Annotated in this window: 109 protein-coding genes, 1 tRNA gene, 4 pseudogenes, 1 riboswitch and 4 other annotated features (2 of these 119 cut by a window edge); of the genes and pseudogenes, 106 read left to right on the top strand and 8 right to left on the bottom strand. The window is 42.9% G+C overall.

Annotated elements, in window-relative coordinates:
• The 4 genes from accA to QSJ37_RS12930 form a co-directional block, all read left to right on the top strand.
• Positions 1 to 587 carry the 3' portion of an acetyl-CoA carboxylase carboxyl transferase subunit alpha gene (gene accA, locus QSJ37_RS12915; RefSeq protein WP_285755501.1) on the top strand. 391 nt of this gene lie to the left of the window's left edge, so the window shows 587 of its 978 coding nt (coding positions 392–978); its start codon lies beyond the left edge, outside the window; the stop codon is at positions 585 to 587.
• Between the two features lie 171 nt (positions 588 to 758).
• Positions 759 to 1,718 carry a 6-phosphofructokinase gene (gene pfkA, locus QSJ37_RS12920; protein ID WP_015864786.1) on the top strand — a complete coding sequence of 320 codons (960 nt, stop codon included), beginning with the start codon at positions 759 to 761 and terminating at the stop codon, positions 1,716 to 1,718.
• A gap of 30 nt (positions 1,719 to 1,748) precedes the next feature.
• On the top strand, positions 1,749 to 3,512 hold the full coding sequence (gene pyk / locus QSJ37_RS12925) for a pyruvate kinase (RefSeq protein ID WP_285756126.1): 1,764 nt from the start codon (positions 1,749 to 1,751) through the stop codon (positions 3,510 to 3,512).
• A 67-nt stretch (positions 3,513 to 3,579) separates the two neighbouring features.
• Positions 3,580 to 3,969: an FxsA family protein gene (locus QSJ37_RS12930; RefSeq protein WP_285755504.1), complete on the top strand. Its 390-nt coding sequence runs from the start codon at positions 3,580 to 3,582 to the stop codon at positions 3,967 to 3,969.
• Positions 3,970 to 4,018: 49 nt separating this feature from the next.
• Here the strand turns inward: QSJ37_RS12930 and ytvI are convergent, their stop codons facing one another.
• On the bottom strand, positions 4,019 to 5,137 hold the full coding sequence (gene ytvI, locus QSJ37_RS12935) for a sporulation integral membrane protein YtvI (RefSeq protein WP_285755505.1): 1,119 nt from the start codon (positions 5,135 to 5,137) through the stop codon (positions 4,019 to 4,021).
• 112 nt (positions 5,138 to 5,249) lie between these two features.
• Here ytvI and QSJ37_RS12940 point away from each other — a divergent pair, with 112 nt between their 5' ends.
• The 25 genes from QSJ37_RS12940 to QSJ37_RS13060 all read left to right on the top strand — a co-directional run bounded on the left by QSJ37_RS12940 (position 5,250) and on the right by QSJ37_RS13060 (position 29,922).
• Positions 5,250 to 5,705 (top strand): DUF441 domain-containing protein, encoded by a 456-nt coding sequence (locus QSJ37_RS12940; protein ID WP_285755506.1) that lies wholly within the window; start codon positions 5,250 to 5,252, stop codon positions 5,703 to 5,705.
• Positions 5,706 to 5,996: 291 nt separating this feature from the next.
• The gene (citZ, locus tag QSJ37_RS12945; RefSeq protein WP_285755507.1) at positions 5,997 to 7,115 is read left to right on the top strand and encodes a citrate synthase; all 1,119 of its coding nucleotides are present in this window, start codon (positions 5,997 to 5,999) and stop codon (positions 7,113 to 7,115) included.
• Between the two features lie 77 nt (positions 7,116 to 7,192).
• Complete coding sequence (icd, locus tag QSJ37_RS12950; protein WP_285755508.1) at positions 7,193 to 8,467, top strand: NADP-dependent isocitrate dehydrogenase; 1,275 nt, start codon at positions 7,193 to 7,195, stop codon at positions 8,465 to 8,467.
• A 22-nt stretch (positions 8,468 to 8,489) separates the two neighbouring features.
• Entirely contained in the window at positions 8,490 to 9,428 is a 939-nt protein-coding gene (gene mdh, locus QSJ37_RS12955; protein WP_015864778.1) for a malate dehydrogenase, read from the top strand.
• 83 nt (positions 9,429 to 9,511) lie between these two features.
• Complete coding sequence (locus QSJ37_RS12960; RefSeq protein ID WP_285755509.1) at positions 9,512 to 9,982, top strand: MaoC/PaaZ C-terminal domain-containing protein; 471 nt, start codon at positions 9,512 to 9,514, stop codon at positions 9,980 to 9,982.
• Positions 9,983 to 10,071: 89 nt separating this feature from the next.
• Positions 10,072 to 10,779, top strand: coding sequence for a response regulator transcription factor (locus QSJ37_RS12965; RefSeq protein ID WP_285755510.1), 708 nt, complete (start codon positions 10,072 to 10,074; stop codon positions 10,777 to 10,779).
• Positions 10,772 to 12,529 carry a two-component system histidine kinase PnpS gene (gene pnpS, locus QSJ37_RS12970; RefSeq protein ID WP_285755511.1) on the top strand — a complete coding sequence of 586 codons (1,758 nt, stop codon included), beginning with the start codon at positions 10,772 to 10,774 and terminating at the stop codon, positions 12,527 to 12,529. Before QSJ37_RS12965 ends, pnpS begins: the two co-directional genes overlap by 8 nt.
• A 94-nt stretch (positions 12,530 to 12,623) precedes the next feature.
• The gene (gene polA, locus QSJ37_RS12975; protein WP_285755513.1) at positions 12,624 to 15,260 is read left to right on the top strand and encodes a DNA polymerase I; all 2,637 of its coding nucleotides are present in this window, start codon (positions 12,624 to 12,626) and stop codon (positions 15,258 to 15,260) included.
• A gap of 15 nt (positions 15,261 to 15,275) precedes the next feature.
• Positions 15,276 to 16,100 carry a DNA-formamidopyrimidine glycosylase gene (gene mutM / locus QSJ37_RS12980; RefSeq protein ID WP_062679223.1) on the top strand — a complete coding sequence of 275 codons (825 nt, stop codon included), beginning with the start codon at positions 15,276 to 15,278 and terminating at the stop codon, positions 16,098 to 16,100.
• A 106-nt stretch (positions 16,101 to 16,206) separates the two neighbouring features.
• The gene (coaE, locus tag QSJ37_RS12985) at positions 16,207 to 16,806 is read left to right on the top strand and encodes a dephospho-CoA kinase (protein ID WP_285755514.1); all 600 of its coding nucleotides are present in this window, start codon (positions 16,207 to 16,209) and stop codon (positions 16,804 to 16,806) included.
• A 123-nt stretch (positions 16,807 to 16,929) separates the two neighbouring features.
• A complete protein-coding gene (locus QSJ37_RS12990) occupies positions 16,930 to 17,958 on the top strand; it encodes a glyceraldehyde-3-phosphate dehydrogenase (RefSeq protein ID WP_285755515.1) in 1,029 nt (342 codons plus the stop codon).
• 465 nt (positions 17,959 to 18,423) lie between these two features.
• The gene (speD, locus tag QSJ37_RS12995) at positions 18,424 to 18,798 is read left to right on the top strand and encodes an adenosylmethionine decarboxylase (RefSeq protein WP_003248680.1); all 375 of its coding nucleotides are present in this window, start codon (positions 18,424 to 18,426) and stop codon (positions 18,796 to 18,798) included.
• A 135-nt stretch (positions 18,799 to 18,933) separates the two neighbouring features.
• Positions 18,934 to 19,332 carry a cytosolic protein gene (locus QSJ37_RS13000; RefSeq protein WP_285756128.1) on the top strand — a complete coding sequence of 133 codons (399 nt, stop codon included), beginning with the start codon at positions 18,934 to 18,936 and terminating at the stop codon, positions 19,330 to 19,332.
• Positions 19,333 to 19,400: 68 nt separating this feature from the next.
• Positions 19,401 to 19,862 carry a transcriptional regulator NrdR gene (gene nrdR / locus QSJ37_RS13005; RefSeq protein ID WP_285755519.1) on the top strand — a complete coding sequence of 154 codons (462 nt, stop codon included), beginning with the start codon at positions 19,401 to 19,403 and terminating at the stop codon, positions 19,860 to 19,862.
• A gap of 73 nt (positions 19,863 to 19,935) precedes the next feature.
• Entirely contained in the window at positions 19,936 to 21,321 is a 1,386-nt protein-coding gene (locus tag QSJ37_RS13010; RefSeq protein WP_062679220.1) for a replication initiation and membrane attachment family protein, read from the top strand.
• 15 nt (positions 21,322 to 21,336) lie between these two features.
• On the top strand, positions 21,337 to 22,272 hold the full coding sequence (gene dnaI / locus QSJ37_RS13015) for a primosomal protein DnaI (protein WP_285756129.1): 936 nt from the start codon (positions 21,337 to 21,339) through the stop codon (positions 22,270 to 22,272).
• A gap of 99 nt (positions 22,273 to 22,371) precedes the next feature.
• On the top strand, positions 22,372 to 23,244 hold the full coding sequence (gene ytxC / locus QSJ37_RS13020; protein ID WP_285755521.1) for a putative sporulation protein YtxC: 873 nt from the start codon (positions 22,372 to 22,374) through the stop codon (positions 23,242 to 23,244).
• Positions 23,245 to 23,590: 346 nt separating this feature from the next.
• On the top strand, positions 23,591 to 25,525 hold the full coding sequence (gene thrS / locus QSJ37_RS13025) for a threonine--tRNA ligase (protein ID WP_285755522.1): 1,935 nt from the start codon (positions 23,591 to 23,593) through the stop codon (positions 25,523 to 25,525).
• A 167-nt stretch (positions 25,526 to 25,692) separates the two neighbouring features.
• Positions 25,693 to 25,826: a sequence feature (ribosomal protein L20 leader region), on the top strand.
• Between the two features lie 43 nt (positions 25,827 to 25,869).
• Positions 25,870 to 26,442, top strand: a complete 573-nt coding sequence (gene infC, locus QSJ37_RS13030) for a translation initiation factor IF-3 (protein ID WP_285755524.1) — start codon at positions 25,870 to 25,872, stop codon at positions 26,440 to 26,442.
• Positions 26,443 to 26,463: 21 nt separating this feature from the next.
• Positions 26,464 to 26,664, top strand: a complete 201-nt coding sequence (gene rpmI, locus QSJ37_RS13035) for a 50S ribosomal protein L35 (RefSeq protein WP_003248690.1) — start codon at positions 26,464 to 26,466, stop codon at positions 26,662 to 26,664.
• A 25-nt stretch (positions 26,665 to 26,689) separates the two neighbouring features.
• A complete protein-coding gene (gene rplT / locus QSJ37_RS13040) occupies positions 26,690 to 27,046 on the top strand; it encodes a 50S ribosomal protein L20 (protein ID WP_062679218.1) in 357 nt (118 codons plus the stop codon).
• Positions 27,047 to 27,110: 64 nt separating this feature from the next.
• Positions 27,111 to 27,362, top strand: coding sequence for a DUF1294 domain-containing protein (locus tag QSJ37_RS13045; protein WP_374719976.1), 252 nt, complete (start codon positions 27,111 to 27,113; stop codon positions 27,360 to 27,362).
• 12 nt (positions 27,363 to 27,374) lie between these two features.
• The gene (locus tag QSJ37_RS13050; protein WP_285755525.1) at positions 27,375 to 27,860 is read left to right on the top strand and encodes a dUTP diphosphatase; all 486 of its coding nucleotides are present in this window, start codon (positions 27,375 to 27,377) and stop codon (positions 27,858 to 27,860) included.
• Positions 27,861 to 27,926: 66 nt separating this feature from the next.
• Positions 27,927 to 29,012 (top strand): M42 family metallopeptidase, encoded by a 1,086-nt coding sequence (locus QSJ37_RS13055; RefSeq protein ID WP_285755526.1) that lies wholly within the window; start codon positions 27,927 to 27,929, stop codon positions 29,010 to 29,012.
• A gap of 136 nt (positions 29,013 to 29,148) precedes the next feature.
• A complete protein-coding gene (locus tag QSJ37_RS13060) occupies positions 29,149 to 29,922 on the top strand; it encodes a class I SAM-dependent methyltransferase (protein WP_285756131.1) in 774 nt (257 codons plus the stop codon).
• Positions 29,923 to 30,316: 394 nt separating this feature from the next.
• Here the strand turns inward: QSJ37_RS13060 and QSJ37_RS13065 are convergent, their stop codons facing one another.
• Positions 30,317 to 31,090, bottom strand: coding sequence for a DUF2935 domain-containing protein (locus tag QSJ37_RS13065; protein WP_285755527.1), 774 nt, complete (start codon positions 31,088 to 31,090; stop codon positions 30,317 to 30,319).
• A 98-nt stretch (positions 31,091 to 31,188) separates the two neighbouring features.
• Here QSJ37_RS13065 and QSJ37_RS13070 point away from each other — a divergent pair.
• The 3 genes and pseudogenes from QSJ37_RS13070 to QSJ37_RS13080 all read left to right on the top strand — a co-directional run.
• A pseudogene (locus tag QSJ37_RS13070) lies at positions 31,189 to 31,774 on the top strand (IS1634 family transposase); the annotation flags it as partial.
• 39 nt (positions 31,775 to 31,813) lie between these two features.
• Entirely contained in the window at positions 31,814 to 32,041 is a 228-nt protein-coding gene (locus tag QSJ37_RS13075) for a carbohydrate kinase family protein (RefSeq protein ID WP_483313612.1), read from the top strand.
• 3 nt (positions 32,042 to 32,044) lie between these two features.
• Positions 32,045 to 32,965 (top strand): pseudouridine-5'-phosphate glycosidase, encoded by a 921-nt coding sequence (locus tag QSJ37_RS13080; protein ID WP_285755528.1) that lies wholly within the window; start codon positions 32,045 to 32,047, stop codon positions 32,963 to 32,965.
• Positions 32,966 to 32,999: 34 nt separating this feature from the next.
• Here the strand turns inward: QSJ37_RS13080 and sspI are convergent, their stop codons facing one another.
• Positions 33,000 to 33,215, bottom strand: coding sequence for a small acid-soluble spore protein SspI (sspI, locus tag QSJ37_RS13085; RefSeq protein ID WP_166910656.1), 216 nt, complete (start codon positions 33,213 to 33,215; stop codon positions 33,000 to 33,002).
• A 97-nt stretch (positions 33,216 to 33,312) separates the two neighbouring features.
• Here sspI and QSJ37_RS13090 point away from each other — a divergent pair, with 97 nt between their 5' ends.
• The 12 genes from QSJ37_RS13090 (at position 33,313) to QSJ37_RS13145 (ending at position 43,904) form a co-directional block, all read left to right on the top strand.
• The gene (locus QSJ37_RS13090) at positions 33,313 to 34,077 is read left to right on the top strand and encodes a TrmH family RNA methyltransferase (RefSeq protein WP_285755531.1); all 765 of its coding nucleotides are present in this window, start codon (positions 33,313 to 33,315) and stop codon (positions 34,075 to 34,077) included.
• A 119-nt stretch (positions 34,078 to 34,196) separates the two neighbouring features.
• Positions 34,197 to 34,433 (top strand) — a binding site (T-box leader).
• 33 nt (positions 34,434 to 34,466) lie between these two features.
• On the top strand, positions 34,467 to 34,616 hold the full coding sequence (locus tag QSJ37_RS13095; RefSeq protein ID WP_285755532.1) for a hypothetical protein: 150 nt from the start codon (positions 34,467 to 34,469) through the stop codon (positions 34,614 to 34,616).
• Positions 34,576 to 35,610 (top strand): phenylalanine--tRNA ligase subunit alpha, encoded by a 1,035-nt coding sequence (pheS, locus tag QSJ37_RS13100; RefSeq protein ID WP_285755534.1) that lies wholly within the window; start codon positions 34,576 to 34,578, stop codon positions 35,608 to 35,610. Before QSJ37_RS13095 ends, pheS begins: the two co-directional genes overlap by 41 nt.
• A 16-nt stretch (positions 35,611 to 35,626) precedes the next feature.
• Positions 35,627 to 38,041, top strand: a complete 2,415-nt coding sequence (pheT, locus tag QSJ37_RS13105; protein ID WP_285755535.1) for a phenylalanine--tRNA ligase subunit beta — start codon at positions 35,627 to 35,629, stop codon at positions 38,039 to 38,041.
• Positions 38,042 to 38,286: 245 nt separating this feature from the next.
• A complete protein-coding gene (locus QSJ37_RS13110; protein ID WP_285755536.1) occupies positions 38,287 to 39,069 on the top strand; it encodes a hypothetical protein in 783 nt (260 codons plus the stop codon).
• Positions 39,070 to 39,074: 5 nt separating this feature from the next.
• Complete coding sequence (locus tag QSJ37_RS13115; protein ID WP_285755537.1) at positions 39,075 to 39,455, top strand: GntR family transcriptional regulator; 381 nt, start codon at positions 39,075 to 39,077, stop codon at positions 39,453 to 39,455.
• Positions 39,452 to 40,156 (top strand): ABC transporter ATP-binding protein, encoded by a 705-nt coding sequence (locus QSJ37_RS13120; protein WP_285755538.1) that lies wholly within the window; start codon positions 39,452 to 39,454, stop codon positions 40,154 to 40,156. The genes QSJ37_RS13115 and QSJ37_RS13120 overlap by 4 nt, the downstream gene beginning before the upstream one ends.
• Positions 40,153 to 41,067 carry an ABC transporter ATP-binding protein gene (locus QSJ37_RS13125; RefSeq protein ID WP_285755540.1) on the top strand — a complete coding sequence of 305 codons (915 nt, stop codon included), beginning with the start codon at positions 40,153 to 40,155 and terminating at the stop codon, positions 41,065 to 41,067. The genes QSJ37_RS13120 and QSJ37_RS13125 overlap by 4 nt, the downstream gene beginning before the upstream one ends.
• On the top strand, positions 41,060 to 42,007 hold the full coding sequence (locus tag QSJ37_RS13130) for an ABC transporter permease (protein ID WP_285755541.1): 948 nt from the start codon (positions 41,060 to 41,062) through the stop codon (positions 42,005 to 42,007). Before QSJ37_RS13125 ends, QSJ37_RS13130 begins: the two co-directional genes overlap by 8 nt.
• A 106-nt stretch (positions 42,008 to 42,113) precedes the next feature.
• Positions 42,114 to 42,632 (top strand): DUF5946 family protein, encoded by a 519-nt coding sequence (locus QSJ37_RS13135; protein ID WP_285755543.1) that lies wholly within the window; start codon positions 42,114 to 42,116, stop codon positions 42,630 to 42,632.
• 7 nt (positions 42,633 to 42,639) lie between these two features.
• A complete protein-coding gene (locus QSJ37_RS13140) occupies positions 42,640 to 42,792 on the top strand; it encodes a hypothetical protein (protein ID WP_285755544.1) in 153 nt (50 codons plus the stop codon).
• Between the two features lie 215 nt (positions 42,793 to 43,007).
• Positions 43,008 to 43,904 (top strand): DUF4097 family beta strand repeat-containing protein, encoded by an 897-nt coding sequence (locus tag QSJ37_RS13145; protein WP_285756133.1) that lies wholly within the window; start codon positions 43,008 to 43,010, stop codon positions 43,902 to 43,904.
• Positions 43,905 to 43,985: 81 nt separating this feature from the next.
• Here QSJ37_RS13145 and QSJ37_RS13150 read toward each other — a convergent pair.
• Positions 43,986 to 44,111: pseudogene (locus QSJ37_RS13150) on the bottom strand (IS982 family transposase); the annotation flags it as partial.
• Between QSJ37_RS13150 and QSJ37_RS13155 the strand changes: the two are divergent.
• The 4 genes and pseudogenes from QSJ37_RS13155 to QSJ37_RS13170 all read left to right on the top strand — a co-directional run.
• A pseudogene (locus QSJ37_RS13155) lies at positions 44,110 to 44,229 on the top strand (zinc ribbon domain-containing protein); the annotation flags it as partial. The pseudogenes QSJ37_RS13150 and QSJ37_RS13155 overlap by 2 nt on opposite strands.
• Positions 44,230 to 44,587: 358 nt before the next feature.
• Positions 44,588 to 45,040 carry a MarR family winged helix-turn-helix transcriptional regulator gene (locus QSJ37_RS13160; RefSeq protein WP_285755545.1) on the top strand — a complete coding sequence of 151 codons (453 nt, stop codon included), beginning with the start codon at positions 44,588 to 44,590 and terminating at the stop codon, positions 45,038 to 45,040.
• Positions 45,037 to 48,159, top strand: a complete 3,123-nt coding sequence (locus QSJ37_RS13165) for an MMPL family transporter (RefSeq protein ID WP_285755547.1) — start codon at positions 45,037 to 45,039, stop codon at positions 48,157 to 48,159. The genes QSJ37_RS13160 and QSJ37_RS13165 overlap by 4 nt, the downstream gene beginning before the upstream one ends.
• 107 nt (positions 48,160 to 48,266) lie before the next feature.
• On the top strand, positions 48,267 to 48,935 hold the full coding sequence (locus QSJ37_RS13170) for a type 1 glutamine amidotransferase domain-containing protein (protein WP_285755548.1): 669 nt from the start codon (positions 48,267 to 48,269) through the stop codon (positions 48,933 to 48,935).
• A gap of 110 nt (positions 48,936 to 49,045) precedes the next feature.
• Here QSJ37_RS13170 and rnhC read toward each other — a convergent pair whose 3' ends face one another.
• Complete coding sequence (gene rnhC, locus QSJ37_RS13175) at positions 49,046 to 49,951, bottom strand: ribonuclease HIII (protein WP_285755549.1); 906 nt, start codon at positions 49,949 to 49,951, stop codon at positions 49,046 to 49,048.
• A 121-nt stretch (positions 49,952 to 50,072) separates the two neighbouring features.
• Between rnhC and zapA the strand changes: the two genes are divergently transcribed.
• The 22 genes from zapA (at position 50,073) to QSJ37_RS13285 (ending at position 73,750) form a co-directional block, all read left to right on the top strand.
• On the top strand, positions 50,073 to 50,336 hold the full coding sequence (gene zapA / locus QSJ37_RS13180) for a cell division protein ZapA (protein ID WP_015864740.1): 264 nt from the start codon (positions 50,073 to 50,075) through the stop codon (positions 50,334 to 50,336).
• Between the two features lie 4 nt (positions 50,337 to 50,340).
• Positions 50,341 to 50,880 carry a CvpA family protein gene (locus QSJ37_RS13185; protein WP_285755550.1) on the top strand — a complete coding sequence of 180 codons (540 nt, stop codon included), beginning with the start codon at positions 50,341 to 50,343 and terminating at the stop codon, positions 50,878 to 50,880.
• Positions 50,881 to 50,976: 96 nt separating this feature from the next.
• On the top strand, positions 50,977 to 52,695 hold the full coding sequence (gene polX, locus QSJ37_RS13190; RefSeq protein ID WP_285755551.1) for a DNA polymerase/3'-5' exonuclease PolX: 1,719 nt from the start codon (positions 50,977 to 50,979) through the stop codon (positions 52,693 to 52,695).
• Positions 52,696 to 52,747: 52 nt separating this feature from the next.
• Entirely contained in the window at positions 52,748 to 55,102 is a 2,355-nt protein-coding gene (locus QSJ37_RS13195) for an endonuclease MutS2 (RefSeq protein ID WP_285755552.1), read from the top strand.
• A gap of 15 nt (positions 55,103 to 55,117) precedes the next feature.
• Positions 55,118 to 55,525: a DUF350 domain-containing protein gene (locus QSJ37_RS13200; RefSeq protein ID WP_285755553.1), complete on the top strand. Its 408-nt coding sequence runs from the start codon at positions 55,118 to 55,120 to the stop codon at positions 55,523 to 55,525.
• Between the two features lie 12 nt (positions 55,526 to 55,537).
• Positions 55,538 to 55,702, top strand: coding sequence for a hypothetical protein (locus tag QSJ37_RS13205; protein ID WP_285755554.1), 165 nt, complete (start codon positions 55,538 to 55,540; stop codon positions 55,700 to 55,702).
• Between the two features lie 101 nt (positions 55,703 to 55,803).
• Positions 55,804 to 57,477, top strand: coding sequence for a long-chain-fatty-acid--CoA ligase (locus QSJ37_RS13210; protein ID WP_285755555.1), 1,674 nt, complete (start codon positions 55,804 to 55,806; stop codon positions 57,475 to 57,477).
• A gap of 108 nt (positions 57,478 to 57,585) precedes the next feature.
• Positions 57,586 to 58,170, top strand: coding sequence for a fatty acid metabolism transcriptional regulator FadR (locus QSJ37_RS13215; RefSeq protein ID WP_285756134.1), 585 nt, complete (start codon positions 57,586 to 57,588; stop codon positions 58,168 to 58,170).
• A 35-nt stretch (positions 58,171 to 58,205) separates the two neighbouring features.
• A complete protein-coding gene (locus QSJ37_RS13220; protein ID WP_285755556.1) occupies positions 58,206 to 58,979 on the top strand; it encodes an enoyl-CoA hydratase in 774 nt (257 codons plus the stop codon).
• Between the two features lie 64 nt (positions 58,980 to 59,043).
• A complete protein-coding gene (locus QSJ37_RS13225) occupies positions 59,044 to 59,817 on the top strand; it encodes an electron transfer flavoprotein subunit beta/FixA family protein (RefSeq protein WP_015864731.1) in 774 nt (257 codons plus the stop codon).
• A 25-nt stretch (positions 59,818 to 59,842) separates the two neighbouring features.
• Complete coding sequence (locus tag QSJ37_RS13230; protein ID WP_015864730.1) at positions 59,843 to 60,820, top strand: electron transfer flavoprotein subunit alpha/FixB family protein; 978 nt, start codon at positions 59,843 to 59,845, stop codon at positions 60,818 to 60,820.
• A gap of 171 nt (positions 60,821 to 60,991) precedes the next feature.
• Positions 60,992 to 61,306 carry a thioredoxin gene (trxA, locus tag QSJ37_RS13235; protein ID WP_015864729.1) on the top strand — a complete coding sequence of 105 codons (315 nt, stop codon included), beginning with the start codon at positions 60,992 to 60,994 and terminating at the stop codon, positions 61,304 to 61,306.
• A gap of 347 nt (positions 61,307 to 61,653) precedes the next feature.
• Entirely contained in the window at positions 61,654 to 62,841 is a 1,188-nt protein-coding gene (locus QSJ37_RS13240) for a hypothetical protein (protein ID WP_285755557.1), read from the top strand.
• 107 nt (positions 62,842 to 62,948) lie between these two features.
• Positions 62,949 to 63,890 (top strand): NAD-dependent epimerase/dehydratase family protein, encoded by a 942-nt coding sequence (locus QSJ37_RS13245; protein WP_285755558.1) that lies wholly within the window; start codon positions 62,949 to 62,951, stop codon positions 63,888 to 63,890.
• Positions 63,880 to 64,824 (top strand): lysylphosphatidylglycerol synthase transmembrane domain-containing protein, encoded by a 945-nt coding sequence (locus QSJ37_RS13250; protein ID WP_285755560.1) that lies wholly within the window; start codon positions 63,880 to 63,882, stop codon positions 64,822 to 64,824. Before QSJ37_RS13245 ends, QSJ37_RS13250 begins: the two co-directional genes overlap by 11 nt.
• Positions 64,821 to 66,320 carry an alkaline phosphatase family protein gene (locus QSJ37_RS13255; RefSeq protein WP_285755561.1) on the top strand — a complete coding sequence of 500 codons (1,500 nt, stop codon included), beginning with the start codon at positions 64,821 to 64,823 and terminating at the stop codon, positions 66,318 to 66,320. Before QSJ37_RS13250 ends, QSJ37_RS13255 begins: the two co-directional genes overlap by 4 nt.
• Positions 66,280 to 67,041: a glycosyltransferase family 2 protein gene (locus QSJ37_RS13260; protein ID WP_285755563.1), complete on the top strand. Its 762-nt coding sequence runs from the start codon at positions 66,280 to 66,282 to the stop codon at positions 67,039 to 67,041. Before QSJ37_RS13255 ends, QSJ37_RS13260 begins: the two co-directional genes overlap by 41 nt.
• Before the next feature lie 100 nt (positions 67,042 to 67,141).
• Positions 67,142 to 67,900, top strand: coding sequence for a hypothetical protein (locus QSJ37_RS13265; RefSeq protein ID WP_285755564.1), 759 nt, complete (start codon positions 67,142 to 67,144; stop codon positions 67,898 to 67,900).
• A gap of 28 nt (positions 67,901 to 67,928) precedes the next feature.
• A complete protein-coding gene (locus QSJ37_RS13270; protein ID WP_285755565.1) occupies positions 67,929 to 68,855 on the top strand; it encodes an FTR1 family iron permease in 927 nt (308 codons plus the stop codon).
• A 77-nt stretch (positions 68,856 to 68,932) separates the two neighbouring features.
• Positions 68,933 to 70,372, top strand: coding sequence for a nucleoporin-interacting protein (locus QSJ37_RS13275; protein WP_285756135.1), 1,440 nt, complete (start codon positions 68,933 to 68,935; stop codon positions 70,370 to 70,372).
• 18 nt (positions 70,373 to 70,390) lie between these two features.
• Positions 70,391 to 72,163 carry an excinuclease ABC subunit UvrC gene (uvrC, locus tag QSJ37_RS13280; RefSeq protein WP_285756136.1) on the top strand — a complete coding sequence of 591 codons (1,773 nt, stop codon included), beginning with the start codon at positions 70,391 to 70,393 and terminating at the stop codon, positions 72,161 to 72,163.
• Between the two features lie 69 nt (positions 72,164 to 72,232).
• Positions 72,233 to 72,413: riboswitch (Lysine riboswitch) on the top strand.
• Between the two features lie 113 nt (positions 72,414 to 72,526).
• Complete coding sequence (locus tag QSJ37_RS13285) at positions 72,527 to 73,750, top strand: aspartate kinase (RefSeq protein WP_285755566.1); 1,224 nt, start codon at positions 72,527 to 72,529, stop codon at positions 73,748 to 73,750.
• A 29-nt stretch (positions 73,751 to 73,779) separates the two neighbouring features.
• Here QSJ37_RS13285 and QSJ37_RS13290 read toward each other — a convergent pair whose 3' ends face one another.
• Positions 73,780 to 74,235, bottom strand: coding sequence for a YslB family protein (locus tag QSJ37_RS13290; protein WP_062753113.1), 456 nt, complete (start codon positions 74,233 to 74,235; stop codon positions 73,780 to 73,782).
• A gap of 274 nt (positions 74,236 to 74,509) precedes the next feature.
• Here QSJ37_RS13290 and QSJ37_RS13295 point away from each other — a divergent pair, with 274 nt between their 5' ends.
• From QSJ37_RS13295 to yihA, 26 genes and pseudogenes are all read left to right on the top strand, one after another.
• Positions 74,510 to 75,118 carry a succinate dehydrogenase cytochrome b558 subunit gene (locus QSJ37_RS13295; protein ID WP_285755567.1) on the top strand — a complete coding sequence of 203 codons (609 nt, stop codon included), beginning with the start codon at positions 74,510 to 74,512 and terminating at the stop codon, positions 75,116 to 75,118.
• A gap of 35 nt (positions 75,119 to 75,153) precedes the next feature.
• On the top strand, positions 75,154 to 76,911 hold the full coding sequence (sdhA, locus tag QSJ37_RS13300; protein WP_285755568.1) for a succinate dehydrogenase flavoprotein subunit: 1,758 nt from the start codon (positions 75,154 to 75,156) through the stop codon (positions 76,909 to 76,911).
• Positions 76,912 to 76,914: 3 nt separating this feature from the next.
• The gene (gene sdhB, locus QSJ37_RS13305) at positions 76,915 to 77,676 is read left to right on the top strand and encodes a succinate dehydrogenase iron-sulfur subunit (RefSeq protein ID WP_015864710.1); all 762 of its coding nucleotides are present in this window, start codon (positions 76,915 to 76,917) and stop codon (positions 77,674 to 77,676) included.
• Between the two features lie 57 nt (positions 77,677 to 77,733).
• Positions 77,734 to 78,201, top strand: coding sequence for an acyl-CoA thioesterase (locus QSJ37_RS13310; protein WP_285755570.1), 468 nt, complete (start codon positions 77,734 to 77,736; stop codon positions 78,199 to 78,201).
• 128 nt (positions 78,202 to 78,329) lie between these two features.
• Entirely contained in the window at positions 78,330 to 78,554 is a 225-nt protein-coding gene (locus tag QSJ37_RS13315) for a helix-turn-helix domain-containing protein (RefSeq protein WP_003248783.1), read from the top strand.
• 223 nt (positions 78,555 to 78,777) lie between these two features.
• Positions 78,778 to 79,200: pseudogene (locus QSJ37_RS13320) on the top strand (MarR family winged helix-turn-helix transcriptional regulator).
• A gap of 10 nt (positions 79,201 to 79,210) precedes the next feature.
• Complete coding sequence (gene racE / locus QSJ37_RS13325; RefSeq protein ID WP_062677864.1) at positions 79,211 to 80,005, top strand: glutamate racemase; 795 nt, start codon at positions 79,211 to 79,213, stop codon at positions 80,003 to 80,005.
• A 103-nt stretch (positions 80,006 to 80,108) separates the two neighbouring features.
• Positions 80,109 to 81,185, top strand: coding sequence for a GerMN domain-containing protein (locus QSJ37_RS13330; protein WP_285755571.1), 1,077 nt, complete (start codon positions 80,109 to 80,111; stop codon positions 81,183 to 81,185).
• Positions 81,186 to 81,312: 127 nt separating this feature from the next.
• Complete coding sequence (gene rph / locus QSJ37_RS13335) at positions 81,313 to 82,080, top strand: ribonuclease PH (protein WP_015864706.1); 768 nt, start codon at positions 81,313 to 81,315, stop codon at positions 82,078 to 82,080.
• Positions 82,080 to 82,685, top strand: a complete 606-nt coding sequence (locus QSJ37_RS13340) for an XTP/dITP diphosphatase (protein ID WP_285756137.1) — start codon at positions 82,080 to 82,082, stop codon at positions 82,683 to 82,685. The genes rph and QSJ37_RS13340 overlap by 1 nt, the downstream gene beginning before the upstream one ends.
• A 6-nt stretch (positions 82,686 to 82,691) precedes the next feature.
• Positions 82,692 to 83,201 carry a metallophosphoesterase family protein gene (locus QSJ37_RS13345; protein ID WP_285755572.1) on the top strand — a complete coding sequence of 170 codons (510 nt, stop codon included), beginning with the start codon at positions 82,692 to 82,694 and terminating at the stop codon, positions 83,199 to 83,201.
• A 345-nt stretch (positions 83,202 to 83,546) separates the two neighbouring features.
• Positions 83,547 to 83,620, top strand: a tRNA-Arg gene (locus QSJ37_RS13350).
• 260 nt (positions 83,621 to 83,880) lie between these two features.
• A complete protein-coding gene (gene ilvE, locus QSJ37_RS13355; protein WP_285755573.1) occupies positions 83,881 to 84,780 on the top strand; it encodes a branched-chain-amino-acid transaminase in 900 nt (299 codons plus the stop codon).
• 23 nt (positions 84,781 to 84,803) lie between these two features.
• Positions 84,804 to 85,073: a binding site (T-box leader), on the top strand.
• A gap of 74 nt (positions 85,074 to 85,147) precedes the next feature.
• A complete protein-coding gene (ilvB, locus tag QSJ37_RS13360; RefSeq protein WP_483313613.1) occupies positions 85,148 to 86,881 on the top strand; it encodes an acetolactate synthase large subunit in 1,734 nt (577 codons plus the stop codon).
• Positions 86,860 to 87,378: an acetolactate synthase small subunit gene (gene ilvN / locus QSJ37_RS13365; protein ID WP_285755575.1), complete on the top strand. Its 519-nt coding sequence runs from the start codon at positions 86,860 to 86,862 to the stop codon at positions 87,376 to 87,378. Before ilvB ends, ilvN begins: the two co-directional genes overlap by 22 nt.
• A gap of 28 nt (positions 87,379 to 87,406) precedes the next feature.
• The gene (gene ilvC / locus QSJ37_RS13370; RefSeq protein WP_285755576.1) at positions 87,407 to 88,432 is read left to right on the top strand and encodes a ketol-acid reductoisomerase; all 1,026 of its coding nucleotides are present in this window, start codon (positions 87,407 to 87,409) and stop codon (positions 88,430 to 88,432) included.
• Positions 88,419 to 89,966: a 2-isopropylmalate synthase gene (locus QSJ37_RS13375; RefSeq protein WP_285755577.1), complete on the top strand. Its 1,548-nt coding sequence runs from the start codon at positions 88,419 to 88,421 to the stop codon at positions 89,964 to 89,966. The genes ilvC and QSJ37_RS13375 overlap by 14 nt, the downstream gene beginning before the upstream one ends.
• Positions 89,967 to 89,987: 21 nt before the next feature.
• Positions 89,988 to 91,103, top strand: a complete 1,116-nt coding sequence (gene leuB, locus QSJ37_RS13380; protein ID WP_285755578.1) for a 3-isopropylmalate dehydrogenase — start codon at positions 89,988 to 89,990, stop codon at positions 91,101 to 91,103.
• Between the two features lie 19 nt (positions 91,104 to 91,122).
• Positions 91,123 to 92,538, top strand: a complete 1,416-nt coding sequence (gene leuC, locus QSJ37_RS13385) for a 3-isopropylmalate dehydratase large subunit (RefSeq protein ID WP_285755580.1) — start codon at positions 91,123 to 91,125, stop codon at positions 92,536 to 92,538.
• Between the two features lie 12 nt (positions 92,539 to 92,550).
• Positions 92,551 to 93,144 (top strand): 3-isopropylmalate dehydratase small subunit, encoded by a 594-nt coding sequence (gene leuD / locus QSJ37_RS13390; RefSeq protein WP_015864696.1) that lies wholly within the window; start codon positions 92,551 to 92,553, stop codon positions 93,142 to 93,144.
• Between the two features lie 123 nt (positions 93,145 to 93,267).
• Positions 93,268 to 94,248, top strand: a complete 981-nt coding sequence (locus QSJ37_RS13395) for a tetratricopeptide repeat protein (protein ID WP_285755582.1) — start codon at positions 93,268 to 93,270, stop codon at positions 94,246 to 94,248.
• Between the two features lie 183 nt (positions 94,249 to 94,431).
• Positions 94,432 to 95,718: a trigger factor gene (tig, locus tag QSJ37_RS13400; RefSeq protein ID WP_285755583.1), complete on the top strand. Its 1,287-nt coding sequence runs from the start codon at positions 94,432 to 94,434 to the stop codon at positions 95,716 to 95,718.
• A gap of 224 nt (positions 95,719 to 95,942) precedes the next feature.
• Positions 95,943 to 97,208, top strand: coding sequence for an ATP-dependent protease ATP-binding subunit ClpX (gene clpX / locus QSJ37_RS13405; RefSeq protein WP_285755584.1), 1,266 nt, complete (start codon positions 95,943 to 95,945; stop codon positions 97,206 to 97,208).
• Between the two features lie 112 nt (positions 97,209 to 97,320).
• The gene (lonB, locus tag QSJ37_RS13410; protein WP_285755585.1) at positions 97,321 to 98,991 is read left to right on the top strand and encodes an ATP-dependent protease LonB; all 1,671 of its coding nucleotides are present in this window, start codon (positions 97,321 to 97,323) and stop codon (positions 98,989 to 98,991) included.
• A gap of 158 nt (positions 98,992 to 99,149) precedes the next feature.
• Positions 99,150 to 101,486, top strand: a complete 2,337-nt coding sequence (lon, locus tag QSJ37_RS13415; RefSeq protein WP_285755586.1) for an endopeptidase La — start codon at positions 99,150 to 99,152, stop codon at positions 101,484 to 101,486.
• Complete coding sequence (gene yihA, locus QSJ37_RS13420; protein WP_285755587.1) at positions 101,483 to 102,064, top strand: ribosome biogenesis GTP-binding protein YihA/YsxC; 582 nt, start codon at positions 101,483 to 101,485, stop codon at positions 102,062 to 102,064. The genes lon and yihA overlap by 4 nt, the downstream gene beginning before the upstream one ends.
• A gap of 46 nt (positions 102,065 to 102,110) precedes the next feature.
• On the opposite strand, the gene QSJ37_RS13425 is transcribed toward yihA, so the two are convergent.
• Positions 102,111 to 102,596, bottom strand: a complete 486-nt coding sequence (locus QSJ37_RS13425) for a LiaI-LiaF-like domain-containing protein (protein WP_285755588.1) — start codon at positions 102,594 to 102,596, stop codon at positions 102,111 to 102,113.
• 165 nt (positions 102,597 to 102,761) lie between these two features.
• Here QSJ37_RS13425 and hemA point away from each other — a divergent pair, with 165 nt between their 5' ends.
• The 8 genes from hemA to ysxE all read left to right on the top strand — a co-directional run bounded on the left by hemA (position 102,762) and on the right by ysxE (position 111,346).
• Positions 102,762 to 104,093 carry a glutamyl-tRNA reductase gene (gene hemA / locus QSJ37_RS13430; RefSeq protein WP_285755589.1) on the top strand — a complete coding sequence of 444 codons (1,332 nt, stop codon included), beginning with the start codon at positions 102,762 to 102,764 and terminating at the stop codon, positions 104,091 to 104,093.
• A gap of 16 nt (positions 104,094 to 104,109) precedes the next feature.
• Positions 104,110 to 104,943 (top strand): cytochrome c biogenesis protein, encoded by an 834-nt coding sequence (gene ccsA / locus QSJ37_RS13435; protein ID WP_285755590.1) that lies wholly within the window; start codon positions 104,110 to 104,112, stop codon positions 104,941 to 104,943.
• Positions 104,944 to 104,957: 14 nt separating this feature from the next.
• A complete protein-coding gene (gene hemC, locus QSJ37_RS13440) occupies positions 104,958 to 105,893 on the top strand; it encodes a hydroxymethylbilane synthase (RefSeq protein ID WP_285755591.1) in 936 nt (311 codons plus the stop codon).
• On the top strand, positions 105,890 to 106,690 hold the full coding sequence (locus QSJ37_RS13445; RefSeq protein WP_285755592.1) for a uroporphyrinogen-III synthase: 801 nt from the start codon (positions 105,890 to 105,892) through the stop codon (positions 106,688 to 106,690). Before hemC ends, QSJ37_RS13445 begins: the two co-directional genes overlap by 4 nt.
• The gene (gene hemB, locus QSJ37_RS13450; RefSeq protein ID WP_285755594.1) at positions 106,671 to 107,648 is read left to right on the top strand and encodes a porphobilinogen synthase; all 978 of its coding nucleotides are present in this window, start codon (positions 106,671 to 106,673) and stop codon (positions 107,646 to 107,648) included. The genes QSJ37_RS13445 and hemB overlap by 20 nt, the downstream gene beginning before the upstream one ends.
• Before the next feature lie 18 nt (positions 107,649 to 107,666).
• A complete protein-coding gene (hemL, locus tag QSJ37_RS13455; protein WP_285756138.1) occupies positions 107,667 to 108,962 on the top strand; it encodes a glutamate-1-semialdehyde 2,1-aminomutase in 1,296 nt (431 codons plus the stop codon).
• Between the two features lie 125 nt (positions 108,963 to 109,087).
• A complete protein-coding gene (gene spoVID, locus QSJ37_RS13460; RefSeq protein WP_285755596.1) occupies positions 109,088 to 110,266 on the top strand; it encodes a stage VI sporulation protein D in 1,179 nt (392 codons plus the stop codon).
• A 69-nt stretch (positions 110,267 to 110,335) separates the two neighbouring features.
• Positions 110,336 to 111,346, top strand: a complete 1,011-nt coding sequence (gene ysxE / locus QSJ37_RS13465; RefSeq protein WP_483313614.1) for a spore coat protein YsxE — start codon at positions 110,336 to 110,338, stop codon at positions 111,344 to 111,346.
• Here the strand turns inward: ysxE and QSJ37_RS13470 are convergent.
• Positions 111,312 to 111,500 carry a hypothetical protein gene (locus QSJ37_RS13470; protein WP_015864680.1) on the bottom strand — a complete coding sequence of 63 codons (189 nt, stop codon included), beginning with the start codon at positions 111,498 to 111,500 and terminating at the stop codon, positions 111,312 to 111,314. The genes ysxE and QSJ37_RS13470 overlap by 35 nt on opposite strands.
• 155 nt (positions 111,501 to 111,655) lie before the next feature.
• Positions 111,656 to 111,892, top strand: a binding site (T-box leader).
• A gap of 44 nt (positions 111,893 to 111,936) precedes the next feature.
• Between QSJ37_RS13470 and QSJ37_RS13475 the strand changes: the two genes are divergently transcribed.
• Positions 111,937 to 114,579, top strand: coding sequence for a valine--tRNA ligase (locus tag QSJ37_RS13475; protein ID WP_285755601.1), 2,643 nt, complete (start codon positions 111,937 to 111,939; stop codon positions 114,577 to 114,579).
• Between the two features lie 97 nt (positions 114,580 to 114,676).
• On the top strand, positions 114,677 to 115,343 hold the 5' portion of the coding sequence (locus QSJ37_RS13480; protein ID WP_285756139.1) for a bifunctional folylpolyglutamate synthase/dihydrofolate synthase. It continues 626 nt past the right edge of the window; the window shows 667 of its 1,293 coding nt (coding positions 1–667); the start codon lies at positions 114,677 to 114,679; its stop codon lies off the right edge, out of view.

The raw sequence follows: 115,343 nt of genomic DNA on the forward strand, positions 1-115,343 counted from the left end.
CGCATCCAGAAGGATATCGAAAAGCATTGCGTCTGATGAAACAGGCGGAAAAGTTTCAACGGCCAATCATTTGTTTTATTGATACAAAAGGGGCATATCCCGGAAAAGCAGCGGAAGAGCGCGGGCAAAGCGAAGCGATTGCCAGAAATTTATTTGAGATGGCAGGACTTACGGTACCGATTGTTTGCATCGTTATTGGTGAAGGGGGAAGCGGCGGCGCGCTTGCGCTCGGCGTTGGCAATCATATTCATATGCTGGAAAACTCTACTTACTCTGTGATCTCTCCAGAAGGAGCCGCTGCGATTTTATGGAAAGATGCGTCGCTTGCCCAACGCGCAGCGGAAACGATGAAAATTACAGCGAATGATTTAAAAGAACTTGGGGTGATTGATGAAATTATTCCGGAGGTCCGCGGAGGTGCCCATCGCGATGTGGACCAACAAGCGGCGGAAATTGATAAAGTGCTGAAACGATCGCTAAAGCAGCTCTTAAAGCTTGATGGGGAAACGCTTGTTCAACAGCGATATGAAAAATTTAAACAGATCGGGCAATTTGCGTTTTCTCGTGATGACATTCGGGTAAGATAAAAGTAAAGCTGTCTCATTCTATGGGGCAGCTTTGTTATATTGTAAGCTGTTTCAATAAACTTGTCTATTGTGTTCTGTTATGCTTCGTGTTATTTTATAGATGTGTTTTAAAGGTATGAGGTCAGACGTTTTTAAATGTTTTGTGAAACAATGAGCGAATGAGGTGGCAACATGAAACGTATAGGTGTGTTAACAAGTGGCGGAGATTCACCAGGTATGAATGCAGCGATTCGCGCTGTCGTCCGTAAAGCGATTTATCATGGAGTAGAAGTATTTGGAATTTATTATGGGTATGCTGGCTTGATTGCTGGGAAAATTAAAAAATTAGAAGTAGGGGATGTCGGCGATATTATCCATCGCGGAGGTACAATACTGTATACGGCGCGCTGTCCGGAATTTAAGACAGAAGAAGGGCAGTTAAAAGGGATTGAACAATTGAAAAAACACGGGATTGAAGGATTAGTCGTCATCGGTGGAGATGGTTCTTATCAAGGTGCCAAAAAATTAACAGAGCACGGATTTCCTTGTGTCGGGGTGCCAGGAACCATTGACAATGACATTCCTGGAACGGATTTTACGATTGGTTTCGATACAGCTTTAAACACGGTGATTGACGCGATTGACAAAATTCGTGATACTGCTACATCGCATGAACGAACATATGTGATTGAAGTAATGGGGCGTCATGCTGGGGATATTGCGTTATGGTCAGGGCTTGCTGGAGGTGCAGAAACGATTTTGATTCCAGAAGCCGATTACGATATGAATGATGTTATTGCACGGTTAAAGCGTGGTCATGAACGCGGCAAAAAACATAGTATTATTATCGTTGCTGAAGGTGTCGGAAGCGGAGTCGAGTTTGGAAAGAAAATTCAAGAAGCGACAGGATTTGAAACGCGCGTCACAGTGTTGGGACATGTTCAGCGCGGCGGTTCTCCAACCGCGTTTGACCGTGTGTTAGCCAGCCGCTTAGGTGCGCGGGCAGTAGAGCTATTGTTAGAAGGTAAAGGCGGCCGCTGCGTCGGCATCCAAAATAATCAGCTTGTCGACCATGATATTGTGGAAGCATTAGCAAACAAACATACCGTTGACCAAAAAATGTATTTGTTATCGAAAGAGCTATCCATCTAGTATATTTCCTGTGGAAAGGAAGAAGAAATGATGATGCGGAAAACAAAAATCGTCTGTACGATCGGCCCTGCAAGCGAAAGTGTGGACAAGCTTGTAGAATTGATCCATGCTGGGATGAATGTAGCACGCTTAAATTTTTCTCACGGTGACTATGCTGAGCACGGGCGGCGCATTCAAAACATTCGGGAAGCGGCAAAACGAACGGGAAAAACGGTAGCGATTTTATTAGATACAAAAGGACCGGAAATCCGTACGCATAATATGGAAAACGGGGCAATTGAGCTAAAAGAAGGAGAACAGCTGATTATTTCGATGGAGGAAGTGCTTGGAACACCGGAAAAAATTTCGGTTACGTATGAAGGGCTGATCGATGACGTCACTTCTGGTGCAAAAATTCTTCTCGATGATGGTCTAATCGGATTAGAAGTGATTTCAGTCGATAAACAAGCGCGCGAAATCGTGACGAAAGTATTGAATGGCGGTGTATTGAAAAACAAAAAAGGAGTCAATGTGCCTGGTATCCGCGTCAATTTGCCAGGTATTACGGACAAAGATCGTCAAGATATTTTATTCGGTATTGAGCAAGGTGTTGATTTTATCGCTGCTTCCTTTGTGCGGCGCGCTTCCGATGTATTAGAAATCCGTGAATTGCTTGAGGCAAACAACGCGCTTCATATTCAAATCATTGCGAAAATCGAAAATCAAGAAGGCGTGGATAATATTGATGATATTTTAGAAGTTACAGATGGACTAATGGTGGCGCGCGGCGATCTTGGGGTAGAAATTCCAGCCGAAGAAGTGCCGCTTATCCAAAAAGCGCTTATAAAAAAATGCAATATGCTTGGTAAACCGGTTATTACAGCCACACAAATGTTAGATTCGATGCAGCGAAATCCAAGACCGACGCGGGCCGAGGCAAGCGATGTCGCGAATGCGATTTTTGACGGGACAGACGCGGTGATGTTATCTGGAGAAACAGCGGCAGGGCACTATCCAGTAGAAGCAGTAAAAACCATGCATCAAATTGCACTGCGTACCGAACAAGCGTTGCAATACCGGGAAATATTAGCACAGCGGACAAAAGAAAGCGCGACGACAATCACAGATGCAATTGGGCAGTCTGTTGCGCATACGGCTTTAAATTTAGACGTGGCGGCAATCGTAACGCCAACAGTAAGTGGAAGAACGGCATATATGGTGTCAAAATATCGTCCAAAGGCGCCAATCGTTGCTGTTACTGCCAGTGAATCTGTATCGCGGAAATTGGCGCTCGTATGGGGAGTATATTCGCAAGTAGCTCCACAAGCGAACACAACCGATGAAATGCTTGATATTGCCGTGGAAGCTGCGGTAAAATCAGGAGTAGTAAAACACGGTGATTTAGTCGTCATTACCGCGGGAGTTCCAGTAGGAGAAACGGGGTCGACGAACTTAATGAAAGTGCATGTCATCGGTGACATTATCGCAAAAGGGCAAGGAATCGGTCGTAAGTCTGCTTTTGGAAAGGCGATTATTGCAAAAACGGCAGAGGAAGCAATCAATAAAATGGTAGAAGGCGGAATTTTAGTAACATGTAGCACAGATGCGGATATGATGGAAGCATTGGAAAAAGCGGCAGCGATTATTACCGAGGAAGGCGGATTAACGAGCCACGCTGCAGTCGTTGGTTTAAGTCTCGGCATTCCTGTTATTGTCGGTGTAGAAAATGCTACATCGATTTTAAAAGATGGGCAGGAAATTACAGTTGATGCTGGATTTGGAGCTGTTTATCAAGGACATGCAAGTGTGCTGTAAGGTATAATAAAAACAGAGAAGCAATTTCTCTGTTTTTATTCTTTTTTCTGAAGGGAAGAAGAAGGAAATGAAATGGTTTATCGGAATGTTTATCGTTATTCCTGCCTTGGAAATCGGGCTGTTTATTCTTTTTAGCAAACTTATTGGCATTTGGTCAACGGCCGCATTGATCATACTGACTGGAATGATAGGAATGTGGCTTGCAAAACAACAAGGGCTAGCCGTTGTTGAAGAAGCCAAACGGGAGTTTTTCTATGGACGTCTTCCAAGCGGAGCGATACTCGATGGCATTTGTGTGCTCATCGGTGGAGTACTTCTCATAATACCAGGTTTTTTTACTGATATTGCTGGGGTTTTTCTTCTTCTTCCTGCTACCCGGTCCATGATTAAGCCGTATATCGCCCGTTGGTTAAAATTATTGTTTGATGCAAAAATGTTTTTCCGCATTTATAGATGAAAAAAGAGCCTTTCCGTGTGGTTGAAAGGCTCTTTCTCTTTGATTGTGTTTATGTTGTCGGCTTTCCGATAATAAAATTCCAAATATCACGAAATACGTTGGCGCTGTGCAACGTACGGATAATGACAAGTGTAACAGGTCCAATAATTAATCCTAGGAACCCGATTAATTTAAATCCGACAAATAATGCTACTAATGTAGCAAGCGGGTCAAGTCCGATCGATGACGATAATACTTTTGGCTCCATGATTTGTCGTTGAACGAGGACGACAATATAAAGTACGCCCAACCCGATGGCAAACGGCACATCACCGCTTACCGCCGCATAAATAATCCAAGGAACAAAGACAATTCCCGTTCCCAAGTACGGCAAAATATCTACAATCCCAATAATAAGCGCAATGGTAATCGCATAATTGACACGAAGAATTAACAATCCAATCAAAACGATTACCGTTGTAATCGAAATAAGCGTAGCTTGAGCTTTAATAAAACCAAATAATGCTTTTTTTAAATCGAGAAATACTGTTTTTCCACTCTTGCGTGCTTTTGCTGGCAAAATTTTTTGGGCGATTCCAGTAAGCCGATACCAATCTTTGCTAATGAAGAATGTAGCTAATAGTGAAAAAATAAAGACGGTAGCAGCGTTTGGAAGCCAAGCGAGCAGCAGTGGAATGTTCTGAAGCACATGTTGAATAAATTGCCCGACCGTTGTTGCTATTTGTGTACCTACCGCTTGGATATTATTTATAATCGTATCTTGCTGGCTAGCATCTAAATTTTTAAATAAAACGGCTAAATCATTATAAAGAGGAATGATTTGTTGGGCAACTAATGTTTCCATATACGTAATTAATTTTTGGAAATTCTCTGGTACAACATTTGCTAAGTATTGTGTACCTGAAACAATTTCCGCAATCAGCAAAGTAACAAGACCGGCAACGATTGCGAATAGTACAATTAATGTTACAATCACTGCCAGCCATCTTGGCATTTTCGTTTTTGTTTCTAGAAAATCGACTAACGGATTGATCAAGAAAGCAATAAAAAACGCAATAATAAATGGATATGTAACGGTGGATACATAATAAAGAGCCATTGATCCGAATACGACTACAGTGATCACAAACAAAAAGCGAAGAAAGCTATATAAGTGATGGCGGTACAATGTTTCACCTCCATAAATTTCCCATAGTTATATATTACAGGTTTCATTACGTATACGCAAAGAAGAAGGTTTCATGCTCTGGATATTTTAATTAAAGAAAGGAAGAGAGTCAGTGAGTGAACCAATATTATTTTTACTTATTTTATTTATTATCGGATTTATTGCCAAAAACCAATCATTAATGATTGCGGTTGCTGTTTTATTGATTATTAAAATGATCGGACTGGAAGAAAAGTGGCTGCCCACTGTCCATGAAAAAGGGATTCATTGGGGAGTTACGGTGATTACGATCGCTGTATTGGCGCCGATTGCTACGGGAGAGATTGGCTTTAGGCAACTAATCGCATCATTGCAGTCGTTTTCAGCTTGGATCGCGCTATTATCAGGAATCTTTGTCGCATTAGTCGCGAAAGGTGGAGTCACATTACTGTCAACGGACCCACATATGACGGCTGCTCTCGTATTTGGGACGATTATTGCTGTATCGCTTTTTCATGGTGTTGCCGTCGGGCCATTAATCGGTGCGGGAATTGCTTATATGGTGATGAAAATGGTAGAATATTTTTAAATAGTTGTTTAAACCGAATTTATTTTTTTGTAATAATATTTAAAAAGAATAGGAGATTTTGGATTCACAAAAGTCAGATAATTGTTTATAATATAGACGTAAGCCGATTTAGCGGCATCCCTGTTGCCGCTTTTTGTTCTAGCAGAGGGCGGCGGACAACGGGGAATATATTATAAAATGTAAGCACTTTCTATTAAAGTTTTTTTGCTTTTATTTCGAGCAAGCGCTCGCTCTCGTATCGTGCTAATTGCAATGGGAGAAGGGGAATTTTAAAGAAAAGGAGAGATCACGATGACAGTTACACGCGGTCTAGAAGGGGTTGTGGCAACCACGTCAAGCATTAGCTCGATTATTGATGACACGCTAACATACGTAGGCTATGACATTGATGATTTGGCAGAAAACGCTTTATTCGAAGAGGTTATTTATTTGCTTTGGCATCGTGAACTTCCGACGAAACAACAGTTGGAAGAGCTAAAACAGCAATTGGCGGAAAATGCGGCGATTCCGAAAGAAATTATTGAACATTTTAAACAGTATCCAATCGACAAAGTTCATCCGATGGCAGCATTGCGGACAGCGATTTCCATGTTAGGGCTATACGATGAAGAAGCAGATGTAATGACAAAAGAAGCAAACTATCGCAAAGCGATTCGTTTGCAAGCAAAAATTCCTACAGTTGTTACAGCATTTGCCCGCGTCCGCAAAGGGTTGGAGCCTGTCGAACCAAGAAAAGATTTAGGATTTGCAGCTAACTTCCTTTACATGTTGACAGGCAAAGAACCAAATGAAACGGCTGTTGAAGCGTTTAACAAAGCGCTTGTTTTACATGCGGATCATGAATTAAACGCATCGACATTTACTGCGCGTGTTTGCGTAGCGACATTGTCAGATGTTTACTCTGGTGTGACAGCGGCGATTGGAGCGTTGAAAGGGCCGCTTCACGGCGGTGCAAATGAAGCTGTCATGAAAATGTTAAAAGAAATTGGAACGATTGATAATGTAGAATCATATATCTACAAAAAGTTAGAAAATAAAGAAAAAATCATGGGCTTTGGCCATCGCGTTTACCGAAAGGGCGATCCGCGTGCGAAACATTTGAAAAAGATGTCGGAAAAATTAACGAAGCTTGTTGGTGAACCACATTGGTATGAAATGTCAGCGAAAATTGAAGAAATTGTTACTTCCGAAAAATCACTGCCACCAAACGTTGATTTTTACTCGGCATCTGTTTATCACTGCTTAGGAATTGATCATGACTTATTTACGCCGATTTTTGCAGTAAGCCGTATGTCTGGATGGCTTGCCCATATTTTAGAACAATACGATAACAATCGTCTCATTCGTCCGCGCGCGGAATACACTGGTCCGGCAAAAAGGGCATATGTGCCGATTGAACAACGCGGCTGATTATGTTTATAGTTTATAAAAGGTGAGAAGATATACTTGTATTCTCACCTTTTAACAAAATATATTTGGAGGTTGTTATGGTGGCGCAAGGTGAAAAAATTACTGTAACAAATGGTGTGTTAAATGTACCAAACAATCCAATTATTCCATTTATTGAAGGGGATGGGACAGGTCCAGACATTTGGGCTGCCGCATCTCGTGTGTTGGAAGCAGCAGTAGAAAAGGCGTATAAAGGGGAAAAGAAAATCGTTTGGAAAGAAGTTCTCGCAGGGGAAAAAGCGTACAAACAAACCGGTGAGTGGCTTCCACAAGAAACAATTGATGTTATTCGGGAATACATAATCGCGATTAAAGGACCGTTGACGACTCCAGTCGGCGGAGGAATTCGTTCATTGAACGTAGCGCTTCGTCAAGAGTTGGATTTATTCGTTTGCTTGCGTCCTGTCCGCTATTTTAAAGGTGTTCCTTCTCCGGTAAAACGTCCAGAAGATACAGATATGGTCATTTTCCGTGAAAACACGGAAGATATTTATGCTGGAATTGAGTATGCCAAAGGGACACCAGAAGTGAAAAAAGTGATTGATTTCTTGCAAAATGAAATGGGCGTTCGCAAAATCCGCTTCCCAGAAACGTCTGGTATCGGCATTAAGCCAATTTCCGAACAAGGAACGAAACGGTTAGTGCGCGCCGCAATCAACTATGCGATTGAACACGGACGAAAATCGGTTACGCTTGTTCATAAAGGAAATATTATGAAATTTACGGAAGGCGCGTTTAAAAATTGGGGCTATGAATTAGCAGAAGAAGAATTCAGCGACAAAGTATTTACGTGGGCGCAATATGACCGCATTGTCGAAACAGAAGGAAAAGAAGCAGCGAATAAGGCGCTGGCGGAAGCAGAAGAAGCTGGAAAAATTATTATCAAAGACGTCATTGCCGATATTTTCTTACAACAAATTTTAACGCGCCCGCGTGAGTTTGATGTGGTTGCAACGATGAACTTAAACGGTGACTATATTTCTGATGCGTTAGCAGCGCAAGTTGGAGGTATTGGTATCGCTCCAGGAGCAAACATTAACTACGAAACAGGACATGCCATTTTTGAAGCTACTCACGGAACGGCTCCGAAATATGCAGGATTGGATAAAGTGAACCCATCATCGGTCATTTTATCTGGTGTGATGATGTTTGAGCATCTCGGATGGAACGAAGCGGCAAAAATCATTGTCAAAGCAATGGAAAAAACGATTGCCGCAAAAATCGTTACATACGATTTTGCTCGTCTCATGGAAGGCGCTACGGAAGTAAAATGTTCGGAATTTGCTGACGCACTCATCCGGAATATGGAATAAAATTGGGGGATGATGGGAGAAAATGACAATGAAACGCAAAAAAATCTCAGTGATCGGTGCGGGATTTACCGGAGCAACCACCGCATTTATTTTGGCGCAAAAAGAACTAGGAGATGTCGTTCTTGTCGATATTCCGCAATTAGAAAATCCGACAAAAGGAAAAGCGCTGGACATGTTGGAATCAAGTCCAGTGCTAGGTTTTGATGCAAATATTATCGGCACTTCCGATTATGCGGATACTGCCGATTCCGATATTGTTGTTATTACAGCAGGGATCGCGCGCAAACCAGGCATGAGCCGCGATGATCTTGTTACAACAAACCAAAAAATTATGAAACAAGTAACAAAAGAAGTCGTCAAATATTCGCCAAATTGCTATATTATCGTATTGACGAACCCAGTTGATGCGATGACATATACGGTATTTAAAGAATCTGGATTCCCGAAAAACCGGGTAATCGGTCAATCCGGCGTATTAGACACAGCTCGTTTCCGCACGTTTGTTGCACAAGAATTGAATATTTCTGTGAAAGACGTTACTGGTTTTGTATTAGGAGGACATGGTGATGACATGGTGCCGCTCGTTCGTTATTCCTATGCTGGCGGCATTCCGCTCGAAAAATTAATTCCGAAAGACCGCCTAGACGCGATTGTGGAACGAACTCGCAAGGGCGGCGGTGAAATCGTGAACTTATTAGGCAATGGAAGTGCTTATTACGCTCCTGCTGCATCGCTTGCAGAAATGGTGGAAGCGATTATTAAAGATCAACGTCGCATTCTTCCAGCAATCGCTTATCTTGAAGGCGAATACGGTTACGAAGGCATTTACTTAGGTGTGCCGACGATTTTAGGCGGAAACGGCATTGAAAAAGTCATCGAACTAGAGCTTACTGAAGAAGAAAAAGCGGCGCTTGCCAAATCCGTCGAATCTGTCAAAAACGTGATGAGAGTATTAGAATAATGGTAAAGGCAAAAATTCGGGAATCTCCCGAATTTTTGTCACATATTTATTGAAAGCGCTTTCTAAACAAAGGGGTGTTTTAAGTGCTGAGAAAACGAAAACTAGGGAGAAATATATCAGAAATCGCGGTCGGGGAAAAATTAGTAATTAACGCCAAAATGGAAGATAAAGATCTATTGCTTTATCTTGGATTAACAGATGATGCGAATCCGTTATACATTCAACACGATTATGCTTCACAGACACCGTTTAAAAAGCCGATTGTTCCAGCGGTGATGCTGACAGGTATGATCACATCGGCTATTTCGAAATATTTGCCGGGACCGGGAAGCCATATTACAAAGCAGGAAATTCATTTTCTGAAGCCGGTTTACCATTATGAACAATTGCAATTTTTGTTTGAAGTGACGGAAGTAGAGGAAGAATGCAACCATATTACGATCACTGTCGAAGCGATACGCCAAGAATTGGAAAAAGTGTTAGAAGGTACTTTATCCGTCTGTCCGCCGTATGCACTGCCAACATTGGATAGCCGAGCATTAGAAAATTTTTAAATGAAAAAACCGCCTTATTTGAGGCGGCTTTTTTGCATGTTTATGGTATGATAAAAACGAATAATACTATTGATATGGTGGAGGCGTATATGAGTAAAAAAGTGTTAGTCGTTGATGATGAGCAATCGATTGTTACACTTTTAACATACAATTTGGAACAAGCGGGTTTTACGGTTGTGACCGCAAATGACGGCGAGGAAGCAATAGAAAAGGTAGCTTCCGAACAGCCAGCATTTATTATTCTTGATTTGATGCTGCCAAAGCTCGACGGGGTGGAAGTATGTAAACAATTGCGCCAGCAAAAAGTGATGACACCGATTTTAATGTTAACGGCGAAAGATGATGAATTTGATAAAGTGCTTGGGCTTGAACTCGGCGCTGATGATTATATGACAAAGCCGTTTAGCCCGCGTGAAGTAGTAGCGAGAGTAAAAGCGATTTTGCGGCGCACGCAGCTTTCTAATGGAGAAATGGAAACAAAAGATCAAATAGTCATCGGAGATTTAAAAATTCTTCCTGACAGCTATGAGGCATATTTTCGTGGGGAGCGGCTTGAGCTGACTCCAAAAGAATTTGAACTGCTTGTTTATTTAGCAAAACATAAAGGTCGAGTATTAACGAGGGATCAACTGCTAAGTTCGGTATGGAATTATGATTTTGCTGGAGATACTCGTATTGTCGATGTTCACATCAGCCATTTGCGTGAAAAAATTGAACAAGATACAAAAAAACCTATATATATTAAAACAATAAGAGGGCTTGGATATAAACTAGAGGGGCCAAAGCGGAATGACTAGCTTCCGATCGCGTCTATTGTTTGGGCTTGTGACATTAATTGTCACGGTATTGATTTGTCTCGGTATATTGCTTGGGCAGTTGTTTAAAGACTTTTATGTGGAAACCATGAATATAAGAATGGAAAAGGAAGCAAAAGCAGTTGCCATTTTATTAAAAAATGAATCACTTGATCGAATTCGCCCAGATTTACAAGAGATGAGCGAAGCGTTATCGTCACGTATTACCATATTAGATAACCATGAAAAAACGTTGTTTGATACAGGACATGTTGCTCATATTAGCGATGAAGACCATGAACAGATCATTCGCAATATTTTGCGGAAAAACCAATTAAATCAATTTTCCGTTATTGAAAAAACAGATGATGTCTATTACTATATCGTTCCTTTTACAAAAAACGGGCAAAACGCGGGATATGTCATTTTAAGCTCCCCGACCAATTCGTTAAAAAAAGTGACTCAGCAAATTTGGGGTATATTAATTAGCAGTTTAGGTACAGCACTTATTGTCATTATTTTATTAGGGCTAAAAATAGCTGATCAATATATGAAACCGATCGAAGCAGCAACAAAAGTGGCATTTGAATTGGCAAAAGGGAATTATAAAGCGAGAGTTCCGCATGTAAAAAATAATGAAACAGGAATGCTCGTCCATTCTATTAACCGGCTTGCCCGCAATTTGCAAGAGATAAGCAAGGCGCGGGAAATGGAAACAGACCGTTTGCATACACTGATTGAAAACGTCGGAATCGGCCTCATTTTGATCGATAGCCGGGGATATATCAATTTAATTAACCGCGCCTTTAAAGAGAGTTTCCATATTCATCCGGTTGATTATTTATACCGACCGTATACAGAAGCGTTTGCCCATAAAGAAATTGTTCAACTTGTAAATGAAATTTTTATGAAAGAAACAAAAGTTCGCAAACAGCTGTTGCTGACGATCGGGATCGAACGGAAGCATTTTGAAGTATACGGTGCTCCAATTATTGGAATGAATGATGAGTGGAAGGGGATTGTTCTTGTTTTCCATGATATTACTGAACTGAAAAAACTAGAACAAATGCGCAAAGATTTTGTTGCGAACGTATCCCATGAATTAAAAACACCGATTACGTCGATTAAAGGATTTGCTGAGACATTGCTTGATGGCGCCATGAAAGATGAACAAGCGCTGGAGTATTTTTTGTCGATTATTTGGAAAGAAAGCGAACGATTGCAAATGTTAGTGCAAGATTTGCTCGATTTGTCAAAAATAGAGCAGCAAGGATTTCGACTTCATTTGGAAACGGTGGATCTTGCGGATCTTTTGCGTGAAATTGCCGTCATGTTTCAACAAAAGGCCGAAGAAAAAGGGATTGATTTTTATTTGCATGCGCCAAAATCGGTATATATGGAAGGAGATGCGAACCGCATTAAACAAATATTTATTAATTTAATTACAAATGCTTTAACGTATACACCGAAAGGCGGAAAAGTGGAATTAATGATAGAGGAAAAAGAAAAAGAAATTCTCGTTCACGTAAAAGATACAGGGATCGGCATTGATGAACAGGAGATCCCACGCATTTTTGAGCGGTTTTACCGTGTGGATAAGGCAAGAAGCCGCAACTCCGGCGGGACTGGTTTGGGGCTGGCCATTGTAAAACATTTAGTGGAAGCACATCACGGTCATATTACGGTAAAAAGCACGGTCGGAAAAGGAACGACATTTACGGTGCATTTTCCGAAACAAATGCAGTTGGATTAATGGAAAGACGAGGACGAAAAAATGTTCTCGTCTTTTTTATTTACAAAGCAAATCATGTTACAATAAGAACAAGAGTGTTGGAGGAGGGAATGTTTTGAAGAAGAAACTCGTACTCATTGATGGAAATAGCATTGCGTACCGCGCTTTTTTTGCGCTGCCGCTTTTACATAACGATAAAGGGATTCATACGAATGCGGTGTATGGATTTACGATGATGTTAATGAAAATTTTAGAAGAAGAAAAGCCGACACATATGCTCGTTGCCTTTGATGCGGGAAAAACGACATTTCGCCACAAGACGTTTGAAGAATATAAAGGAGGACGGCAGCAAACGCCTCCGGAATTATCAGAACAGTTTCCATTGTTACGGGAGCTGCTTGATGCGTACCGAATTCGTTTCTATGAGTTGGAAAATTATGAAGCAGACGATATTATTGGTACATTATGCACAAAAGCGGAAAAGGAAGGATTTGAAGTAAAAGTTATTTCCGGAGACCGCGATTTAACACAGCTTGCGACTGATTATGTAACGGTAGATATTACAAAAAAAGGTATCACCGATGTGGAATCCTATACTCCAGAAACGGTGCAAGAGAAATACGGATTAACACCGGAGCAAATTATTGATTTAAAAGGATTGATGGGAGATAAATCAGACAATATTCCAGGGGTGCCGGGAATTGGAGAAAAAACGGCATTAAAGCTGTTAAAAGAGTTTGGCACGATTGAAAACCTATTGGATTCCATCGAGCAAGTAAGCGGAAATAAATTGAAAGAGAATTTGGAAAAAAACCGTGACCTTGCTCTTATGAGCAAACAGCTGGCAACCATTTTACGCGATGCACCAGTCGATCTTTCGTTAGATGATATAGAATATAACGGATATGATGTTGACAAAGTGATTGCTTTATTTAAAGAACTTGGTTTTAACTCACTTCTTGAAAAAATGGCGGCCCCACAAGGCGAAGAAGAGACGGAGGTTGCGCTATCGGACATTGATTATACGATCGTCGACGAGGTAACGGAATCCATTTTGTCCGATAAGGCGGCCCTCGTTGTCGAAGTGTTGGAATCAAACTATCATAAGGCGCCGATTTTGGGCTTTGCGATCGCCAATGAGCATGGAAACTTCTTTATTCGTACAGATACCGCGTTGTCGTCTTCTTTATTTACAGCATGGCTGGAAGATGAATCAAAGAAAAAAAGCGTTTTTGATGGCAAGCGGGCAATCGTTTCTTTAAAATGGCAAGGAATACAGTTGCGCGGTATTCAATTTGATTTATTAATCGCTTCGTATTTGTTAAATCCATCCCAATCTACAGAAGATGTCGCTTCTATTGCAAAAACGAAGCAATATATGGACGTTCAGCCCGATGAAACAGTATATGGAAAAGGCGCGAAACAAAAAATTCCGGATGAACCAGTTTTAGCGGAACATCTCGTGCGTAAAGCAGCGGCGATACGCGCATTAGAGCAAGATTTTATTTGCGATTTACAGGAAAATGAGCAATATTCTTTATTCACTGATTTGGAATTGCCTCTATCTTCCATTCTTGCGGAGATGGAGTTTACCGGTGTGAAAATTGATGTCAAGCGGTTAAAAGAGATGGGAGAAGAATTGACAGAACGGCTAAAAGAAATAGAACAAGAAATTTACGAATTAGCTGGTCAAGAGTTCAACATCAATTCACCAAAACAGTTAGGTGTCATTTTGTTTGAAAAGCTGCAACTGCCTGTATTGAAAAAAACGAAAACAGGCTATTCCACATCAGCGGAAGTGCTGGAAAAACTTGCGCCACAACATGAAATTGTCGAGAAAATTTTGCATTACCGTCAATTAGGAAAACTGCAATCAACGTATATCGAAGGGTTATTAAAAGTGGTGCATCACGACACGAACAAAGTGCACACGATTTTTAACCAAGCGCTCACCCAGACAGGACGGTTGAGCTCTACGGAACCAAATTTGCAAAACATCCCGATTCGTTTGGAAGAAGGGCGAAAAATCCGACAAGCGTTCGTTCCATCAGAACCGGATTGGGTGATTTTTTCCGCGGATTATTCGCAAATTGAACTGCGTGTGCTTGCCCATATTGCAAATGATGAAAATTTAATTGATGCGTTTCGTCACGATTTAGATATTCATACGAAAACAGCAATGGATATTTTTCATGTGAACGCAGATGAAGTGACGCCAAACATGCGCCGGCAAGCGAAAGCGGTAAACTTTGGCATTGTTTACGGCATCAGCGACTATGGGCTGTCGCAAAACTTAAATATTACTAGGAAGGAAGCAAGTGAATTTATTAAACGATATTTTGAGATTTTTCCAGGGGTAAAGCAATATATGAAAGATATCGTCCAAGAGGCAAAACAAAAAGGTTATGTTACTACGCTTTTGCATCGTCGCCGCTATTTGCCAGACATTACAAGCCGAAACTTCAACTTGCGCAGCTTCGCGGAACGAACAGCGATGAATACACCGATTCAAGGGAGCGCTGCCGATATTATTAAAAAAGCGATGATCGATTTATCGAATCGGTTGAAAAAAGAAAACATGAAAGCACGAATGTTGTTGCAGGTGCATGACGAACTCATTTTAGAAGCTCCTAAAGAAGAAGTAGAGCGATTGCAACAAATTGTTCCGGAAGTAATGGAAAATGCGGTGCAATTACGGGTACCGCTTAAAGTGGATTATCATTTTGGACCAACATGGTATGACGCAAAGTAAAGGAAGGGATTACGTATGCCAGAACTGCCGGAAGTCGAAATCATTCGTCGCACTCTTATTCCATTAACCGCCGGTAAAACCATTGCCGATATCCAAGTATTTTGGCCAAAAATCATTAAGTATCCGGCAGATGTTACGGAATTTATTGAAACAATGAAAGGGCAAACAATTCATGATATTCATCGGCGGGGGAAATTTTTAAAATTTATTCTTGATGAACATGTGCTTATTTCTCATTTGCGTATGGAAGGACGTTATGCGGTTTGTAAAAAGGAAGATCCTATCGAACCGCATACGCATATTATTTTTCGATTTATAGACGGCACAGAACTTCGCTACCGCGACGTAAGAAAATTTGGAACGATGCATCTTTATCGAAAAGGAGAAGAAGAGGCGCGGCTGCCTTTGTCACAGTTAGGACCTGAACCGTTTTCGGAAACATTTACTGCCAGTTTTCTTGCACAGCAGCTGCGAAAAACGAACCGTACGATCAAAACGGCACTTCTCGACCAAACGGTTGTCGTTGGGCTCGGCAATATTTATGTAGATGAGTCACTATTCCGTGCTGGAATCCATCCTGAACGTATCTCGTCGTCATTAACTGACGAGGAAGTTGCTCGCTTACATCGCGAAATGGTGACAATATTACAAGAAGCGATTGAAAAAGGAGGAAGCACGGTAAGGTCATACGTTAACACAAATGGAGAAGCAGGAACGTTTCAGCTGCAGTTATTTGTGTACGGACGAAAAGGAGAACCGTGCCAACGCTGCGGGCAGCCGATTCAAAAAACGGTTGTTGCCGGTCGGGGGACTCATTATTGCGCATTTTGTCAGCATTAATATAAATGCGGCTTAATATGGCTGACGGAGGCAAGTCGATGACTTGTCTCCGTCCCGCAAAAGCGCACACAAATTTATTATTCTGCACTTTTAGGGAGAGGAAGATATGGCACTTACAATCGGATTAACAGGCGGCATCGCGAGCGGAAAAAGCACAGTAACGAAGATGCTTCGTGGTCTCGGCATACCCGTTATTGATGCCGATCAAGTTGCGCGCGATGTTGTCAAAGTGGGAGAGGAAGCGTACGAACAAATTATTAAGACGTTTGGACAAGACATTTTGCAGGAAAATGGGGAAATTGACCGTGCGAAATTAGGAGCGATCGTTTTTTATAATGAGCAGGAACGAAAAAAGCTGAACGCCATCGTGCATCCGGCTGTCCGCCGGCGTATGCTTGCCGAAAAAGAAGCGTACGTTCAAAAAGGGGCAAAAACGATCGTTTTAGATATTCCGCTTTTATTTGAAAGCGAACTTACTCACTTGATTGATAAAATCATTGTTGTATATGTTGATAATGATATCCAGCTTGAGCGCTTGATGAAACGGAACGGTTTTTCCGAAGAGGAGGCTCTTGCAAGAATTCGATCGCAAATGCCGCTTCATGAAAAGGTGAAAAAAGCGGATGCGGTCATTAACAATAACGGAACAATCGAAGAAACCAAACAACAACTTTTACGAATTTTAAAAGAATGGAACGCCCTATAAAAAAAGGGCGTTTTTTTTTTATTATTTTGATGAATTTTTTCTCCACATACCATAAAAATATGATATACTGTTTATGTACAAATCGGTTAATTAGTATAACATATATATGAGAGGAGAACATAAATGAAAGCGAAAGTGGCGATTAATGGATTCGGAAGAATCGGGAGAATGGTGTTCCGCAAGGCGATTTATTCCCCGGATTTAGATATCGTAGCGATTAATGCGAGTTATCCATCCGAAACGTTAGCGCATTTAATAAAATATGATTCGAATCATGGGAAATTTGATGGTGAAGTGGTGCCATTAGAAGACGGGCTTCTTGTCAACGGTAAAAAAGTTAAGCTTCTCAGTTCGCGCGATCCGAAAGAGTTACCGTGGAAAGAGTTGGATATTGACATTGTGATCGAAGCAACAGGAAAATTTAATTCCCGGGAAAAAGCAAGCCTTCATCTAGAGGCAGGAGCCAAACGAGTGATTTTAACAGCACCTGGGAAAAATGAGGATGTAACGATTGTCGTCGGCGTAAACGAACATGTGCTTGACATTGATCAACACTTTATTATTTCCAACGCCTCTTGTACAACAAACTGCCTTGCTCCTGTTGTGAAAGTTCTCGATGAGGCGTTTGGAATTGAAAACGGTTTAATGACGACCGTTCATGCATATACGAATGACCAAAAAAATATCGATAATCCTCATAAAGATTTGCGCCGTGCTCGTTCTTGCGGACAATCGATCATTCCAACAACGACCGGTGCGGCAAAAGCGTTAGGATTAGTACTGCCTCACTTAAAAGGAAAATTGCACGGAATGGCGCTCCGCGTTCCGATACCAAACGTATCGTTAGTCGATTTAGTCGTTGATGTGAAAAAAGAGGTGACAGTAGAAGAAGTAAACGAGACGTTTATTCGCGCTGCAAACGGTCCATTAAAAGGAATTCTTGATTTTACAATGGAACCGCTTGTTTCCATCGATTTCAACACAAATCCACACTCGGCGATTATTGATGGATTGTCCACGATGGTGATGGAAGGGCGCAAAATCAAGGTATTAGCTTGGTACGATAATGAGTGGGGTTATTCTTGCCGCGTCGTCGATTTAGCGAATCTGATAGCAAACAAAATGAAGGAAAAGTTAAGCGTAAACGTATAATAAAAAAGCTGGCCATTGCGGCCAGCTTTTAGCTTTGGTGCGCCCCGAATCAGTCTACAGGAAGGAAAGCCCGAATTCGTTTAACGGTGTTCGTTGTTTTTTCAACACGGTCAATTCATATGCCGGTTTGCACGGCGATTCATATTTCCCTGCTGAAAAATCATGCGTGATCATAATGCCCTTTGACATCATTATAAAATGCGTTCCGTTCGGAAACACTAACACGTATATGGTAAAAAAATACTCTCTTAATAACGTAAAAATACAAAAAAGGATATTGAAAAAAATAAGTAAACAAAGTATACTATGTCTCGTGAACTTCTTAAAGGCAACGGTAATGTGACTACTTAAAGGGTTAGGACCTCTTAGGACTAACTTTCCCCCGTGGTAGTTATACATGCCATATTGCAAAAGAGTTTCATGTTTTATTTTTTAAGAAAATTTGGTTGAAGGGGGATTAATGGAATGGACACAATGGGTCGTCACGTTATCTCAGAATTATGGGGATGCGATTTTGATAAGCTGAACGACATCGAATTTATTGAGAAAACGTTTGTTGATGCTGCGTTGAAATCTGGAGCAGAAATTCGCGAAGTCGCATTCCACAAGTTTGCGCCACAAGGTGTTAGTGGAGTTGTTATTATTTCCGAATCGCACTTGACTATTCATACGTTTCCAGAACATGGCTATGCAAGTATCGATGTTTACACATGTGGACACTTAGATCCGACAATTGCGGCGGATTATATCGCCGATAAACTTGGAGCACAAACGCGCGAAACGATTGAACTTCCGCGTGGCATGCGTCCAATTGAAGTGAAAAAAGCACAAGCATTATAATAAAGAGTGAAATTAAAAGAGGTGCGAAAGACGCGCCTCTTTTTTACTTGTCTAATATACATCTTAGTCAAAAATGATGATATGATAATAGTAATTACGGAGCGTTATAAACAGAAAAATAAGGGGAAGTAAATGATGAGTGTTTGGAAAAAGCTGAAATATGCGCTAACCAATCATTGTGAAACGAGAGAAAATCATGAAGACGAACAGTTGCGGAGCCGTTACTATAAGGCGACAAATAATACTGTAATTCAGGCGGTAAAAGAATTGTTCACTTCTTCACCAGATTATGAATTATTATCTGTTTCTGAAGAAAGAGGAGAGTTCAGCGCGACAACTCGCCGTGGAAAAAAAGTATTCATTGTAGTTACTGTCATTTCTGTTCGCCCGCTAGAGACAGCGGTCGATTTTTCGGTCACAACGGAAACAACCTTTTTGCCATTGGATTTTGGTCGGAGTCGGCAGGTCATCATTGATTTATATCGAAAATTGGACCAACGCCTTCCATACATTGGGTCGGGAATGAACGCATAGCGAAACAACTTGCTCGCTGTTATTTGTTCCGTTATCATAAAGATAAGAATAAAAACGGAGTTGGTTATATGAGATGCCCATCATGCCAGCATCACGGCACAAGAGTCCTTGATTCGCGTCCGGTGGATGAAGGACGTTCGATTCGGCGCAGACGGGAATGCGAACAATGCCACTATCGCTTTACAACATTTGAAAAAGTGGAAGAAATGCCGCTAATTGTTGTAAAAAAACAAGGAACGCGCGAAGAATTTAGCCGTGATAAAATTTTGCGCGGTTTAATTAAAGCGTGTGAAAAGCGTCCTGTTGCTTTAGAAGAACTCGAAAAAATTACGCAGGACATTGAAAGAGAATTGCGCAATCAAGGGGTAGCGGAAGTGAAAAGTGAAACGATCGGCGAAATGGTGATGGAACGTTTATCGAAAGTGGACGAGGTTGCTTACGTTCGTTTTGCTTCCGTGTATCGCCAATTTAAAGATTTAAATGTATTTATCGAAGAATTAAAAGAGCTAATTAAAAAAGAACAACGCTAAAAAGGGCTTTTTGCGCAATAGATAATAAGCCCTTTTTTTCATCGTTAAAATTTAGTACGGAAGGTCGAGAATAATGGAACATCATTGGAAAGAATTAATTCCTGTTGACCGTTATACGGTACGGAGCAATGGAGTGTTGCATGATTTTGACCGAAAAGTGCTCACTCTCCTTTATCAACCGCTGATAGGTCATCGGGCATTAAGTCTTTATATGACGTTATGGTGCGAGCAGGAGCTTCTTTCGGAAAAAGAAACGACCCATCATAGTTTAATGGTGCTTATGCAATGCAGTTTGCGAGAAATCTATGAAGAACGTTTAAAATTAGAAGGAATTGGGCTATTAAAGACGTATGTCAATAATGAAGAACCGAAATTGTTTATTTATGAGTTGCAGCCGCCGCTTACACCAGAGCAATTTTTCATGGATGGAATGCTTAACGTTTTCCTCTATAACCGTATCGGCAAACATAAGTTTCAAGAGCTGAAACAGTTCTTTTCCACCCCATCCATTGACCAAACGAAATTTTCTCCTATTACTCGCGCGTTTCATGATGTATTTGCGTCTGTGCATGTGGAACAAATGGTTGCTAATATGAATGAAGAAACACAAGAAGATTTGCGGCTTGTTGATGGGTATGAGTATATCAGCAGAAAAGAGAATACGTACGAACTTAGCGATGATGTATTTGATTTCGAACTATTTTTTGCCGGTTTATCTAAACATATGGTGCCAAAGCGGGCGATTACGGCAAAGGTAAAAGAAGCGATAAAAAAATTAGCCTTTTTATACGGTGTTGGACCGCTTGACATGCAAAAAATTGTCATGAGTGTGATTGATCCGTCTAACCATATTGATATCGATGCATTGCGGAAAGCCGTTCATGAGTGGTATGAATTTGAACGCGGAGATTCTCCTCCTAACTTAAGTTCGCGAGTGCAGCCGCTTCCGTATCGTACGATGACGAATGTCGAACCAAAAACTAAAGAGGAACTGTTGATAAAGCAGCTTGAAACGATTTCCCCACGCCAATTGTTAATAGAAATATCTGGCGGAGCCGAACCATCGATGAGCGATTTGCAGCTGATTGAGGACATTATGTTTCAACAAAAATTGCTTCCGGGTGTTGTGAACGTATTAATTTATTATGTGATGTTGCGTACAAATATGAAACTATCCAAAGCATATGTTGAAAAAATTGCCAGTCATTGGGCGCGGAAAAAAGTACGCACCGTCAAAGAGGCAATGGAGCTGGCAAAGCAAGAAGCAAAAACATATCAAAGCTGGGCAAATGAAAAAAGCAAAAGAACAAACAGAAAAGCAGTGAGAAAAGAATTGTTGCCAGAATGGCTCAATATGGATTATAGTCAAAACGATGATCAAGACAAAGAGGAAAATATCAATATCGAAGAAAAGCGCCGGGAATTAGAGGAACGATTAAAAAAATACCGCAATGAATAATAGGATGTGGAAATGATGGAACGAATGGATCAACTGTTAAATCGACTGCTTCATAAAAAAGATTTTCAACAGCGCTATGAACAAATGAAACGACAGATTTTGTCGCACCCAGAAGTACAAGCGTTTTTACGTGAACACGAGCGGGAAATTACAAAAGAGATGATAGACCGCAGTTTAATGAAGCTGTATGAGTTTATGGAGCAAAGCAAAAACTGCGCACAATGTCCCAGTTTAGATCAATGTAAAAACTTTTTAAAAGGATATCATCCTCATCTTGTTGTAAAAGGAACTGTCATTGATGTCGAGTATGACCGCTGCCCGGCAAAAATAAAATATGATGAACGAAAACGGCAGGAATCACTGATTCAAAGTTTGTTTGTTCCGCGTGAAATTTTACAAGCTTCGCTGTCTGACATTGATCTTACCGATGAGGGACGAATGAAGGCGATTGAACTTGCCGATCGCTTTGTTTCGGAGTATGAGCCGGGAAAAAAGATGAAAGGACTTTATTTATACGGATCATTCGGCGTCGGAAAAACGTATATTCTTGGCGCGATCGCCAACGCGCTTGCGAAAAAAAACGTTTCGTCCCTTATCGTGTATGTGCCGGAATTTTTCCGTGAGCTAAAAAGCTCGCTGCAAGACCAAACGATTAATGAAAAACTCGATTATGTCAAAAAAGTGCCGATTTTAATGCTTGATGATATCGGCGCGGAATCAATGTCAAGCTGGGTGCGCGATGACTTATTAGGTCCTATTTTGCAATATCGGATGTTTGAAAACTTGCCGACATTTTTTACGTCGAACTTTGATTTACAGCAATTAGCGCATCATTTGACCTATTCGCAGCGCGGGGAAGAAGAGCAGATGAAAGCTGCGCGCATTATGGAGCGGATCCGTTATTTGGCACATCCAGTAGAAATAAAAGGAAGAAATCGCCGGCTTGAATAGGATATTTCCTTAGCGGAAATATCCTTTTTTTATTCTAAACGACCGTTTGTCCCCATATATATAGAACAAGCATTTAACTCGTAAAAGGGGGGACAACGTTTGATTGAAATTTATTTTGAACAAGCCAATGATGCTGAAAAGTTGTTTTGTTTGCTGAAAGAAAGGCAGAAAAAAACAATGAATCCGCTCTTTCAAGCAACATACAATAGAGATTCCCTCGTCACGATTTACATATATGACAACACCGATCAGGTTATTTTATCGGATTTAATACCAGCAATGACAAAATTTATTCTTCGTTTTATCGAAGATCGGCTATTATTATCGATTATTTCTGGCACGTTTTATTTTCAAGATAAAGAAGAACAACATCAAATTTTACAGCTTGCCCATTCCTTTCTCGATGGGGAGCGATATGATTATCGAAAGGGAAAGCAATCTTCCATTTCACGGGAAACATTGATTGCGAACGCGCTACAGCACTTTTTAAAAGATGGTCTTTCCTTTTCCTTTTCATCCTTTATTACGTTTCGCCTGAAGCCGTATATGGAACGGCTCCAACACTACGTCGAACTCGCCATTGATGAATATAAACTAGAGCAGGAATATCAAAATTTTGTGCAAATGTTGCGTGACTGTGTGGCATCCAAAAAGCCGAAATTATCCGTCATTCATTTAGTCCACAAGCCGCCATCTTTTCTTTTTTTTGATGAAAAGTTATGCGAAATAACAGCGAGTGAATTAAAACAAATGATCGACCGCAATTTGATCATCAGCCAGCCGATGTACATTGATTCTTCCATATTAGCGCCGCTTGTGTCCATTGCGCCGGACATCATTTATTTGTATACAGACAATATCGATGATGGGATGATTCAAACGATTCAAAATGTATTTCAAGAGCGGATCTTCCTCTGCAGCCAAAGCGATTTTTCAAAATATCGAGCCATCGGCGCAAGACAAGATAGATGAACTTGATTTTTTTCTATGCTCATTCTATAATAACGTACATAAAAGAAATCCGGAAAAGTGATGATGAGGACACGGGTGTATTTTTACGGTTTCCAGAGAGGGAAGGCATCGGCTGCAACCTTCCTAACACGAGAAATACACTTACCACCTCGGAGCTGCGGCAGTGAACGACGTAGGTCTAGTAATTGTCGACGGTATGACCGTTATTCTATTCGAGCCATCGCCATAGGTGAGGTATGTCTTTTTTGCCGGCGGTGGGAAGAAGGGTGGAACCACGAAACAAACTCGTCCCTTTGTTGAGGGAGGAGTTTTTTTATTTTCAACACGAAAGAAGGAGGAAAAGTGTATGTCGGAAATGATTCGCATTACATTCCCTGATGGAGCGGTAAAGGAGTTTCCAAAAGGAACAACGACAGAACAAATCGCTGCATCGATTAGCCCGGGATTAAAGAAAAAAGCGATTGCCGGTAAACTAAACGATCGTTTTATTGATTTGCGCACTCCGATTCAGGAAGATGGATCGATTTCGATCATTACGCAAGATATGCCAGAAGCGCTGGACATTTTGCGCCATAGTACTGCCCATTTAATGGCCCAAGCGATTAAGCGGCTGTATAAAAATGTAAAACTTGGCGTAGGTCCGGTCATTGAAAATGGTTTCTATTACGATATCGATATGGAAGAATCGTTAACGCCGGAAGACTTGCCGAAAATTGAACAAGAAATGCGGAAAATTGTGAAAGAAAACTTGGAAATTGTCCGGAAAGAAGTGAGCCGCGAAGAAGCGATTCGCCTTTACGAAGAAATTGGCGATGATTTAAAACTAGAATTAATTAACGATATTCCAGAAGGAGAAACGATCTCCATTTACGAACAAGGCGAATTTTTTGATCTTTGCCGCGGTGTCCACGTTCCGTCGACAGGAAAAATTAAAGAGTTTAAGTTGTTGAACATCTCAGGAGCGTACTGGCGCGGAGACAGCAATAATAAAATGCTGCAGCGCATTTACGGAACGGCGTTCTTCAAAAAAGAAGATTTAGATGAATATCTTCGCCAGTTGCAAGAAGCAAAAGAGCGCGATCATCGCAAATTAGGAAAAGAGCTTGAATTGTTTATGACTTCGCAAAAAGTCGGACAAGGGCTGCCGCTTTGGCTGCCAAAAGGGGCAACGATTCGCCGCATTATCGAACGGTATATTGTGGACAAAGAAATTGAATTAGGTTATCAACATGTTTATACACCAGTGCTTGGCAGCGTCGAATTATATAAAACTTCTGGCCACTGGGATCATTACAAAGACAACATGTTCCCGCCGATGGAAATGGACAACGAACAGCTTGTGCTGCGCCCAATGAACTGTCCGCATCATATGATGATTTATAAAAACAAGATTCATAGCTATCGGGAGCTTCCAATTCGCATCGCCGAACTTGGAACGATGCATCGCTATGAAATGTCTGGAGCGCTTTCCGGCTTGCAGCGCGTCCGGGGCATGACATTAAACGACGCTCACATTTTTGTGCGTCCAGACCAAATTAAAGATGAGTTCAAACGCGTCGTTAACTTAATTTTAGAAGTATACAAAGACTTTGGCTTGGATGAATATTCGTTCCGGCTTTCTTACCGAGATCCACATGATAAAGAAAAATATTACGATGATGATGAAATGTGGGAAAAAGCGCAAAACATGCTGCGTGAAGCAATGGATGAATTGGGATTAGAGTATTATGAAGCCGAAGGAGAAGCGGCGTTTTATGGTCCGAAATTAGACGTGCAAGTGCGCACAGCGCTTGGAAAAGACGAAACATTGTCAACGGTGCAGCTTGACTTCTTATTGCCGGAACGCTTTGATTTAACATACATCGGCGAAGACGGCAAACCGCATCGCCCGGTTGTCATCCATCGCGGGGTTGTTTCTACGATGGAACGTTTCGTCGCGTTTCTGATTGAAGAATATAAAGGCGCGTTCCCAACTTGGCTTGCTCCAGTGCAAGTCGAAGTGATCCCTGTGTCGCCAGCAGCGCATCTCGACTACGCTTATAAAGTGAAAGAAGCGTTGCAATCGAAAGGATTCCGCGTTGAAGTCGACGAACGCGATGAAAAAATTGGCTACAAAATTCGTGAAGCGCAAATTCAAAAAATCCCTTACATGCTTGTCGTCGGTGACAAAGAAATGGCAGAAAACGCCGTCAACGTCCGTAAATACGGCGAGCAAAAAAGCGAAACCATGTCTCTCGACGATTTTATTGCCGCTCTGAAAGAGGAAGTGCGTCGAAACTAGGCAACACGAAAACCGTGAAGTTCTTTCTTCACGGTTTTCGCATTTTCACTTGCCAAACTGCCAATGATTCGCTATAATGAAAGACGTTGTTTGTCAATCAAGAAAAGCGCCTTGACATGCCACTTCCAAGGTGATATATTGTATAGAGTGAATAGAATACTTGTTTGTGACTAAAGCAGAAGCACCCCGCTTCTCACCTGGTTGACGCCGGCATGGCTGTTGACAGGTCGTTACGGTTCGCGATATTGTTTTCGAACGTAAGTAGTGTGGGTGTCGTATGCATCCACACTTTTTTGTTAGCAGGAAAAGGCTGATGATCGGCTGTTTTTCCGGAACCGCTCAAGTTGGGTGTGCGATGCGACAAACAAGTAATTCGGAAAAAACCTTGGAGGTGGCTGGTTATTAGCAAAGATTTTATTATTAATGAAAATATTCGTGCACGCGAAGTCCGTTTAATTGATCCAAATGGTGAACAATTAGGAATTAAATCTCGACAAGAGGCGCTTGAAATTGCTGCAAGGTTAAATCTTGATTTGGTTCTTGTAGCACCAAATGCGAAACCGCCGGTATGCCGCATCATGGATTACGGCAAATTCCGCTTTGAACAGCAAAAGAAAGAAAAAGAAGCGCGTAAAAAACAAAAAGTAATCAACGTCAAAGAGATTCGCTTAAGTCCAACGATTGAGGAGCACGACTTCAATACAAAGCTCCGCAACGCGCGCAAGTTCCTTGAAAAAGGCGACAAAGTAAAAGCGACGATTCGCTTTAAAGGACGGGCGATTACGCATAAAGAAATCGGTCAACGCGTATTAGAGCGATTCTCCGAAGCGTGTTCGGATATCGGCGTTGTCGAAACTGCGCCAAAAATGGATGGACGCAGCATGTTTTTAGTACTGGCACCGAAAAATGACAAATAATCGAGTGAGGAGGAACACCCTATGCCAAAAATGAAAACTCATCGTGGCGCTGCAAAGCGTTTTAAAAAGACTGGTACTGGTAAATTAAAACGCGGTCATGCTTATACAAGCCACTTATTTGCAAGCAAAACGCAAAAACAAAAACGTAAACTTCGCAAAGCAACGCTTGTATCTCCTGGCGACTTTAAACGCATTCGTCAATTGCTTGACAACTTGAAATAATGGAGACATATAGGAGGGAATATATATGCCACGTGTTAAAGGTGGAACGGTAACGCGCAGACGTCGCAAAAAAGTGCTGAAATTAGCAAAAGGTTATTTCGGAGCGAAACATGCTTTATATAGAGTCGCAAACCAACAAGTAATGAAATCGTTAATGTACGCGTATCGCGACCGTCGTCAACGGAAACGCGATTTCCGCAAACTTTGGATTACGCGTATCAACGCAGCCGCACGCATGCACGGTCTTTCGTACAGCCGTTTTATGCACGGTTTGAAATTAGCGGGTGTAGAAGTAAACCGCAAAATGTTAGCGGACTTGGCGGTAAACGACCAAGCAGCGTTTGCACAACTTGCAGAACTTGCAAAAAGCAAACTTCAATAATGAATGAAGCAATGGCCATTCTCGTTTATGGGGATGGTCATTTTTTCATAGAAAGGAAATCAACATGGTACAATATATTGTGTTCATCAATCTCATCGGTTTTTTCATCATGGCAGCTGACAAATATAAAGCGAAACATCGAAAATGGCGCATTGCCGAAAGTACGATCTGGTTCATTTCTATCATTGGCGGTGCGATCGGCACAACGGCTGGCATGCGTTTGTTCCGCCACAAAACGAAACACCGTTCCTTTCGTTACGGATTGCCGCTTATTGCCGCCATCGAAGCAATGACATGCATTATTTTTTACTTATAGGAGGAGAAAAATATGGATTTATCGTCACTTTACTCGCTGCAGCGGCAGTTGGATGAGCGCATTGAAGCGCAACACGGATTACAGGAGGAAGATTTGTTTGATAAAAAAATACTTGCTTTACTTGTCGAAATTGGCGAACTTGCGAATGAAACGCGCTGTTTCAAATTTTGGAGTGTGAAGCCGCCGTCTCCGCGAGAAAAAGTGCTGGAAGAATACGTCGATGGCCTTCATTTTATTTTATCGCTCGGCTTGGAGAGTGATTTTCTATATTCCGAGATTCCGCCGCAATTGGCTACTTTGCCGCTTGTCGAGCAATTTCTCGTTGTTTTTCGAGCGGCGGATGAGTTTAGAAAAACGAAATCACGGCAAAGCTATAACCGACTGTTTACCGAGTATTTGCTGCTTGGCGGACAGCTAGGCTTTTCTATGGGAGAAATCGAAAAAGCCTATAAACAAAAAAATCAAGTTAATCATGAGCGGCAAAATCAGAATTATTAACCAATTTTGTACATTCCTGTTGTTTCGTGTATAATAATGAGGATGAAAAAGGAAAGGGGTTTCATAATGGCAAAGCTAGATGAAACATTAACGATGCTCAAAGAATTGACGGACGCGAAAGCCGTTCCAGGAAACGAACGGGAAGCTCGCGAAGTGATGAAAAAGTACATAGCTCCTTATGCCGATGAAGTAACGACAGACGGCCTTGGCAGTTTGATTGCGAAAAAGAAAGGCGATAGCGACAGCCCGAAAATTATGGTCGCTGGGCATTTAGACGAAGTTGGTTTCATGGTGACGCAAATCGATGAGAAAGGATTTATCCGCTTTCAAACATTGGGCGGCTGGTGGGGACAAGTGATGCTTGCTCAACGCGTGACGATTTTAACGAAAAAAGGCGAAATTACAGGTGTGATTGGCTCGAAGCCGCCGCATATTTTGCCTCCGGAAGCGCGAAAAAAACCGGTTGAAATCAAAGATATGTTCATCGACATCGGAGCGACAAGCCGTGAAGAAGCAATGGAATGGGGCGTTCGCCCGGGTGATTCGATCGTTCCGTATTTTGAATTTACCGTGTTGAATAACGAAAAAATGCTGCTTGCGAAAGCATGGGACAACCGCATCGGCTGTGCGGTTGCGATCGACGTGTTAAAACAACTGAAGGAAACGGGTCATCCAAACGTCGTGTACGGTGTTGGAACGGTGCAAGAAGAAGTTGGTTTGCGCGGAGCGAGAACAGCGGCGCATTCCATTCAGCCGGATATCGCTTTTGCTGTGGACGTCGGCATTGCCGGCGATACGCCAGGGGTTTCAGAAAAAGAAGCGATGGGCAAGCTTGGTGCAGGACCGCACATCGTCTTATACGACGCAACAATGGTGTCGCATCGCGGTTTGCGCGAATTTGTCATCGATGTTGCCGAAGAACTCGACATTCCGTATCATTTTGATGCAATGCCAGGCGGCGGGACGGACGCCGGCGCAATCCATTTGACGGCAAGCGGAGTTCCATCGCTGACGATTGCGATTCCAACGCGCTACATCCATTCTCATGCTGCGATTTTGCACCGCGATGACTATGAAAATACCGTGAAACTGCTTGTCGAAGTCATCAAGCGTTTAGACGCGGAAAAAGTTAAACAAATTACATTCGAATGATCAGCGAAGAAAAGCCGGCAAATCAATGTCGGCTTTTCTTTTTAGCGAAGGGATTACAGAAGTGAAAGATAGAGATGCGGGAATGAAAAAACATATATTAGCATAACAAACTTAGGGGGAAGAGAAATTGGTTTCTGTGAATGTATGGAATGCGGATGCATATGATGAAAAGTTATCGTTTGTGTCTGAGTTAGGAAAAAGTTTAGTAGAGATGCTAGATCCGAAACAAGGAGAAAAAATTCTTGATTTAGGATGCGGAACAGGAGATCTTACAAATGAAATTGCAAAACTGGGAGCCAAAGTTGTCGGGATGGATGTATCCCCTGATATGATCGAAAAAGCACGAAAAAAATATCCACATCTTTCTTTTCTTGCAGATAATGGCGAATCATTTCGAACCGAAGAACGCTATGACGCTATTTTCTCCAATGCCGCTTTGCATTGGATGAAGCGGGCTGAAAGTGTTGTGCAATCGATGGCTCTCGCCTTGCGAGAGGGGGGACGGTTGGTTGTTGAATTTGGCGGAAAAGGAAACGTGGACGCTATTGTGAAAACAATAGAAGAGGTTTTGTTCACAAACTATGGCATTGATGCAAAAGAAAGAAACCCATGGTATTTTCCGAGTATTGGGGAATATAGCAGTTTGCTTGAAAAGCACGGATTTCGTGTGATCTATGCCATCCATTTTGATCGCCCTACCCCTTTACCTGATGGCGATCAAGGATTAGATCACTGGCTCGAGGGCTTTGCTGGTGCCTTTTTTGCTGATTTCGAATTGGACGAGAAAACATTGGTTTATCAGAAGATCAAATCACGATTAAAGGCATACCTATGGAAAGATGGCGTATGGATTGTGGATTATAAACGGATTCGAATGATAGCGGTGAAGGAGAAAACGGTTCTGTTTTGAGGCGCAAAAAGTCAATTTACATGAAAAATAGCGTGCAAACTGGCAACAGTTTTGACACGCTTTTTTTATTATGAAATGTCACTTCAAAATTTCTAATATGTCCTAGCTTTTTTATTTTTTCTTATTTTTACAGCAGCTATAACACAAACAAATGTCCCTATAAAACTACAGACAATAGCAGCAACAACAACGGACGGCACTTTTCCGCGATAAACGAAAAATCGATGGTTTCATTTATTTTTCTAAGCAAGTGATCTTGGGGAACAAGGTCTTCTATGTTAACCACTTCTGGTTGGAATTTTCTAGATGTATTTGTTCTAAACATAGAAACCTTCCTCCGCTAATATTTTTTATTTTCTTATTTTATGCATACGAATTTAAACTCAGCTATGCATTATAATATAACCTGCTCCTCCAAGTTTCTCCATAAGTGATGCGCTTCCCTGGCAATATGTTCTAATAAATCTGGCGGTGAAGTTGTAACAGCAGCACATTGTTTGATTAGATCGTCTAATTCCAATTTAAATGTTTCGAGAGCTTTAGCTTCTTTAATAACCATTTGGTTAAAGCTGTGTAAAACCGGTAATACCTCATTACGTGGACGGCGTATCATTGTTGTTAGTGCATTTGCTTGGAGAAAAAGGTTATCAAATTTTTTTGTCATTTCTCTTACTCTATCATGAAGTTCATAATTTGATGGATCTAAATAGTGGCTTATAAAGCGAAGATGATCAGCCATCTGCCTCAACCAAAAATAGTTTTCATGCAGGGTTGCGTCCGCAGGTGAAACCTGTTTACCACTTTGTATTAATTTAAAGACTGATATAGTTTCTTCTGCTTCCCGTATCATGTGGTCGAGAAGTGATTGCGGTGTTGAAATAATGACTTCACAGCGTAAAGCTTTATCCATTGTATAGGTGAGTAAACTGTGAAATTCACGTGTAGCATGTTTAGCTTCATCAATCAAAATTCCAACATCCGTTTTTTTTGATTTTGCTTTTTCCAATATTGAACCTAAACGCTGAATCATATACTGGTTCGTACGGGCTAGTTCCAGTTCATAATGGCTTATTTCCCTATCGAAAAATCGACCGTGATCAAAATTGTTTTGTACCCAGAAAGCTATTATCCCATAGATGTCTCTTTCATAATGATCAGTATAGGACATTGTCTCACCTCATTCTTGTTAATAACTAATCTAATGATATGTAAGACATTTGCCGCTTATGCCCATGTTATCTGACACTGGTACACCCTCGTTGCCAAAAAAAAGAAGTGCACATCCCGAACCTTCCTCAGGTGGCCAGCCACCAGCTTTATCGGGCGATGGATGAGTTATTGACCGTGCAATCGGAATTGGAGCATCAAGTATTCCACGCCGTTGCCGATTTATTGAATCTAGAAGTCGATCTGCTTTATTTTGATACGACCTCTTCCTATTTCGAAATCGACACGTCCGAAACGCCGGAAGAGGAGAGCTTTTGAAAGCAGGGATTTTCAAAGGATAAGCGCCCGGATCTTTTGCAAATTGTCATCGGACTCGCCGTGACACGGGAAGGAATCCCGATTCGGGCTTGGGTATGGCCAGGGAATACGATGGACATGACGGTCATCAAACAAGTGAAAAAAGATTTAATTGGCTGGAAGCTCGGGCGTGTGATCAGTGCCATGGATCGGGGATTTTCGTCTGAAGAAAATTACCTGCCGTTTGCGTTCCCATCCTTCCTACGGAAAATATTTGCGCCAATTGAAAGACGGAACGCTTCGCATCGACAAACAGGCGGTCCGTGAAGCCGAAAAGTATGATGGCAAATATCTTATCCGTACGTCCGATGACATTACGCAAGGGGAAAAGGGAATTATATTGAAAAACAAAAAAGGAGAGCATGGAGTGCTTCCTGCTCCGAAAATAGAAGTCATCGACGTTACCGGTGCGGGAGATGCGTTTATTTCCGGCTTTTTATACGGCATCCATAACGGGAAACCGCTTGTCACGGCATGCCAGCTGGGAATATGCTGCTCCATCATTACACTGCAAACGAAAGAAACCGTTTGTTCCAACTTGAATGAACAGCTATTAAAGCAAACATACGCGCAATATTTTTCTTGGGAGGTTTAATTGATGAACTTAAAAGACGTGCTTGTTTTCTCGGAAGAAGTCGCAAAAGCAATGAAAGAAAATAAACCGGTCGTGGCTTTGGAATCGACTATTATTTCCCACGGCATGCCGTATCCGCAAAATGTGGAGACGGCCAAGGAAGTGGAACAGCTCATCCGCGAAAACGGCGCTGCTCCTGCGACGATCGCCATCTTGGATGGAAAGATTAAAATCGGTGTCAATGAAGGGGAGCTAGAATTTTTAGGGACAAACAAAGAAATCGAAAAAGTAAGCCGGAGAGATTTGCCATATGTCATTGCCATGAAAAAACACGGAGCGACAACGGTAGCGGCGACTATGATTTGCGCGAATATGGCCGGCATTAAAGTGTTTGCCACCGGCGGAATCGGCGGTGTTCATCGCGGCGCCGAACGAACAATGGACATTTCCGCGGACTTGCAGGAACTGGCACACACGAATGTGGCTGTTGTATGTGCCGGAGCCAAATCGATTTTAGACCTGGGATTGACGCTGGAATATCTTGAAACAAACGGCGTTCCTGTTATCGGCTACGGTACGGACATATTGCCAGCCTTTTATTCGAGCACAAGTCCGTTCAAAGTGAATTACCGTATCGATACACCAGAAGAAATTGCGAAATTAATCGCAACAAAATGGGAACTTGGCCTGAACGGCGGGCTGATTATTGCCAATCCGATTCCAAAAGAAGAAGAACTAGAAGAGTCATACATTAATTCGATCATTGAGGAAGCCCTTAAAGAAGCAGAAGAAAAACAAATTGCCGGAAAAGCGGTGACGCCTTTCTTGCTCGACAAAGTCAAAACATTAACAGGCGGAAAAAGCCTTGAAGCAAATATCGCCTTAGTCAAAAACAACGCAGCCCTTGCCGCGAAAATTGCTGCCAGCTTATCCAGTTCTTTTTGATTGAATAGGAAAGGGAAGCGAAAAAGCTTCCCTTTTATGCATGTTGTTTGACTGCTTGTTCCAGTGTTGTAAGCATTTCCTCTTTTTGTTGCTCGCTCGAATGTTTCCAAATCTCTTCAAAGAGGACGCCGAGCCCCGGCAAATATTTTTCCTCTCCACGCTGAATCGCATCAACAATTGTATCTTCCAATTGCTCCTTCGTGTTGTTGGCCACATTTTGTATAACTGCATGGCGCAAGTTTAAATCCATCTCTTTCACCTCACTATTATGTAGTTACATGCTTATTTTTTACGTGAATTTCGTTTATTATGTATATGGATACGCAAAACGTAAAGGAGAATCAGCATTGAAACGAATTGAGTCGGTAAAAAATCCGCAAGTGAAGCAATGGAAAAAGCTCCTGACAAAAAAGGAACGAGATAAAACAGGGCATTTTCTTATCGAAGGGTTTCATTTAGTGGAAGAAGCGTTGAAAAGCAACATATCCATTATCCAATTGATTGTTGACGAGAATAAAGTGATTCCGGCAAGCTGGGATGTGAGCGGCATCCCGATGGCCATCGTTACAGAAGACGTGATGAAAGCGATCAGCGCCACGGAAACGCCGCAAGGCATCGCCGCCGTATGCGAACAGTTTTCTTATGATGATATGGACTGGACGCGTGCGAATGTGCTTCTGATTGACGCCGTGCAAGACCCAGGCAACATAGGCACAATGATCCGCACCGCTGATGCGGCGGGAATGGATGCGGTGATTCTTGGTGAAGGATGCGCTGATCTATACAATCCGAAAGTTATCCGCGCTACCCAAGGGTCGCTTTTCCATCTGCCGATTATTCGCGGAAATCTCTGGGAATGGATCGAGCGTCTGCGCGAAAAAAATGTCGCGATTTACGGAACAGCGTTGGAAAATGGGGAAGATTATCGCCATATTGAGCCGGCGCGTCCGTTTGCTTTGCTTGTCGGCAATGAAGGAAGCGGAGTTCATAAGGAATTGCTGCAAATGACGACGAAAAATTTATACATTCCGATTTATGGACAGGCCGAGTCGTTAAACGTTGCCGTCGCTGCCGGGATTTTGCTTTATCATTTACGGGACGCAAAAGCATAGGCTGTTTTCATATAGATTGTGTGTGTTGCGCGATGTTCGCCGTTTGCTTATAATATAATACAGCATTATTTATCTGAACATATGGGATATAAAGATAATATAAAAATAGGGAAATATAGAAAACAACGATGAAAGAGAAGAGTAGCTTGCCACTCGCCATCCAGGGAGAAAACGCCGTAGACTGGGAGCGTTTTTATGGTAGAAGCAAGTGAATTCACCTCTGGAGTTGACACCGGGACCATTCCGCGCTTGCGGAATGTAAAGGTGTTCCGGCCTATGCCGTTATCACAATGAAGCGAACAGCGCCTTTTTGCGCTGTTAACAAGGGTGGTACCGCGAGTGCACTCGTCCCTTATGGCAAGGGGCGAGTTTTTTTATGGAACATACTAGTGTGGATTTCACGTAAAGATATTCCAAAAGTGTTGCTTCATGAGCATCAAGCATGGGCAGTAGAAGAGCATTTCGTTTATTTGAGTGAAGAAAAGGAGGAGTTTTCTTATGAAAGAACGGTTGCAGCAGCTTCAACAAGAAGCGCTTGAAAAAATTGAACAAGCGAATGACTTGAAAGCACTTAATGAGGTGCGCGTCGCTTATCTTGGCAAAAAAGGCCCGATTACCGAAGTGCTTCGCGGCATGGGGTCATTATCGCCAGAAGAGCGTCCGGTAATAGGCGCGCTTGCCAATGAAGTACGGCAAGCGATTCAAAGCGCGCTAGAAGCAAAGCAAGCAAAGCTCGAACAAGAGGAAGTTGAGAAAAAATTAGCAGCGGAAGCGATTGATGTCACGCTTCCAGGCCGCCCGGTCAGAAGAGGCAATCATCATCCGCTTACGCGCGTCATTGAAGAAATCGAAGACTTGTTCATTGGCATGGGCTATACGATTGCCGAAGGGCCGGAAGTCGAGAAAGACTACTACAATTTTGAAGCGTTGAACTTGCCAAAAGGCCATCCGGCGCGCGATATGCAAGATTCGTTCTATATTACCGAAGAAATTTTGCTTCGTACTCATACGTCACCGGTGCAAGCGCGCACGATGGAAAAACATCAAGGGCGCGGTCCGGTGAAAATCATCTGCCCGGGAAAAGTGTACCGCCGCGACAATGATGACGCGACTCACTCGCATCAATTTACGCAAATCGAAGGGCTTGTTGTCGATGAAAACATTCGCATGAGCGACCTGAAAGGAACGTTGCGCGAGTTTGCCCGCAAAATGTTTGGCGAAGGCCGCGAAATCCGTTTCCGTCCAAGCTTTTTCCCATTCACTGAGCCGTCAGTTGAAGTCGATGTATCTTGTTTCCATTGCGGCGGACATGGCTGTAGCGTATGTAAAGGGACAGGATGGATTGAAATTTTAGGTGCCGGCATGGTTCATCCAAACGTATTAGAAATGGCCGGATTTGATTCGAAAAAATATACTGGTTTCGCGTTTGGTATGGGACCAGAGCGCATCGCGATGCTCAAATACGGCATTGATGACATCCGCCATTTCTATCAAAATGACATCCGTTTCTTACAACAATTCCATCGTGTGTAAAAGGGAGGCTTGACCGATGTTTGTTTCTTATAAATGGCTGCAAGAATATGTAGATCTTACGGGAATAACGGCAAAAGAACTAGCCGACCTCATCACCAAAAGCGGCATTGAAGTCGAAAGTGTGGAAGTATTGAATAAAGGGGCAAAAGGCGTTGTCGTTGGACATGTGCTTGAGCGCGAACAACATCCAAACGCCGATAAATTAAGCAAATGTCTCGTCGATATCGGAGAAGGCGAGCCGGTGCAAATTATTTGTGGCGCCCCGAATGTTGCCAAAGGGCAAAAAGTAGCGGTTGCTAAAGTCGGTGCGGTTTTGCCAGGCAATTTGAAAATTAAACGGGCAAAACTGCGCGGAGAAGAATCAAACGGCATGATTTGTTCCTTGCAAGAGCTCGGTGTTGAATCAAAATTAGTTCCGAAAGAGTACGCTGATGGCATTTTCGTCTTTCCAAGCGACGCACCGGTTGGCGCCGATGTATTGGAATTATTAAATTTAGACGATGAAGTGTTAGAACTTGGACTTACGCCAAACCGCGCCGATTGCTTAAGCATGATTGGCGTCGCATATGAAGTGGCGGCGATTTTAGGGAGAGACGTGAAACTTCCAACCATTGAGCTTCAAGAAAATAACGAAAATGTCCATGATTATATTTCTGTGCGCGTCGATGCGCCGGAAGACAATCCATTATATGCAGGACGCATTGTGAAAAACGTGAAAATCGGCCCGTCGCCGCTTTGGATGCAAACGCGCCTGATGGCGGCAGGAATCCGTCCGCATAACAATGTTGTCGATATTACGAACTACATTTTGCTTGAGTACGGCCAGCCGCTTCATGCGTTTGACTATGACCGTCTCGGTTCGAAGGAGATTGTTGTCCGCCGCGCGAAAGCAGGCGAAACAATTGTCACGTTGGATGATACGAAGCGTACGTTAACGGAAGACCACCTTGTGATTACAAACGGCACGGAGCCAGTGGCGTTGGCTGGCGTCATGGGCGGCGCGAATTCCGAAGTACGAGACGACACTACAACGGTGTTTATCGAATCGGCTTATTTCACGAGCCCTGTCATTCGCAAAGCATCGAAAGATCACGGCTTGCGCAGTGAAGCAAGCACGCGCTTTGAAAAAGGCATTGACCCGGCACGGACAAAAGAAGCACTCGACCGCGCCGCCGCGTTAATGGCAGAGTACGCTGGCGGTGAAGTGGTTGGCGGCGTTGTTGAAGTCAATACGTTAAAAGAGAAAGAAGTGACGGTCACCATTACGTTGGACCGCATTAACCGCGTGCTCGGCACGATGATTACGAAAGACGAAGTCGCAACGATTTTAACGAACTTGCAATTTGTGTTTACCGAAGATAACGGAACGTTTACGATTACCGTGCCGTCACGCCGTCGGGATATTTCGATTGAAGAAGATATTATTGAAGAAGTAGCGAGATTGTACGGCTATGACCGTCTGCCGGCAACCTTGCCAGTCGCGGAAGCAAAACCGGGCAAATTGACGCCTTATCAAGCAAAACGCCGGCAAGTGCGCCGTTACTTAGAAGACGTTGGCCTGTTCCAAGCGATTACGTACTCTCTGACAAGCGAGGAAAAAGCGACGATGTTCGCGTTAGAAACGGCGGAACCGATCCGCTTGGCGCTGCCGATGAGCGAAGAACGAAGCGTCCTTCGTCAAAGCTTGCTGCCTCATCTGTTGGAAGTAGCGAGCTATAACCGCGCACGCCAAGTCGAAAACGTCGCCGTCTATGAAACAGGCGCGGTGTATCTTGCAAATGGCGAGAATGAACTGCCAAGTGAAAAAGAGCGTCTTGCCGGAGTCTTAACAGGCGTATGGCACGCCCACTTATGGCAAGGTGAGAAAAAAGCGGTTGATTTCTATGTAGTCAAGGGCATTTTAGACGGATTGTTCGAATTGCTAGGCTTAACGAACCGCATTGAATATAAACAAGCAAAACGCGAGCATATGCATCCGGGACGCACTGCTGATATTTTGCTGGATGGCAAGACGATTGGGTTTGTTGGTCAGCTCCATCCGGTCGTGCAAAAAGAATATGATTTAAAAGAAACATATGTCTTTGAACTTGCCTTGACCGACTTGTTAAACGTGGAAGTCGAGGACATCCGCTACTCGCCGATTCCGCGCTTCCCGTCGATCACCCGCGATATCGCCCTTGTCGTCGATGAAAACGTCGTCGCCGGCGAGCTGCAAAAAGCGATTATCGAAGCGGGCGGCGAGCTATTAAAAGAAGTATCCATTTTCGACGTCTACCAGGGTGACCGCCTCCCAGACGGCAAAAAATCGATCGCCTTCTCGCTCCGTTATTACGATCCGGAACGTACATTAACAGACGAAGAAGTAACCGCCGTTCACGAAAAAGTGATTCAAGCAGTGGAACAGCGATTCGGCGCGACATTGCGCGGATAAAAAACGAATCCCCCATTTTATGCAGAAGCATAAGATGGGGGTTTTTTGTAAAGAGAGGAGTTTCATATAGCAGCGAAGGTAGCGTTTCTGTTTTATACTTGAACAAACGGGTATGGTATTACGAATGAAGAGGCGAAAATGGGGCTTGTTGCTGTAAAAAATTAGTTGACATTAGTTGACATTTCATTTTGAACTAGTGTACTATATAACTAGAACACTAATTCACTGTTGCTGGAGGGGAAAGAATGAATCCGTGGATTGGCTTATTAAAAAAAGAATGGCGCATCTCTAAACTGTGGATATGGACTACGGTTGGAATCGTGATCGCCGTTAATATAGTTGCATATTTATTGGCTCTGAAATACGATGAGCCGATAGCGATGTTCGTTCCATCATTGATTGTCACAAGCCTGCACGCTTTTTATATGTTGATGTTTATGGCTCTCAGTTTGCAAACAGAAGCGAAGCGTCTTCATTTATGGCTTCACACCCCGCAGCCGGTATTTCGATTGGTAAGCGCCAAACTGCTCATCGCGTTTGGCAGCCTGCTTGTTTCCCTGTTTGTTTCAGCGCTATTTACCTATATTGCGTCGCTTGAAATAAAAGAGAGGTATTTTAATGAGGAAATGTGGAATCATGAGCTTTTTATCCAAAGCGGTATGCTGGCGGTTCTGTCTATTGTGCTGCTATCTATCCATCTGGCGGTCTTGTGTTTGTTTTATTGGGTGATTCACCTCATCTGTAAACAAATGGTTTCAAAACTCTCGGGGGTGATCGTTACGCTTATTTATTTTCTGTTTGGCTGGCTATTTTCGTTGTTTATGAAAACAAACGTATACGAATGGCTAACGGGATGGGGAAAAGTAGCGATGCCGAGGGCTGCGTTCAAATACAATGCAACAGAGGGTTGGATAATGATCGAAAAGATGGGAACGATGCCAGTAGGAGCAATCGTTTTTTACGGTATTATGGCTGCCCTCCTATTTAGCGTTTCCATTTGGTTAATTGACAGAAAAGTTGAGGTGTAAGCATCGTGACGGAGGAGTTTGATACAACGAAGCCAATTTATATACAAATAATGGAAAAAATAAATAAAAAGATTGTACGAAACGAATGGAAGGCGGGAGATAAATTGCCGTCTGTGCGGGAGATGGCTGTACAAACAGGAGTAAACCCGAATACGATCCAGCGCACATATAGTGAGCTCGAAAGGATGGGGATTGTGGAAACGCGGCGCGGTCAAGGAACGTTTGTCACGGAAAATGTGGAAGTCATCGAACGGTTGCGTGAACAGCTAAAGCGGGATATTGTGGCTGATTTTATACGGAACATGACAGAGATTGGATTTACGATGAATGACATTATAGCTTCGCTAAAAGATTTCAGCAGGGGAGAGGATGGAGAGAAACAATGATTGAATTCGAGCATGTCACAAAAAAATACGGTAATGTCATCGCATTAGATGATGTATCGCTAAGTTTAGAAAAAGGAAAAATCATCGGCGTCCTTGGCGCAAACGGCAGCGGCAAATCGACTTTTTTGAAATTGATTGCCGGATTAGTTTTTCCTACGAAAGGAAAAGTGCTGGTGGATGGAATGGAAGTAACGAGAAACATCACCAGCAAAGTCGCGTATTTATCGGAATTGGACGTCTATTATGACAGCTTTACGGTTCAGGATATGCTGGAGTTTTACGCTTCGCAATTTAGCGATTTCCGCACAGAAAAAGCGTATGACATTTTAGAGTTCATGGAAATCCAGCCTGATAAAAAATTAAGACAGCTGTCCAAAGGTGGACGCGGCCGCGCGAAAATCGCTTTTACGTTAGCGCGGGAAGCGCCGATTTTATTGATGGATGAACCGCTGTCCGGCCTTGATCCGATGGTGCGCGAATCCATTGTCAAAGGACTGATTTCATTTGTCGATCTAGAACGGCAGACGATTGTGATGACGACGCATAAAATCGATGAAGTCGAACCATTGCTGGATGAGGCGATTTTCCTCCGTGATGGAAAAGTGGCGGAGTGCGTCCGCGTCGATGAATTAAGAGAAACAAGCCGCGACAGTGTAGTAAACCGGCTGAAAAAAATTTATAAGGGAGAGGAACGACGATGAATCCGCTTTTGCAATTGAAAAATGTCAGAAAAGATATTGGCAAGAAAACGATTATCCATGATTTGTCGCTCGAGGTATTTCCAGGGGAAGTGTTTGGATTTCTTGGGCCGAACGGCGCCGGAAAAACAACAACGATTCGCATGATTGTCGGACTGATGGGAATTACCAGCGGCGATGTGCTGATTAATGGAATCAGTATTCAAAAAGACTTTGAAAAAGCGATCCAGCATGTCGGCGCTATTGTCGAAAATCCGGAGATGTATAAATTTTTAACCGGATACCAAAATCTGCTACATTATGCGCGCATGACAAAAGGGGTCACCAAAGAGCGCATCAACGAGGTTGTCAAGCTAGTCGGCTTGGAAAAACGAATTCATGACAAAGTGAAGACATATTCGCTCGGCATGAGGCAGCGGCTAGGACTGGCGCAGGCATTGCTTCATCGGCCTTCTTTGCTTATTTTGGATGAACCGACAAACGGGCTCGATCCCGCCGGCATCCGCGAAATCCGCGACTACTTGCGCAAGCTGGCGAAAGAAGAAGGGCTGGGGATCATCGTTTCAAGCCATCTTCTGTCGGAAATGGAAATGATGTGCGACCGCTTTGCGATTATTCAACATGGAAGATTAGTAGGAATTGAATCGGTTCAAGAGCTGTCCAAACAAGCTCAAAAGGTGCTGCTTACCGTAGAGCCGGCGGAACAAGCGCTAACCGTAATCAAAAACATCTATCCTCATATGAACATCACACCGGTGAAGCAAGGAATCGAAGTTTCTCTCGATTACGAGGAAATACCAAGCTTGAATGCCGCCTTAGTATCAGAAAATATCAAAGTATATGGCATTCAAGTTCTTACGAAATCGTTGGAAGAAAGATTTTTAGAAATAACGGGAGGGAATGAAATTGCCTAGCATTCTTTCATTAATTCAAAACGAAAATATGAAAATTTACCGCAGGATTGGCACATGGTTTATGATCGGGCTTCTTGCCTTGTCGACATTGGCGGGAGCGTTGATTATAAAAGCGACATATAAAGAACCGAAAAATTGGAAGGCGGAGGTTGCCTCGGAGATAAAGGAAATGGAAGCCCAGCTTTCTGAGGAAAAGGTGCCGAAAATGTATAAAAATCATCTCGAACAGCAGCTGAAAATTAATGAATATCGCCTAGAGCATAATATAAAACCTGTATCATCTAATACGTTCTGGGGGTATTTAGTGAATTCGGCCGATATTATTGCGCTGATCACGCTGTTTACGATTATTGTGGCGGCAGGAAGCGTGGCCAGTGAATTTTCGTGGGGAACGATCAAACTGCTTCTTATTCGTCCCGCCAGCCGCACGAAAATTTTGCTTGCGAAATACATCGCCGCCCTGTTGTTTGCGCTTTGTATGCTTTTATTGCTGTTTATTTTCTCGTCCGTCATCGCCGCGGTCGTTTTCGGAATCGAAAACATCCGCGAACCATATTTAGCGTACCAAAACGGAGCGGTTGTTGAGAAAAACATGCTTCTCTATGTGATGCAAGTATACGCACTTAATTGCGTTGATCTTGTCATGATGACGACCTTTGCGTTTATGATATCCGCGGTGTTTCGCAATCACTCGCTTGCGATTGGACTGGCGACTTTTGCTCTGTTTGTTGGTCCGCAGATTACGGTGTTTCTTGCCATGAAATTTGAATGGGCAAAATATTTATTATTTGCCAATACAAACTTAGCGCAATATATTGATGGAACGCCGCTTGTCGAAGGAATGACGATGACATTTTCCATTATGATGCTGCTTGTTTACTTTGTTATATTTAACGCACTTACATGGTTTATTTTCCGAAAACGCGATATTGCAGCGTAATCGGTCCTATTCGTTTCTGGAAACGATCCTATCTTGGCCTTTGTTTTTTATCGTGGTGTGTGGCTTCCAAGGAGATACATTTTTATTTTGTAAAATGAAAAGGAGCGTGCGGAGGTACTTTCGAATGGGAAATCTTCTTGTAGAGTCCCCAGGATGCAAACGGAAACTTCCCAGTAAAAATTTAGAGCCTTGCGACCGATATCACGCATCTGGTGAGTGCTGGCAGCTTTACGGAGAATTAACCGTATATAACATGTCAAAAAATGATCCTGACTTCATCCATCAACTAGCCGTCGACGCCTACGGCGCGCAACATTCAGGAGGAGTGACGCGCAGCATCACAACAGCATTTGCGCTTGTCGGCTTATATTTATCCGTTGAATGCGGATACACAGGAAAACAAGTCCAGAAAGCACACATGAAATTGGCCAAGCGGCGGCACGATTGGCCTCGCTTCGAACCACCTCATCAAACATATTCGCTGACGGTATTCGATGTGTTGCGTGCGGAACCAGGCAAGAAAAGAGACGAGATGCTTAAAGCTTGGGCAGAAGAGGTCTGGAAGAGCTGGGAACACTACCATGATTGGGTCAGAACGATCTGCCATCAATGGCTCCATAGGTGAAGCTTATTTGCATTTACGGCATTATCGGAACAGTCACATGGCTGCGGTTTGCTATAACGGGATTAAGCGTTTCAATGTTATTACAGGAGGAAAGTCGATTTTTATTATTAATATTCAACATCAAGATTATTATGAATCAGATTATGATGTGGATGAATAAATTGATTTCCATAAAAATTTGAAGTAACAAGCTAACTGGATGCAAGAGCGAAACAAAAGGAGTTGTTGTGAGGCCCCCCTTCTTACTATACAAACGGAGCAGGTTAGTTGAAGAAGTTGTAAATATTTAACATAAATTTTAATCGTTATTGCTTGATATAAACCGAAAATTAGTCAAATTAGGAACTTATATTTGTTAGGAAGTGAAGCGTGAAGATGAAAAAGATGGGAATAGTTGTTTTGTTAATTCTTGTGGGTTGTATTGGTTCGATAGTTACATGGTATAAATATTCTACAGCTAGTGAAAAAAGTTATCATATCAATGAGCAAAAAATCGTTGAGGCGATTAAGATTAGCTCTTTAAAGGTTGATACCAATTCAATTAACACACATGTCATTGTTCAAAACAATAAGGAAAATATTAAATTGTATCTAACTGGGGAAGTTGGAAATAAAAAAGATATACATTTTTCTTCTAAATTAGATCATGGGAGATTAAAAGTAGAAGCAAAATATAAAGATTCTTTTAAAATTTCGGGAAATCGATCTGAGCTAGAACTTAAAATATTTGTACCTATTCAATTGGCTAACTTGATAGTTAGTTCTCTATCTGGGGATATTAAGATAAAAGATATTAATTGCCGATCTATAGATATTCATACAAAATCAGGGACGATTAACATGAGTGGCACCACAGCAAAAAATGATTTATTACTTAAAACATCTTCTGGAGATATTGTTATAGATAAAAGTATTGCCGGAAATAGTAAGATGAAAACTAGTTCAGGTGATATGATGATATCAAATGTGAATACACAAATGCTATATGTAGAGAGTAGTTCTGGAGATATAAATATCAATAGCGAAAAAATTAAGAACTCCATAAATATACAAACAAATAGTGGAGACATATATTTAAATTCTAAGGAGAAACCTGATGATATTAAATTAGACTTCTCTAGCCATACTGGCGAAGTGTCTTTTATAAATATAGACAATTTTAAATACACGATCCAAAAAGAAAACCATGTTCAAGGAATGGTAGGTTCTGGCCGTACAAGCGTTAAAATTATATCGGAATCAGGAAATTTTAACTTTTCATCATCTAAATAAACCTTTGGCGCTCGTTGAACTTTATTGTTCAACGAGCGCCAAGGACAAAAACTTATAAGCCAATAAAATACTGTTACTGTCTCATGCAGTTTCAAAACCTTCGACACTGTTAGCACGGATCGAAGTGAGATGAAATACATGCACAAGGACCGAAAAGGTGGTTTCCTCGATTTTACGCTTTTGACGCATCCATTGTTCTATTACTTTAAACTTACGGGAGTGGATAGGCCCGAATTGTGGTGCGCATCATGACAGGGACATAAATGCAGCCAGAAACATCTTGCAAGAAGGTATAAGACTTTTCACCGCTAGACCGGCGGATTGAGCTTGATCCATTTCTCTTCGGTAGAAGGGATTACCTTTAGGCATGGGGAGTGGTCAAGAATTCGATTGAAGAAGCAAAACAAAAACTTCGTACACTTCGTTCCAATGCTTCTATTCGGATTGGAAAAATATAGAATTAACTTCAACGGTTAAGTCAGAAAAAACGAACGACGTTAACTGTTGCCCAAATGCCTCTCTTTTTTGAAAAACCCGTCTTCGAACCAAAATACTCCTTCATTATAATATCATTCTTTCTTCGAAAAAAAAGAAAATCTCTCAGTTGACTTTTTTTCTAGGAGATTGTTACATTGTTTAATAGTTAAATAATTAAACTATTTTCCACAAAGAGGAGTGATATCTTGCGGTATAGAAACATTCATGATTTAGTAGAACGATATTTATCTGTTTCCTTTATCGTGATGAAAAAAGCAGCGGCGCTCGTGAAGTGCGAGCTTGATGAGGATATGACAAACGACCAATATTACCTGCTTCGCTACATAAAAAAGAAAGCAAAATGCACATCAACCGAACTTGCGTCCATGTTTGGAGTAAACAAAAGCGCGATTACGGCGATGACGAACCGCCTTGTCAAAAAAGGTTTGATTCAGCGCATGCGCGATCAAAATGACCGCAGGGTTGTTTATTTGACGCTGACGGAACGAGGGAATGAATGGATTACGGAAACGGAAGAAAAAATTCATAAATTAGTCGAGTCGTTCATAACCAAATTTTCGGAGAGGGAAATTGAAATGTTTATTCAAACGTATGAAAAGCTTGCATGCATTTTGCAAGAGATGGAGGGAACATCGTGAGAGGAATCGTCAAAGGAAAGTGGTTCGTACTGTTGGCGTGGATTGTCGCAGCTGCCGTCCTTATTGTGACGGCGCCGAACATGGCCGATCTTGTCCGCGAGAAAGGGCAGCTTAACGTGCCAAAAGGCTACTCGTCTTCGCTTGCGATGGATATTTTAAACGAAGTGCAAAAGAAGGAGAACAAAGGAAGCGAACTGTCAACAGCACTTGTGTTTTACCGCAAAGGAGGGCTGACGGCCAGCGATTGGAAGGAAGCGGAGCGCGCCGTTAAACAGTTGGAAGCGCAAAAAGAGAAACTCGGAATTACCGAGATTATCTCCCCGTTTAAAGAAAAGGAATTGAAAGATCAACTTGTTTCTAAAGATGGCACGACGATTTTAACGTCCGTGAAGCTGGAGCGGAACGGAAGAAGCGCGAAAGAAATAAGCAAGGCGCTTTACAAAGCGATTGATGACATTTCTGTCGAACATTATTACACGGGTGGCTGGATGATTGACGAAGACGTTGTCGTCAGCTCGCAGAAAGGGTTGAAAAAGACGGAAGGCATTACGGTTGTGTTTATTTTAGTGGTGTTGCTTGTCGTGTTCCGTTCGTTTGTCGCGCCACTCATTCCGCTTGTCACCGTCGGGATGACGTATTTAGTGTCGCAGTCGATTGTCGCTTTTCTCGTGGATCATGTAAATTTTCCGCTCTCTACGTTTACGCAAATCTTTTTAGTTGCCGTGCTGTTTGGAATCGGAACGGACTATTGTATTTTGCTGTTAAGCCGGTTTAAGGAAGAACTTTCGCAGCACGAAAACCGCACGGATGCGATTGTCGCCACGTACCGCACCGCTGGAAAAACGGTATTGTTCAGCGGAATTGCAGTGATGATCGGGTTTGCCGCAATTGGATTATCAACGTTTAAGTTGTATCAATCAGCTGCTGCGGTGGCGGTTGGGGTAGCGGTGCTCCTTGTTGCGCTGATGACGTTGGTGCCGTTTTTTATGGCGGTGCTTGGTCCAAATCTGTTTTGGCCGGCGAAAGGAAATTTAGAGCATAAACAAAGCCGCTTATGGGATGCCGCGGGACGGTTTGCGTTTGCCAGACCGCTCATTGCGTTAGGCATCGTTGCGGTTATTACCGTTCCGGTGTTGGCAACGTATGATGGGGATTTGTCATTTGATTCCCTTGAAGAAATTGGTGACGACTATGCGTCTGTTAAAGCGTTCAATATTATCGCTAAAAATTTTAATCCTGGTGAAGCGATGCCAACGCAAATCGTCATGAAAAACGATGAAGCGATGAACTCGCAAGAATATTTTGCCCTTATTGAAAAAATCAGCCGTGAAGTCGAAAAAATCGATGGTATCGACAAAGTGCGTTCTGTTACACGCCCGACTGGGGAGCCAATTGAACAATTGTTTGTCACCGAGCAAGCGAAAAGCTTAAAAGATGGTCTTGGACAAGGAAAAGAAGGGATTGAGAAAATCAGCTCTGGACTAAGTCAAGCGAGCAAACAGCTTTCCGCATCCGCGCCAAAATTAAAACAAGCGACAAACGGTATGGAAGAGCTTGCATCAGGAACGAAGCGGCTCAAAATGGGTGTTAGCGACCTCCAAAAAGGACTTGCGCAAATTGAACAAGGCATTCGCAGCGGTTCGATGGGAGCTGGCGAAATCAAAAAAGGATTGGCAACAATCAAGGATAATGCGAAAAAGTTAAAGCGAGGCGCTGAACAGTTGCTGCAAGGATATGAAAAGGCGGGCGCCGGCCTCTCTTCGCTTATCAGCCAGTATGAACAACTGCAAGACGGCATGAACGCCTTATCGGAGCAATTATCCTCGGTGAGCGCATCGTTGAATCATATAGAGCAAACACATCCAGAGCTGCAACAGGATCCGGAATATCAGCGAACAAAAATGATTGCAGCGGGATTAGCGCAACGATCCCAGCAAATGACTGCAGGTTTTACGCAATTAAATACCGCACTCAAACAGGCAAGCGCTGGAGTCCGTCAAGCGAACGGCTCGTTTGTGCAGCTTATCAGCGGCCAAAAAGCGTTGATTGATGGGATGACCAAACTGATCGCCGGGCTTGACGAGCTGCAAAAAGGGATGGATAAAGCAGCAAATGGACAGCGTCAAGTAATCGGGCGTCTTCCGCAGCTGTCGAATGGATTAAGCGAAGTGAACGCTGGGCAAGAACAGCTGCTGCGAGGATTTTCCCAATTAGACGGGCAAATGAGTCAATTAATTACAGGGCTTGATCAAAGTGCCGACGGTCTTCGGAAAGTATCGAAAGGCCTAGGTTCCGCAGAAAGCTATTTATCCGAGCTTGCGTCTTCGCCAAACAAAGAAATGACAGGCTGGTATTTGCCGAAACAAGTGCTTGAGAGCAAAGAATTTGCCAAAGCGCAAGATGCGTATATGTCCAAAGACAAAAAAGTCGTGACGTTTGATGTGATTTTCGATGAAAACCCGTATTCCACATCGGCGTTGAACAAAATCGATGATATTAAACAAGCAGTTGAGCGTGCGGTGAAAGATACGAAACTCGAAAATGCAAAAGTTGCCGTTGGCGGAGTGACGAGCATTTATTCCGATTTGCACACGATTTCGTCGAATGACTACTCCCGCACCGTTGTGTTGATGCTTGCCGGCATTGCGCTTATTTTAATCGTTTTGCTTCGTTCGTTGATTATGCCGATGTATTTAATTTTATCGCTTATTTTGACGTACTACACATCGATGGCGGTAACCGAGCTTATTTTTGTCAATGGGCTTGGCTACGCCGGTTTGAACTGGGCGGTATCGTTTTTCGCGTTTGTCATCTTAATCGCGCTTGGCATCGACTACAGCATTTTCTTGATGGACCGCTTCAACGAATATCGTGACAAACCGGTGCAGGAAGCGATGCTGTTGGCGATGCGCAATATGGGAACGGTTATTATTTCGGCCGCTGTTATTTTAGGCGGGACGTTTGCGGCGATGTATCCGTCCGGCGTCTTGTCGCTCTTGCAAATCGCGACGATTGTGCTGACTGGATTAATTTTATACGCGCTTGTTGTACTGCCGCTGTTCGTGCCGGTGATGGTTAAAACATTTGGCAAGGCAAACTGGTGGCCGTTTATGAAGTAAAGGCGGGATCTGGCAAGGATCCCGATTTTTTTGAGCATATTTATTGGTGCTTTTGTGAAAGGTAATCTATGATAAAAGTACGAATTCGATAAAAGGAGGAATAACCAATGAGCAAGCGTGTGCTGATGGTGGTTACCAACCATACAACGATTACCGACGATCATAAAACGGGGCTTTGGCTTGAGGAATTCGCCGTTCCATATCTTGTCTTTAAAGAAAAAGGATATGACGTGAAAGTGGCAAGCATCCAAGGCGGGGAAGTGCCGCTTGATCCGCGCAGCATTGAAGAAAAAGATCCAGCTTGGGCAGAAGCTGAAAAAGAGTTGAAAAATACGGCCCGCTTAAGCGAAGACGATGCAACTGGATTTGATGCGATTTTCCTTCCTGGCGGTCATGGGACGATGTTCGATTTTCCAGATAATGAAACATTGCAATACGTCCTGCAGCAATTTGCCGAAGATGGAAGAATCATTGGCGCTGTGTGTCACGGTCCGTCCGGGCTTGTCAATGTAACATATAAAGACGGAACACCGCTTGTCAAAGGAAAAACGGTAACCGCATTTACAGATGAAGAAGAAAGAGAAGTGCAATTAGACCAATATATGCCGTTTTTGCTTGAATCAACGTTGCGCTTAAGAGGCGCCAATTTTGTTCACGGTGAAAAATGGACGGACTTCTCCGTACGTGACGGCAATTTAATTACAGGGCAAAACCCGCAATCAAGCAGAAGCACGGCGGAAAAGGTTGTTGAGGCGCTGGAGGAGAGAAGCAAGTAAAGATGATAACCGGCAGCGGGAGCTAAACTTACTCGTCTATGTATGAACAAAGAGAGGCTGACTCAAAAGGTCGTTAATAACGATCTTTTCGAGCCATCCTCTTTTTATGTTTACTTTTTAGCAATCCGCGCTGCTTTTTCGGTATTAGCAAAATGAAGCTTCGCGCACGTTTCGAGAATGGCAGGCCCATGCGTTTGGATAAGATTGGCGGCGGCCTGATCGACTTGCGCTCCCGCTCCTTTTGGCAATGTCATGCCCACTTCTTTGCTTAATCGCTCCATTTCCTGCAAAAATACGTAGCGGGCGATTATCGAAGCAGCGGCCACTGCAACATGAACCGTTTCTGCCTTCGGGTAGCAATACACATGATCGCGGACGACATTTGTTTCGTTTTCGAGGTAGCGAAAATATAAGTCCCGTTCAATAAATTGGTCAATAATAATCGCTTCCGGTTCTATAGGGGAAAGCTGTTTGACAAGCTTTCCAATCGCTTCATTATGCAGCAACGCTTTTATTTTCGTTTGCGGCATTCCGCTTCGTTGCCAATCATTATACATTGGATTGGACAGTATAACCGTTTGGTTCGGGATCATGTTCATAAGCGACGGGGCGAGCCGTCGGATGGCTTCATCCGTCAACAGTTTCGAATCTTTTATTCCCATTGCTGTGATCGCATCCATTTGGTCTTTGGCAACATATGCGGCGGCAACGACAACTGGTCCGAAATAATCTCCGGTTCCGACTTCATCGGAGCCGATTGCCGATGCGGCAGCCAAGGGGGGCTGGGAGACTGGCGCTTCCTTTTGATCCGATTCTTTCATCCATTTTGCCGCTTCTTGTTCTGCCTCTTTTCCTTGAAACAGCACTTTTCCCGTGCGGTAAGCGGTAATCGTGCAGCCGGACCGTTTGGCAACGAACAAAGCACCTGCAGGAAGGTGTCCGGTTATATCGGAAGCGTAATGATTCCGCATTTCTTCAAGCATCGTCGCTGTTGCCGTGATGACGTGATTTGTCATGGCCATTCACTCCTAATCACTATCGTTTTTTCTTTTGCATATCATAGTAGTCGTATCTTTTCATTATATCAGCATTCATGTTATGATAAACAATAGGATTTTGAGGAATGGGGGAAATCATTTGGCGGAGCAACAAAAAACGCGGGTGACAGTCGATATATACGGACAGCAATATACGATCGTTGGCACAGAAAGCTCAAGCCATATTCGTTTAGTGGCATCCATTGTCGACGATAAAATGCGGGAGATTAGCGAGAAAAATCCGACATTGGATATTAGTAAACTAGCGGTACTGACAGCCATTAACATCGTTCATGATTATATAAAATTAAAAGAAGAATATGATCGGCTTTTACAAAAACTACATAAAGAAAAGGATGAGTAACGGAATGGTCGATCTTCTTTTGCTCTTTATCCTTTTAATGGGGTTTATGATTGGTCTAAAACGGGGATTTATTTTGCAATTTATTCATATGGCCGGCTTTATCATCGCTTTTGTCGTCGCTTATCTTTATTATGAAAAATTAGTGCCTCCGCTGCGTCTGTGGATTCCGTATCCGACGTTCGGCGATCCGGAGACGGCCAAACTGCTGTTTGAAAGCACGCATTTGGATGAAGCATACTATCGAGCGATCGCATTTGCGATTTTATTCTTCGCAACGAAAATTGTGCTGCAAATCATCGGTTCGATGCTTGATTTTGTGGCGCAATTGCCGATTCTTCGCAGCATTAACCGCTGGGCTGGCGGAGCGTTGGGATTTATCGAAGTGTACTTAATCGTATTTTTACTTTTATACGTTGGTGCGCTTATCCCAATTGAAAGCATACAAACGAAGCTTCAACATTCTTTTATGGCAACAGTGATTGTGAAGCACACTCCGTTTTTGTCTGATATGTTGAAGCAAATGTGGATTCATTATATGGCATAGTAACTTCTCTATATTCATAGGGAAGTTTTTTTGTACTTTTTCATAAAAAACTTGTATTATGTTTCGTAGTGGGTTGTACGGATAGGTGGGGATAAAATGAAAGGAAATAAAAAAGATGTCATTCGTCTGTTGGAGACGATTGCGCTATATATGGAAATCAAAGGAGAAAATCCGTTTAAAATTGCGGCGTTTCGCAAAGCGGCAAGCGCATTGGAAACCGATGAACGAAGCATTGCGGAAATAGACGATTTCACCGCGATTCCCGGCATCGGAAAGGGGACGGCAAGCGTCATTCATGAATTTTTGGAAACAGGAACGTCCAGCGTTCTTGAACAATTGAAACAGGAAATTCCAGAGAGCTTGCTTACCCTGCTTCGGCTTCCCGGACTTGGCGGCAAGAAAATCGCAAAGCTATATCAAGAACTGGGCATTGTGGATATTGCTTCATTAAAAGAAGCTTGTCTCGAGCAGAAAATACAGCAGCTTCCAGGCTTCGGAAAGAAAACAGAAGAAAAGCTTTTAGCCGCCATTGAAGAAATCGGTTCTCGCCCGGAACGGCTTTCGTTAGCCTTTGTGCTGCCGATTGCCGAGGAAATAGAAAATCAGCTTAAAAATATGGAAGGAATCGTTCGTTTTTCTCGTGCCGGCAGTTTGCGGCGAATGAAGGAAACAGTGAAAGATTTAGATTTCATTATCGCAACGAACGATCCGCATCTTGTGCGGGAACAGTTATTGAAGCTAGCGAATGTCTCAGATGTGATTGCAAACGGTGATACGAAAGTGTCCCTACAGCTTCGCTATGAGTATGAAATTGCTGTTGATTTTCGTTTAGTGACACCGGAGCAGTTCGCCACGACACTCCATCATTTTACGGGATCGAAAGAACATAATGTTCGCATGCGGCAGCTGGCAAAAGAGCGCGGTGAAAAAATTAGTGAGTATGGAGTAGAAAATGTGAAAACGGGAGAAGTGAAAACATTTTCTGATGAACAAGCGTTTTTTGCCCATTTTCAGTTGTCGTTTATTCCGCCGGAACTAAGGGAAGATGGGACAGAAGTCGACCGCTATCGCGACGACTATCCACTTCTTTGTCTTTCCCACATTCAAGGAGATTTGCATATGCACTCTACTTGGAGCGACGGAGCGTGCTCGATTGAGGAAATGGCGGAAGCATGCCGGAAAAAAGGCTACCGCTATATGGCGATTACCGACCATTCTCAATATTTAAAGGTCGCCAACGGGCTGACGGTCGAACGGTTAAAGCGGCAGCGCGAAGAAATTGAACGGTTAAACGCGAAATATGATGATTTTACGATTTTGGCTGGCATAGAAATGGATATTTTGCCAGATGGAACACTTGATTACGATGATGACGTTCTCGAAGAACTTGACTTTGTCATCGCCGCGATTCATTCAAGTTTTTCCCAGCCGCGTGACGTGATTATGAAGCGTCTTACTGCTGCGCTTCGCAATCGTCATGTTGATTTGATCGCTCATCCGACAGGGCGGTTAATCGGAAAGCGAGACGGATATGACGTAGATATAGACATGCTTATCGAATTGGCGCGGGAAACGAATACGGCGCTTGAGTTAAATGCGAATCCGAACCGTCTCGATTTATCATATTCCTATTTGAAAAAAGCGCAAGATGCTGGAGTAAAAATCGCGATTAATACAGATGCCCACCATTTGGACATGCTTGACCATATGGAAATAGGGGTCATAACCGCACGAAAAGGATGGATTCGCAAGGAAATGGTGATCAATACATGGTCTCTTGAAGAGTTGCGCAGCTTTTTGCTGCGCAATCGATAAACGTATTCGGAATCGAATTGGTTGACAATTTTCAGATGGAGGTTTTTCATCCGTGCATACAAGAGTGCTTCACGTATTAGAATTTGATAAAGTAAAAGAGCAGTTATTAGAACATGTATCTTCGTCATTAGGAAAAGAAAAGGTAGAAAAACTATTTCCTTCTTCGCATTTTGACGAGGTCACAAACTGGCAAGAAGAAACAGACGAGGCGGTAGCTGCGCTTCGTCTGCGCGGGCACGTTCCGCTCGGCGGCATTTTTGACATCCGCGCAAGCCTCAAGCGTGCGAAAATCGGCGGAACGCTTAGTCCGCATGAGCTTCTAGATATTGCGAGCACCATTTCTGCAAGCCGGCAATTGAAGCAGTTTATTGAATCTCTGCATGAAGAGAAAGAAGAGTTTCCTCATTTGGCAGGCTATGCGGAAAAACTTGCTGCGCTTCCGGAAGTGCAGCAGGCCATTGAACGCTGTATTGATGATCATGGTGAAGTGATGGATCATGCGAGCGAACGGCTGCGTTCTATCCGCCAGCAGCTTCGAACAACTGAGGCGCGAGTGCGCGAAAAATTAGAGAATATCATTCGTTCGCAGTCGGCGCAAAAAATGTTATCTGATGCGATTATTACGATTCGCAACGACCGCTACGTCATTCCAGTAAAACAGGAGTATCGCGGTGCTTACGGCGGCATTGTCCATGATCAATCGGCTTCGGGAGCAACATTGTTTATTGAACCGCAAGCAGTGGTAGAATTAAATAACCAGCTCCAAGAAGCGCGTGTCAAAGAGAAACGAGAAATTGAGCGGATTTTAACGGAGTTGACAGGCATTGTAGCCGAACACGCGGAAGCATTGCTCGAAAATGTCGACATATTGGCACAGCTCGATTTTATTTTCGCTAAAGCAAAATATGCCAATAAATTGAAAGCGACAAAGCCCGCGATGAATGATCGCGGCTATATCCGGTTATTACAGGCGCGCCATCCGCTCATTGACCAAGACGTTGTTGTTCCGAATGACATTGAGCTTGGCAAAGACTATACAACGATCGTTATTACCGGTCCAAACACCGGTGGGAAAACAGTCACATTAAAAACGATCGGATTATTGACATTGATGGCGCAAGCAGGCTTATTTATTCCTGCGCTCGATGGTTCTGAATTAGCAGTATTCCGTTCCGTCTATGCGGATATCGGGGATGAGCAATCGATTGAACAAAGTTTAAGCACGTTTTCTTCTCATATGGTCAATATCGTTGATATTTTACGCAACGTTGATCATGAAAGTCTCGTTTTATTCGATGAATTAGGTGCGGGAACCGATCCGCAAGAAGGCGCGGCATTGGCAATCGCCATTTTAGATGAAGTGCACGGGCGCGGAGCACGTACGGTGGCGACCACCCATTATCCAGAGTTAAAAGCATACGGATACAATCGTGACGGCGTGATCAATGCGAGTGTCGAATTTGACACCGAAACGCTTCGTCCGACGTATAAGTTATTGATTGGCATCCCGGGGCGAAGCAATGCCTTTGAAATATCGCAGCGGCTTGGACTCGATGAGCGCATTATCGAACGGGCAAAATCGCATATTAGCGCAGAAAGCAACAAAGTGGAAAATATGATCGCTTCGCTAGAACAAAGCAAGAAGCGGGCGGAAGAGGAAGAGAAAAAAGCAAAAGAAGCGCGCATGGAAGCGGAAAAACTCCGCAGCGATTGGGAGCAAAAATGGGAAGAACTTCATGAAAAACGCGATGAAATAATAGAAGAAGCGAAACGGAAAGCAGCCGACATCGTCCGTGCTTCCCAGCAAGAGGCCGAGCGAATTATTCGCGAACTTCGCCGAATGCAAAAAGAAAAACAATCGGAAATTAAAGAGCATGAACTGATCGAGGCGAAAAAACGCCTACAAGAAGCGATTCCAACATTAGAGAAGAAGAAAAAAGAAAGAAAAAAACAGACGCAGCACGCCTTTCAGCCTGGCGATGAAGTAAAAGTGACAAGTTTAAATCAAAAAGGATATCTTGTGGAAAAGGTTTCTGATGATGAGTGGCAAGTACAGCTCGGCATTTTAAAGATGAAAATCAACGAACGGGATTTAGAATATATCGGCAGTGCGCCGAAAACGGAGACAAAACCGCTCGCTACCGTAAAAGGAAAAGACTATCATGTCGGATTGGAGCTTGACTTGCGCGGGGAACGATACGAAGATGCGATAGTCCGTTTAGAAAAATATATTGATGATGCGCTTTTAGCGGGATATCCTCGCGTTTCGATCATTCACGGAAAAGGGACAGGAGCGCTTCGCAAAGGGGTGCAAGAATTTTTGAAAAAGCATAGAGCTGTAAAAAACTTCCGTTTTGGTGAAGCAAATGAAGGAGGAACAGGGGTAACGATTGTCGAATTGAAATGACGAGGAGAGGACGTGATGAGCTCGTTTTGGGAAAACGAAATCGTAAAGATTGCCGCCAATTTTAGCGTGGCTGTTTTATGCATGGTCGTATTTTTAGCTATATTTGAGCTAGTGACAAAATATAAAAATTGGGAAGAGATTCAAAAAGGAAATGTCGCGGTGGCGATGGCAACAGGCGGGAAAATTTTTGGCATTGCCAATATTTTCCGGTATGCTCTTCGCCATCACGAATCACTGCTGGCGATAATCGGCTGGGGAGTGTATGGCTTTATTTTGCTGCTCGTTGCGTATTTTATTTATGAGTTTCTTACTCCAAAATTTAATATCGACGAAGAGATTGCGAAAGACAATCGGGCAGTTGGGATGATTTCCATGGCTATTTCCATCGGCTTATCGTTTGTCATTGGAGAAGGGATTCGGTAAAGGAGTTAAAAGATGGAGACGTTAGTAAGAATATTGCTTGTTTTATGTGGAATTTTTTTGATCGTTGGCATTGTCTATTTAGCGTCGAAAAATAAAACGATGGAAACATTGGCAAAATTATTGTTTATACTATGCGCGTTTTTTGTTCTTATCGGCGTCATCTATTTGTTTTTTTAGCGCCCTTGCGAAGCAGGGCGTTTTTTTTTGATGTAAAATTCAAAAAAGTGTAATAAAATAAAGATAAACCACTTGAAATTTTTTGAATATGGGGGAGTACGATGGAAAAACCATGGCTTACTCATTATCCGCCAGAAATTCCGCATCACCTTGACTATCCTAATAAAACATTGTCTGATTACTTGCGGGAAACGGCGGCGGAATTTGGCGAGCATGATGCGATTTATTTCCTTGGGAAAACGCTTACATTCCGTGAAGTTTATGAACAGGCGCTCACATTGGCAAATTATTTGAGACAACTCGGGCTGCAAAAAGGGGATCGTGTGTCGATCATGCTGCCAAACTGTCCACAAGCGGTTATCAGCTATTATGGTGTGCTGTTCGCGGGCGGCATTGTCGTACAGACCAATCCGCTTTATACGGAGCACGAATTGGAATATCAGCTAAACGACAGCGGAGCAATGATGCTTATCACATTAGATATGCTTTATCCAAAAGCAGCAAAAGTAAAAGCAAATACAAAAGTGAAACATCTTATTATTACGAGCATTAAAGACTATTTGCCAACGATAAAAAAATGGCTATATCCGCTCATGCAACGGAAGCAGCAGCCAGTGATTGTCAAAGCGGAAGAACGGAGCGACCAGCATCTATTTTCCAAAATAATAGCCCGTCCGAACGCAACGGAGCCAAACGTGGAGATCGACCCTGTTGAAGATGTCGCGTTATTGCAGTATACCGGAGGAACAACCGGCGTTCCAAAAGCGGCCATGCTTACGCACCGAAATTTAATCGCCAATACGTTGATGTGTGCTCATTGGATGTATCGATGCGGAAAAGGAACGGAGTCGATTTTGGGAATTTTGCCGTTTTTCCATGTATATGGCATGACAACGATCATGAATTTAGCGATTATGCAAGCGTATAAAATGATTCTTTTGCCGAAATTTGATGCGGAAACAACATTAAAAACGATTGAAAAACTAAGACCAACGTTGTTTCCTGGAGCGCCAACGATGTATATTGCGCTTTTAAATCATCCAAATTTATCGCGCTATGATTTGTCATCGATCAAAGTATGCATTAGCGGATCAGCGCCATTGCCAGTGGAAGTTCAGGAGAAATTTGAAAAATTGACTGGCGGAAAACTGATTGAAGGATATGGGTTGACGGAAGCATCGCCTGTTACTCACAGCAATTTTGTATGGGATGGAGAACGGGTAAAAGGAAGCATCGGAGTGCCATGGCCAGATACGGAAGCGAAAATTATATCATTGGAAACAGGGGAAGAAGCAAAAGCCAATGAAATTGGTGAACTTATTATTCGCGGACCGCAAGTGATGAAAGGATACTGGAATCAGCCGCATGAAACAGAGAATGTTTTACGTGACGGATGGCTATATACGGGAGATGTTGGTTATATGGATGAGCGCGGTTATTTCTATATCGTCGACCGGAAAAAAGATATGATTATTGCGAGCGGCTACAACATTTATCCACGTGAAGTGGAAGAAGTATTATATGAACATCCGAAAGTACAGGAAGCGGTAGTCATTGGCGTTCCAGATGAATATCGTGGAGAAACGGTAAAGGCGTTTGTCGTTCTTAAACAAGGAGAACAATGCACACAAGAGGAATTGGATCAATTTATGCGAAGCCGATTGGCGGCATATAAAGTGCCGCGAATGTATGAATTTCGCAAAGAACTTCCAAAAACAGCGGTTGGGAAAATTTTGCGAAGAGCATTGCTGGAGGAAGAAATGAAGAAAGGATGAAGATTGTTGAAGTTTTTGCAAAAGATCATCTTGACAAAATAAATAAGGAGTCCTTAAAATGGAAATATGAATGAATGATCATTCATGTTTTGTAAAGGAGAATGAATGTTGAGGAGAGATAAGCCAAAATTTAAACAAATTATCGATGCAGCGGTGGTAGTGATTGCTGAAAATGGATACCACCAGGCGCAAGTATCGAAAATCGCAAAACGAGCGGGGGTCGCAGACGGCACGATTTATCTTTATTTTAAAAATAAAGAAGACATTCTTATATCGGTGTTTGAGGAAAAAATGGGCTCCTTTATTGAGAAAATTGAACAAGAGATAGCAGGAATTTCGAGTCCTTTAGAGAAATTGTACGTATTAGTAAAGAAACATTTCGAATCACTGGCCGCGGATCCTCATTTAGCCGTCGTTACTCAACTGGAATTGCGTCAATCGAACAAAGAATTGCGACATCGCATTAACGATGTGTTAAAAAGATATTTGCGCATTATTGACGAAATTGTAAAAGAAGGGATCGAAAAAGGCGAGTTTCGCCGTGATTTAGATATTCGGCTTGCAAGGCAAATGATTTTTGGAGCGATTGACGAAACGGTGACGACATGGGTAATGAACGAGCAAAAGTATGATCTAGTCGCATTAGCAAAGCCAGTGTACGAATTGTTAACAAAAGGTTGTGCATCTTCGTAAGACAGCATATTTGTTTAAAGGGGGAGAAGAGGATAATGGAATTTTTTCGTGTCCATAAAGAAGAGTTTGTCGCGGACGTAACGTTTTCTCGTCCGCCGGCAAACGCTCTTTCATCCGCTGTATTGAAAGAGCTTTCAGCCTTGCTCGATGAGCTGGAGGCGGATGATAACGTCCGTGTTGTGCTTCTTCACGGCGAAGGAAGATTTTTCTCCGCAGGAGCGGATATTAAAGAGTTTACTTCTATAGCGTCCAGCGATGAAGCGACAGTGCTGTCGCAAAATGGACAGCAAGTGTTGGAACGAATCGAGCGCTTTCCAAAACCAGTGATTGCGGCCATCCATGGCGCAGCGCTAGGCGGTGGACTGGAGCTGGCGATGAGCTGCCATATCCGCATTGTTTCCGAAAACGCCAAACTCGGCCTGCCAGAGCTGCAGCTTGGCATCATACCTGGCTTTGCCGGCACGCAGCGGCTTCCTCGCTACGTCGGCTTCGGTAAAGCGGCCGAGATGATGTTGACGAGCGAGCCGATTACCGGAACAGAAGCGGTGCAGTGGGGATTAGCAAACAAAGTGGTGCCAGAAGAGCAATTGCTCGAGGAAGCAAAAAAACTGGCGAAAAAAATCGCGCAAAAAGGCCCGATTTCGGTTCGCGCTACATTGCAGCTTTTAAATTCTTTTAAAGAAAAACCGTTCCAGGAAGCAGTGCGTGAGGAAGCGAAGCTGTTTGGAAGCATGTTCACAACAGAAGACGCGAAAGAAGGAGTGCAAGCGTTCATTGAAAAGCGTCCGCCGATCTTTCATGGTAAATAATGTTTTTAATTGACGGAATATTTAAAACTGAAGTAATGTTTAATCAAAACAAGGAGGGACTCACATGAACATTTTCGTCTTAATGAAGCGCACATTCGATACAGAAGAAAAAATTACGATTGCAGATGGCAGAGTAAACGAAGAAGGAGCAGAATTTATTATCAACCCGTACGATGAATACGCAATTGAGGAAGCGATTCAAGTACGCGACAAACATGGCGGTGAAGTAACAGTTGTGACGGTGGGCAATGAGGATGCGGAAAAAGAATTGCGCACGGCGCTAGCGATGGGCTGCGATAAGGCGGTACTCATTAATATTGAAGAAGATGTTGAAGAACAAGATCAATACACAACGGCGAAAGTTCTTGCCGAATATTTAAAAGACAAAAACCCTGATTTGATCTTGGCTGGAAATGTCGCCATTGATGGCGGTTCGGGACAAGTTGGCCCGCGCGTAGCGGAATTGCTGGGAATCCCGTATGTGACGACAATTACGAAACTAGATATTGACGGCGATAAAGTAACGATCGTCCGCGATGTGGAAGGAGACGAAGAAGTGATCGAAACATCGCTTCCACTGCTTGTGACAGCGCAACAAGGACTTAACGAGCCGCGCTATCCTTCGCTTCCAGGCATTATGAAGGCGAAAAAGAAACCGCTTGATGAATTGGAATTAGATGACTTGGATTTGGATGAAGATGATGTTGCGGCGAAAACGAAAACGATCGAAATATTCTTGCCGCCAAAAAGAGAAGCGGGAAAAATTCTTCAAGGTGAAATCGCTGATCAAGTAAAAGAGCTTGTTCAACTTTTACGTTCAGAAGCAAAAGTGGTGTAATTTTTCATAATAGGGGGACTGAAAGATGGCACGCAAAGTACTGACGTTAGCAGAAGTTCGTGATGGATCATTAAGAAACGTTTCGTTTGAGGCGATCGCAGCGGCAAAAACGATTGCCCAAGGCGGGGAAGTCGTATCCGTCCTTGTCGGCGAAAGCGTCCAATCGTATGCCAATGAGTTATTTTTCCACGGCGCCGACCGCGTCGTTGTGGTAGAGCATCCAAATTTAAAAAATTATACATCTGACGGCTATTCTCAAGCACTGAAAGCAGTGATTGACGCGGAAAACCCAGAAGGGATCGTATTGGGCCATACCTCATTAGGAAAAGACTTATCGCCGAAATTAGCGGTCAAATTAAACTCTGGCCTTGTTTCCGACGTGGTGTCTGTGGAAGAAGCTGGGGGCAACCTTATCTTTACACGTCCAATTTACTCTGGAAAAGCGTTTGAAAAGAAAATCGTTACAGACGGCATCATTTTTGTCACTGTTCGTCCGAATAACATTCAACCGTTAGAACGTGATGAATCGCGTTCCGGAGAAGTATCGAACGTTTCTGTCGACATTAAAGATTTGCGTACAATCGTAAAAGAAGTCGTTCGTAAAACAGCGGAAGGAGTCGACCTATCTGAGGCGAAAGTCATTGTTGCCGGCGGACGCGGTGTGAAAAGTGCGGAAGGCTTTAAGCCGCTGCAAGAGCTTGCCGAAGTATTAGGCGGTGCTGTCGGTGCATCACGCGGTGCGTGCGACGCGGGATATTGCGATTATTCGCTGCAAATCGGCCAAACTGGGAAAGTCGTTACGCCAGACCTTTATATCGCCTGCGGGATTTCCGGAGCGATTCAACATTTAGCTGGTATGTCGAACTCGAAAGTCATCGTAGCGATTAACAAAGACCCAGAGGCAAACATTTTCAAAGTCGCTGATTACGGTATTGTCGGAGATTTGTTCGAAGTTGTTCCGTTGTTAACGGAAGAATTTAAAAAATTAAAAGTGCATTCGTAAATTTTTTACGAAACGGGCAAAGCGAATTGCTTTGCTCGTTTTCTGCTGTCTGCTCGAAGGCATAATTCCTGCCGGAAAGCGAATATTAGAAACGAAGCAAAATATTCGCACTAAACTCCATTACGTGATATACTTTGCTTACAGTATCATAGCGAATAGGAGGAATTTAAAATGGCGATTGTAAATGCGACAGATCAAACATTTGCGGCAGAAACGAAAGAAGGCCTAACATTAGTTGATTTCTGGGCGCCATGGTGTGGACCTTGCCGCATGGTTGCGCCGGTTCTTGAAGAAGTAGATCAAGTAATGGGCGACAAAGTAAAAATCGTAAAAGTAAACGTCGACGAAAACCCAGAAACAGCGTCTAAGTTCGGCGTGATGAGCATTCCAACATTGCTTGTTTTCAAAAATGGCGAACTTGTTGACAAAACGATCGGCTATCAGCCGAAAGAAGCGCTTGTTCAACTATTGGAAAAACACGTATAATTCATTTTTCTTCAAAGAGATTCAGGCAATATATTGTCTGAATCTCTTTTTTATTTCCAATACTTTATTTTGTCCGGTTGCCCGCATTTAGAAGAAGCATACCGGGCAGCTGAACTTACCGTTAAATCATGGAAAACAAGCCATGCCGTCTATCCGAGGAGAAATTGTCGGGAATGAGTTTTTCCCTTCATTTATCAAAGTATAATACAATAACAGAGTTTGCCAAAACAACGGCAAGCTCTTTTCTTTTATGGAAAACATGATTGACTCTGATAATCATTATCTATTATAATCAATTTGTGTTAATGAAAATCATTATCAAATCAAAAATGTCGGGGGGATACATAATGTCAGTGAAATGGAGATTACTTGCTGTTTTTACAGCGTTTGCGGTAATGATGGGAGCTTGCTCAAACAGCGAGGAAACGGCAACAACCAAAACGGAGAAAAAAGAGCAAACAGCTGCTGAACAAAAAGAAGAGAAACTAGCGGAAACAAAAAAGGAAGAAATTAACTATGCCGATGTGTTTAAACAGGCGATTGCCGAGCTGGAAAAAGCAAAGCAAGGGCAAAAAGTTGACTTTGATAAAGTAACAAAACTATATGAAGAAAATTTACAGACGCTTGTACAAAAACGTGACGCCGAATTTCAAGATACGCTTGACCAGCATATTACTACTGCGCTGGCGGCAGGGAAAGATGGCTCGCTCGATCCAGTAGTCGTCAAACAAATCTTTGATAAGCTTATGCAAAAAGTATTTTATACGACAATCAAGCATGAGTTTACTGAAGTAGAGGAAAATTGGGCAAATAAAGAAGCAGTGAAAGAAGAAATCGAAGAAGCGAAGCAGTTTTACGCGATTTTACAGCCAACGGTAGAAAAGCGTGACGCCGCTTATGGAACAAAGTTAGCGGACGCGATTAATGGAGCGTTTGCACAAATTGAAGATGCGGCTGCAAAAGACGATTTGCTCGCATTCTCCTTAGGAAAGCAAGTCGTGGATAAAACGCTGATGAAAACCTTTTATTTAGCGACAGGCGCGCTTCCGCACGGCTATGCTTCAAAGGCGGCAAATGCGTCAAAACAAGATGAAAAAGAAGCGAAAGTCGAACAAGCGGAAGGATGGGCATTTTATCAATCTGTATATCCATATATGAAAAAGCATGCGCCAGAAGAAGCGGACTACATTTTAAAACAATTTGATTTGCAAACAGATGTGAAAACCCTAGATCCGGCAGCGATCAATAAAGCGTTTGTCCGCGGCTGGGCAAAGGTGGCGCTTCATGAATATGAAGAAAGTAAAGAAAGCTGGGGGCAAGATAAATCGGTGATTACTGCGTTAGAAGGCGCTTTATTTATTAATATGATGGAAAGTGACTTAAAAACGCTGTTAGGCGATCAAGCTTATGCGTCACTAAATGATCAGGCGCAGCGCTACCTTGAGGCGGCAAAAGCAAAAAATAAAGCAGAGGGAGAAAAACTTCTTTCTCAATTAGAAGCAACGTTAAGCACTGTTATTGAAAAGGCAAAATAACGATAAGGCAAAAAACCTTGTTCTTTAGCAAGGTTTTTTGCCTTCTTATGAAGCAAAACTGTATGGTAATATGCTAGTAGGAATTAATCGATTTTGAGGTGAATCCATTGAAAATTCTCGTTACAGGGGGAGCCGGGTTTATCGGCAGCCATCTTGTTGCCAAATTGCTCTCGTTTGGGCACAATGTGGCGGTCGTTGATAATTTTCATCCTTATTACTCTGTGGAACGAAAAAATCGGCAATTTCGTGAGTTGACGGGAGGAAGTCTTCCCGTTTATCGCATTGACTTATTAGATGGTGAAAAAACGGAAAAATTGTTTCGCCGCTATCAGCCGGACTGTGTATATCATTTAGCGGCGCTGCCGGGCGTTCCCAATTCGCTTCTTAAGCCGCTTGATTATGTCGATTATGATATTAAAGCGACGATTAACGTGTTAAAGGCGTCGGGGGAAGCCGGAGTCGGGCATGTGTTATTCGCCTCTTCTTCGTCCGTCTACGGCAATCAAGGAAACATACCGCTGAAAGAAGAGATGGCAACGGGAGAAGTTGTTTCGCCATATGCCGCCGCAAAATACGGAGCGGAGTCGTTTTGCTATGCGTATGCCCACCTATTCGGCTATCAGGTGACGATTTTTCGCTATTTTACCGTATACGGCCCGTGGGGCCGACCGGATATGGCAATCAGCAAGTTTATCCGCCATCTGTTGCATGACGAAGAGATTGTCGTGTACGGAACACAGACAGCAAGAGACTATACGTTTGTGGACGATGTCGTCAGCGGAATGATAGCGGCGCTCGACCGTCGAGGCGGAAATGATGTATTTAATTTAGGATCGGGGCGCCCAATCACGATGGAGCGATTGCTGCAAGAACTTAAAACGCATTTTCCAACGATGAAGGTGAGATACGCTCCGGAGCGAAAGGGAGATGTGAAAGCGACATGGGCGGACATTACGAAAGCACAGCGGGCGTTCGGATACAAACCAAGCGTAACGTTCGAGGACGGGCTTGCGCGGACGATCGCGTGGGCAAGGATGTATGAAACGTAAGCACGCAACGATAGCGGTGAGGCTGGCCGGAGCCGGGCTTGTTCTTGTTTTTCTATGGCTGACATATCGCTATTTCGATGGAGAAGAGCTTCTTAGGCAGCTCTACCTGCTTCTTCAAAGACCGGACACGCTGGCATGGATGTTGATCATATACGGCGCTTCTTTTTGGCTAAGGGCGCTGGCATGGAAGTCATACGTAGGAAAACCAATTTCTTTGATTGTATACGCCAAAGGCATCTTTTTCAGTTTGCTCATTAATCATATCGCTCCGTTCAAAGTAGGCGATATTGCCCGTGTGGCTGTTTTAGCAAAACAAAAGGACGTTTCTGTCGATGAAGCCATTCATTCGGTGGCGGTGATGCGGCTTTTGGACATGCTTGTTTTATGCCTTTTGTCCGCATGGGGAATGTATGCATACGTCCATCGTTTTCCTGCAATAAACGCAACGGTTATTGGTGTTGTCGGAATAATCGGTGTTTGTGCAGTCGCTGTTTTGTTGTCGCGTAAATCGGATGCGAAGTGGATTCGTAAACACTATCACATGATAAAAAGCGCGTTAAGAGGAAAACGCGGCGTTTATATGGTGGGAATGATTGCGCTTAGCTGGCTGTGTGAGGCGGTTGTCATTTATGAGATGACCAACACGCTTGGAATGTCGTTAACATTTTTAGAATCCGCGTGGGTCAACAGCATTACTGTTTCTGGTCAAGTGTTTCAAATCGCTCCAGGCGGGCTGGGGACGTATGAAGCGGTAATGGCATTTGCGATTACGAGAATCGTACCGGGCTGGAACGGCGCGTATATGGCTGCGATGATGACCCATGCGTTCAAATTTGTTTTTTCTTATTTGGTTGGCATTGCCGTACTGTTTATGTCGCCAAGAGATATTTCGTTCGTCTGGGCGGCTTGGAAAAAAGGAAGGGAGAAACGATGAAAGAAGCTTCAACATTTGAAAAAGTAGCGGCGCGATGTTGGAATTTGCTGAATGAGGGAAAACCGTTTACACCGATTTTCGTTATCGGGACGATGGCGATCTACCATCTTGCCGATTTCGGCACCATCGAGCATATGAAGCACTGGCTCTTAGGTTTTCTCGCGGTGCTTCCACTTTTTGTTATCTATTATATGTACGACTATCCGTTATTTTTGCGAAATTATTTATGGATTCCATACGTTGTGTTTTTAATCGTTTGGCAGTTTGCCGACCTTAAGCTGTTAGGCCTGGCGCTGGGGCTATATTTTTTCTTTACCGTCTTTTTTTGGGGAACGCTTTACTATCATTTGCGCATTGGTACGTCATGGTGGAATTTTACACGTTTTTGGAAGTTAGTGCTGAAAAATAGCGATTCGACAAGCGGAAACGCGCAAGAACAGCTGCCGAAATTTTTGCTGCTTTTGTCGATTTGGCAATATGTATATGTGCAGCTGGAGGGGGAAGCAGGCAATCTTTCTTTTGCCGGCTTTGCGCTCTATTATGCGGGTGTTTTTTTGTTTTCTTTCATTTTGCACAGCCAGTTATTTGACTGGAAGCCAAAAATCATTCCGACATATACCAATAATGCCAGCGTTCCAAAAGAGCCAATCAATGAGAAAGTCATTGTGATCGTCATCGACGGTATGCGGAAAGATCGGTTTGAGCAAGCAAATGCGCCATTTTTAAAACGGCTGCGCCAGCAAGGAACGGAATTTACGCAAATGGAGACGGTTTATCCAGCGCGTACCGTCGTTTGTTTTACCTCGATGTTCACCGGAACCTATCCGTTTGAACACGGCATCCGCTCTAATATGGTATGGAAGCTTGGCATCAAAGTAGAAAGCATTTTTGATTCACTAAGAAAAGTAGGGAAAACGGGGCGGCTGCTTGGCATTGCCCATCTCGTCGATTCGTTTGGAGATGATGTTGAAACGGTAACAGCGGTCATGCATAATGACGTAGCTGACCGCAACATCATCGAACGCGCCAAACGCATGATGGAAGAGCAAGATCCTGATTTGCTCATTGTTCAATTAATTGCCACGGACCAAACGGGACACAGCCGCGGTGTATTATACGAGGAATATCTTCAAAAAATAGAAGAAGCGGATGCGCTTATCAAGGAGTACGTCGAGTGGCTCGAACAGAAAGGAAAATTAAAAAACGCAACGTTAATCATTTGCGCCGATCATGGACAAGCAGACGGCATCGGCGGACACGGGCATTTGGATGAAGGAGAAAGATTTGTGCCATTCTTCTTATATGGGCCGGCGATTGAGCGAGGAAAGCGGATCGATGAAAAGAAAAGTTTGGTGTCCGTGGCGCCGACGATTGCTTATTTGCTGGGCGCTCCGTATCCTAGCCATAGCCGCGGTCCTGTACTAACGGAAGCGATTCGAAAGAGGGAAGCAGAGGATGAAGAAGCAAAAAGTGATCGTCTTTTTACCAGCGTATAATGAAGAACAATCGATTGGCGAGGTCATTCGCAAGATTCCCCGCCATTTTCATCCTTGTGTGGATGTGAAAGTATTAGTGATTGATGATGGTTCGACCGATAACACAGTAGCAGCCGCGAGAGAAGCGGGTGCTGATTACATTTATCAAATGCCGGAAAACCGCGGGCTTGGTGCCGCTGTACGTCAAGGATTGCAGGAATGCCTCCGTCTCGGTGCGGATATCGGCGTGATGATTGATGCGGACAACGAATATCCGGCAGAACAAATTCCGGATTTGCTTGCTCCGATTTTTGCTGGAGAAGCGGATTATACGATGGGCTCGCGCTTTCTCGGCACGATTCGGGGGATGAAATGGCATCGCCGTCTTGGCAATTACTTCTTTACATTTCTGCAATCGCTTCTTCTTCGAACATGGATTTATGACGGTCAATCGGGAATGCGCGCCTTTTCCCGGCAAGCGATGGAGCACGCCGAGATCATCCATGATTATAACTACGCGCAAGTGATTACGTTAAATTTAGTCCGCAAAGGGTTTCGTGTAAAAGAAGTGCCGATTCGCTATCAAGTGCGGACAACGGGACAGTCATTTATTAAATTTCGAGCGTATGTCACGGCCGTTCTTCCAGCAATTTGGAAGGAGATGCGGCGGCCGGTAAAAAAAGTGGTAATTGATGAAGACGCCCACCGCCTTCCAAGCATAACTGAAAAACAATGTTCGTAGTCCCTTTCCTTTTTCCGGACAGGAAAGGGAATTTTTTCATTAATATATTGACATAGAAGATGATAATCATTATCATTGATGATGTAGGAGGAGATTGATAATGAGGCGATTTTGTTTGTTTTTTTCTCTAGCGATGATATTCATTCTCAATAGTGTTCCGATTTCTGCTTTTGCGTACTCCTATGGCGACCCGAATGAAGAAAAAGTAGCAGAAGTTTATAAACAAATGTCGGAAAAGTTAAACGAACAGCCGCCAAACTTTGCGGAGGCGCGCAAAATTTTCGAAACGGTCAAAGAGGAAATTGATATGCATATGGGAACGGAGCCTTCGCAAGCAGTATTATCGGCGCTTGATAAAAAGGATAAAAAAGCTGTTTTAAAAAATATGGAAAAAATTCTTGTTTTAAATGTTGCACGCCGGTTGGAAAATATCGAGAAAAATTTTGAGCAATATGATACGAGCAAACGGTTATTAGCGAAGGCATTTGCTACATACGAAGCGCTTTCTCCAATCGTGCAGGCGAAAGACGCGGCCCTTGACAAGCAGTTGAGGGATGAATTTGATAAGGCGCTGCAGTCGTTAGGAAACCCTGGATTGTTTGGCGTCGGCGAAAAGAAAGCGAACAAGGAACAATTTAAGAAAAGCAAGGACATGATTTTAACGTCATTGCAAAAGCAATTTGGGTTGAAAAGTTTGAAGGTGGGACATTTTTCGGAAAGTGAAACGGAAAAGCCGCAAGAAGTAGAGAAAAAAGAATGGACGGACTTATCTAAATTAAAAAACTGGATTCCGATTGCGATTCTTATTGTTGTGATTGCCGGTGTTGCCGTGTATTCATGGCGCCGCAAGCAGGCGTGACGGATGGAAACAAAGGGGGAGACATGCGATGGAAGTTCAAGCGCTGTTGATTACATTTCGCGAGGCGCTCGAGGCGCTGTTGATTGTCGGAATTATTACGTCTTATTTAAAGCGCGTCAATCATCAAGAATATACGAAGTACGTCTGGCTTGGCGCTGGCTTGGCGGTTTTAGCGAGCTTTGGGGTTGCGATTCTTTTCCAAGTCGTGCTCACTGGATTTGCCGCGATGGGAAGCGAAACGTACTTAAAGATCGGCATTATGTTTGTTTCGGCGATTTTGCTGACACAAATGGTCTTTTGGATGGCCGAGCATAGTCGCAATATGAAAAAAAGCGTCGAAGGAAAGATGGATCAATTTATTACGACCGGCAATGTCGTTGGAATGGTTATTCATTCGTTTTTAGTCGTGCTCCGTGAAGGTGTCGAAACGGTCTTTTTCTTTGCCGCGATTACCCATGGAAACATCGGTGCGGCGATGAAAGGATGGGGAGCGGTGACAGGAATTGCGGTTGCGGCGATCGTCAGCTACCTTTTCTTCAAAGGAACGATGCGCATTCCGCTGAAGACGTTCTTTAAAGTAACCGGAGCGTTCATCGTATTGATTGCCGCGGGACTATTAGTCCAAGGCATTTCCATGCTTCAGGATTTAAATATCATCGGCAGCGTGATGCCGCATGTATATGATTTAACATGGCTGCTTCCAGAACATCCGATTGATTATGAACATTATCTCCGCGATCATGGCGTCGCGCCTGTCTTTTCAGGAGAAGTTGGCGTGTTTTTGAAAGCGCTCTTCGGCTATTCGTCCATGCCATCCATTGAAGAAATCATCGCCTATATTGGATATTTTGTCGTGATTTATTTATTAGTTACAAGCCGCAACACAAATAAGAAAAATGTGGAGCAACCAACAACCGTTCAAGCGCTTGAACCAAAAACGAAAAAGGTAATGTAGAAAGTACAAGGCTTAGCCTTGTGCTTTTTCGTCTTTTTTGCCAAATATGTGCCATGTAGAAAAAGGGGAGAAAGATGCTGAAACATTTTCTAGGAAATAATCGACTTTTGTCATATTTCAGTTTAGTCATTTTATTTTGCTTGTTTTTCGTAGAAATCTATTATGCAAGCCCTTATGCGGCAACATGGGATCAAGTCGATTTTGCATTGGCGTTAGACCGTTATGATTTATTGGCTATGCAGCCGCATTTTCCGGGCTATCCATATTTCGTGTTGGGCGGCATGTTTATTCATGCATTTGTTGACAATCCGGCAAAAGCGCTATCCGTCTTTAATATCATTGCATTGTTTTCGGCAACGATTCCGATCGTTCTCCTGTTAAAAAAGCATTTCTCGACTTCCATGTCATTGTTCATTAGCGCGCTCCTCCAGTCGGCAAGCTATATCATGGTGATTGCGGGCCAGCCGATGTCAGACGGCGCGGCGCTGGCGGCGCTGTGGTGGTATTTTTGGTCCATCGAATTGGCAAGAAAGCGAGATGCATGGTGGATACAGCTGGTTCCGCTTGCCTTGTTTAGCCTGTTAATGGGAATCCGTTTGTCGTATGCTCCATTTGCGGTGGCGATTTTGTTTTTATGGTACGAAGATTGGAAAAAACATCGCAGTGCCTTTCGAATCGGCTGTTTTTTGACGTCCGCTGCCTTTTTTCAATTTATTTGGATTGCTGCGGTCGCGGCGACGGAAGGAAGTTTCCAATCCTTTTTCAAACTGGCTCTTTCATTTACGAGCGGCCATTTCAAGGAATGGGGGGGAACGGCGGCAAGCGACGGGCAGCCGTTATGGGAGCGAGTGATTTACTTTTTCTTTTATAATATTTTATGGACAGGGATAGCAAGCCAAAATGTGATCCTGCTTTTTTTGTATATGGTTGTATGGACAGCGATATGGAAGTCAAGGAAGTCCACGTTCCCGCGCTGGCTTCTTGTTTCTGGATTCGTTTATTTTCTTTGGGTGTTATTTGCGCAAAATATCGAAAAACCGCGCCATATTCTCCCGCTTGTTCATCTTGTTTTGTTGTACGGATGGATTTGCTTTCTCCGCAATCATATGTTTATGTATCGATGGAGCATAGCGATGGCGGTGTTAGCCGCACAATTCGCAACGGGAACATGGCATATGCGCGAACAAGCATTACAGTTGCCAGCAACCTATCAATTAGCGTATGATTTACAAAATAGCAAAGAGAAATTTGTTCTATATACATGGGAAGAAACGCGCGTGATGCAATACCTCGATGTGGACTTTCCGCATAAAGACGTGCTGCATTTTTCATTTTTTTTACAAGACAAGGAGAACTATCGACATGCTAAAATTTATATGACCGATCATGTGGTCAGAGGATTTCAAGCGCAAGGGATTTCCCTTTCCCGCCATGTGCGGAAAGTGAAAACATATCGTTCCAGCACACTCGCAGATCCAGTGTACGGAAACATTACGCTGTATGAATGGATGAATTAATTTGATGGAGTGATTATGATGCATGATCACTTAAAAGAAAAATTAGCTGTGCTCCCGGAGCAACCGGGATGTTATTTGATGAAAGATAAAAACGGTACGGTTATATACGTCGGCAAAGCAAAAGTGCTGAAAAACCGCGTGCGCTCGTATTTCACCGGCACGCATGACGGAAAAACGCTGCGGCTTGTCAACGAAATTGCCGATTTTGAATATATTGTCACTTCTTCGAACATCGAAGCGCTCATTTTGGAAATGAACTTAATTAAAAAGTACGATCCAAAATATAATGTGATGCTTAAGGATGACAAAAGCTATCCGTTTATAAAAATTACCGCGGAGAAGCATCCTCGCCTAATCATTACGCGAAAAGTGAAAAAAGACGGCGGAAAATATTTCGGGCCGTATCCGCATGTACAGGCGGCAAACGAAACGAAGAAACTGTTAGACCGCATTTATCCGTTGCGCAAATGCTCGACCATGCCGAACCGCGTTTGTTTATATTACCATATGGGACAATGCCTGGCGCCGTGCGTGCATCCGGTGTCCGAACAACAAAATAGAGAAATCGTTGAACAAATCGTCCGCTTTTTAAACGGCGGGTATAAAGAAGTAAAAGAAGAGCTTGCAGAAAAGATGATGAAAGCAGCCGAAGCGCTCGAATTCGAACGGGCAAAAGAATACCGTGATCAAATTGCCCATATTGAAGCAACGATGGAAAAGCAGAAGATGACCATGAACGATTTCGTTGATCGCGATGTGTTCGGTTATGCCTATGACAAAGGATGGATGTGCGTACAAGTATTTTTCATTCGTCAAGGGAAGTTGATCGAGCGCGATGTATCGATGTTTCCGATGTATCAAGACCCAGATGAGGAATTGCTGACGTTTTTAGGACAGTTTTATACCAAAGCGAACCACTTTAAGCCGAAAGAGGTCATTTTGCCCGCTGACATTGACGGCGAACTTGCCGAGCAGCTGCTGGAAGTAAAGGTTGTTCAGCCGAAAAAAGGAAAGAAAAAAGAACTGGTTGATTTAGCAAGCAAAAATGCGGCAATTGCTTTGAAAGAAAAATTTTACTTAATTGAGCGGGATGAAGAACGAACGATCAAAGCTGTAGAAAATTTAGGAAAAATATTAGGAATTCCGACCCCGCATCGCATTGAGGCGTTTGACAATTCCAATATTCATGGCGCGGATCCTGTTTCAGCCATGGTAGTTTTTATCGATGGAAAACCGGAGAAAAAAGAGTACCGCAAATACAAAGTCAAAACCGTAGAGGGACCGGATGACTATGAATCGATGCGCGAGGTGGTAAGAAGACGTTATACTCGCGTGCTCAAAGAAGGCCTCCCGCTTCCCGATTTGATTATTATTGACGGAGGAAAAGGGCATTTAGCTGCGGTAAGGGATGTACTTGAAAACGAATTAGGACTTGATATTCCGCTCGCTGGGCTTGCAAAAGACGACAAGCATCGCACATCCGAGTTAATCATGGGGGATCCGCCGCAAGTTGTTCCATTAGAAAGAAACAGCCAAGAGTTTTATTTATTGCAGCGCATCCAAGACGAAGTGCATCGGTTTGCGGTTACATTTCACCGGCAAACGCGTGGAAAAACGATGTTTCATTCTGTGTTAGATGACATTCCTGGCGTTGGGGAAAAACGAAAAAAAGCGTTATTAAAGCATTTCGGGTCCATTAAAAACATGAAAGAAGCAACGATCGAAGAATTGCAAAAAGCAAACATTCCGCGCTCTGTTGCTGAAAAAATTTATAAGAAATTGCGAGAATAATATTGTCAACAATACGAAAGTTTGATATGATTGCAATAAATTTCATATTTATACACTTCCAAACGCCGAAGTGAAGATAGAGGTGCGAACTTCAAGAGTACACATTCGGAGGAAAATGAGTTCCGATGATGAGTGTGGAAAGGGGAGCGTCGCCGAAGTGGAAAAAGTCTCATTGCTTTTTCCGCTGGTCCTGCGTTTAAGAAATGTAGGACTGTCAAGATGTGATTCATCTTGGAGAGCTATCTCACTGTGCGGGGCGAATTCACTTTTTTCGCTTTCGTGATGCACAGCAATGAGATTCCTCTCATTGCTGTTTTTATTTGCAAACAAATAAGCGATATTCATGGTAAAGGGTGAGACGAATTGGGAATCATTGTACAAAAGTTTGGCGGAACGTCTGTTGGTTCCATCGAAAGAATTCAACATGTGGCGAATCGGGTGATTGAGGAAGCCCAAAAAGGAAATGAAGTTGTCGTTGTTGTTTCGGCAATGGGAAAAACGACTGATGAGCTTGTCAACTTAGCGAATCAAATTTCCAATCATCCTAGCAAACGGGAAATGGATATGCTTCTTTCGACAGGGGAACAAGTGAGCATTGCGCTTTTGGCAATGGCGCTTCACGAAAAAGGATATAAAGCTGTTTCATTGACAGGATGGCAAGCGGGAATTATGACGGAAGAAATGCACGGCAATGCCCGCATTATGAACATGGATATGACGAGAATCCGCCGCCACCTTGATGAAGGGGCAATTGTGATCGTTGCGGGGTTTCAAGGAGTAACGGAAACAGGGGAAATCACCACGCTCGGCCGCGGCGGTTCCGATACAACAGCGGTGGCGCTAGCGGCAGCATTAAAAGCCGATAAATGCGATATTTATACGGACGTAACCGGCGTGTTTACAACAGACCCGCGTTATGTGAAAACAGCAAGAAAAATAAAAGAGATTTCCTATGATGAAATGCTTGAGTTGGCCAATTTAGGGGCAGGGGTATTACATCCGCGCGCCGTGGAATTTGCGAAAAACTACGAAGTGCCGCTGGAAGTGCGTTCAAGCATGGAAAACGAAAGAGGAACGATGATAAAGGAGGAAGTTTCAATGGAGCAGCATTTAATCGTACGAGGAATCGCGTTTGAAGATCAAGTAACAAGAGTAACGGTGGATGGAATCGAAAATAGTTTATATACATTGCCGAATATTTTTACGGCTCTTGCCAATCGTGGCATCAATGTAGATATTATTATTCAAAGCGCGGCAAATTCCGAAACAGCGTCTGTTTCTTTTTCGATTCGCACGGAAGATCTGCAAGAAACGCTCCAAGTATTACAATCGTTAAAAGGAGCAAATGTGCAATATGAAACTGGTTTAGCAAAAGTATCGATTGTCGGCTCCGGTATGATTTCTAATCCGGGAGTAGCTGCGCAAATGTTTGAAGCGCTAGCGAATCAAGGCATTGAAATAAAAATGGTCAGCACGTCAGAAATTAAAATTTCCACGGTCATTGACGAAAAATATATGGTTTCGGCCGTCGAGGCGCTTCACGAAGCATTCGGGCTTGCCGAAGAAACCGTAGCGCTGCGCTCATAAAAATGGCAAAAGCCTGCATTCGCAGGCTCTTAGCTATTTATTTCATCTTTGCGATCCCATTTAATGGTGATTAACACTTTATTAGCACGTTTCTTTTGTTGTTCGAACGCTTCGGCAACGCGGCGTTTTTGATGCTCAATTTGTTGGGCTAGAAATCCTGCTTCCAACTGAAATGTACAATTTTCGTGAAGAGCAAATCGCGCGGCGATGATCGGACCTGTCAACTCAACGTGAAGCTCGTCGCTGCGTTCTTCGACAATGGAAAGCGTTCCCCATCCAGCTTTTTCAAAAAACGTGATGATATCGGATATCGTTTCTAGCGGATAATGGCGCGCCAAGCTTTTACCAGCCCAGTATAAAATGCTTGCTGTTTCTTTTCCGAGCAATTCAGGAAGAAGAATTTGCCGAATCAGTTCAGAGCCAAATGCGGAAATATGAATGTTTTCTAATGCTTTATATTGTTCTTCTAGCGATGGTAGTTTCACATGCTTCCCCTCTTTCTATCTACTCTAACATTATAGCGAAATGGAGGGGAGTGCGCATTATCTTTCTTATGATCAGACATTGTTTAAATATTCAAACGTTTGAACATTTTATGACTTTGTTTTCTTGACGCTTGTACAATGTGAGAGTACAATGAATGTGACAAAATGATTATGGTAATGGAAGCAATTACATTCTATGAATCATTACCTTTTCATTTTTGTGGATGGGGAGCGCATTAATTTTTCATCGTTATTATTCAAAGGGGGTTTACATATGGCAGGAAATCGCGAATTTTATTACCGTCGGCTCCATTCGCTGTTAGGAGTCATTCCAGTAGGGATCTTTTTAGTACAACATTTAGTCGTAAACCATTTTGCGACAAAAGGACCGGAAGCGTTTAACCGTGCTGCTTCCTTTATGGAGAATTTACCGTTTCGCTATTTTTTAGAAATATTCGTCATTTTCCTTCCGCTGTTGTTCCATGCCATTTATGGACTTTATATTGCTTTTACGGCGAAGAATAATGTCGGCCGTTACGGATATTTTCGCAATTGGATGTTTATGCTGCAGCGATTAACGGGAATTATTACGTTAATTTTTGTAACATGGCATGTATGGGAAACACGTGTTCAAGCCGCTATTGGTGCGGAAGTAAACTATGAAATGATGGCGAATATCGTCGATAATCCGGCGATGCTTGCATTTTATATTGTCGGAATTTTATCAACAGTATTCCATTTTGCGAATGGTTTATGGTCATTCTGTGTAAGTTGGGGTATAACAGTATCTCCTCGTTCACAACAAGTTTTCACCTATGTGACAATGCTTATTTTTGTCGCGCTTTCCATCGTCGGCATTCGTGCCATTTTGGCATTCTCTTAATCGACAACTAGCAATCTTTTAGGGAGTGAGTAGCAATGAAAAAAGGAAAAATCATAGTAGTTGGTGGCGGTCTAGCTGGTCTAATGGCAACGATTAAAATCGCGGAAGCAGGCGTACCTGTAGAATTGTTTTCCCTCGTGCCTGTTAAGCGGTCTCACTCTGTCTGTGCACAAGGTGGGATTAACGGTGCGGTAAATACGAAAGGGGAAGGCGATTCTCCTTGGGAACATTTCGACGATACCGTATATGGCGGTGACTTTTTAGCGAACCAGCCTCCGGTAAAAGCGATGTGTGAGGCAGCGCCAAGCATCATTTATATGCTTGACCGCATGGGAGTCATGTTCAACCGTACTCCTGAAGGGTTGCTTGATTTCCGCCGCTTCGGTGGAACGCAGCATCACCGTACTGCATACGCAGGGGCAACGACAGGCCAGCAGATATTATATGCGCTTGATGAGCAAGTGCGCCGCCATGAAGTGGCTGGACTTGTCACAAAATATGAAGGATGGGAGTTTTTAGGCGTTGTTTTAGATGATGAACAAATTTGCCGAGGAATCGTTGCGCAAGATTTAAAAACAATGGAAATTAAAGCGTTTCCTGCGGACGCGGTCATTATGGCGACAGGCGGACCAGGAGTCATTTTCGGAAAATCGACGAACTCGATCATCAACACAGGTTCAGCAGCGTCTATCGTCTATCAACAAGGCGCATACTATGCAAACGGGGAATTTATCCAAATTCACCCAACGGCGATTCCGGGGGACGATAAACTGCGCCTCATGAGTGAGTCAGCCCGCGGGGAAGGCGGAAGAGTCTGGACATATAAAGACGGAAAACCTTGGTATTTCCTTGAAGAAAAATATCCGGCTTATGGAAACCTTGTTCCTCGTGATATCGCGGCTCGTGAAATTTTCCACGTTTGCGTCGATTTGAAGCTCGGCATCAACGGCGAAAACATGGTATACCTTGATCTTTCTCATAAAGATCCGAAAGAACTAGATATCAAACTTGGCGGTATTATTGAAATTTACGAGAAATTTATGGGCGAAGACCCTCGCAAAGTGCCGATGAAAGTATTCCCAGCTGTTCACTATTCGATGGGCGGCTTATGGGTTGATTATGATCAAATGACAAACATTAAAGGATTGTTTGCCGCTGGCGAATGTGATTACTCGATCCATGGCGCAAACCGTCTAGGAGCTAACTCCTTATTATCAGCGATTTACGGCGGCATGGTTGCTGGACCAAATGCGGTTAGATACATTAACGGTTTGGAAAAATCAGCAGACGCAATGCCATCATCGTTGTACGATCGCTATGTGAAACAAGAAGAAGAGCGTTGGAACAACATCTTGTCCATGGATGGAACAGAAAACGCGTATGTGCTTCATAAAGAGTTGGGCGAATGGATGACAGCAAACGTTACAATCGTTCGTTACAACGATAAGTTGTTGAAAACAGACGAGAAAATCCAGGAATTGTTGGAACGCTATAAAAACATCAGTGTTACAGACACGTCGAAATGGAGCAACCAAGGCGCAACATTTATTCGTCAGTTATATAATATGCTTCAACTAGCGCGGGTAATTACGCTAGGCGCTTACAACCGTAACGAAAGCCGTGGTGCACACTATAAACCGGAGTTTCCAGAGCGCAATGACGAAGAGTGGCTCAAAACAACGATGGCACGCTATACCCCAGATGGACCGGCATTCCACTACGAAGATGTCGATGTATCGTTGATTAAGCCACGCAAACGCGACTACACGAAAAAGAAAGAGGAAGTGAAATAAACGATGAGCGAGAAAAAAACGGTTCGATTCATTATAACACGTCAAGATCGTCCTGATTCTGCGCCATACGAAGAAGAATTTGAAATTCCATATCGTCCGAATATGAACGTCATTTCTGCGCTGATGGAAATTCGCCGTAATCCGGTTAACGCGAAAGGGCAAAAAACAACCCCAGTTGTATGGGAAATGAACTGTTTGGAAGAAGTATGCGGCGCTTGCTCGATGGTCATTAACGGCAAACCGCGTCAAGCATGCACAGCGTTAATTGATAAATTAGAACAGCCAATTCGTTTGGAACCAATGCGTACGTTCCCGGTAGTTCGCGACTTGCAAGTAGACCGCAGCCGTATGTTTGACTCGTTGAAAAAAGTAAAAGCGTGGATCCCAATCGACGGAACGTACGACTTAGGTCCTGGTCCGCGTATGCCAGAACGAAAACGCCAATGGGCATACGAGCTTTCAAAATGTATGACATGCGGTGTATGTTTAGAGGCATGTCCAAACGTCAACAGCAAATCGAATTTCATCGGTCCAGCACCGCTTTCCCAAGTACGTCTATTTAATGCGCATCCAACAGGCGCGATGCATAAAGCGGAGCGGATGAAAGCGATTATGGGTGACGGCGGTTTAGCGAACTGTGGTAACTCGCAAAACTGTGTGCAATCTTGTCCAAAAGGAATTCCGTTAACCACTTCGATCGCTGCACTAAACCGTGAAGCGACGATTCAAATGTTCCGCAACTTCTTCGGAAGTGACGAAGTATAATGATGAAAATCCTCTTCATGGCTTTCATGAAGAGGATTTTTATTAGGGGGATATGTAATGAAGCAGATTGACTACATTGATCAGTGGGAACAATGGGAAAAGTCGTTTACCTTCTTTCACAAGGTGAAAGTGCGTTTTTGCGAAACAGATATGTTCGGTCATCTTAATAATACTGTTCCATTTATTTATTTTGAGGAAGCAAGAACCGCGTTTTTACATTGCCTTAGTTTGATGGAAAAATGGACAGAAAAAGACTCCGAAGAAATTCCGGTTGTTGCCGATTTAAAGTGTGATTTTTTAAAGCAAGTGTTTTTTAATGATGAACTATACATATATGTGAAAGTCCATCATATCGGCAGATCGTCTATTGACTTACATTATATGGCAAAACGCGATGGTAAGGAAATTGTTTTTGTCGGCCGAGGGACGCTTGTCCAAATTAATAAACATACAGGGAAAAGCGTTCCTTGGCGCGATGAGGTGAGACAAATGCCCCAACAGTCCCAAGCAGCGGCAATTGTTTAGAAAAAATACCTATTTTTCTATTAGATAAGCGAAATTCCGTCACCGTAACCTCCTCTTTCACATACTATATGGTGAATAATACCCATCCGGTAGTTCAGGTCTAGTGAAAGCAAGGAGGGTTACAATACTTGAAGGATAAATCATTTCAACCAAAGCCGTTGCTAACGAAAAGAGAGAGAGAGGTATTTGAATTATTAGTTCAAGATAAGACGACGAAAGAAATTGCCAGAGAACTGTTTATTAGTGAAAAAACGGTTCGCAACCATATTTCGAACGCAATGCAAAAACTTGGGGTAAAGGGGCGATCCCAAGCAGTTATTGAATTGCTTCGAATGGGAGAACTTGAACTATAAGAAATGCCGGCTCACCTTATTTTAAGGTAGCCGGTTTGTTATATTTTAAAGATGAAATTTAGTTTTAAAAATAAAAACGATTTACCCATTGATTATGTGGCAAAGTGGAGTAAAATGAGATATATCAAATATTGTCGAATAAAATAAAAAAATTGTATTTTTTTGTTGCATTTTTATAGAAAAACATTAAAAATAATGAATGCACCGTTGTAGAGGAGATTGTATGTCTTTTGATGAAAAGACTGTTGCAGATCTAGATCGATATATTGCCGCAAATTTAAAACAACGAGACCGTGAAATTTTAGCGTAGTATCCAATCACACCGCCGCAATTCGCCATGCTAAAATAGCTATTTGGAAGAAGAGGACTTGACGATCGGCGAATTATCGAACAAAATGTATCTGGCATGTAGCACAACATTTAGTAGACCGAATGAAAAAATACGGGCTCGTTGCTAGAGTAAAAGATCGGCACGACTGACGAGTTGTACGCATTCGTCTTCTCGAAAAAGGGAAACGAATGATCGAAGAAGTGATAAAAAGCGTCAACATGATTTGGCGCAAGTGTTGCGAAATTTTTCTAATCAAGAAATTGTCTTTTTAGAAAATACTTACGAAAACTACATCAAGAAATGAAAAAAGAATGAGGCGGATCAATTGGAAAGAGCAATTGGTGTTATTGACTCAGGAGTTGGTGGATTAACTGTTGCAAAAGAAATTATGCGACAGTTACCAAAAGAACGGATTGTTTATCTTGGGGATACAGCTCGTTGCCCATATGGGCCACGCCCTAAAGAGGAAATTCGTCAATTTACATGGGAAATGACGAATTATTTATTGCGGTATAATATTAAAATGCTTGTTATTGCTTGTAATACGGCAACAGCTGTCGTATTAGACGAAATCCGGGAACAGCTCGATATTCCGGTATTAGGCGTGATACATCCTGGAGCTCGTGCGGCGTTAAAAGCGACGAAAAACGGGCATATCGGTGTGATTGGTACGATTGGTACAGTAAAAAGCGGTGCGTATGAAAAGGCGCTAAAATCCATTAACCATCGAGTTCGTGTAGAAAGTTTAGCATGTCCAAAGTTTGTCCCGCTTGTAGAGAGCGGAAACTTCGAAGGAGAAGAAGCGAGAAAGATAGTCGCTGAATCGCTTGAACCGTTTAAGTCGAGCAATATGGATGTCCTTATTTTAGGATGCACTCATTATCCTTTGTTAAGTCCTCTTATTAAAGAATATATGGGAAAACGCGTAAAACTAATTTGTTCCGGTGATGAAACCGCACGTGAAGTTAGTGCGATTTTGCATCATAGCCATCTTCTTTATACAGGGCAACGAGAGGCAGAACACTTATTCTTTACGACAGGATCAAAAGAGCTGTTCCAAAAAATTGCTTCCAAATGGTTTGGAAAGCCAATTGAAAATGTTCAAACGATTGAATTATAAAAAAATCCTTTAGCGTAAAAGCTAAAGGATTTTTTTATTCTATTTTCAAAAAAGGCTCGTATACATAGATAGTAGTACAAACTATGAGTAGGAGGGAAAATTCATGTTTCATCGAGGAACGTGGAAACTAGCTGCATCCGTTGTTACATCGCTGTTATTACTTAGTGGTTGTGGGTTATTTGGAAAGGATGAAGCTGTTAAAGAAATTGACCCGCCACAGGATGTGAGCTATTTAAAAGATGGGCAATCATTACAAGAAACAACTGGAAAACAAGGGGGAGAAAAAGACGAGAAAAAAGCAACCGAAACAGTAAAACGCGAGCTTTACTTAATTGATAAAAATGGATTTGTCGTGCCGCAGACCGTAGAACTGCCGAAGACAGATGCTGTGGCAAAGCAAGTGCTCGAATATTTGGTGGAAGATGGCCCTGTTTCGGAATTGTTGCCAAACGGGTTTCGCGCTGTATTGCCAGCAGATACAAGGGTATTAGGAGTGAAGCTGGAGAAAGATGGCACCATTATTGCTGATTTCTCACCAGAATTTGCAAATTATAAACCAGAAGATGAAAAGAGAATTTTGCAAGCCATTACATGGACGCTGACACAGTTTGATAATGTGAAAAGAGTAAAAATTCGCATTAACGGTTATGATCAAGATGTCATGCCAGTCAATAAAACACCTATTCAAGACGGTGTCAGCCGCACTGATGGAATTAATATTGATGCCAAAGGTGTTGCGGATATTACAAATACTCACCCAGTTACCGTTTATTTTGTCGCTCAACAAGGAAACGATACGTACTACGTTCCAGTAACGCGCCGCGTGTCTAATAAAGAAAAAGATGATATTGTCGCTGCGGTTAACGAATTAATTAAAGGACCAAGCTATGGCAGCGGTCTTGTAAGTGAGTTTCAGCCAGATACTCAGTTAGTTGGAAAACCAAAATATGAAGATGGAAAAGTGACATTAAACTTTAACGAAGCCATTTACGGCAGCAATAAGAAAAATGTCATTTCGGATCATGTATTAAATTCGCTTGTTCTCTCACTAACGGAGCAAAAAGGAGTCGAAAGTGTCGCTATTATGGTAAATGGAAAAGCAAATCTTGTTAGAGAAGATGGAAAACCGTTATCCGAACCAGTGGCAAGACCAGAAAAAGTGAATACAGAAAGCTTTTAAGCGATTATTTTCGAAAATGACAATGAACAACATGGAGTAGCTAGCAGTTTGATGCGATATTATGATATAAAAAAGAGGTAGACGGTGTGCTACCTCTTTCTGTTTATAATAAAGGAGGATTTTTATTATGAGGATAGATGGCAGAGAAAACAAACAGCTGCGTCCTGTACATATGGAGAAGCATTTTATTAAACATGCAGAAGGGTCGGTATTCATTACGGTTGGTGATACAAAAGTGATTTGCACAGCAAGCATCGATGACAAAGTGCCGCCGTTTATGCGTGGCGGCGGAAAAGGATGGATTACTGCGGAATATGCGATGCTGCCGAGAGCGACAGAACAGCGAAATGTGAGGGAATCTAGCAAAGGAAAATTATCAGGGCGAACAATGGAAATCCAACGTCTTATCGGAAGAGCGCTTCGTTCTGTCGTTAATTTGGACAAGTTAGGCGAGAAGACGGTATGGATTGATTGTGATGTGATTCAAGCGGACGGAGGAACGCGGACAGCGTCGATTACAGGAGCGTATGTAGCGATGGTGTTAGCGTTCGCAAAATTGATGGAAGAAAAGAAACTCGATGAACTTCCTGTGAATGATTTTCTAGCTGCTACATCTGTTGGTATCGATCCAGAACACGGAATTATTCTTGATTTGAACTATGCGGAAGACGCGCGGGCAGAAGTCGATATGAACATTGTGATGACAGGAGCTGGCCGCTTTGTGGAAATTCAAGGAACAGGAGAAGAAGCGACATTTTCGCGAGAACAATTAAATGAATTGCTAGATACAGCAGAAGTAGGAATTCGACAGCTTATCGACATTCAACGGAAAACGTTAGGAGAACTTGCAATGCAAATTGATATAAAGAGAAGCGAGGAAAGTGGGGATACATGATGAAACAAGTCATTATCGCGACGAAAAACGTCGGAAAGGCGCGAGAGTTTCAAGAACTCCTTAAAAAAAAAGGAATAGAAGTAAAATCGCTTCTAGATTTTCCGAATTGCCCAGATGTTGAGGAAACGGGCAGCACGTTTGCTGAAAACGCGGTATTAAAAGCGGAAGCGATGTCCCATTATTTTCATGCGATCGTGATCGCCGACGACTCCGGTCTATCGATTGACGCTTTACATGGAAGACCAGGTGTATATTCCGCCCGATACGCTGGAGAAGAAAAGAACGATCAAAAAAACATTGCCAAAGTATTGGAAGAGTTGAAAGGAGTTCCTTTTGAAAAGCGAACGGCGCGTTTCCATTGCGCGCTTGCTGTCGCGGCTCCAGGGCGCCGCACAACCGTCGTTGAGGGAACGTGTGAAGGATACATTACAGAAGTGCCAAAGGGTGAAAACGGATTTGGGTATGATCCAATTTTTTACGTTCCGCAAAAAGGAAAAACGATGGCGGAATTATCCAAAGAAGAGAAAAATCAAATCAGCCATCGAGCAAAAGCGTTAGCGAAATTAGAAGAGCAGTGGGATGAAATCATTAACGATAAGGAGTAAGGAAACATGAAAGTGTTAATTGTTAGTGATAGCCATGGATTAACGAAAGAACTAGAAGAAATCGTGGCGCGTCATCGTCATGAAGCAAATGCGCTGATTCATTGCGGAGATTCTGAATTGTCTTTTGATCAAAAAGAAATTGCACGTTTTTTGGTAGTGCGCGGAAATTGTGATTTCACCACGCAATTTCCTAATGAACGAACCGAAGAAATTGAAGGGGTTCGCTTTTTCATTACTCACGGTCACCTCTATAATGTGAAAATGTCGCTAATGAATCTTTACTATCGTGCGAAAGAAGTAGAGGCAAAAGTGGTATGTTTTGGTCATTCTCATATCGCTGGTGCTGAGATGATCGACGGTATTTTATTTATTAATCCGGGAAGCATTTTGTTGCCGAGAGCGCGGAAAGAAAAAACATACGCATTATTGCAAATAGAAGACGGAAAAGCAACGGTTCAATTTTACGAACTCGATGGAAAAGAAGTGGCATCACTTACGAAAACATTTACCCTATGAGCGAGATTTTTCTCGCTCTTTTTTATCTTGACTTTATCGAAAAACTTTTCTATAATATAGACTGTCTTTGGGAAACGAGCAACACTTCCATGAATCGACTGCGAGTTGTCTCGACGCATCTCACTTCCTTGAATCAGCTGGTAGAGGAAGAGACAGGATATCAAGGATGAAAATGCGAAATTGAATATAGTGTGAAATATATGTCCCAGTAGCTCAGCGACGAGCCATACTTCCATGAATCAACTGCGAGTTGTCTCGACGCACTAGGCTTCCTTGAATCAGCTGGTAGAGGAAGAGACAGGATATCAAGGATGAAAATATGAAATTGAATAGTGTGAAATACATGTCCCAGTAGCTCAGCTGGATAGAGCAGCGGCCTTCTAAGCCGTCGGTCGGGAGTTCGAATCTCTCCTGGGACGCTAAAACCTCCTTTTCCGTTGTGGAAAAGGAGGTTTTTTATTGGGCAACAAAAAATTTTTTTAATATGAAAATTCATTGATTCTATCAATATGTAAGCGTATACAAATAGTTGGATGAATCTAAATATTCAAAAAAATAGTATTGACTCTCTTTTGTTTTAGGATTATTATAATTTTCAAATAAATCAAACGAATGAACAATAACAGCAATGATCAATACAAACGAGAGACTGTACTTACCAGGGAAGAGGGGAACAAAATTGAGTGAACAATGGATTTTTTTAAACGGTGAATTTGTGACAAAAGAAAATGCGAAAATCTCGGTATACGATCATGGCTTTTTATACGGCGATGGTGTATTTGAAGGGATTCGTGTCTATAGCGGTAACGTATTTCGATTAAAAGAGCATATAGATCGTCTTTACAATTCAGCAAAATCGATTTTATTAACGATTCCTTATACAAAAGAAGAAATGACAAATTATGTTATTGAAACGATACGAAAAAATCAATATCAAGATGCATATATTCGTCTTGTTGTTTCACGCGGAGTCGGCGATTTAGGGCTTGATCCATATAACTGCCAAAAGCCGCAAGTCGTTATTATTGCTGAACCGCTGGCGCTTTTCCCTAAACATTTATATGAAACAGGAATCGAAGTGGTAACGGTTGCGACTCGGAGAAATCGTTCGGATGTGCTTAGCCCAAAAGTAAAGTCGCTTAACTATTTAAACAACATTCTTGTTAAAATTGAGGCACATCTCGCTAACGTAAGCGAGGCGTTGATTTTAAATGATCAAGGATATGTAGCCGAAGGATCGGGAGATAACGTCTTTATTATTAAAGACGAGGTAATATATACACCGCCTGGATATGTTGGAGCGCTGGAAGGAATTACGCGTCAAGCTATTATCGAAATTGCTCAAGATCTTGGTTATGTCGTAAAAGAAGAGCCGTTTACGCGCCACGACGTTTATGTCGCTGATGAAGTCTTTTTAACTGGAACGGCTGCCGAAGTGATCGCTGTTGTGAAGGTGGATGGACGCGTGATCGGTGAAGGCGTGCCAGGAAAGCATACAAAACGGCTGCTTGAAGAGTTTAGACGTCGTGTTGTTTCTGAAGGAGTAAAAGTATATCAAACCAACGCAAGTGTTAGATAATGCACAATGAAAGTTTTATATATGCGAAAGCGTTGACGAGGATAAGTAGTCAGCGGGGACAGCATCCACAGAGAGCCGGGGGAGCTGGGAACCGGTGATGCTGCCGCTTGACGAACTCACCTCTGAGCGCCAGCCTGAACGTCATATGGCTAGTAGGGTTGGACGGGTGGAGTACACTAGCTTCACTCGTTACTAAAAAGAGTGGTTGGTTTATTTGCCAATCGCTCATGAGGTGGTCGTAATGGCCACGAAGAAGGGTGGTACCGCGAAAAGTGAACCTTTTCGCCCCTTTGACCGAACCAAAGTAGGTCATTGTGGGTGAAAAGGTTTTTTTCATAGCGATGAAAAATGCGAGGGAGGATGGATGATGGCAAGGATGAAAGTAGAGGAAAAAACGTCCGAAAAAACGAAAATGAGCGGAGCGCTAATGTTAATTGAGGCGTTAAAGGCGGAAAAGGTAGAAGTTATTTTTGGATATCCGGGTGGTGCGGTGTTGCCGCTTTACGACAAGTTATATCAATCAGGAGTGTTTCACGTGTTAACGCGGCATGAGCAAGGGGCCATTCATGCCGCAGAAGGATATGCGCGTATTTCTGGAAAGCCGGGCGTTGTGATCGCAACATCAGGGCCTGGAGCGACAAACATTGTGACAGGTTTAACAGATGCAATGATGGATTCGCTGCCGATCGTCGTATTTACAGGTCAAGTTGCAACGAACGTCATCGGTTCAGATGCGTTTCAAGAAGCGGATGTTCTCGGAATTACGATGCCAATTACGAAACATAATTATCAAGTTCGTGATATAAGCGAGCTTCCGAAAATTATTAAAGAAGCGTTTCATATTGCCACAACAGGAAGACCTGGTCCTGTATTAATTGATATCCCAAAAGACATTACCACAGCGGAAGGAGAATTTGATTACGAACAAGAGGTTCATTTGCCAGGGTATCAACCGACCACTCACCCAAACCATTTGCAAATTCGCCGCCTTGTAGAAGCGGTTAGCCAATCGAAAAGACCTGTCATTTTAGCGGGAGCAGGCGTATTACATGCGAACGCTTCAAATGAACTACGGCAATATGCTGAACAACAGAATATTCCAGTCGTTCATACGTTATTAGGCTTAGGCGGATTTCCAGCCGATCACCCATTATTTTTAGGAATGGCTGGCATGCACGGTACGTATACAGCAAACATGGCGCTATATGAATGTGATTTACTCATTAATATTGGGGCAAGATTCGATGATCGTGTAACAGGAAATTTAAAATATTTCGCACCAAAGGCGACGGTGGCCCACATTGATATTGATCCGGCGGAAATCGGCAAAAACGTGCCTACGAAAATTCCGATTGTCAGCGATGCGAAAGCGGCCTTGCAAGAATTAATTCATCAGCAAGGAAAGCCGGCGGACACAAACGCATGGCTTGCCCAGTTAAATGAATGGAAACGACAATTCCCTCTTTATTACGAAGACGATGAACAAACGATTAAGCCGCAAAAACTGGTGGAAATGATTTATGAATTAACGAACGGAGAAGCAATTATTACTACCGACGTTGGCCAGCATCAAATGTGGGCGGCGCAATATTACAAGTTTAATAGACCGCATCGCTGGGTTACTTCGGGCGGACTTGGAACGATGGGATTCGGCCTCCCGGCGGCGATCGGAGCGCAGCTTGCGGATAGAAATGCTACGGTCGTTTCCATTGTTGGTGATGGTGGCTTCCAAATGACATTCCAAGAGTTGTCTGTAATCCAAGAACTTCAATTGCCGATTAAAGTGGTTATTGTGAATAACCAAGCGCTTGGCATGGTTCGTCAATGGCAGGAACTTTTTTATGAAAAACGATATTCCCATTCTCTCATTCCAAATCAGCCGGATTTTGTAAAACTAGCAGAAGCATACAATATGCCGGGCTTCCGGGCGAAAACGGAGGCGGAAGCGATGGAGGTACTAAAGAAAGCATTTGCGATTGACGGTCCGGTTTTACTTGATTTCCATGTGAAAGCGGATGAAAACGTCTATCCAATGGTTGCACCTGGAAAAGGATTACATGAAATGGTGGGGGTGAAACCGTGCGGCGAATTATCACAATGACAGTCAATAACCGTCCAGGCGTTCTCAACCGAATTACCGGGTTATTTACGAAGCGGCATTATAACATTGAAAGCATCACGGTAGGACATACAGAAGTAGAAGGAGTTTCCCGAATGACATTTGTCGTCAATGTCGAAGATGAGCGGACGGCCGAGCAAATTATTAAACAGTTAAACAAGCAAATTGACGTGCTGAAAGTAAATGATATTACCGACCAAGCGATTGTTGCGCGGGAACTGGCGCTGGTGAAAGTATCCGTGACACCGGCGCTCCGCCAAGAGATTTATACGCTTATTGAGCCATTCCGCGCTTCGATTGTCGATGTAAGCAAAGATAGTCTTGTTATTCAAGTAACAGGCGAATCCGAAAAAGTAGAAGCGCTCATTGAGTTATTGCGACCTTATGGAATTAAAGAAGTGGCGAGAACAGGCACAACAGCGTTTACACGCGGCTCACAAAAAACAGCCGCTACACATAAAACTGTTTTCATTATCTAAAAGACTATGAGAAAAGGAGAGATGGATAATGGCAAAAGTTTACTATAACGGAGATGCAAATGAAAAATACTTACAATCAAAAACGGTGGCAATTATCGGTTACGGTTCACAAGGTCATGCACATGCACAAAACCTTCGCGACAGCGGCGTGAATGTTATTGTTGGGCTTCGCAAAGGAAAATCATGGGAACAAGCGGAAAAAGACGGTTTTGCCGTATATAGTGTTCGCGAAGCAACCAAACAAGCAGATATCGTCATGGTTCTTCTTCCAGATGAAAAACAACCAAATGTATATAAAGAAGAAATCGAACCAGAGCTTCAGCCAGGAAATGCATTAGTATTTGCCCACGGGTTTAATATCCATTTTAATCAAATTGTTCCTCCTGAACATGTCGATGTATTTTTAGTTGCGCCGAAAGGTCCGGGGCATTTAGTGCGCCGCACGTATACAGAAGGAGCCGGCGTTCCTGCATTAATTGCAGTGTATCAAGATGTAACGGGGGAAGCAAAACAAACGGCGCTCGCGTACGCAAAAGCGATCGGTGCGACAAGAGCGGGAGTGCTGGAAACGACATTTAAAGAAGAAACAGAAACAGACTTATTCGGCGAACAAGCTGTATTATGCGGAGGATTAACATCGCTTATTAAAGCAGGATTTGAAACGCTTGTCGAAGCAGGATATCAGCCGGAAGTAGCCTATTTCGAATGTTTGCATGAAATGAAGCTGATCGTTGATCTTCTGTACGAAGGCGGTCTTTCTTGGATGCGTCATTCGATTTCCGATACGGCGCAATGGGGAGATTTCATTTCTGGGCCGCGCATTATCAATGATGCGGTGAAAGCAGAGATGAAAAAAGTTCTTCATGATATTCAAACAGGAAAATTTGCAAAAGGATGGATTTTGGAAAACCAAGCAAACCGTCCGGAGTTTAACGCGATCAACCGCCGTGAAAATGAACACCTCATTGAGATTGTCGGCCGCGAATTGCGCAGCATGATGCCATTTGTGAAAGAAAGACAGAAAGAAGTGGTGGTCTCCAGTGCGAAAAATTAATATTTTTGATACGACGTTGCGTGACGGTGAACAGTCTGCTGGAATCAATTTGAATTTGCAAGAAAAACTTGAAATTGCCCGTCAGCTTGAACGGCTCGGTGTAGATATTATTGAGGCAGGCTTTCCTGCCTCATCGAAAGGAGATTTCCAAGCGGTAAAACAAATCGCCGAAACGATCAAAACATGCTCTGTTACCGGGCTTGCTCGTTCGGTACAGAGCGATATTGACGCCGCATGGGAAGCGTTAAAAGGAGGAGCGGAGCCTCGTCTCCATTTATTCATCGCCACATCTCCGATCCATATGAAGTATAAATTGCAAATGACGCCGGAACAAGTCATTGAAACGGCGGTAGAGTCGGTCAAATATGCAAAACGCTATTTTCCAATTGTCCAATGGTCGGCGGAAGACGCCTGCCGCAGCGAGCTTCCATTTTTGGCCAAGATTATTACAGAAGTGATTAAAGCGGGGGCGACGGTCATTAATATCCCAGATACAGTAGGGTATATTACCCCGAAAGAGTACGGGAATATTTTCACATTTTTAAGCAATAATGTTCCGAATATTGAAAAAGTTTCTCTTTCTGCCCATTGCCATGACGATTTAGGAATGGCGGTTGCAAATTCACTGGCAGCAATTGAGCATGGCGCAACACAAATCGAAGGGACGATTAACGGAATCGGCGAACGCGCGGGAAATGCGGCATTGGAAGAAATCGCTGTCGCGCTTTACATTCGCAAAGATTATTATCAGGCAGAAACACGCCTTAACCTTCAAGAAATTAAGCGAACGAGCAATTTAGTAAGCAAATTGACAGGTGTGGTTATTCCGCCAAACAAAGCGGTCGTCGGCAAAAATGCCTTCGCTCATGAGTCAGGAATCCATCAAGATGGTGTATTAAAAGAAAAAACAACGTATGAAATTATTTCACCAGAACTTGTTGGCGTTCAATCAAACTCCATGGTGCTTGGAAAACATTCGGGACGGCATGCGCTGCGCAATCGTGTTGAAGAACTTGGATACACATTATCAGATGAAGAAGTTAATAAATTATTTGTTCGATTTAAAGAGTTGGCAGATAAGAAAAAAGACATTACCGATGATGATTTAGTCGCACTTATTTTTGAAGAAAAATTTGATCACTTTAAAGATTTTTATCAGTTATGCTCGCTTCAAGTTCAGTATGGCACAAACCAAATTCCGACCGCTGTTGTCGTCTTAAAAGACGGACAAGGAAATGAGATTCAAGAAGCGGCAACGGGAGCAGGAAGCGTCGAAGCATTGTATAACACGTTAGAGCGTTGCTTTAAGACATCTGTTACTCTTCTTGATTACCGTATTGAATCCGTGGGAGGTGGTCGTGACGCGCTTGCGCAAGTTTTCGTGAAAGTGCGTGTCAATGATATAGAAACTAGCGGTCGCGGTACGGCGCAGGACGTGCTGGAAGCATCCGCAAAAGCGTATATTAACGCAGTCAACCGCGTGTTTATGATTGAAACGATGCGCGCTGAGAATCAAAAAGTAGCGATGCAATAAAACCAATGGAGGGGAAACAGCATGGGAAGTTATCGGATTGCCGTATTGCCGGGTGATGGAATCGGAAAAGAAGTGACGAGGGGAGCTGTTGAAATTCTAAAAACAATCGAAACCCGTTTTGGACATCAGTTTGAGTTCGAATTCGGGCTTATTGGTGGAGCGGCGATTGACCAAAAAGGTACGCCGCTCCCAGATGAAACGCTTGCCATCTGTCGTGAAAGTGATGCGATATTGCTTGGGGCAGTCGGTGGTCCGAAATGGGATCGAAATCCTGCACATTTGCGCCCGGAAAAAGGATTATTGCAAATTCGTAAAGAGATGAATTTGTTTGCCAATTTGCGGCCAGTAAAGTTTTACGACAGTTTAATGGATTCGTCACCGCTGAAGAAGGAAGTGATTCAAGGTGTCGATTTGTTAATCGTTCGTGAATTAACAGGAGGACTATATTTTGGGAAACCGAGCGGACGGATGGTAGAAAACGGAGAAGAAAAAGCAGTAGATACGCTTCTATATAAAAAAGAAGAAATTAAGCGGATTGTGAAAGCAGCGTTTGAACTTGCGCGTAAAAGGAAGAAAAAAGTGACATCTGTTGATAAGGCGAATGTGCTCGAGTCAAGCAGAATGTGGCGGGAAATTGCTGAAGAAGTGGCGCAAGAGTTTCCTGATGTAACGCTTGAGCATATGCTTGTCGATAATGCGGCAATGCAGTTAATTCGCTCTCCGCAACAATTTGATGTCATTGTTACGGAAAACATGTTTGGTGACATTTTAAGTGATGAAGCTTCGATGTTGACCGGTTCACTCGGAATGTTGCCATCCGCAAGCTTATCGACATCAGGACCTAGTTTGTATGAGCCAATTCACGGTTCTGCGCCTGATATTGCTGGTCAAAATAAAGCAAATCCGATTGCAACGATTTTATCAGCGGCAATGATGCTTCGATTATCCTTTGGGCTTTCGGAAGAGGCAGATGCAATTGAAAAAGCAGTTCAGCAAGTATTGGCAGCTGGATTGCGAACAGCAGATATTGCACAAAAAGGGCAACGAGTCGTTTCCACTGATGAAATGGTAAACGAAATTAAAGCGACGATTTTAGATAATGAAGCAATTTTCCATATTATGACTGTTTACTCATGAAAAATGAGAGGTGAAAGCAGTGAAACCGAAAACGATTATTGAAAAGATTTGGGAAAATCATGTCGTATATCGCGAAGATGGAAAACCAGATTTGCTCTATATCGACTTACATTTAGTGCACGAAGTCACCTCTCCGCAAGCGTTTGAAGGATTGCGGCAAAAGGGGCGGAAAGTGCGCCGCCCAGATTTAACATTTGCGACGATGGATCATAATGTTCCAACAGTAAACCGTTTTGTGATTGAGGACGAAGTGGCAAGAAATCAAATTGCCGCGTTGGAACGAAACTGTCGGGAATTTTCGATTCCGCTAGCTGATTTGCGTAGTGAAGAACAAGGAATTGTCCATGTGATTGGTCCAGAGCTTGGTTTAACACAACCAGGAAAAACGATTGTTTGCGGGGACAGCCATACGTCGACACATGGAGCATTTGGGGCGCTTGCGTTTGGAATCGGAACGAGCGAAGTGGAACATGTGCTTGCGACACAAACGTTATGGCAGCATAAACCGAAAACGCTGCAAATTCGCATTAACGGAAAATTAGGGGAAGGAGTTACCGCCAAAGATGTCATTTTGGCGATTATCGGCCGCTATGGGGTTGATGTTGGAACAGGATATATTATCGAATTTACTGGAGAAGTCATTCGTAACATGTCGATGGAAGAGAGAATGACGATTTGCAACATGTCGATTGAAGCAGGCGCGCGTGCTGGTTTAGTAAGTCCAGATGAAACGACGTTTGCTTATTTGCGAGGGCGCAAATATGCGCCGAAGGGAGAAGAGTTTGAAAAAGCGGTAGAACGCTGGCGGGCTCTTGCTACAGATGAAGGTGCGGAATACGACAAAACGATTGAAATAGATGCGTCGACCATTGCCCCAATGGTGACATGGGGAACCAACCCATCGATGAGCACATCAATCGATGGAACAGTGCCGCATCCGGAGAATTTTTCAAGCGAAACGGAACAAAAGGCAGTACGACGCGCTTTGGAATATATGGGATTAAAACCTGGCACTCCGATTACAGAAATTCCAGTACAGCACGTTTTCATCGGTTCCTGTACGAACTCTCGTATTAGCGACTTGCGTGAAGCTGCGAAAATTGTCAAAGGAAAGAAAGTGGCAAAAGGCGTGCGTGCGCTTGTTGTCCCTGGATCGCAACAAGTGAAAAAACAAGCGGAAGAAGAAGGATTAGCACAAATTTTTATCGATGCGGGATTCGAATGGCGTGATTCCGGTTGCAGCGCATGTCTAGGAATGAATCCAGACATTATACCGGAAGGAGAACATTGCGCTTCCACATCTAATCGAAATTTTGAGGGACGACAAGGAAAAGGGGCAAGAACGCACTTAGTTAGCCCGGCGATGGCTGCCGCTGCTGCAATTTATGGGCATTTTGTTGATGTTCGACAATTGCAGAAAGAACCGGTCCATTAAGGGGGGAAACGAATGAAGCCATTTACTGTTCATAAAGGGAAAGTAGCAGGCATCGACCGCGCCAACATCGATACAGACCAAATTATTCCAAAACAATTTTTAAAGAGAATCGAGCGTACGGGGTTTGGGAAGTTTCTGTTTTACGACTGGCGTTATATCGATGGAGAAAAACCAAATCCGGATTTTGAATTAAATCGGCCAGAAAACGAAGGGGCAACCATTCTTGTTGCTAACGAAAATTTTGGCTGTGGATCATCGCGCGAACATGCTCCATGGGCCCTGCAAGATTACGGATTTCAAGCGATTATTGCCCCATCGTTTGCAGATATTTTTTATAACAACTGCCTAAAAAATGGGTTATTGCCAATTCGTTTAGCTAAGCAGGATGTCGAATATTTATTGAGAGAAAGCACAAAAGCAGATTATGAATTAACAATTTCTTTAGAAGATCAACGGGTGTATGATGATAGCGGATTTGAGCGGACGTTTGACATTGATCCATACCGAAAACAACTCCTTTTAAAAGGTTGGGATGAAATCGATTTAACGTTCGTTTATGAACCGTATATTGCAGAGTATGAAAAAAAACATTGCCCAATGTCGTAAGTGGAAAAAAGCCGTTCCGCCTCAAAAAGCTGGAACGGCTTTTTCTTTTTTCTGCTTATTTTGCTTGTATTTTGGAGGAAAAATTGTTACACTTGTGTAAAAATTTTATTGGGGCGGGCGAACATGGAGAGAAAAAATAAAAATATTATTTTGTTTCCTCGTGTCAAGGAACGCCTTGTTGAAGAGGGAATGGAAGCACTGCAGGCAAAGCGGTACAATGAAGCGCTTCATTTTTTTCATGAAGCAGAACAGCTTGGTGAGAATAGTTTCCATGTAGCACTTAGTATTGCCGTTTGTCACTGCGAATTAGGTGATTTTCTTGAGGCTGAACGCCGTTTACGCATGTTGCTTCAAGAACATAGAGATGATATCGAACTTTTGCAAATGTATGTATCTATTTTGATGCAAATGCAACGATATGAGCAAGCAGAAATGGTGATACGTAATGCGTTGCACCGCTGCCATCTTTCTCCTTCGATGCGGGAGCACCTGGAGCGTCTGCTTCATTTCAATCAAAAAATGAGCAAAACTGCTTTGCCGCTTGCTGAACAAGATAGCATTCAGCAGCTGTTTGAGTCGGACGATATTACCGAGCATATGAAAGTGATCAAGCAGTTAGAAAATGAAGATATTGCTCCTGTTCTTTCCATTTTAAAACAATATTTAATGAACAAATCAAAAAACCCAATAACCAAAACAATGATTTTGCGTTTGCTTACGTTAAAAAATGTAACCGATGTTGTCACAATCGAAAAGTTTGGAGAAAGAATGGAAGTAATACCGGCAAATCTAAACGAACAGGCGCAAACGGCGTTTGCATTACACGTGTTACGGCAGTTAGAGAATACGTTAGCAAGCGAAAATCCAAGCTTATATGAAGTAGCTGTAGATATTTGGCTTCGTTATACGTACATTCTTTACCCGTTTTCTCCAAAACCGACTGCATGTGAAGAGTGGATTGCAACGCTTCATTTCGTTGCCTGTCAATTTCAAGGAGTACCAGCAGCTTTAGAGGAAATTGCCCGCATGTATCATGTTCATGCTGAAAACATGGATTTTCTTTGCAAAAAGCTTTATGAAGTAGAGAAATTTTCCTATTTTTAATCATCTTATTCGTATTGAAACATCATTGTTGTATGTTATAATATAATGGTTGTATTGCGTATGTGTTTTATACTTTTTATTACATATATGAGAATAATAAAAAGATAATGAAAAATGGAATCGTTTCATTATCTTCATCCTTAATTAAATTATAATGAATGATTTTTAGGTGGAGGGAATATTATGTCAGTAAAATGGGAAAAGCTTGAAGGTAATGAAGGCGTTCTTACTGTTGAAGTGGACGCGGAAAAAGTAAATGAAGGATTGGATGCGGCGTTTAAAAAGGTAGTGAAAAACATTGCTATTCCAGGATTCCGCAAAGGAAAAGTACCGCGCGTCATTTTTGAAAAACGTTTTGGAGTAGAAGCGTTATATCAAGATGCACTTGATATTTTATTGCCAGAAGCTTATGCAAAAGCAGTAGAAGAAGCAGGCATCGAACCAGTAGATGTTCCAAAAATCGATATTGAACAAATGGAAAAAGGAAAAAGCCTTATTTTTACAGCAAAAGTTACTGTAAAACCAGAAGTAAAACTTGGGCAATATAAAGGATTAGAAGTAGAAAAAATGGATGATACTGTCACAGATGAAGATGTAGAAAACGAATTAAAACGTCTTCAAGAAAACTACGCGGAGCTTGTTGTAAAAGAAGACGGCAAAGTTGAAAACGGCGATACAGCAGTGATCGATTTCGAAGGTTTTGTTGACGGCGAGCCATTTGAAGGCGGAAAAGCAGAAAATTACTCGCTTGAAATCGGTTCTGGCACATTCATTCCAGGATTCGAAGATCAATTGATCGGCATGCAGGCAGGAGAAGAAAAAGAAATTGAAGTGACATTCCCTGAAGAATACCATGCAAAAGAATTAGCGGGCAAACCTGCAACATTCAAAGTAAAAGTACATGAAATAAAAGAAAAACGTCTTCCAGCATTAGACGATGAATTCGCAAAAGATGTAGACGATGAAGTAGAAACATTAGAACAATTAAAAGACAAAATCCGCAAAAGACTTGAAGAAATGAAAAAGAACGAAGCGGAAGCAGCACTTCGTGATGCGGTTGTTGAAAAAGCGGCAGAAAACGCGGAAATTGATATTCCAGAAGTAATGGTGAAAAACGAAACAGACCGCATGTTGCGTGAATTTGATCAACGTTTGCAAATGCAGGGGCTTAATCTTGAACTTTATTATCAATTCTCGGGCCAAGATGAAGCAGCATTGCGTGAACAAATGAGAGAAGATGCGGAAAAACGCGTTCGTGTTGCTTTAACAATAGAAGCGATTGCAAAGGCAGAAAATATTGAAGTAACAGAAGAAGAAATAAATGAAGAACTAGAAAAAATGGCGAAAGCATATAATTTAGAAGTGGAAAAACTAAAAGAGCTATTAGGAAATCTTGATGGTGTAAAAGAAGATTTGAAATGGCGGAAAACGATCGATTTCCTTGTAGAAAATAGCAAAGTTGCGGCATAATATATAAAGAGCAAGGCGCGAATGTTCGTGCCTTGTTCTTTCATACAAAAAATAAAGTGTGATAAAGAATTTTCTAATTTTTCTAACACATTGCAATTTTTTTATTAGCTTTTTGGAGATCATTTATGATAAAATGACCAATACATACGTTTTGTCGTCAGAGTTTTGTGAGGAAAATAAAATACATATGAAGTTGTGCGATTTCGTGGCAAGGGGTGAAGTTGATGTTTAAATTTAATGATGAAAAAGGACAGTTAAAGTGTTCGTTTTGTGGAAAAACGCAAGACCAAGTCCGCAAGCTTGTTGCTGGTCCCGGTGTATACATATGTGATGAATGCATCGAGTTATGTACGGAGATCGTGGAAGAAGAGTTAGGAAACGAAGAGGAATTTGAATTTAAAGATATTCCGAAACCAAAAGAAATTCGGGAAATTTTAGATGAATATGTCATCGGCCAAGATGAAGCGAAAAAATCGTTAGCAGTTGCGGTTTATAATCATTATAAGCGGATTAATTCTGGCAGTAAAATCGATGATGTAGAATTATCAAAAAGCAATATTTTAATGATTGGACCGACGGGAAGCGGAAAAACGCTGCTGGCGCAAACATTAGCGCGCATTTTAAACGTGCCGTTTGCGATTGCGGATGCAACATCGCTTACGGAAGCTGGATACGTCGGTGAAGATGTAGAAAACATTTTGCTCAAGCTTATTCAGGCAGCCGACTATGATGTGGAACGGGCTGAAAAAGGAATTATTTATATCGATGAAATCGATAAAATCGCCCGTAAATCGGAAAACCCATCCATTACGCGCGATGTATCTGGTGAAGGGGTACAGCAGGCGTTATTAAAAATTTTAGAAGGAACGATTGCCAGCGTTCCGCCTCAAGGTGGACGCAAGCATCCACATCAAGAATTTATCCAAATTGACACGACGAACATTTTATTTATTTGTGGCGGTGCGTTTGATGGGCTCGAACCGATTATTAAGCGTCGCTTAGGAAAAAAAGTAATCGGATTCGGCGCCGATATTCAGCAGTCGGATGTAGATGAAAAGAATTTATTGTCAAAAGTGCTTCCGGAAGATTTATTAAAGTTTGGGCTTATCCCAGAGTTTGTCGGTCGCCTTCCGGTCATTACGACTTTAGAGCCGCTTGATGAACAAGCGCTTGTCGATATATTAACAAAGCCGAAAAATGCGATTGTAAAACAATACCAAAAAATGCTTGAACTTGATGGGGTGGAGCTTGAATTTGAAGAAGAAGCGCTGCGGGAAATTGCGAAAAAAGCAATTGAACGAAAAACCGGAGCGCGCGGTCTTCGCTCGATTATTGAAGGAATTATGCTTGATGTCATGTTCGAACTGCCGTCTCGTGAAGATGTGCAAAAATGTGTTATTACCGTAGAGACGGTTCGTGGCAATAAACCGCCAAAACTGATTCGCCACGACGGAACCGTGATAGAACAAGAGAGAAAAACATCAGCGTAATGTTTGTAAAACTGCCTTAGTCATAAGGCGGTTTCTTTTTTTGTTTATTCCTGCCTTTTCACGGAGATACTATCATACTACATACTATTTGAAGGCAGGAGGATTTCAGAGAATGAATTGGGCAAATGCAGTACTATTGATACAACTATTTTTCGGGATTATTATTGGTCTTTATTTTTGGAATTTGCTTAAAAGCCAACGGATCCAAAAAGTTTCGATCGATAAGGAATCCCGAAAAGAAATGGAACAGCTTCAGAAATTGCGATCCATTTCGTTAACCGAACCACTTGCGGAAAAAGTAAGACCTAAAAGTTTTGAAGATATTGTCGGTCAAGAAGACGGAATTAAAGCGTTAAAAGCGGCGTTATGCGGTCCGAACCCTCAGCATGTCATTATTTACGGACCACCAGGCGTTGGGAAAACAGCGGCGGCTCGTCTAGTTTTAGAAGAGGCGAAAAAAAATCCGCTTTCTCCTTTTAAAAAGAATGCGGTATTTGTTGAATTAGACGCAACGACAGCACGGTTTGATGAACGTGGAATCGCTGATCCGTTAATTGGGTCTGTGCACGATCCAATTTATCAAGGGGCTGGAGCGATGGGACAAGCAGGCATTCCGCAGCCAAAGCAAGGTGCGGTAACGAATGCACATGGTGGAGTTTTATTTATTGATGAAATTGGAGAGCTTCATCCGATTCAAATGAATAAATTACTGAAAGTGCTCGAAGACCGTAAAGTGTTTTTTGAAAGTGCTTATTATAGCAAGGAAAACCCGCAAATTCCGAGTCATATCCATGACATTTTCCAAAATGGGCTTCCTGCAGATTTTCGCCTTGTTGGAGCGACAACGAGAACACCAAACGAAATTCCTCCGGCTATTCGCTCGCGTTGTTTAGAAGTGTTTTTCCGTGAACTGGATCAGGATGAAATTGCGCTCATTGCAAAAAAGGCAGCGGAAAAAATACGTTTAAAAGTATCGGAAAACGGAATTCGTATTCTTGCGTCTTATGCAAGAAACGGGCGGGAAGCAGTAAATATCATGCAAATTGCTGCGGGAATTACTATTTCTGAAAACCGTGAAACGATTTTAGATAAAGACATTGAATGGGTCATCCAATCAAGCCAATTGTCGCCGCGATATGAAAAGAAAATCGCTCATACGTCGATGGTTGGTCTTGTGAATGGATTAGCTGTATACGGTCCGAATACCGGAGCGCTTTTGGAAATTGAAGTAACTGCTTTGCCAACAAAAGAAAAAGGAACCATTAATATTACTGGCATCGTCGAAGAAGAAAGTATTGGAAGCCGGGAAAAATCCATTCGCCGCAAAAGTATGGCAAGAGGTTCTGTTGAAAACGTCATTACTGTATTGCGTGCGCTGGGGGTTCCCGCTGATCGTTATGATATTCATATTAATTTCCCAGGAGGCATTCCAATCGATGGCCCGTCCGCAGGAATTGCGATAGCAACCGGAATTTATTCAGCGATTTATCAAATACCGGTTGATTGTACGGTAGCGATGACAGGAGAAATCAGTATTCACGGTTATGTCAAACCAGTAGGAGGAATTTTTCCAAAAGTAAAAGCGGCGAAACAGGCTGGGGCGAAAAAAGTGATCGTTCCGTTGGAAAACATGCAATCCATTTTACGAGAGATCGATGGGATCGAGATTATTCCTGTCCAACGTTTAGAGGAAGTGTTTCCAGTTGTATTTGGAAAAGATTTTGCGCAACACGATAGCGCTATTCCAGCCGCTGCCGATCGCTCCGAAAAAAAATCAGTGTAGTAGCAAGCGATACGACTTCGACGAAAAAAGGATGTCGAAGTCGGTTTTTCTTTGTATTATAATTCATAAACAAGATATAAAAACGTTTCCTTTGTCTGCATCGTGTCATTTTACAAATAGTACTTCAGTGCTATACAATAGACGAATAGAAGTGAGATATGGAGGTGTTCGTGGTGAAGAAAAAAGAGCTTGTCGTTCCTCTTTTGCCACTAAGGGGGCTGCTTGTGTTCCCAACGATGGTCTTGCATTTAGATGTGGGGCGGGAGAAATCGGTAAAAGCGCTTGAAACAGCAATGGTGGAAGATCACATCATTTTGTTGACATCGCAAAAAGATGTTTCCATTGATGAACCTGATATGGATGATTTATATCAAATGGGGACACTTGCGCGCGTAAAACAGTTGCTTAAACTTCCGAACGGAACGTTTCGCGTGCTGGTGGAAGGAATCGCGCGTGCAATCATTACCGAGACAGTAAGTGAAGAACCGTATTTTATGGTAAAAGTAGAAAAGTTTGTAGATCGCACAACGAAAGATTTAGAGGACGAAGCGTTGAAACGGACGATGCTCGAATACTTTGAACAATACATAAATTTATCAAAAAGATTGTCAGCCGATATTTATGCTTCCATTGCAGATATCGATGAGCCGGGACGAATGGCGGATATTATCGCTTCCCATTTGCCGCTTAAACTAGAGGAAAAACAACGCATCCTTGAAACGATCGATGTGAAAGAACGCATTCATAAAATTATTCAAATCCTGCATAATGAAAAAGAAGTGCTGCAGCTTGAGAAAAAGATTAGCATGCGCGTCAAGCAATCGATGGAACGTACACAAAAAGAATATTACTTGCGCGAACAAATGAAGGCAATTCAAAAAGAGCTTGGTGAAAAAGAAGGAAAAGCAGGAGAAGTCGAAGCATTAAAAGAAAAAATCGAAGCAGCCGGCATGCCAAGTCATGTAAAAGAAACGGCGCTTAAAGAGCTCGACCGCTATGAAAAAATACCAGCGACCTCAGCGGAAAGCGCGGTGATTCGCAACTATTTAGACTGGCTCATTGCGCTTCCTTGGTCAACCCAAACAGAAGATATTCATGATATCAAACGGGCGGAAGCGATATTAAATGAAGATCATTACGGCCTAGAAAAAGTAAAAGAACGGGTGCTCGAATTTCTATCTGTGCAGCAATTAACGAAATCATTAAAAGGTCCGATTCTTTGTTTAGCAGGACCGCCAGGGGTCGGGAAAACGTCGCTTGCTCGTTCGATTGCTAAGTCGCTGAACCGCCGATTTGTTCGCATTTCGTTAGGCGGTGTTCGCGATGAATCAGAAATTCGTGGCCATCGTCGCACATACGTCGGCGCGATGCCTGGCCGAATTATTCAAGGGATGAAAAAAGCGGGAACGATTAATCCGGTATTTTTATTAGATGAAATTGATAAAATGTCGAGTGATTTTCGCGGCGATCCATCTGCGGCGCTTCTTGAAGTGTTAGATCCGGAACAAAACCATACATTTAGCGACCATTATATTGAAGAACCGTATGATTTATCGAAAGTAATGTTTATTGCGACAGCAAATAACTTAGCAACGATTCCACAGCCGCTTTTGGATCGTATGGAAATTATTACAATTCCAGGCTATACGGAAGTAGAAAAATTGCAAATCGCTAAACGTCATTTGTTTCCAAAACAATTAAAAGAGCATGGATTAAAAAAATCATCGTTGCAAGTACGTGATGACGCGATGATGGGCATTATTCGCTATTATACACGAGAAGCAGGTGTGCGCGAATTGGAGCGACAGATCGCTGCGATTTGCCGAAAAGCTGCACGTCTCATTGTTTCTAAGGAGAAAAAACGCGTCATCATTACAGAGAAAAATATAGAAGAATTTTTAGGAAAAAGAAAATACCGTTACGGCCAAGCGGAATTGGAAGATCAAGTCGGCGTGGCGACAGGCCTTGCCTACACAGCGTTTGGCGGTGATACGCTATCCATTGAAGTATCGCTTGCACCGGGAAAAGGGAAGCTTGTGTTAACAGGAAAATTAGGCGATGTCATGAAAGAATCCGCACAAGCAGCATTTAGTTACGTGCGTTCTCGAGCTGAACAGCTTGGGATTGACCCTGAATTTCATGAAAAATACGATATTCATATTCACGTACCAGAAGGCGCCGTGCCAAAAGACGGACCATCCGCTGGTATCACGATTGCGACTGCGCTCATTTCCGCGCTAACAGGCCGGCCGGTAAACCGATTTGTTGGCATGACGGGAGAAATTACATTGCGCGGCCGCGTGCTTCCAATTGGCGGATTAAAAGAAAAAACGTTAAGCGCCCATCGCGCCGGTTTGAAAAAAGTAATTTTGCCAAAGGACAATGAAAAAGATTTAGAAGATATTCCGGATGTGGTAAAAAATGATTTGCAATTTGTGCTCGTTTCCCATTTAGATGAGGTACTACAACATGCATTGGCAGGGGATCAACAATGAACGTGACAAAAGCAGAAATCGCCGTCAGTGCGGTGAAACCGGAACAATATCCAGATAGTGCGCTGCCGGAGTTTGCGCTCGCTGGTCGTTCCAATGTCGGCAAATCTTCTTTTATTAATAAAATGATTAATCGAAAAAATTTGGCGCGCACGTCATCGAAACCGGGAAAAACGCAAACATTAAATTTTTACCTTATTAATGAATCGCTTTACTTTGTTGATGTGCCGGGATATGGATTTGCGAGGGTTTCAAAGAAAGAGCGGGAAGCATGGGGAAAAATGATGGAAACGTATTTTACGACAAGAGAACAGCTGCGCGCAGTTGTTCTGATCGTCGACTTGCGGCACCCGCCGACGAAAGATGATGTCATGATGTATGAGTTTTTAAAGCATTATCAAATTCCGACGATTATCATCGCGACGAAAGCCGATAAAGTTCCGAGGGGAAAATGGCAAAAGCATTTAAAAGTTGTCCGTGAAACGTTGAACATCATGGATGATGATGAACTTATTCTTTTTTCGGCAGAAACAGGCCAAGGAAAAGAAGAAGCATGGGCAGCATTGGAGCGATTCCTATAATCGAAAAAACACCAGCATGAAACGAGGCTGGTGTTTTTTGTATGGATTATTTCCTCTTTACCAATAATATGTATATACCCGCAAGGATTAGCCCAAGCGGCCAAAACTTCCAAATCGATGCAATGCCTGTTTCGACAATATAAAACAGCGGCTGAAATTGTTCGGAAAACAGCATAATAAAGGCTAATGCTAAAAAAAAGATGCTTTGGCCAAGGCCGCTTTTTACTTTTCGGGAGCTAATGAAAAACGCTATCGCAATGATAAAGAAAAAGACGCCGATATGATTTGGCCATTGTTTGAACCAATGGACAAGTAAAATGTGAAGTCCGAATCCAAACAAAATGATGCCTGGAAATAGATGTTGGTATTCACGGGTGGAATACGCTTGGCCGATCAGCGCCGCCCCGAGAATCATTAACAGCGTTGGCCAGTCTTGAAAAAGATGGGCAAATGAGGAGTGAAGCTGATTGGCTAAAAAGTAAACGCCCAGTCCAACAAGAATAATGCCAGAGAACGCAGCTTGTTTTTTCATCGGTTCCTCCCAGTTTTTCGACAAACTTTTTTGTGATACACTTATACTGTATAAAGTTTATCATATGCTTTCGAGCGTGTTCACACTTTTTTCATAAAGTAGAAAGACATATGTGCTATAATAAAAAAAGATATTTATGTACTTGATTAAGGGGGTATAAAGGAAGTGCATATTGTTGTTGTTGGCGTAAACTATAAAACGGCCCCTGTTGAAATCCGTGAAAAACTCACGTTTAGTGAGTCGGAATTGGTCGATGCAATGAAGCAATTGCAGCAGCAAAAAAGCATTTTAGAAAATGTGATTGTTTCTACATGCAATCGTACCGAAGTTTATGCAGTTGTTGATCAGCTGCATACCGGTCGTTATTATATAAAATCATTTTTGGCTAATTGGTTTCATATGGAAATCGATGCACTTACACCTTATTTAAACATTATGGAAAATGAGGCAGCAGTCGAACATTTATTCCGTGTTGCTTCTGGTTTAGATTCGATGATTTTAGGAGAAACACAAATTTTAGGTCAAGTAAAATCAAGTTATCTTCTTGCACAAGAAAATGGAACGATTGGTACAATATTTAATCAGTTATTCAAGCAGGCGGTTACATTTGCAAAGCGCGCCCATTCCGAAACAGAAATCGGCGCAAACGCCGTGTCTGTAAGTTATGCGGCAGTAGAATTGGCGAAAAAGATTTTTGGGGATTTATCTTCGAAACATGTTTTAATTATCGGCGCTGGCAAAATGGGAGAACTGGCTGCGCAAAATTTATATGGAAGTGGCGTAGGAAAAGTAACCGTTGTCAACCGCACGCTCGAAAAAGCAAAGCAGCTGGCGGAAAAGTTTTCAGGTACGGCAAAATCGCTTTGTGAGCTATCCTGTACACTTCTGGAAGCGGACATTGTTATTAGCTCTACTGGAGCAAAAGATTATATCATCACGAAAGAAATGATGGTTCATGTAGAAAAAATGCGGAAAGGGCGCCCGCTATTTATGGTCGATATCGCTGTTCCGCGAGATTTAGACCCAGCGCTTGCCGAGTTAGAAAGCGTCTTTTTATATGATATTGACGATTTAGAGGGAATCGTGCAAGCGAATTTAGAAGAGCGCAAAAAAGCGGCGGAGCAAATTGAACGTATGATCGGAACAGAGCTTGTTGCCTTCCAGCAATGGCTTCATACGCTCGGCGTTGTGCCTGTTATTGCGGCGCTTCGTGAAAAAGCGCTGGCGATTCAAGCGGAGACAATGCGGAGCATTGAACGGAAATTGCCGCATTTATCGGAACGTGACCGGAAAGTATTGAACAAACACACAAAAAGCATTATTAATCAATTGCTGCGCGATCCGATTTTACGGGCAAAAGAGTTGGCAGCTGAACCAAATGCCGAAGAAGCGTTGCAATTGTTTATGAAAATTTTTAATATCGAAGATGAAGTGAAAGCACAAAAGCAAGCAAAAACGGATGGTCAACGCGCCGCTATGCCGTCTCTACAGTCATAAGAGAGGATTTTGGCATATGTTAGAGATGACCATGCCCCGGTTATATGAGCTGTCTATTCTTTTGTACGTATTGTCTATACTTTTATATTTTACTGATTTTCTCCAACGTAACCGGAAGGCGAATCAAGTCGCTTTCTGGTTACTTTCTATTGTTTGGATGTTTCAAACGTTCTTTTTCTTGTTTCGCATCATACAGACAGGGCGTTTCCCAATTTTAACGATGTCGGAGGGGCTTTATTTTTACGCGTGGTTGCTCATTACGTTATCTCTTATCATCAACCGGTTGCTGCGCGTTGATTTTATCGTCTTTTTTACGAACGTGCTAGCGTTTTTAATTTTGGCGATTCATACGTTCGCACCAAATCACCATCAATCACCGGCTGTTGCCGAGAAGCTGATATCTGAATTGCTAGTGATTCATATTACAATGGCATTATTGGCATATGCGGCGTTTTCGCTTTCGTTTATTTTTTCGGTATTGTACATGTTGCAATACAGCTTATTGAAACGGAAAAAATGGGGAGAACGGTTATGGCGGATGGCTGATTTAACGAAATTAGATTTTATGTCTTATGTTTTAAATTTAATTGGATTGCCTATGTTGTTATTAGGATTAATTCTTGGAGTGATTTGGGCCTATATCAAAGTGGAAGATTTTCATTGGTATGATGTGAAAGTATTAGGTTCGTTTGTTGTACTTGCAGTGTACAGCATTTACTTTTACAAACGCATTGTCCAGCAAGTGCAAGGAAAAATGATTGCACTATGGAATATCGGCTCATTTTTATTTTTATTGGTAAACTTTTTCTTATTGGGTAGTTTATCGAAATTTCATTTTTGGTATTCGTAGTGGAGGAATGAAAGATGCGAAAAATCATCGTCGGATCGCGCCGCAGCAAACTTGCGCTCACCCAGACGAACTGGGTCATCGAGCGGCTTCGGCAATTAGGAGCGCCGTTTGAATTTGAAGTAAAAGAAATTGCCACCAAAGGAGACAAAATTGTTGATGTGACATTATCCAAAGTTGGCGGCAAAGGATTGTTCGTAAAAGAAATTGAGCAAGCAATGCTAAACGGCGAAATTGATATGGCAGTACATAGCATGAAAGATATGCCCGCTGTTTTGCCTGATGGTCTTATCATTGGCTGCGTGCCGCCGCGTGAGGATCATCATGATGTGTTGATTAGTAAAAACCAAGAAACGTTTGCGAATCTTCCAAGCGGAGCGATTGTTGGGACAAGCAGTTTGCGCCGTTCTGCACAAATAATGGCGAAACGGCCGGATTTAAAGATCAAATGGATTCGCGGCAATATCGATACGAGACTTGCGAAGCTGCAAAACGAAGATTACGACGCCATTATTCTTGCGGCGGCCGGATTAGTGCGCATGGGCTGGGCAAGAGATGTCATTACGGAATATTTATCAACAGATGTATGTCTCCCTGCTGTTGGACAAGGAGCACTGGCGGTGGAATGCCGCGAAAATGATGAAGAATTGCGGGAGTGGCTACAAAAATTAAACGATGTTCATACCGAGCGGGCTGTGTTGGCGGAACGTGCATTTTTACGGCAAATGGAAGGCGGCTGTCAAGTGCCGATTGCGGGATATGCGTATATTGACAATCGTGAGGATATCGTTTTAACCGCTCTTGTTGCTTCTCCAGACGGAAAAGAGATATATAAGGAAACGGCAAGCGGATCGAATCCGGAAGAAGTCGGAACGATCGCTGCAAAAATGTTAATAGAGCGCGGTGCGAAAGCATTAATTGATCGTATCAAAGAGGAGATGAATCGACAGTGAGCGGTCCGTTGTCGGGAAAAACGGTGCTTGTGACAAGAGGAAAAGAACAGGCGAAAGCGTTCTCTGAAAAGCTGCGCCAAGCAGGAGCAACGCCGATTGAAATTCCGCTTATTTCGATTTCTCCTTCTTCCCATCGCGAAGAAATTGAACGATGTGTGCACAAGCTTCCCGATTATGATTGGCTCATTTTTACAAGTGCAAACGGTGTCCGTTTTTTCTTCCCATTTGTCAAAAAGGAACCGCCTCTTCCAAAAGTGGTGGTAGTCGGAAAGAAAACGGCGGCGGCTTTAAAAGCGTATGGCGTTTCTCCTGCCGTTGTCCCTGACGAATTTGTCGCCGAAGGAGTGATCGAGGCGCTAAAACCGCTTGTTAAGCCGCACGACCGCGTTCTTTTAGTGAAAGGAAATTTAGCAAGGCCGGTATTGCGTGATGCGCTGATCAATATGGGGGCAGACGTCACGGACCTTATTGTGTATGAAACGTTGATGAATGAATCAGGAAAAGAACAATTGCTATATCTATTGCGGGAAAGAAAACTGGATGTGATCACGTTTACAAGTTCCTCTACCGTACAAAGCTTTATACGTATGATGGAAGAAGAAGATATCGCTTCACTGCTTAGCGGTTGCGTGATCGCCTGCATCGGTCCCATTACGAAGGAAACAGCGGAAAAAGCGGGGCTTGCCGTGCATATTTGTCCAGACGAGTATACGATTGATGATATGATAAAAGAAATGGAATTATATTTTGCAAAAAGAACGATGGAGGGAAAAATAAATGGCAACATTACAATTTGACCGCCATCGCCGTCTGCGGCAAAGTGCGAATTTGCGAGCGATGGTGAGAGAAACACATCTTCATGTAGACGATCTTATTTATCCGATTTTTGTCGTCGAAGAAAAAGGGGTAAAACGGGAAATACCATCCATGCCAGGGATCTATCAATTTTCTCTTGACCGTTTAAATGAGGAAATGGATGAAGTCGTCCAACTAGGCATTAAATCAGTAATCATTTTCGGTGTGCCGGCAGAAAAAGATGAAGTCGGTTCACAAGCATATTGTGAGCATGGGATCGTTCAGGAGGCGATCCGCCAAATCAAAGCAAATTATCCAGATGTCGTTGTTATTGCCGACACATGTTTATGTGAATATACAAGCCATGGACATTGCGGTGTGGTCGAAAACGAGCAAGTGTTAAACGATCCGTCGCTTGAATTGCTTGTAAAAACAGCCGTCAGCCAAGCGAAAGCGGGCGCGGATATTATCGCACCTTCTAATATGATGGACGGTTTTGTTGCTGCGATTCGCCAAGGACTCGATGAAGCCGGATTTACGAATGTGCCAATTATGTCGTATGCGATTAAATATGCGTCCGCATTTTACGGTCCGTTCCGTGATGCTGCGGACAGCGCGCCGCAATTCGGCGACCGGAAAACATATCAAATGGATCCGGCCAATCGCCTCGAGGCGTTCCGCGAAGCGGAATCGGATGTGCGTGAAGGCGCGGACTTTTTAATGGTAAAACCAGCGCTCGCATATATGGATATTATCCGTGACATTAAAAACCATTTCCATCTCCCGCTTGTCGCCTATAATGTCAGCGGTGAATATTCGATGGTCAAAGCAGCGGCGCAAAACGGATGGATTAATGAAAAAGAAATTGTCATGGAAATGCTTACTGGCATGAAGCGGGCAGGCGCTGATTTAATTATGACGTATTTTGCTAAAGATGCGGCTCGCTGGCTAAAAGAATAGAAAGGAGAACCGTAAATGGTGCGAAGCTATGAACGTTCGAAAGCAGCGTATGAGGAAGCGGTCCGGCTGTTGCCAGGCGGTGTCAACAGCCCGGTGCGCGCGTTTAAATCCGTAAAAATGACACCAATTTTTATGGCGCGAGGCAAAGGTTCGAAAATTTACGATATCGACGGCAATGAATATATTGATTATGTGTTGTCATGGGGTCCGCTTATTTTAGGTCATGCGAATCCTCGTGTTGTCGAGGCGTTAAAAAAAGTAACGGAAAACGGCACAAGCTTTGGCGCCCCGACATTGATTGAAAACGAGTTAGCGAAATTAGTGATTGAACGGGTGCCGTCCGTCGAAATAGTTCGTATGGTGAACTCCGGAACGGAAGCGACGATGAGTGCGATTCGGTTAGCACGCGGTTACACGGGACGCAATAAAATTGTTAAATTTGAAGGAAGCTATCACGGCCATGGCGACTCGTTGCTGATCAAAGCTGGCTCAGGAGTAGCGACGCTTGGGTTGCCGGATAGCCCTGGTGTTCCGGAAGCGGTGGCGCAAAATACGATTACTGTCCCTTATAACGATTTAGAAAGCGTCCGCTACGCATTTGAACGGTTTGGCGAAGATATCGCCGCTGTCATCGTCGAGCCGGTTGCGGGAAACATGGGTGTCGTTCCGCCGGTTCCAGGCTTTTTGCAAGGATTGCGAGATATAACAAAACAATATGGAGCCCTTCTTATTTTTGATGAGGTCATGACAGGATTCCGTGTCGATTATCATTGTGCGCAAGGCTATTTTGGCATTGAACCGGATTTGACGTGTCTTGGAAAAGTCATTGGCGGCGGATTGCCAGTCGGAGCGTATGGCGGAAAAGCGGAAATTATGGAAAAAGTCGCGCCGAGCGGTCCGGTTTATCAAGCTGGCACCTTATCGGGAAATCCGCTCGCTATGACGGCCGGATATGAAACATTGATTCAGCTGACGCCGGAAACATACGATGAATTCCGCAAAAAAGCGGATCGATTGGAAAAAGGATTGCGCGAAGCGGCGGAAAAATACGAAATCCCGCATACGATTAACCGCGCTGGCTCCATGATTGGTTTCTTCTTTACGAATGAAGAAGTAACAAACTACGAAAAAGCGAAAACATCAAATTTAGAAATGTTCGCGGCATATTATCGCGAAATGGCGGAACAAGGAATTTTCCTTCCTCCGTCGCAATTTGAAGGATTATTTTTGTCCACGGAACATACGGATGAAGATATTGAAAAAACAATCGCCGCTGCAGAGCGCGCGTTTGCGAAAATTCGTGAAGGGAAGTAAAAGAAAGGGTTGTCCATCTTTTGATGGGCAGCCCGATTTTTTTATTCATATTGCTCATCCGTCCTTCATACAATGAGTAATGTCATAGAAAATTTTGTTGGAAGGGACGGAAGGAGGAGTTTGGGTTGGAGCAATCGTATTTGCGGTTTTCCCTTGAGGAATCGATCTGGTTTAAAAAAGGACAGGAAGTCGCTGAATTTCTCTCTATTTCGCTGGATCCGATCGTTTCGGTTGATGAATATGAACAGTATATTACGATTCGCGGAGCGTTAGAATTAAGCGGAGAATATCGAATGGCTGAAGGGGAAGAAAGCAGCGCGGATCCTTTCGACTTTGCAAGCCATCGATTTGTTCAGCATATTTCTACGCGCGAAGACGGCATTAGCGAATTATCGCATCGTTTCCCAATCGATATTACGATTCCAAAAAACCGCATTCAACATTTAGAAGATGTGTATGTGACAGTAGAATCGTTCGATTATGATTTAGATGAAAATGGAAGATTGCTAGTGACAGCGGATATTTCGATCAGCGGAATTAGCGAAGCGCCGCTGGATGAACATTATGAACCTTCGTTAGTAGAGGAAGAAGACGAAGACCTGTTGTTTGAACCGTTTGAAGTTGTCGCGCGCAAAGAAGTATACGAGGAAGAACAAAGAAAACAACAATTGGAAGAAGAGACATCTTCTATTTTCAATCATGCACCGCAGGAACAAAATGAAGACGAAGCACAAGAAATGACGGCTACCCATCGCGAAGAAACAAAACAGGAAGAAGAAACAGCCGTGCCGCTAAATAACAATGAACAGCTGGAAGAAACAGCCGAGCGGCTAGAAAAAACGAAAGAAAAAGCCGCACAGCTAGAAAAAACAGAAGAAAAAGAAGAAACAGCCGCGCAGCTGGAAAAACCGGAAGAAACGGCCGCACAACTAGAAGAAAAGGAAGCGGTGAAAGCAGAAGAAGAAAACGTTGTCCCACAACAAGAAGCAAAAGTATCGATTGGATCGATGAAAGAAAAAGATGCTGATGAAATGGAAGAAGAAGTAGATGAAAACGAAAAACAAAAAGTAAAGAGTGAAAATGCGTTGTACTTAACGAAACTATTTGCGAAGAATCAAGAAGAGGAATTTACGAAAGTAAAAATTTGCATCGTTCAGCAAGGAGATTCGTTGGACAAGATCGCCGAGCGGTACGATATAACCGTCCAGCAGCTGCTTCGTGTCAACCAATTGGAAAGCCCTGAGGAAATCCATGAAGGGCAATTGTTATATATACCGGCACTAGCGGGAAGCCGCTCTTCGTAGTGAGGGAAACATGATTCCTCACTTCTTTTTATGGAGGGGGTCGTTTCGTTGAACAGAGAACGCATCGAAATGTATACGCCCATTTTACAGCAATACGGGTTAAAGCCGTTTCGCGTCGATGATTACGGGAAAGTAAAAAAAATCCATACGAACGCTGGTCTATTTGCTTTAAAAGAAATAACGAACGCCAGGGAAATGGCAGCCATTCAACAATCGTATATTTTTTATGGAAAGCAATCTGTTCCTCTTTACTTGTCAAAACAAGGTTTTCCGTTTGTATCGTATGGCCGGCATTATTATTTAATGCCATGGATTTCATCCGCTGAGAGAAAAGAAAAACGAGAACATGTCCGCTCTTTTTTTCGCGACCTCGCTTATTTACATCAAAAGTCACTCAAACAAATAGATATTAACGAAGAAGAGATAAGAAATTACTATGAGAATAAAAAAAGAGAATGGGAAAGGCAACGTGCCTTTTTGCAATCATATGTGGAAAAGTGCGAAAATGCATGGTATATGTCTCCGTTTCAGCTGCAATGCTGCACGTATTTTCATGAAACAATGCAAGCGTATTGGTTTGCGGAAACGGAGCTAGAGAAATGGTATGAAAAAATGAAAGAAACAAAAAAATGGAGAATTGCTTGGATTCACGGAAAGGCACGGCTTTCACATTATATAGAGTTGGAAAATGGCAATCGCCATTTTTTTAGTTGGGAACGCGCCAGTTGGAACTCTCCACTTTTCGATGTAATCATTGCGCTTCGTTATCATATGCGCACATTTCCGCCGATCGGTGATGAATGGGTGGAAGGAGTAGAAGAATACGGAAAAACGTTGCCAATGTTAGAAGAGGAATGGTCCTTTCTTTTCAGCCATCTTGCGCAGCCGCATTTTTTATATCGCTGCATTTATGAGTACGAGATGAAGCGGCAAAACAGAAAAAGTGAACGGGAATATGTTTCCGAACTGCAGCGCCGTTACTTTACAATGAAAAATATGGAGTATGTCGTCATGCGCCTTGTCCAGCGAAAAGAAGCGGAAGAAGCTAAATCCACTCCAGATGAAACGCCACCGCAATAAGCACAAAAATGGCCAATAAGATGACATCAAACGTTGTAGGTAAAAAAATGGTGCGAATCGCTTGAAAAATCGTAATTGGAATAATCACTTGCGCACAAACGGCACGAATTTGCCGAAGCCATGGCGGCCATGAATAATAGTTAAATCGTTTCATTGAGCATTTCCTCCCTCGTGCATGTTACTATTAAAATATGATTGGATATTGTTTTTGTCACCAAAAACGAAGGAATGGAATAAATAAATAAAAACTTGGCAAAGATGATTGACGATGAAACAAGTTTTTCGTAGTATAATAAACAGAAAAATAATAAAAAAGCGAAGACAGGGAAGAGTACAACGAATAACGCCTTCAGAGAGGGAAATCAGTAGCTGCGAGATTTCCTAGGACGGTTATCGTTGGAAGGTCGCCCTGGAGCTGCTTCTTTGAACGGTGTTTGCCTAGTAGAGGAAGCCGGTCGCAGACCGTTATCGCAATGAAGTGCTTAAGCAAATTTTTTGCTTAAGAAAAAAGGTGGTACCGCGAAAGAGTCTCCTTTCGTCCTTTTTAGGATGAAAGGAGTTTTTTATTGATAAGAAGGAGGGAAAACAGAATGGAACAAAAAGATATTACAATGTCTACGAAATACGACCATAAAGCTGTAGAAGCCAATCGATATCAATGGTGGCTTGACGGGAAATTTTTTGAAACGACGGGCGATCCTGATAAAAAGCCGTTTACGATTGTCATCCCGCCGCCAAACGTCACAGGGAAACTCCATTTAGGACATGCGTGGGATACGACGCTGCAGGATATTATTACACGCATGAAGCGGATGCAAGGCTATGACGTTCTATGGCTTCCGGGAATGGACCATGCCGGAATCGCCACACAGGCAAAAGTAGAAGAAAAGCTTCGCAAGCAAGGACTTTCCCGCTATGATTTAGGACGGGAAAAGTTTCTCGAAGAAACGTGGAAATGGAAAGAAGAATACGCGAGCCACATTCGCCAGCAATGGGCAAAATTAGGGCTTGGCCTCGATTATACGCGTGAGCGCTTTACGTTAGATGAAGGTTTATCGAAAGCGGTTCGCGAAGTGTTCGTATCGCTTTACCGAAAAGGGCTTATTTATCGAGGCGAATACATTATTAACTGGGATCCGGTAACAAAAACGGCGTTATCGGATATTGAAGTGATTTATAAAGAAGTAAAAGGCGCGCTTTATCATATGCGCTATCCGCTTGCCGACGGCTCCGGATATATCGAAGTGGCAACGACCCGTCCGGAAACGATGCTCGGCGATACGGCGGTTGCCGTTCACCCAGATGACGAGCGCTATAAACATCTCATTGGCAAAACGGTTATTTTGCCGATTGTCGGCCGCGAAATTCCGATTATCGCCGATGAGTATGTCGATATGGAATTCGGATCGGGTGCCGTGAAAATTACGCCGGCACATGACCCGAATGACTTTGAAATCGGAAACCGCCACAACTTGCCGCGCATCCTCGTTATGAACGAAGATGGTACGATGAATGAAAACGCAATGCAATATCAAGGGTTGGATCGTTTTGAATGCCGCAAGCAAATCGTCAAAGATTTGCAAGAACAAGGCGTGCTATTTAAAATCGAAGAACATGTGCATTCGGTTGGACATAGCGAACGCAGCGGAGCGGTTGTGGAGCCGTATTTGTCGACGCAATGGTTTGTCAAAATGAAGCCGCTCGCGGAAGCTGCCATTCAGCTGCAAAAAACGGAAGGAAAAGTGCACTTCATTCCGGAACGTTTCGAAAAAACGTATTTGCATTGGTTGGAAAACATTCGCGACTGGTGTATTTCTCGTCAATTATGGTGGGGGCATCGCATCCCGGCTTGGTACCATAAAGAAACAGGAGAAATTTATGTCGATCATGAACCGCCGGCTGATATCGAAAACTGGGAGCAAGACCCTGATGTGCTAGATACATGGTTCAGCTCTGCCCTATGGCCATTTTCAACGATGGGCTGGCCGGATACAGAGGCACCGGATTACAAACGTTATTATCCAACCGATGTGCTTGTCACTGGATATGACATCATTTTCTTCTGGGTATCGCGCATGATTTTCCAAGGTCTTGAATTTACCGGGGAAAGACCGTTTAAAGATGTATTAATCCATGGTCTTGTCCGTGACGCGCAAGGAAGAAAAATGAGCAAATCGCTCGGCAACGGGGTTGACCCGATGGATGTCATCGACCAGTATGGCGCCGATTCGCTTCGCTTCTTCTTGGCTACTGGAAGCTCGCCTGGGCAAGATTTGCGCTTTAGTACGGAAAAAGTCGAAGCGACATGGAATTTTGCCAATAAAATTTGGAATGCGTCCCGCTTCGCGCTGATGAACATGGGCGGAATGACGTACGACCAGCTTGATTTAAGCGGAGAAAAAACGGTGGCGGACCATTGGATTTTAACGCGTTTAAACGAAACGATTGAAACGGTGACAAAACTTGCCGAGAAATATGAATTCGGTGAGGTCGGCCGCGTGTTGTATAACTTCATTTGGGATGATTTATGCGATTGGTATATTGAAATGGCGAAGCTTCCGCTTTATGGGGATGATGAAGCAGCGAAGAAAACGACGCGTTCTGTATTAGCATATGTGCTTGACAATACAATGCGCCTGCTTCATCCGTTCATGCCGTTCATTACCGAGGAAATTTGGCAGCACCTTCCACATGAAGGAGAGTCAATTACGGTAGCGAAATGGCCGGAAGTTCGTCCAGAGCTTTCCAACCACGAAGCGGCGGAAGAAATGCGTTTGCTTGTGGACATTATCCGCGCGGTTCGCAACATTCGCGCCGAAGTGAACACACCGTTAAGCAAACCAATCAAGCTGCACATTAAAGCAAAAGACGAGCATATTCAAGCGACATTGGAAAAGAACCGCGTATATTTAGAACGGTTCTGCAATCCGAGCGAACTGTTGATTGCAACCGACATCCCAGCTGCGGAAAAAGCGATGACAGCGGTTGTTACCGGTGCGGAATTAATCTTACCGCTTGAAGGGCTCATTAACATCGAAGAAGAAATCAAACGGCTCGAAAAAGAACTTGAAAAACTCAACAAAGAAGTCGAGCGCGTGCAGAAAAAGTTAAGCAATGAAGGGTTCCTTACGAAAGCGCCTGCGCACGTGGTGGAAGAAGAACGGAAAAAAGAAAAAGACTACTTAGAAAAACGCGAAGCTGTCCGTGCGCGCCTTGCCGAATTAAAAAAATAGACAATGCATCGCCGCTTCTTTTATCATGAAGACGAATCCAAAGCACTTTGGATTCGTCTTTTCTCATCATCTTATGTTAGTAAGGGGGAGAAATATGATGATTCGTACATATGAAGAGGCGCTAGAGTGGATTCACGGCCGTTTGCGATTAGGAATAAAACCAGGGCTAAAACGGATGGAATGGTTTATGGAAAAGCTTGGGAATCCAGAGCGCCGCGTGAGAGCGATTCACGTTGCTGGAACAAACGGAAAAGGGTCAACGGTAAGCTATTTGCGCCATATTTTACAAGCGGCAGGTTACTCTGTCGGCACGTTTACATCGCCGTATGTCGAGCAATTTAACGAACGCATCAGCGTCAACGGCAAGCCGATTCGCGACCAAGAAATTGTCGAGCTCGTCCAAATAATCGAGCCGCTTGCCGAAGAGCTTGAGCAAACTGAGCTTGGCGCGCCGACGGAATTTGAAGTTATTACGGCGATGATGCTTTATTATTTCGGGAAAAAGAACATTCAAGACGTTGTGCTTATTGAAGCCGGACTTGGCGGCCGCTTTGATTCGACGAACGTCATTTATCCGCTTCTTTCCATTATCACCAACATCAGCTATGACCATATGAATTTTTTAGGAGAAACATTAGAAAAAATCGCCTTTGAAAAAGCGGGCATCATTAAATCAGGCGTTCCGGTGATTACAGCGGTAAACCAACCGGAAGCATGGGCGGTTATTTCAGAAAAAGCGAAATCGCTCAAAGCGAAAACATATC

It is taken from the genome of Parageobacillus sp. G301, from assembly GCF_030268025.1.
Classification (GTDB): domain Bacteria; phylum Bacillota; class Bacilli; order Bacillales; family Anoxybacillaceae; genus Parageobacillus_B; species Parageobacillus_B toebii.

What these genes read in the sequence shown, in the direction of transcription:
- QSJ37_RS13240 (WP_285755557.1), top strand. Translation starts at nt 61,654, where the DNA reads ATGTCAGTGAAATGGAGATTACTTGCTGTTTTTACAGCGTTTGCGGTA.
- QSJ37_RS13145 (WP_285756133.1), top strand. Translation starts at nt 43,008, where the DNA reads ATGAAAAAGATGGGAATAGTTGTTTTGTTAATTCTTGTGGGTTGTATT.
- speD (WP_003248680.1), top strand. Translation starts at nt 18,424, where the DNA reads ATGGACACAATGGGTCGTCACGTTATCTCAGAATTATGGGGATGCGAT.
- leuB (WP_285755578.1), top strand. Translation starts at nt 89,988, where the DNA reads ATGGGAAGTTATCGGATTGCCGTATTGCCGGGTGATGGAATCGGAAAA.
- QSJ37_RS13080 (WP_285755528.1), top strand. Translation starts at nt 32,045, where the DNA reads ATGAACTTAAAAGACGTGCTTGTTTTCTCGGAAGAAGTCGCAAAAGCA.
- QSJ37_RS12930 (WP_285755504.1), top strand. Translation starts at nt 3,580, where the DNA reads ATGAAATGGTTTATCGGAATGTTTATCGTTATTCCTGCCTTGGAAATC.
- leuD (WP_015864696.1), top strand. Translation starts at nt 92,551, where the DNA reads ATGAAGCCATTTACTGTTCATAAAGGGAAAGTAGCAGGCATCGACCGC.
- clpX (WP_285755584.1), top strand. Translation starts at nt 95,943, where the DNA reads ATGTTTAAATTTAATGATGAAAAAGGACAGTTAAAGTGTTCGTTTTGT.
- QSJ37_RS13270 (WP_285755565.1), top strand. Translation starts at nt 67,929, where the DNA reads ATGGAAGTTCAAGCGCTGTTGATTACATTTCGCGAGGCGCTCGAGGCG.
- citZ (WP_285755507.1), top strand. Translation starts at nt 5,997, where the DNA reads ATGACAGTTACACGCGGTCTAGAAGGGGTTGTGGCAACCACGTCAAGC.
- pheS (WP_285755534.1), top strand. Translation starts at nt 34,576, where the DNA reads ATGAAAGAACGGTTGCAGCAGCTTCAACAAGAAGCGCTTGAAAAAATT.
- QSJ37_RS13000 (WP_285756128.1), top strand. Translation starts at nt 18,934, where the DNA reads ATGAGTGTTTGGAAAAAGCTGAAATATGCGCTAACCAATCATTGTGAA.
- pnpS (WP_285755511.1), top strand. Translation starts at nt 10,772, where the DNA reads ATGACTAGCTTCCGATCGCGTCTATTGTTTGGGCTTGTGACATTAATT.
- sspI (WP_166910656.1), bottom strand. Translation starts at nt 33,215, where the DNA reads ATGGATTTAAACTTGCGCCATGCAGTTATACAAAATGTGGCCAACAAC.
- thrS (WP_285755522.1), top strand. Translation starts at nt 23,591, where the DNA reads ATGTCGGAAATGATTCGCATTACATTCCCTGATGGAGCGGTAAAGGAG.
- QSJ37_RS13185 (WP_285755550.1), top strand. Translation starts at nt 50,341, where the DNA reads ATGGTCGATCTTCTTTTGCTCTTTATCCTTTTAATGGGGTTTATGATT.
- rph (WP_015864706.1), top strand. Translation starts at nt 81,313, where the DNA reads ATGAGGATAGATGGCAGAGAAAACAAACAGCTGCGTCCTGTACATATG.
- QSJ37_RS13220 (WP_285755556.1), top strand. Translation starts at nt 58,206, where the DNA reads ATGGAATTTTTTCGTGTCCATAAAGAAGAGTTTGTCGCGGACGTAACG.
- QSJ37_RS13225 (WP_015864731.1), top strand. Translation starts at nt 59,044, where the DNA reads ATGAACATTTTCGTCTTAATGAAGCGCACATTCGATACAGAAGAAAAA.
- QSJ37_RS13045 (WP_374719976.1), top strand. Translation starts at nt 27,111, where the DNA reads ATGGTACAATATATTGTGTTCATCAATCTCATCGGTTTTTTCATCATG.
- QSJ37_RS13295 (WP_285755567.1), top strand. Translation starts at nt 74,510, where the DNA reads ATGGCAGGAAATCGCGAATTTTATTACCGTCGGCTCCATTCGCTGTTA.
- QSJ37_RS13230 (WP_015864730.1), top strand. Translation starts at nt 59,843, where the DNA reads ATGGCACGCAAAGTACTGACGTTAGCAGAAGTTCGTGATGGATCATTA.
- QSJ37_RS13170 (WP_285755548.1), top strand. Translation starts at nt 48,267, where the DNA reads ATGAGCAAGCGTGTGCTGATGGTGGTTACCAACCATACAACGATTACC.
- icd (WP_285755508.1), top strand. Translation starts at nt 7,193, where the DNA reads ATGGTGGCGCAAGGTGAAAAAATTACTGTAACAAATGGTGTGTTAAAT.
- yihA (WP_285755587.1), top strand. Translation starts at nt 101,483, where the DNA reads ATGAACGTGACAAAAGCAGAAATCGCCGTCAGTGCGGTGAAACCGGAA.
- rnhC (WP_285755549.1), bottom strand. Translation starts at nt 49,951, where the DNA reads ATGACAAATCACGTCATCACGGCAACAGCGACGATGCTTGAAGAAATG.
- QSJ37_RS13050 (WP_285755525.1), top strand. Translation starts at nt 27,375, where the DNA reads ATGGATTTATCGTCACTTTACTCGCTGCAGCGGCAGTTGGATGAGCGC.
- QSJ37_RS13205 (WP_285755554.1), top strand. Translation starts at nt 55,538, where the DNA reads ATGGAGACGTTAGTAAGAATATTGCTTGTTTTATGTGGAATTTTTTTG.
- QSJ37_RS13330 (WP_285755571.1), top strand. Translation starts at nt 80,109, where the DNA reads ATGTTTCATCGAGGAACGTGGAAACTAGCTGCATCCGTTGTTACATCG.
- ysxE (WP_483313614.1), top strand. Translation starts at nt 110,336, where the DNA reads ATGTATACGCCCATTTTACAGCAATACGGGTTAAAGCCGTTTCGCGTC.
- QSJ37_RS12965 (WP_285755510.1), top strand. Translation starts at nt 10,072, where the DNA reads ATGAGTAAAAAAGTGTTAGTCGTTGATGATGAGCAATCGATTGTTACA.
- QSJ37_RS13475 (WP_285755601.1), top strand. Translation starts at nt 111,937, where the DNA reads ATGGAACAAAAAGATATTACAATGTCTACGAAATACGACCATAAAGCT.
- hemB (WP_285755594.1), top strand. Translation starts at nt 106,671, where the DNA reads ATGGCAACATTACAATTTGACCGCCATCGCCGTCTGCGGCAAAGTGCG.
- QSJ37_RS13260 (WP_285755563.1), top strand. Translation starts at nt 66,280, where the DNA reads ATGAAGAAGCAAAAAGTGATCGTCTTTTTACCAGCGTATAATGAAGAA.
- dnaI (WP_285756129.1), top strand. Translation starts at nt 21,337, where the DNA reads ATGGAACGAATGGATCAACTGTTAAATCGACTGCTTCATAAAAAAGAT.
- QSJ37_RS13340 (WP_285756137.1), top strand. Translation starts at nt 82,080, where the DNA reads ATGAAACAAGTCATTATCGCGACGAAAAACGTCGGAAAGGCGCGAGAG.
- pyk (WP_285756126.1), top strand. Translation starts at nt 1,749, where the DNA reads ATGATGCGGAAAACAAAAATCGTCTGTACGATCGGCCCTGCAAGCGAA.
- QSJ37_RS13345 (WP_285755572.1), top strand. Translation starts at nt 82,692, where the DNA reads ATGAAAGTGTTAATTGTTAGTGATAGCCATGGATTAACGAAAGAACTA.
- QSJ37_RS13470 (WP_015864680.1), bottom strand. Translation starts at nt 111,500, where the DNA reads ATGAAACGATTTAACTATTATTCATGGCCGCCATGGCTTCGGCAAATT.
- trxA (WP_015864729.1), top strand. Translation starts at nt 60,992, where the DNA reads ATGGCGATTGTAAATGCGACAGATCAAACATTTGCGGCAGAAACGAAA.
- tig (WP_285755583.1), top strand. Translation starts at nt 94,432, where the DNA reads ATGTCAGTAAAATGGGAAAAGCTTGAAGGTAATGAAGGCGTTCTTACT.
- hemC (WP_285755591.1), top strand. Translation starts at nt 104,958, where the DNA reads ATGCGAAAAATCATCGTCGGATCGCGCCGCAGCAAACTTGCGCTCACC.
- sdhA (WP_285755568.1), top strand. Translation starts at nt 75,154, where the DNA reads ATGAAAAAAGGAAAAATCATAGTAGTTGGTGGCGGTCTAGCTGGTCTA.
- QSJ37_RS13065 (WP_285755527.1), bottom strand. Translation starts at nt 31,090, where the DNA reads ATGTCCTATACTGATCATTATGAAAGAGACATCTATGGGATAATAGCT.
- QSJ37_RS13255 (WP_285755561.1), top strand. Translation starts at nt 64,821, where the DNA reads ATGAAAGAAGCTTCAACATTTGAAAAAGTAGCGGCGCGATGTTGGAAT.
- mdh (WP_015864778.1), top strand. Translation starts at nt 8,490, where the DNA reads ATGACAATGAAACGCAAAAAAATCTCAGTGATCGGTGCGGGATTTACC.
- QSJ37_RS13310 (WP_285755570.1), top strand. Translation starts at nt 77,734, where the DNA reads ATGAAGCAGATTGACTACATTGATCAGTGGGAACAATGGGAAAAGTCG.
- coaE (WP_285755514.1), top strand. Translation starts at nt 16,207, where the DNA reads ATGGCACTTACAATCGGATTAACAGGCGGCATCGCGAGCGGAAAAAGC.
- QSJ37_RS13120 (WP_285755538.1), top strand. Translation starts at nt 39,452, where the DNA reads ATGATTGAATTCGAGCATGTCACAAAAAAATACGGTAATGTCATCGCA.
- QSJ37_RS13250 (WP_285755560.1), top strand. Translation starts at nt 63,880, where the DNA reads ATGAAACGTAAGCACGCAACGATAGCGGTGAGGCTGGCCGGAGCCGGG.
- lon (WP_285755586.1), top strand. Translation starts at nt 99,150, where the DNA reads ATGGAGGTGTTCGTGGTGAAGAAAAAAGAGCTTGTCGTTCCTCTTTTG.
- QSJ37_RS13010 (WP_062679220.1), top strand. Translation starts at nt 19,936, where the DNA reads ATGGAACATCATTGGAAAGAATTAATTCCTGTTGACCGTTATACGGTA.
- uvrC (WP_285756136.1), top strand. Translation starts at nt 70,391, where the DNA reads ATGCATGATCACTTAAAAGAAAAATTAGCTGTGCTCCCGGAGCAACCG.
- ilvC (WP_285755576.1), top strand. Translation starts at nt 87,407, where the DNA reads ATGGCAAAAGTTTACTATAACGGAGATGCAAATGAAAAATACTTACAA.
- ilvB (WP_483313613.1), top strand. Translation starts at nt 85,148, where the DNA reads ATGGCAAGGATGAAAGTAGAGGAAAAAACGTCCGAAAAAACGAAAATG.
- nrdR (WP_285755519.1), top strand. Translation starts at nt 19,401, where the DNA reads ATGAGATGCCCATCATGCCAGCATCACGGCACAAGAGTCCTTGATTCG.
- lonB (WP_285755585.1), top strand. Translation starts at nt 97,321, where the DNA reads ATGAATTGGGCAAATGCAGTACTATTGATACAACTATTTTTCGGGATT.
- QSJ37_RS13265 (WP_285755564.1), top strand. Translation starts at nt 67,142, where the DNA reads ATGAGGCGATTTTGTTTGTTTTTTTCTCTAGCGATGATATTCATTCTC.
- QSJ37_RS13425 (WP_285755588.1), bottom strand. Translation starts at nt 102,596, where the DNA reads ATGAAAAAACAAGCTGCGTTCTCTGGCATTATTCTTGTTGGACTGGGC.
- QSJ37_RS13110 (WP_285755536.1), top strand. Translation starts at nt 38,287, where the DNA reads ATGAATCCGTGGATTGGCTTATTAAAAAAAGAATGGCGCATCTCTAAA.
- pheT (WP_285755535.1), top strand. Translation starts at nt 35,627, where the DNA reads ATGTTTGTTTCTTATAAATGGCTGCAAGAATATGTAGATCTTACGGGA.
- ccsA (WP_285755590.1), top strand. Translation starts at nt 104,110, where the DNA reads ATGTTAGAGATGACCATGCCCCGGTTATATGAGCTGTCTATTCTTTTG.
- QSJ37_RS13210 (WP_285755555.1), top strand. Translation starts at nt 55,804, where the DNA reads ATGGAAAAACCATGGCTTACTCATTATCCGCCAGAAATTCCGCATCAC.
- QSJ37_RS12990 (WP_285755515.1), top strand. Translation starts at nt 16,930, where the DNA reads ATGAAAGCGAAAGTGGCGATTAATGGATTCGGAAGAATCGGGAGAATG.
- QSJ37_RS13395 (WP_285755582.1), top strand. Translation starts at nt 93,268, where the DNA reads ATGGAGAGAAAAAATAAAAATATTATTTTGTTTCCTCGTGTCAAGGAA.
- mutM (WP_062679223.1), top strand. Translation starts at nt 15,276, where the DNA reads ATGCCAGAACTGCCGGAAGTCGAAATCATTCGTCGCACTCTTATTCCA.
- QSJ37_RS13125 (WP_285755540.1), top strand. Translation starts at nt 40,153, where the DNA reads ATGAATCCGCTTTTGCAATTGAAAAATGTCAGAAAAGATATTGGCAAG.
- rplT (WP_062679218.1), top strand. Translation starts at nt 26,690, where the DNA reads ATGCCACGTGTTAAAGGTGGAACGGTAACGCGCAGACGTCGCAAAAAA.
- rpmI (WP_003248690.1), top strand. Translation starts at nt 26,464, where the DNA reads ATGCCAAAAATGAAAACTCATCGTGGCGCTGCAAAGCGTTTTAAAAAG.
- QSJ37_RS13200 (WP_285755553.1), top strand. Translation starts at nt 55,118, where the DNA reads ATGAGCTCGTTTTGGGAAAACGAAATCGTAAAGATTGCCGCCAATTTT.
- sdhB (WP_015864710.1), top strand. Translation starts at nt 76,915, where the DNA reads ATGAGCGAGAAAAAAACGGTTCGATTCATTATAACACGTCAAGATCGT.
- pfkA (WP_015864786.1), top strand. Translation starts at nt 759, where the DNA reads ATGAAACGTATAGGTGTGTTAACAAGTGGCGGAGATTCACCAGGTATG.
- polX (WP_285755551.1), top strand. Translation starts at nt 50,977, where the DNA reads ATGAAAGGAAATAAAAAAGATGTCATTCGTCTGTTGGAGACGATTGCG.
- QSJ37_RS13055 (WP_285755526.1), top strand. Translation starts at nt 27,927, where the DNA reads ATGGCAAAGCTAGATGAAACATTAACGATGCTCAAAGAATTGACGGAC.